Source organism: Nocardia carnea NBRC 14403, from assembly GCF_000308515.1.
GTDB classification, from domain to species: Bacteria; Actinomycetota; Actinomycetes; order Mycobacteriales; family Mycobacteriaceae; genus Nocardia; species Nocardia carnea.
In genome coordinates this window covers 56,447-169,257 of record NZ_BAFV01000053.1, presented here as the reverse complement: position 1 = coordinate 169,257, position 112,811 = coordinate 56,447, and the positions used below count along the sequence as shown (strand labels likewise).

General features: G+C 66.0%; 114 protein-coding genes and 3 pseudogenes (2 of these 117 running past the window's edge). 70 read left to right on the top strand and 47 right to left on the bottom strand.

What is annotated here, in order from left to right:
- From ON22_RS19330 to ON22_RS38070, 6 genes and pseudogenes are all read left to right on the top strand, one after another.
- A protein-coding gene (locus tag ON22_RS19330) for a questin oxidase family protein (RefSeq protein WP_231507893.1) crosses the window boundary here: on the top strand, positions 1 to 1,139 show its 3' portion. Its footprint begins 7 nt before the window's first position; only the last 1,139 of its 1,146 coding nucleotides appear in the window; the start codon falls outside the window, past its left edge; the stop codon is at positions 1,137 to 1,139.
- An 84-nt stretch (positions 1,140 to 1,223) separates the two neighbouring features.
- Positions 1,224 to 2,450, top strand: a complete 1,227-nt coding sequence (locus tag ON22_RS19325; RefSeq protein WP_033241145.1) for a cytochrome P450 — start codon at positions 1,224 to 1,226, stop codon at positions 2,448 to 2,450.
- Positions 2,447 to 3,181, top strand: coding sequence for a TetR/AcrR family transcriptional regulator (locus tag ON22_RS19320; protein ID WP_033241146.1), 735 nt, complete (start codon positions 2,447 to 2,449; stop codon positions 3,179 to 3,181). The genes ON22_RS19325 and ON22_RS19320 overlap by 4 nt, the downstream gene beginning before the upstream one ends.
- Before the next feature lie 34 nt (positions 3,182 to 3,215).
- Positions 3,216 to 3,542: a hypothetical protein gene (locus tag ON22_RS19315; RefSeq protein ID WP_156052174.1), complete on the top strand. Its 327-nt coding sequence runs from the start codon at positions 3,216 to 3,218 to the stop codon at positions 3,540 to 3,542.
- Between the two features lie 219 nt (positions 3,543 to 3,761).
- A pseudogene (locus ON22_RS38075) lies at positions 3,762 to 4,250 on the top strand (catalase); the annotation flags it as partial.
- A 1-nt stretch (position 4,251) separates the two neighbouring features.
- Positions 4,252 to 4,944: pseudogene (locus ON22_RS38070) on the top strand (aminotransferase class I/II-fold pyridoxal phosphate-dependent enzyme); the annotation flags it as partial.
- A 52-nt stretch (positions 4,945 to 4,996) separates the two neighbouring features.
- On the opposite strand, the gene ON22_RS19305 reads toward ON22_RS38070, so the two are convergent.
- The 4 genes from ON22_RS19305 to ON22_RS19290 all read right to left on the bottom strand — a co-directional run bounded on the left by ON22_RS19305 (position 4,997) and on the right by ON22_RS19290 (position 8,022).
- Entirely contained in the window at positions 4,997 to 5,530 is a 534-nt protein-coding gene (locus ON22_RS19305; protein WP_033241148.1) for a hypothetical protein, read from the bottom strand.
- Between the two features lie 171 nt (positions 5,531 to 5,701).
- Positions 5,702 to 6,742, bottom strand: coding sequence for a flavin-containing monooxygenase (locus ON22_RS19300; RefSeq protein WP_033241149.1), 1,041 nt, complete (start codon positions 6,740 to 6,742; stop codon positions 5,702 to 5,704).
- Positions 6,743 to 6,816: 74 nt separating this feature from the next.
- Positions 6,817 to 7,428, bottom strand: a complete 612-nt coding sequence (locus ON22_RS19295) for a YHS domain-containing protein (protein ID WP_033241150.1) — start codon at positions 7,426 to 7,428, stop codon at positions 6,817 to 6,819.
- Between the two features lie 6 nt (positions 7,429 to 7,434).
- Positions 7,435 to 8,022 (bottom strand): peroxiredoxin-like family protein, encoded by a 588-nt coding sequence (locus tag ON22_RS19290; protein ID WP_174375605.1) that lies wholly within the window; start codon positions 8,020 to 8,022, stop codon positions 7,435 to 7,437.
- A gap of 68 nt (positions 8,023 to 8,090) precedes the next feature.
- On the opposite strand from ON22_RS19290, the gene ON22_RS19285 reads away from it, so the two are divergent.
- Positions 8,091 to 8,699, top strand: a complete 609-nt coding sequence (locus ON22_RS19285) for a TetR/AcrR family transcriptional regulator (RefSeq protein WP_033241151.1) — start codon at positions 8,091 to 8,093, stop codon at positions 8,697 to 8,699.
- Positions 8,700 to 8,715: 16 nt separating this feature from the next.
- On the opposite strand, the gene ON22_RS19280 is transcribed toward ON22_RS19285, so the two are convergent.
- Positions 8,716 to 8,943 (bottom strand): FitA-like ribbon-helix-helix domain-containing protein, encoded by a 228-nt coding sequence (locus ON22_RS19280; RefSeq protein ID WP_033241152.1) that lies wholly within the window; start codon positions 8,941 to 8,943, stop codon positions 8,716 to 8,718.
- A gap of 271 nt (positions 8,944 to 9,214) precedes the next feature.
- On the opposite strand from ON22_RS19280, the gene ON22_RS19275 reads away from it, so the two are divergent.
- The 5 genes from ON22_RS19275 (at position 9,215) to ON22_RS19255 (ending at position 15,020) form a co-directional block, all read left to right on the top strand.
- On the top strand, positions 9,215 to 10,387 hold the full coding sequence (locus tag ON22_RS19275; RefSeq protein ID WP_033241153.1) for an aminoglycoside phosphotransferase family protein: 1,173 nt from the start codon (positions 9,215 to 9,217) through the stop codon (positions 10,385 to 10,387).
- A gap of 262 nt (positions 10,388 to 10,649) precedes the next feature.
- A complete protein-coding gene (locus tag ON22_RS19270; protein WP_051157821.1) occupies positions 10,650 to 11,927 on the top strand; it encodes a cytochrome P450 family protein in 1,278 nt (425 codons plus the stop codon).
- 241 nt (positions 11,928 to 12,168) lie between these two features.
- A complete protein-coding gene (locus ON22_RS19265) occupies positions 12,169 to 13,392 on the top strand; it encodes an acyl-CoA dehydrogenase family protein (protein WP_373280877.1) in 1,224 nt (407 codons plus the stop codon).
- A 165-nt stretch (positions 13,393 to 13,557) separates the two neighbouring features.
- The gene (locus ON22_RS19260; RefSeq protein ID WP_033241155.1) at positions 13,558 to 14,343 is read left to right on the top strand and encodes a PaaI family thioesterase; all 786 of its coding nucleotides are present in this window, start codon (positions 13,558 to 13,560) and stop codon (positions 14,341 to 14,343) included.
- Entirely contained in the window at positions 14,340 to 15,020 is a 681-nt protein-coding gene (locus ON22_RS19255) for a TetR/AcrR family transcriptional regulator (RefSeq protein ID WP_231507894.1), read from the top strand. Before ON22_RS19260 ends, ON22_RS19255 begins: the two co-directional genes overlap by 4 nt.
- 7 nt (positions 15,021 to 15,027) lie before the next feature.
- Here ON22_RS19255 and ON22_RS19250 read toward each other — a convergent pair whose 3' ends face one another.
- The 3 genes from ON22_RS19250 to ON22_RS19240 form a co-directional block, all read right to left on the bottom strand.
- Entirely contained in the window at positions 15,028 to 15,543 is a 516-nt protein-coding gene (locus ON22_RS19250; RefSeq protein ID WP_156052176.1) for a hypothetical protein, read from the bottom strand.
- Positions 15,544 to 15,647: 104 nt separating this feature from the next.
- Positions 15,648 to 16,508, bottom strand: a complete 861-nt coding sequence (locus ON22_RS19245) for an SDR family oxidoreductase (RefSeq protein ID WP_033241157.1) — start codon at positions 16,506 to 16,508, stop codon at positions 15,648 to 15,650.
- A 123-nt stretch (positions 16,509 to 16,631) separates the two neighbouring features.
- A complete protein-coding gene (locus ON22_RS19240) occupies positions 16,632 to 17,120 on the bottom strand; it encodes a hypothetical protein (protein ID WP_033241158.1) in 489 nt (162 codons plus the stop codon).
- Between the two features lie 396 nt (positions 17,121 to 17,516).
- Here ON22_RS19240 and ON22_RS19235 point away from each other — a divergent pair, with 396 nt between their 5' ends.
- The 6 genes from ON22_RS19235 (at position 17,517) to ON22_RS19210 (ending at position 25,358) form a co-directional block, all read left to right on the top strand.
- The gene (locus ON22_RS19235; protein ID WP_033241159.1) at positions 17,517 to 18,125 is read left to right on the top strand and encodes a DUF8020 domain-containing protein; all 609 of its coding nucleotides are present in this window, start codon (positions 17,517 to 17,519) and stop codon (positions 18,123 to 18,125) included.
- Complete coding sequence (locus tag ON22_RS34760) at positions 18,122 to 18,853, top strand: hypothetical protein (RefSeq protein ID WP_051157820.1); 732 nt, start codon at positions 18,122 to 18,124, stop codon at positions 18,851 to 18,853. Before ON22_RS19235 ends, ON22_RS34760 begins: the two co-directional genes overlap by 4 nt.
- 504 nt (positions 18,854 to 19,357) lie before the next feature.
- On the top strand, positions 19,358 to 21,016 hold the full coding sequence (locus ON22_RS19225; RefSeq protein ID WP_033241160.1) for an alkaline phosphatase D family protein: 1,659 nt from the start codon (positions 19,358 to 19,360) through the stop codon (positions 21,014 to 21,016).
- Between the two features lie 90 nt (positions 21,017 to 21,106).
- Positions 21,107 to 22,894, top strand: a complete 1,788-nt coding sequence (locus tag ON22_RS19220) for a GMC family oxidoreductase N-terminal domain-containing protein (protein WP_051157819.1) — start codon at positions 21,107 to 21,109, stop codon at positions 22,892 to 22,894.
- A 708-nt stretch (positions 22,895 to 23,602) separates the two neighbouring features.
- Positions 23,603 to 24,874: an MFS transporter gene (locus ON22_RS19215; RefSeq protein ID WP_081595697.1), complete on the top strand. Its 1,272-nt coding sequence runs from the start codon at positions 23,603 to 23,605 to the stop codon at positions 24,872 to 24,874.
- Between the two features lie 22 nt (positions 24,875 to 24,896).
- The gene (locus ON22_RS19210) at positions 24,897 to 25,358 is read left to right on the top strand and encodes a PaaI family thioesterase (RefSeq protein WP_033241161.1); all 462 of its coding nucleotides are present in this window, start codon (positions 24,897 to 24,899) and stop codon (positions 25,356 to 25,358) included.
- Between the two features lie 64 nt (positions 25,359 to 25,422).
- On the opposite strand, the gene ON22_RS19205 is transcribed toward ON22_RS19210, so the two are convergent.
- The gene (locus ON22_RS19205; protein ID WP_033241162.1) at positions 25,423 to 25,791 is read right to left on the bottom strand and encodes an Rv1352/Rv1906c domain-containing protein; all 369 of its coding nucleotides are present in this window, start codon (positions 25,789 to 25,791) and stop codon (positions 25,423 to 25,425) included.
- A gap of 235 nt (positions 25,792 to 26,026) precedes the next feature.
- Here ON22_RS19205 and ON22_RS19200 point away from each other — a divergent pair, with 235 nt between their 5' ends.
- Complete coding sequence (locus tag ON22_RS19200) at positions 26,027 to 27,067, top strand: CobW family GTP-binding protein (RefSeq protein ID WP_033241163.1); 1,041 nt, start codon at positions 26,027 to 26,029, stop codon at positions 27,065 to 27,067.
- Between the two features lie 5 nt (positions 27,068 to 27,072).
- On the opposite strand, the gene ON22_RS19195 is transcribed toward ON22_RS19200, so the two are convergent.
- Genes ON22_RS19195 through ON22_RS19185 form a run of 3 tightly spaced genes read right to left on the bottom strand, consistent with a single transcriptional unit; the run spans position 27,073 to position 29,994 of the window.
- Positions 27,073 to 27,528, bottom strand: coding sequence for a molybdenum cofactor biosynthesis protein MoaE (locus ON22_RS19195; protein ID WP_051157818.1), 456 nt, complete (start codon positions 27,526 to 27,528; stop codon positions 27,073 to 27,075).
- Positions 27,521 to 28,774, bottom strand: coding sequence for a bifunctional molybdenum cofactor biosynthesis protein MoaC/MoaB (moaCB, locus tag ON22_RS35795; protein ID WP_051157831.1), 1,254 nt, complete (start codon positions 28,772 to 28,774; stop codon positions 27,521 to 27,523). Before moaCB ends, ON22_RS19195 begins: the two co-directional genes overlap by 8 nt.
- Positions 28,771 to 29,994 carry a molybdopterin molybdotransferase MoeA gene (locus ON22_RS19185; protein WP_033241164.1) on the bottom strand — a complete coding sequence of 408 codons (1,224 nt, stop codon included), beginning with the start codon at positions 29,992 to 29,994 and terminating at the stop codon, positions 28,771 to 28,773. The genes moaCB and ON22_RS19185 overlap by 4 nt, the downstream gene beginning before the upstream one ends.
- A 154-nt stretch (positions 29,995 to 30,148) precedes the next feature.
- Between ON22_RS19185 and moaA the strand changes: the two genes are divergently transcribed.
- Both moaA and ON22_RS19175 read left to right on the top strand, forming a co-directional pair.
- A complete protein-coding gene (moaA, locus tag ON22_RS19180) occupies positions 30,149 to 31,207 on the top strand; it encodes a GTP 3',8-cyclase MoaA (protein ID WP_033241165.1) in 1,059 nt (352 codons plus the stop codon).
- Positions 31,200 to 31,442 (top strand): MoaD/ThiS family protein, encoded by a 243-nt coding sequence (locus tag ON22_RS19175; RefSeq protein WP_033241166.1) that lies wholly within the window; start codon positions 31,200 to 31,202, stop codon positions 31,440 to 31,442. Before moaA ends, ON22_RS19175 begins: the two co-directional genes overlap by 8 nt.
- A 38-nt stretch (positions 31,443 to 31,480) precedes the next feature.
- Here the strand turns inward: ON22_RS19175 and ON22_RS19170 are convergent, their stop codons facing one another.
- Positions 31,481 to 31,753 (bottom strand): VOC family protein, encoded by a 273-nt coding sequence (locus ON22_RS19170; RefSeq protein WP_174375604.1) that lies wholly within the window; start codon positions 31,751 to 31,753, stop codon positions 31,481 to 31,483.
- A 172-nt stretch (positions 31,754 to 31,925) separates the two neighbouring features.
- On the opposite strand from ON22_RS19170, the gene ON22_RS19165 reads away from it, so the two are divergent.
- Together ON22_RS19165 and ON22_RS19160 are read left to right on the top strand one after the other, a co-directional pair.
- Positions 31,926 to 32,639, top strand: a complete 714-nt coding sequence (locus ON22_RS19165; protein WP_033241167.1) for a YciI family protein — start codon at positions 31,926 to 31,928, stop codon at positions 32,637 to 32,639.
- A gap of 286 nt (positions 32,640 to 32,925) precedes the next feature.
- Positions 32,926 to 34,208, top strand: a pseudogene (locus ON22_RS19160) (RNA polymerase sigma factor).
- Between the two features lie 194 nt (positions 34,209 to 34,402).
- Here the strand turns inward: ON22_RS19160 and nadE are convergent.
- Together nadE and ON22_RS19150 are read right to left on the bottom strand one after the other, a co-directional pair.
- Positions 34,403 to 35,227, bottom strand: coding sequence for an NAD(+) synthase (nadE, locus tag ON22_RS19155; RefSeq protein ID WP_033241168.1), 825 nt, complete (start codon positions 35,225 to 35,227; stop codon positions 34,403 to 34,405).
- An 11-nt stretch (positions 35,228 to 35,238) separates the two neighbouring features.
- Positions 35,239 to 35,958 (bottom strand): TetR/AcrR family transcriptional regulator, encoded by a 720-nt coding sequence (locus tag ON22_RS19150; protein ID WP_373280876.1) that lies wholly within the window; start codon positions 35,956 to 35,958, stop codon positions 35,239 to 35,241.
- A gap of 93 nt (positions 35,959 to 36,051) precedes the next feature.
- Between ON22_RS19150 and ON22_RS19145 the strand changes: the two genes are divergently transcribed.
- The 4 genes from ON22_RS19145 to nrdE all read left to right on the top strand — a co-directional run bounded on the left by ON22_RS19145 (position 36,052) and on the right by nrdE (position 40,200).
- Positions 36,052 to 36,621, top strand: a complete 570-nt coding sequence (locus ON22_RS19145) for an NAD(P)H-dependent oxidoreductase (RefSeq protein ID WP_033242115.1) — start codon at positions 36,052 to 36,054, stop codon at positions 36,619 to 36,621.
- A 621-nt stretch (positions 36,622 to 37,242) separates the two neighbouring features.
- Positions 37,243 to 37,473, top strand: a complete 231-nt coding sequence (locus ON22_RS19140) for a redoxin NrdH (protein ID WP_033242116.1) — start codon at positions 37,243 to 37,245, stop codon at positions 37,471 to 37,473.
- 118 nt (positions 37,474 to 37,591) lie between these two features.
- On the top strand, positions 37,592 to 38,044 hold the full coding sequence (gene nrdI, locus ON22_RS19135) for a class Ib ribonucleoside-diphosphate reductase assembly flavoprotein NrdI (protein ID WP_033241169.1): 453 nt from the start codon (positions 37,592 to 37,594) through the stop codon (positions 38,042 to 38,044).
- Complete coding sequence (gene nrdE / locus ON22_RS19130) at positions 38,041 to 40,200, top strand: class 1b ribonucleoside-diphosphate reductase subunit alpha (protein ID WP_033241170.1); 2,160 nt, start codon at positions 38,041 to 38,043, stop codon at positions 40,198 to 40,200. The genes nrdI and nrdE overlap by 4 nt, the downstream gene beginning before the upstream one ends.
- 320 nt (positions 40,201 to 40,520) lie before the next feature.
- Here nrdE and ON22_RS19125 read toward each other — a convergent pair whose 3' ends face one another.
- Positions 40,521 to 41,003 (bottom strand): MarR family winged helix-turn-helix transcriptional regulator, encoded by a 483-nt coding sequence (locus ON22_RS19125; RefSeq protein ID WP_231507895.1) that lies wholly within the window; start codon positions 41,001 to 41,003, stop codon positions 40,521 to 40,523.
- A 75-nt stretch (positions 41,004 to 41,078) separates the two neighbouring features.
- On the opposite strand from ON22_RS19125, the gene ON22_RS19120 reads away from it, so the two are divergent.
- The 5 genes from ON22_RS19120 to ON22_RS19100 all read left to right on the top strand — a co-directional run bounded on the left by ON22_RS19120 (position 41,079) and on the right by ON22_RS19100 (position 53,685).
- On the top strand, positions 41,079 to 41,585 hold the full coding sequence (locus tag ON22_RS19120) for a carboxymuconolactone decarboxylase family protein (RefSeq protein WP_033241172.1): 507 nt from the start codon (positions 41,079 to 41,081) through the stop codon (positions 41,583 to 41,585).
- A 109-nt stretch (positions 41,586 to 41,694) separates the two neighbouring features.
- A complete protein-coding gene (locus ON22_RS19115; protein ID WP_033241173.1) occupies positions 41,695 to 41,946 on the top strand; it encodes a type II toxin-antitoxin system Phd/YefM family antitoxin in 252 nt (83 codons plus the stop codon).
- Positions 41,939 to 42,358 carry a type II toxin-antitoxin system VapC family toxin gene (locus ON22_RS19110; protein ID WP_033241174.1) on the top strand — a complete coding sequence of 140 codons (420 nt, stop codon included), beginning with the start codon at positions 41,939 to 41,941 and terminating at the stop codon, positions 42,356 to 42,358. The genes ON22_RS19115 and ON22_RS19110 overlap by 8 nt, the downstream gene beginning before the upstream one ends.
- A gap of 93 nt (positions 42,359 to 42,451) precedes the next feature.
- Positions 42,452 to 43,306: an alpha/beta fold hydrolase gene (locus tag ON22_RS19105; RefSeq protein ID WP_051157816.1), complete on the top strand. Its 855-nt coding sequence runs from the start codon at positions 42,452 to 42,454 to the stop codon at positions 43,304 to 43,306.
- Between the two features lie 77 nt (positions 43,307 to 43,383).
- Complete coding sequence (locus tag ON22_RS19100) at positions 43,384 to 53,685, top strand: non-ribosomal peptide synthetase (protein ID WP_156052178.1); 10,302 nt, start codon at positions 43,384 to 43,386, stop codon at positions 53,683 to 53,685.
- A 15-nt stretch (positions 53,686 to 53,700) separates the two neighbouring features.
- On the opposite strand, the gene ON22_RS19095 is transcribed toward ON22_RS19100, so the two are convergent.
- Positions 53,701 to 54,693, bottom strand: a complete 993-nt coding sequence (locus ON22_RS19095) for an LLM class F420-dependent oxidoreductase (protein ID WP_033242119.1) — start codon at positions 54,691 to 54,693, stop codon at positions 53,701 to 53,703.
- 160 nt (positions 54,694 to 54,853) lie between these two features.
- Between ON22_RS19095 and ON22_RS19090 the strand changes: the two genes are divergently transcribed.
- Entirely contained in the window at positions 54,854 to 55,651 is a 798-nt protein-coding gene (locus tag ON22_RS19090; protein ID WP_051157814.1) for a MerR family transcriptional regulator, read from the top strand.
- Positions 55,648 to 56,274 (top strand): hypothetical protein, encoded by a 627-nt coding sequence (locus tag ON22_RS19085; protein WP_051157813.1) that lies wholly within the window; start codon positions 55,648 to 55,650, stop codon positions 56,272 to 56,274. Before ON22_RS19090 ends, ON22_RS19085 begins: the two co-directional genes overlap by 4 nt.
- Here the strand turns inward: ON22_RS19085 and ON22_RS19080 are convergent.
- The 5 genes from ON22_RS19080 to ON22_RS19060 all read right to left on the bottom strand — a co-directional run bounded on the left by ON22_RS19080 (position 56,259) and on the right by ON22_RS19060 (position 60,265).
- Positions 56,259 to 57,332, bottom strand: a complete 1,074-nt coding sequence (locus ON22_RS19080) for a class I SAM-dependent methyltransferase (RefSeq protein ID WP_033241175.1) — start codon at positions 57,330 to 57,332, stop codon at positions 56,259 to 56,261. The genes ON22_RS19085 and ON22_RS19080 overlap by 16 nt on opposite strands.
- Positions 57,333 to 57,482: 150 nt before the next feature.
- Positions 57,483 to 57,854 (bottom strand): hypothetical protein, encoded by a 372-nt coding sequence (locus ON22_RS19075; protein ID WP_033241176.1) that lies wholly within the window; start codon positions 57,852 to 57,854, stop codon positions 57,483 to 57,485.
- Complete coding sequence (locus ON22_RS19070; protein ID WP_033241177.1) at positions 57,851 to 58,285, bottom strand: hypothetical protein; 435 nt, start codon at positions 58,283 to 58,285, stop codon at positions 57,851 to 57,853. The genes ON22_RS19075 and ON22_RS19070 overlap by 4 nt, the downstream gene beginning before the upstream one ends.
- Before the next feature lie 33 nt (positions 58,286 to 58,318).
- Positions 58,319 to 59,239 carry a hypothetical protein gene (locus ON22_RS19065; protein WP_033241178.1) on the bottom strand — a complete coding sequence of 307 codons (921 nt, stop codon included), beginning with the start codon at positions 59,237 to 59,239 and terminating at the stop codon, positions 58,319 to 58,321.
- A gap of 42 nt (positions 59,240 to 59,281) precedes the next feature.
- Positions 59,282 to 60,265: a hypothetical protein gene (locus ON22_RS19060; protein WP_033241179.1), complete on the bottom strand. Its 984-nt coding sequence runs from the start codon at positions 60,263 to 60,265 to the stop codon at positions 59,282 to 59,284.
- 216 nt (positions 60,266 to 60,481) lie between these two features.
- Here ON22_RS19060 and ON22_RS19055 point away from each other — a divergent pair, with 216 nt between their 5' ends.
- Both ON22_RS19055 and mgtE read left to right on the top strand, forming a co-directional pair.
- The gene (locus ON22_RS19055) at positions 60,482 to 61,000 is read left to right on the top strand and encodes a hypothetical protein (protein WP_033241180.1); all 519 of its coding nucleotides are present in this window, start codon (positions 60,482 to 60,484) and stop codon (positions 60,998 to 61,000) included.
- A 324-nt stretch (positions 61,001 to 61,324) separates the two neighbouring features.
- Complete coding sequence (mgtE, locus tag ON22_RS19050; protein WP_033241181.1) at positions 61,325 to 62,689, top strand: magnesium transporter; 1,365 nt, start codon at positions 61,325 to 61,327, stop codon at positions 62,687 to 62,689.
- Between the two features lie 138 nt (positions 62,690 to 62,827).
- Here mgtE and ON22_RS19045 read toward each other — a convergent pair whose 3' ends face one another.
- Together ON22_RS19045 and ON22_RS19040 are read right to left on the bottom strand one after the other, a co-directional pair.
- Complete coding sequence (locus tag ON22_RS19045; protein ID WP_033241182.1) at positions 62,828 to 63,583, bottom strand: nucleotidyl transferase AbiEii/AbiGii toxin family protein; 756 nt, start codon at positions 63,581 to 63,583, stop codon at positions 62,828 to 62,830.
- Positions 63,583 to 64,227 (bottom strand): type IV toxin-antitoxin system AbiEi family antitoxin domain-containing protein, encoded by a 645-nt coding sequence (locus tag ON22_RS19040; RefSeq protein WP_033242122.1) that lies wholly within the window; start codon positions 64,225 to 64,227, stop codon positions 63,583 to 63,585. The genes ON22_RS19045 and ON22_RS19040 overlap by 1 nt, the downstream gene beginning before the upstream one ends.
- Positions 64,228 to 64,431: 204 nt before the next feature.
- On the opposite strand from ON22_RS19040, the gene ON22_RS19035 reads away from it, so the two are divergent.
- Positions 64,432 to 65,319 carry a DUF2268 domain-containing putative Zn-dependent protease gene (locus tag ON22_RS19035; protein WP_033241183.1) on the top strand — a complete coding sequence of 296 codons (888 nt, stop codon included), beginning with the start codon at positions 64,432 to 64,434 and terminating at the stop codon, positions 65,317 to 65,319.
- An 8-nt stretch (positions 65,320 to 65,327) separates the two neighbouring features.
- Here the strand turns inward: ON22_RS19035 and ON22_RS19030 are convergent, their stop codons facing one another.
- Entirely contained in the window at positions 65,328 to 66,209 is an 882-nt protein-coding gene (locus ON22_RS19030; protein ID WP_033241184.1) for a phosphotransferase enzyme family protein, read from the bottom strand.
- Positions 66,210 to 66,368: 159 nt separating this feature from the next.
- Here ON22_RS19030 and ON22_RS19025 point away from each other — a divergent pair, with 159 nt between their 5' ends.
- Positions 66,369 to 67,241 carry an aldo/keto reductase family oxidoreductase gene (locus tag ON22_RS19025; RefSeq protein ID WP_033242123.1) on the top strand — a complete coding sequence of 291 codons (873 nt, stop codon included), beginning with the start codon at positions 66,369 to 66,371 and terminating at the stop codon, positions 67,239 to 67,241.
- A gap of 138 nt (positions 67,242 to 67,379) precedes the next feature.
- Here ON22_RS19025 and ON22_RS34755 read toward each other — a convergent pair whose 3' ends face one another.
- From ON22_RS34755 to ON22_RS18990, 7 genes are all read right to left on the bottom strand, one after another.
- Complete coding sequence (locus ON22_RS34755) at positions 67,380 to 67,655, bottom strand: hypothetical protein (protein WP_051157811.1); 276 nt, start codon at positions 67,653 to 67,655, stop codon at positions 67,380 to 67,382.
- Positions 67,656 to 67,759: 104 nt separating this feature from the next.
- Positions 67,760 to 68,224 (bottom strand): immunity protein YezG family protein, encoded by a 465-nt coding sequence (locus tag ON22_RS34750; RefSeq protein ID WP_081595694.1) that lies wholly within the window; start codon positions 68,222 to 68,224, stop codon positions 67,760 to 67,762.
- Positions 68,225 to 68,226: 2 nt separating this feature from the next.
- Positions 68,227 to 68,490 (bottom strand): DNA/RNA non-specific endonuclease, encoded by a 264-nt coding sequence (locus ON22_RS38570; protein WP_373280875.1) that lies wholly within the window; start codon positions 68,488 to 68,490, stop codon positions 68,227 to 68,229.
- A 471-nt stretch (positions 68,491 to 68,961) separates the two neighbouring features.
- Complete coding sequence (locus tag ON22_RS36775; RefSeq protein WP_156052179.1) at positions 68,962 to 69,486, bottom strand: hypothetical protein; 525 nt, start codon at positions 69,484 to 69,486, stop codon at positions 68,962 to 68,964.
- Positions 69,487 to 69,502: 16 nt separating this feature from the next.
- Positions 69,503 to 70,807 (bottom strand): hypothetical protein, encoded by a 1,305-nt coding sequence (locus tag ON22_RS34745; protein WP_051157809.1) that lies wholly within the window; start codon positions 70,805 to 70,807, stop codon positions 69,503 to 69,505.
- The gene (locus ON22_RS18995) at positions 70,804 to 71,100 is read right to left on the bottom strand and encodes a WXG100 family type VII secretion target (RefSeq protein WP_033242124.1); all 297 of its coding nucleotides are present in this window, start codon (positions 71,098 to 71,100) and stop codon (positions 70,804 to 70,806) included. Before ON22_RS18995 ends, ON22_RS34745 begins: the two co-directional genes overlap by 4 nt.
- A 25-nt stretch (positions 71,101 to 71,125) precedes the next feature.
- Positions 71,126 to 71,446: a WXG100 family type VII secretion target gene (locus ON22_RS18990; protein WP_033241189.1), complete on the bottom strand. Its 321-nt coding sequence runs from the start codon at positions 71,444 to 71,446 to the stop codon at positions 71,126 to 71,128.
- Positions 71,447 to 71,856: 410 nt separating this feature from the next.
- Here ON22_RS18990 and ON22_RS35280 point away from each other — a divergent pair, with 410 nt between their 5' ends.
- From ON22_RS35280 to ON22_RS18970, 4 genes are all read left to right on the top strand, one after another.
- Positions 71,857 to 72,405, top strand: coding sequence for a DUF3558 domain-containing protein (locus ON22_RS35280; protein WP_231507896.1), 549 nt, complete (start codon positions 71,857 to 71,859; stop codon positions 72,403 to 72,405).
- Between the two features lie 39 nt (positions 72,406 to 72,444).
- Complete coding sequence (locus ON22_RS18980; protein ID WP_063820607.1) at positions 72,445 to 72,915, top strand: hypothetical protein; 471 nt, start codon at positions 72,445 to 72,447, stop codon at positions 72,913 to 72,915.
- Positions 72,916 to 73,016: 101 nt separating this feature from the next.
- Positions 73,017 to 74,069: a hypothetical protein gene (locus ON22_RS18975; protein WP_231507897.1), complete on the top strand. Its 1,053-nt coding sequence runs from the start codon at positions 73,017 to 73,019 to the stop codon at positions 74,067 to 74,069.
- 129 nt (positions 74,070 to 74,198) lie between these two features.
- Positions 74,199 to 74,972, top strand: a complete 774-nt coding sequence (locus ON22_RS18970; RefSeq protein ID WP_033241192.1) for an ESX secretion-associated protein EspG — start codon at positions 74,199 to 74,201, stop codon at positions 74,970 to 74,972.
- Positions 74,973 to 75,049: 77 nt separating this feature from the next.
- Here ON22_RS18970 and ON22_RS18965 read toward each other — a convergent pair whose 3' ends face one another.
- Positions 75,050 to 75,637, bottom strand: a complete 588-nt coding sequence (locus tag ON22_RS18965) for a hypothetical protein (RefSeq protein ID WP_033241193.1) — start codon at positions 75,635 to 75,637, stop codon at positions 75,050 to 75,052.
- The gene (locus ON22_RS18960) at positions 75,634 to 76,017 is read right to left on the bottom strand and encodes a hypothetical protein (protein WP_033241194.1); all 384 of its coding nucleotides are present in this window, start codon (positions 76,015 to 76,017) and stop codon (positions 75,634 to 75,636) included. The genes ON22_RS18965 and ON22_RS18960 overlap by 4 nt, the downstream gene beginning before the upstream one ends.
- 204 nt (positions 76,018 to 76,221) lie before the next feature.
- Between ON22_RS18960 and ON22_RS18955 the strand changes: the two genes are divergently transcribed.
- The 3 genes from ON22_RS18955 to ON22_RS34735 all read left to right on the top strand — a co-directional run bounded on the left by ON22_RS18955 (position 76,222) and on the right by ON22_RS34735 (position 78,938).
- Positions 76,222 to 77,100, top strand: a complete 879-nt coding sequence (locus ON22_RS18955) for a helix-turn-helix domain-containing protein (RefSeq protein ID WP_033241195.1) — start codon at positions 76,222 to 76,224, stop codon at positions 77,098 to 77,100.
- A complete protein-coding gene (locus ON22_RS35785; RefSeq protein ID WP_081595690.1) occupies positions 77,097 to 77,306 on the top strand; it encodes a DUF397 domain-containing protein in 210 nt (69 codons plus the stop codon). The genes ON22_RS18955 and ON22_RS35785 overlap by 4 nt, the downstream gene beginning before the upstream one ends.
- A 147-nt stretch (positions 77,307 to 77,453) precedes the next feature.
- Complete coding sequence (locus ON22_RS34735) at positions 77,454 to 78,938, top strand: protein kinase domain-containing protein (protein WP_156052180.1); 1,485 nt, start codon at positions 77,454 to 77,456, stop codon at positions 78,936 to 78,938.
- A gap of 13 nt (positions 78,939 to 78,951) precedes the next feature.
- Here ON22_RS34735 and ON22_RS18945 read toward each other — a convergent pair whose 3' ends face one another.
- Complete coding sequence (locus ON22_RS18945; RefSeq protein WP_197039598.1) at positions 78,952 to 79,512, bottom strand: class I SAM-dependent methyltransferase; 561 nt, start codon at positions 79,510 to 79,512, stop codon at positions 78,952 to 78,954.
- A 137-nt stretch (positions 79,513 to 79,649) separates the two neighbouring features.
- Here ON22_RS18945 and ON22_RS18940 point away from each other — a divergent pair, with 137 nt between their 5' ends.
- Positions 79,650 to 80,087 (top strand): MerR family transcriptional regulator, encoded by a 438-nt coding sequence (locus ON22_RS18940; protein WP_033241196.1) that lies wholly within the window; start codon positions 79,650 to 79,652, stop codon positions 80,085 to 80,087.
- 177 nt (positions 80,088 to 80,264) lie between these two features.
- Here ON22_RS18940 and ON22_RS18935 read toward each other — a convergent pair whose 3' ends face one another.
- The gene (locus ON22_RS18935; RefSeq protein ID WP_033242128.1) at positions 80,265 to 81,392 is read right to left on the bottom strand and encodes a serine hydrolase domain-containing protein; all 1,128 of its coding nucleotides are present in this window, start codon (positions 81,390 to 81,392) and stop codon (positions 80,265 to 80,267) included.
- Positions 81,393 to 81,677: 285 nt separating this feature from the next.
- A complete protein-coding gene (locus ON22_RS18930) occupies positions 81,678 to 82,223 on the bottom strand; it encodes a nitroreductase/quinone reductase family protein (protein ID WP_231507899.1) in 546 nt (181 codons plus the stop codon).
- A 75-nt stretch (positions 82,224 to 82,298) separates the two neighbouring features.
- On the opposite strand from ON22_RS18930, the gene ON22_RS18925 reads away from it, so the two are divergent.
- The 12 genes from ON22_RS18925 to ON22_RS18875 all read left to right on the top strand — a co-directional run bounded on the left by ON22_RS18925 (position 82,299) and on the right by ON22_RS18875 (position 93,885).
- Positions 82,299 to 82,979, top strand: coding sequence for a TetR/AcrR family transcriptional regulator (locus ON22_RS18925; RefSeq protein WP_081595687.1), 681 nt, complete (start codon positions 82,299 to 82,301; stop codon positions 82,977 to 82,979).
- Positions 82,980 to 83,070: 91 nt separating this feature from the next.
- Entirely contained in the window at positions 83,071 to 83,352 is a 282-nt protein-coding gene (locus ON22_RS38565; protein ID WP_156052217.1) for a serine hydrolase, read from the top strand.
- A 408-nt stretch (positions 83,353 to 83,760) separates the two neighbouring features.
- Positions 83,761 to 84,954, top strand: a complete 1,194-nt coding sequence (locus ON22_RS18920) for an amidohydrolase family protein (protein ID WP_033241198.1) — start codon at positions 83,761 to 83,763, stop codon at positions 84,952 to 84,954.
- 133 nt (positions 84,955 to 85,087) lie between these two features.
- On the top strand, positions 85,088 to 85,825 hold the full coding sequence (locus ON22_RS18915) for an NIPSNAP family protein (RefSeq protein WP_033242130.1): 738 nt from the start codon (positions 85,088 to 85,090) through the stop codon (positions 85,823 to 85,825).
- A gap of 115 nt (positions 85,826 to 85,940) precedes the next feature.
- A complete protein-coding gene (locus tag ON22_RS18910) occupies positions 85,941 to 86,354 on the top strand; it encodes a nuclear transport factor 2 family protein (protein WP_033241199.1) in 414 nt (137 codons plus the stop codon).
- 301 nt (positions 86,355 to 86,655) lie between these two features.
- Positions 86,656 to 87,360: an ABC transporter ATP-binding protein gene (locus tag ON22_RS18905; protein ID WP_231507900.1), complete on the top strand. Its 705-nt coding sequence runs from the start codon at positions 86,656 to 86,658 to the stop codon at positions 87,358 to 87,360.
- 46 nt (positions 87,361 to 87,406) lie between these two features.
- A complete protein-coding gene (locus ON22_RS18900) occupies positions 87,407 to 88,225 on the top strand; it encodes an ABC transporter permease (RefSeq protein ID WP_218000694.1) in 819 nt (272 codons plus the stop codon).
- A 327-nt stretch (positions 88,226 to 88,552) separates the two neighbouring features.
- Positions 88,553 to 89,419, top strand: a complete 867-nt coding sequence (locus ON22_RS18895) for an ABC transporter substrate-binding protein (RefSeq protein ID WP_051157803.1) — start codon at positions 88,553 to 88,555, stop codon at positions 89,417 to 89,419.
- Between the two features lie 58 nt (positions 89,420 to 89,477).
- Positions 89,478 to 91,607 carry an acetate--CoA ligase family protein gene (locus tag ON22_RS18890; RefSeq protein WP_063820606.1) on the top strand — a complete coding sequence of 710 codons (2,130 nt, stop codon included), beginning with the start codon at positions 89,478 to 89,480 and terminating at the stop codon, positions 91,605 to 91,607.
- Positions 91,607 to 92,773, top strand: a complete 1,167-nt coding sequence (locus ON22_RS18885) for a thiolase C-terminal domain-containing protein (RefSeq protein WP_033241202.1) — start codon at positions 91,607 to 91,609, stop codon at positions 92,771 to 92,773. Before ON22_RS18890 ends, ON22_RS18885 begins: the two co-directional genes overlap by 1 nt.
- Positions 92,770 to 93,189, top strand: a complete 420-nt coding sequence (locus tag ON22_RS18880) for a Zn-ribbon domain-containing OB-fold protein (RefSeq protein WP_033241203.1) — start codon at positions 92,770 to 92,772, stop codon at positions 93,187 to 93,189. Before ON22_RS18885 ends, ON22_RS18880 begins: the two co-directional genes overlap by 4 nt.
- A 45-nt stretch (positions 93,190 to 93,234) precedes the next feature.
- A complete protein-coding gene (locus ON22_RS18875) occupies positions 93,235 to 93,885 on the top strand; it encodes a TetR family transcriptional regulator (protein WP_051157801.1) in 651 nt (216 codons plus the stop codon).
- Between the two features lie 72 nt (positions 93,886 to 93,957).
- Here the strand turns inward: ON22_RS18875 and ON22_RS18870 are convergent, their stop codons facing one another.
- From ON22_RS18870 to ON22_RS18860, 3 genes are read right to left on the bottom strand one after another with little or no spacing between them, the layout of a single operon-like run.
- A complete protein-coding gene (locus ON22_RS18870; protein ID WP_033241204.1) occupies positions 93,958 to 94,335 on the bottom strand; it encodes a hypothetical protein in 378 nt (125 codons plus the stop codon).
- An 18-nt stretch (positions 94,336 to 94,353) separates the two neighbouring features.
- Positions 94,354 to 95,076, bottom strand: a complete 723-nt coding sequence (gene scnC, locus ON22_RS18865; protein ID WP_033241205.1) for a thiocyanate hydrolase subunit gamma — start codon at positions 95,074 to 95,076, stop codon at positions 94,354 to 94,356.
- 30 nt (positions 95,077 to 95,106) lie between these two features.
- Positions 95,107 to 95,928: an SH3-like domain-containing protein gene (locus ON22_RS18860; RefSeq protein ID WP_086007763.1), complete on the bottom strand. Its 822-nt coding sequence runs from the start codon at positions 95,926 to 95,928 to the stop codon at positions 95,107 to 95,109.
- Positions 95,929 to 96,104: 176 nt separating this feature from the next.
- Between ON22_RS18860 and ON22_RS18855 the strand changes: the two genes are divergently transcribed.
- From ON22_RS18855 to ON22_RS18840, 4 genes are all read left to right on the top strand, one after another.
- Positions 96,105 to 96,830: a DUF6882 domain-containing protein gene (locus ON22_RS18855; RefSeq protein WP_033241207.1), complete on the top strand. Its 726-nt coding sequence runs from the start codon at positions 96,105 to 96,107 to the stop codon at positions 96,828 to 96,830.
- A gap of 248 nt (positions 96,831 to 97,078) precedes the next feature.
- Positions 97,079 to 97,369, top strand: coding sequence for a hypothetical protein (locus tag ON22_RS18850; protein WP_033241208.1), 291 nt, complete (start codon positions 97,079 to 97,081; stop codon positions 97,367 to 97,369).
- A gap of 4 nt (positions 97,370 to 97,373) precedes the next feature.
- Positions 97,374 to 98,141 carry a hypothetical protein gene (locus ON22_RS18845; protein WP_033241209.1) on the top strand — a complete coding sequence of 256 codons (768 nt, stop codon included), beginning with the start codon at positions 97,374 to 97,376 and terminating at the stop codon, positions 98,139 to 98,141.
- A 50-nt stretch (positions 98,142 to 98,191) separates the two neighbouring features.
- Positions 98,192 to 98,743: a hypothetical protein gene (locus tag ON22_RS18840; protein WP_051157800.1), complete on the top strand. Its 552-nt coding sequence runs from the start codon at positions 98,192 to 98,194 to the stop codon at positions 98,741 to 98,743.
- Between the two features lie 382 nt (positions 98,744 to 99,125).
- On the opposite strand, the gene ON22_RS18830 is transcribed toward ON22_RS18840, so the two are convergent.
- A complete protein-coding gene (locus ON22_RS18830; protein ID WP_051157799.1) occupies positions 99,126 to 99,740 on the bottom strand; it encodes a TetR/AcrR family transcriptional regulator in 615 nt (204 codons plus the stop codon).
- Between the two features lie 70 nt (positions 99,741 to 99,810).
- Between ON22_RS18830 and ON22_RS18825 the strand changes: the two genes are divergently transcribed.
- Positions 99,811 to 100,704, top strand: coding sequence for an NADP-dependent oxidoreductase (locus tag ON22_RS18825; protein ID WP_033241211.1), 894 nt, complete (start codon positions 99,811 to 99,813; stop codon positions 100,702 to 100,704).
- A 163-nt stretch (positions 100,705 to 100,867) separates the two neighbouring features.
- On the opposite strand, the gene ON22_RS18820 is transcribed toward ON22_RS18825, so the two are convergent.
- The gene (locus tag ON22_RS18820) at positions 100,868 to 101,515 is read right to left on the bottom strand and encodes a cysteine hydrolase family protein (protein WP_033241212.1); all 648 of its coding nucleotides are present in this window, start codon (positions 101,513 to 101,515) and stop codon (positions 100,868 to 100,870) included.
- Positions 101,516 to 101,648: 133 nt separating this feature from the next.
- On the opposite strand from ON22_RS18820, the gene ON22_RS18815 reads away from it, so the two are divergent.
- From ON22_RS18815 to ON22_RS34730, 3 genes are all read left to right on the top strand, one after another.
- The gene (locus ON22_RS18815; protein ID WP_033241213.1) at positions 101,649 to 102,608 is read left to right on the top strand and encodes a GlxA family transcriptional regulator; all 960 of its coding nucleotides are present in this window, start codon (positions 101,649 to 101,651) and stop codon (positions 102,606 to 102,608) included.
- Between the two features lie 88 nt (positions 102,609 to 102,696).
- On the top strand, positions 102,697 to 102,915 hold the full coding sequence (locus ON22_RS35780; protein WP_081595683.1) for a glycine zipper domain-containing protein: 219 nt from the start codon (positions 102,697 to 102,699) through the stop codon (positions 102,913 to 102,915).
- A 121-nt stretch (positions 102,916 to 103,036) separates the two neighbouring features.
- A complete protein-coding gene (locus tag ON22_RS34730) occupies positions 103,037 to 104,488 on the top strand; it encodes a serine/threonine-protein kinase (protein WP_051157798.1) in 1,452 nt (483 codons plus the stop codon).
- A 2-nt stretch (positions 104,489 to 104,490) separates the two neighbouring features.
- On the opposite strand, the gene ON22_RS18800 is transcribed toward ON22_RS34730, so the two are convergent.
- A complete protein-coding gene (locus ON22_RS18800) occupies positions 104,491 to 105,660 on the bottom strand; it encodes a YbfB/YjiJ family MFS transporter (RefSeq protein WP_306306609.1) in 1,170 nt (389 codons plus the stop codon).
- A gap of 70 nt (positions 105,661 to 105,730) precedes the next feature.
- On the opposite strand from ON22_RS18800, the gene ON22_RS18795 reads away from it, so the two are divergent.
- The 3 genes from ON22_RS18795 (at position 105,731) to ON22_RS18785 (ending at position 108,915) form a co-directional block, all read left to right on the top strand.
- The gene (locus ON22_RS18795; RefSeq protein WP_033241215.1) at positions 105,731 to 106,591 is read left to right on the top strand and encodes a LysR family transcriptional regulator; all 861 of its coding nucleotides are present in this window, start codon (positions 105,731 to 105,733) and stop codon (positions 106,589 to 106,591) included.
- A 125-nt stretch (positions 106,592 to 106,716) separates the two neighbouring features.
- The gene (locus tag ON22_RS18790; protein WP_033241216.1) at positions 106,717 to 107,388 is read left to right on the top strand and encodes a hypothetical protein; all 672 of its coding nucleotides are present in this window, start codon (positions 106,717 to 106,719) and stop codon (positions 107,386 to 107,388) included.
- A gap of 348 nt (positions 107,389 to 107,736) precedes the next feature.
- Entirely contained in the window at positions 107,737 to 108,915 is a 1,179-nt protein-coding gene (locus tag ON22_RS18785) for a methyltransferase (RefSeq protein ID WP_033242138.1), read from the top strand.
- A 169-nt stretch (positions 108,916 to 109,084) separates the two neighbouring features.
- Here ON22_RS18785 and ON22_RS18775 read toward each other — a convergent pair whose 3' ends face one another.
- Together ON22_RS18775 and ON22_RS18770 are read right to left on the bottom strand one after the other, a co-directional pair.
- Complete coding sequence (locus tag ON22_RS18775) at positions 109,085 to 109,750, bottom strand: hypothetical protein (protein ID WP_051157797.1); 666 nt, start codon at positions 109,748 to 109,750, stop codon at positions 109,085 to 109,087.
- A 61-nt stretch (positions 109,751 to 109,811) separates the two neighbouring features.
- Positions 109,812 to 110,399, bottom strand: a complete 588-nt coding sequence (locus tag ON22_RS18770; protein WP_033241217.1) for a TIGR03086 family metal-binding protein — start codon at positions 110,397 to 110,399, stop codon at positions 109,812 to 109,814.
- Between the two features lie 63 nt (positions 110,400 to 110,462).
- Between ON22_RS18770 and ON22_RS18765 the strand changes: the two genes are divergently transcribed.
- Positions 110,463 to 111,452, top strand: coding sequence for a helix-turn-helix transcriptional regulator (locus ON22_RS18765; protein WP_033241218.1), 990 nt, complete (start codon positions 110,463 to 110,465; stop codon positions 111,450 to 111,452).
- Between the two features lie 85 nt (positions 111,453 to 111,537).
- Here the strand turns inward: ON22_RS18765 and ON22_RS18760 are convergent, their stop codons facing one another.
- The gene (locus ON22_RS18760) at positions 111,538 to 112,143 is read right to left on the bottom strand and encodes a CatB-related O-acetyltransferase (protein ID WP_051157795.1); all 606 of its coding nucleotides are present in this window, start codon (positions 112,141 to 112,143) and stop codon (positions 111,538 to 111,540) included.
- Positions 112,144 to 112,253: 110 nt separating this feature from the next.
- Positions 112,254 to 112,811, bottom strand: the end of a protein-coding gene (locus ON22_RS38060) for an ABC-F family ATP-binding cassette domain-containing protein (RefSeq protein WP_033241220.1). Its footprint extends 1,260 nt past the window's final position; 558 of the gene's 1,818 nt are visible here — the last part of the coding sequence; the start codon falls outside the window, past its right edge; the stop codon is at positions 112,254 to 112,256.

Sequence of the window (112,811 nt, the reverse complement as noted above, 5' to 3'; positions counted from 1 at the left end):
AGGCTGTCATGTCGGCATACAGCGATGCGGTCAACGACGCGCTCGAACGGTTGGACGATCTCGGATACGAGCGCAACCTGGGCGGCGGCGATCTGGCCAATCACGGTCCGATGGCCGCCGAAGCGCTCGCGGTGCTCGGCCACACCGCCGCGATCCCGGACTGGGTCGCGGTGTATCGGGCCGTCGCGCCGCATCACGAACCGCCCGTGCCCTACGAGCGGCTCGGCGACGAGGAATCCGATTGGCGCGCCGCGCTCGGTGATATCGGCCGGGCCGGCGATTTCGAGGAGCTGTTCCTGCGGCAGATATCGGACGAGGGCTGGCAGGAGGTGCTGGTGCGCTGGTGGCCGCGTTTGCTACCCGGGCCGATGACCGGGCTCACGCATGGGCTGATCCGGACGGCGCACGCTGTTCGCGGCCTGTCGTCTACCGATCAGCCGACTCCGCTGCAGTTGAACGAACTCGCCCGAGCGCTCGGCTACTGGGCCGCCCGGTTCATCGACGCGCCCGGCCCGGGACGTCTCAGGGGAGAATCCGGCCTCGCTGCCGCGATCGCCGCGGTGCCCAGGTTGCCGGAGCCGGAGAGCCCGCAGCAGGGGATGGCGCGTTTGCGCACACCGCGCACCATGCCTGGTTATGAAGAATCGCTGACCGCACTGGCTCCCGAGCGCGCCGACCGGCTGCTGTCCCGGATGACCGCGCATTTCGCCGGCGTCTGTGGCGCACATGCGGTGGTGCAGTTCCCGATTCCGCTCATCCACGGCGTAACCGCCCCCGCCGCGGCCCGGCTGGTGTTGCCGAATCTGCCCGAAGAGCTGTACGAACCCACACTCGCCGCGGTATGGCAGGCGCAGGTGACGCTGCTGATGGCCGCGACCACCGACCGATCCGGTGAGGCCGAGGCGCCGGTACATGCGCAGCAGGCCGATACCCCGCCGTGGGACGAGCTGATCGCCCGCGCCGTCGACCACGGGGACGAGCATGTCATCAAGTTCACCGAGGCATGTCTACGCGAAAACGCCCTGAGTCCGGATCCGCGCTATGCCTGGGCGGTGGACCGTGCCCAGCAGCTGGTCGAGCGTCCTGAGGGGCCCAACGGTTCGGCGGTGGTCGTGCGGTTCGGTGCTGCCGAAAGTTGAGTGAACACTATTTACTAAAGGGTGTTCACAAATGGGGGTGTGGTGTGGTTCACTTCAGAGGACAGTGTTCTGCAAGGAGGCATAGTGACCGCACCGTCCCTGTCCCACGACTTCGATTTCACCGATCCCGACCTGCTCGCCGCTCGGCTGCCGATCGAGGAATGGGCCGAACTGCGCCGCGCCGCGCCCGTCTGGTGGGTCGACCAGCCCAACGGCGTCAGCGGTTTCGACGACGGCGGATACTGGGTGGTCAGCAAGCTGGACCACATCAAGGAGATCTCCAAGAACTCCGAGGTCTACTCCACCAACGCCAATACCGCGGTGATCCGCTTCAACGGCGAGATCACCCGCGACGAGATCGATATCCAGCGCGCCATGCTGGTCAACACCGATCCGCCGGAACACGACAAACTGCGCCGCATCATCGCCCGCGGGTTCACCCCGCGCGCCGTGCAGAGCCTGCGTGAGGCGCTCACCGAACGCGCCGAGCGCATCGTGCACGAGGCCAAGAAAACCGGCGGCGGCGATTTCGTCGAGCAGGTCGCGTGCGAACTGCCGCTGCAGGCCATCGCCGAACTCCTCGGTGTGCCGCAGGACGATCGCGGTAAGCTGTTCGAGTGGTCCAACCAGATGATGGGCTACGACGATCCGCAGTACGCCGACAGCTACAAGATGGCCAACGCGCAGGTCATGGGCTACGCCTGGAACCTCGCCGAGGAGCGTCGCGGCTGCCCGGCCGACGACATCATCACCCAGCTGCTCAGCGCCGATATCGACGGCGAGGCACTGAGCTCCGAAGAGTTCGCCTGGTTCGTCATCCTGCTGGCCGTTGCCGGTAACGAGACCACCCGCAATGCCACCACCCACGGCATGAAGGCCTTCGTCGACAACCCCGAACAGTGGGAGCTGTACCGCGCCGAGCGCCCGCGCACCGCCCCCGACGAGATCGTCCGCTGGGCCACCCCGGTCATCGCCTTCCAGCGGACCGCCCTGCAGGACACCGAAATCGGCGGCCAGGCCATCACCAAGGGTCAGCGTGTGGGCCTGTTCTACTCCTCGGCCAACTTCGACGAGGACCACTTCACCAAACCGTTCGAATTCGACGTCACCCGTAACCCGAACCCGCACGTCGGCTTCGGCGGCACGGGCACCCACTACTGTGTCGGCGCGAACCTCGCCCGCCTGCAGCTCGACCTCATCTTCAACGCCATCGCCGATGTGATGCCGAACCTGCGTCAGGTCTCCGAACCCGTTCGGCTACGGTCGGGTTGGTTGAACGGCATCAAGAATTGGCAGGTCGCCTACGAATGACACCACCCGCGCGGCGGGGCCGGATGCCCGCGGTCAGCGACGCGGACATCCGGCGCGTGGCCGCGGAGTTGCTGGTCTCGCACGGCGCGGAGGCATTGACCCTCCGCGCCATCGCGCGTGAACTCGGTATCACCGCCCCCGCCCTCTACCGCTACTACCCGTCCCGGGAAGAGCTCCTCGCTGCCCTGCGCCGCGATATCTGCAAACGTCTCGCCGACGACCTCGCCGCCCAGGTAGCCGAACTACCCGACGACGGGGTCGTCCGGCTGTTCGCGATCTGCCGTGCGTTCCGGCGCTGGGCCTTGGCCCACCGCCACGAGTTCACGCTGGTATTCGCTTCCCCGTCCGACGGCAACCCGGGCACGGTGCGTCGATTCGACGAATCGTTCGGCCTGGTCTTCCTCGAAGCCGCCGGCAAAGTCCTGGGCGCCTACGATCTGGCGCCGCCGCCGGTCGAATCGATTCCGGAAGCGCTGCGGAACGATCTGATCGCGTTCCAGACCGAACTGCTGGCGCTGCTGGCGGGGTCGGACCAGAAGTTCCCCGCCGAAAAATTCGACCTCGGGGTCGCGTATCTGATGATGATCGTCTGGGTCCGTCTGTACGGTCACGTGACGCTCGAGGTGTTCGGGAATTACCCGATGCCGGTGAGTGACCCCGACGTCCTGTTCGACGCGGTACTCACCGACCTCGCCGCCGGAATCGGACTCACCGCGGGAGGTGCTGCGTAGCTCCGGCCTCGCCTCGGCGGCGATCGTCGCAGCGATGCCGCTCGCTCTGCGCGCACCGTCCTCGCACGCTGCGGTGGACACCCGCACCCGCGACTGTGTCGCCGGTGGGCGTTCCATCGGTAAGGGGCGCCGCAAACCCGGGATCGGCGGCCCGGCCATAGTCGCTGCCGAGGAAGGCGCCCACACCTCCGGTACTTCCGACGGCTGGGCCGATTCGGCGGGCCGGGTGGTAGTCCGCGTCGCCGCCTTTCGCCTGTGGTTGCCCGGGGTATATGGAATCGGGCTCAGCGCTCGCCTCTGTGTGTCTCGCCGTGGTCAGCGCAGCGAAGGGCACGGGCCTCGATCGTCCACGGATACCTGATCTCACGCCGTGACGTGCCAGTTCAGGGTGTGTCGGCAAGGGGTTGCGGTGGTAGTTGCCCGGTAGATTGGGTGGCTCAGCTCTCTGTGTCGACTCAATAACTTGAATGATTCCAGATTATGGGTACCGTGGAGGCGTGCCACCGACGAGATGTCGTGGCCCCGCCCGGAGCGGCAGTTTCATGGACACCATCGAACAGTTCACCCAGGAGGGCATTGCATGACCACCGACCCCGCCACCGACCACACCTCCTCGAAACCGTCGACCACCGAATCCGGCGCACCGCGGGAAAGCGACGCCCACTCGCTCAGCGTGGGACCCAACGGTCCGCTGCTGCTGCACGATGTCGCGCTCGTCGAGAAGCTCGCCCGGTTCGACCGCGAGCGGATCCCGGAACGGAGCCCGCACGCGAAGGGCTCCGGCGCATTCGGCGAGCTCGAGATCACCGCGGACGTGTCGCGCTACACCAAGGCGAAGCTGTTCCAGCCGGGTACCAAGACGCCGATGCTGGCCCGCTTCTCCACCGTCGCGGGCGAGCTGGGCTCACCCGATACCTGGCGCGACGTCCGCGGTTTCGCGCTGAAGTTCTACACCCAGGAAGGCAACTTCGATATCGTCGGCAACAACACGCCGACCTTCTTCGTCCGCGACCCGATGAAGTTCCCTGATTTCATCCACTCCCAGAAACGCACCCCCGATTCGGGCCTGAGCTCGCGCGTTCTACGCCCAGCCGCATTTCGCCAATCCGACCGGCGCGCAATGGCAGCCGGAACGAGCGGCGGGGGTGCTCGATGTGGTGCGCGCACACGGGGCGTTCCTGATCGAGGACGACTGGGCGCACGATTTCGGTATCGATACCGTCCCGATCCCGCTGGCCACCCGCGACGACGCCGGCCATGTGGTGTATCTGCGGTCGCTGACCAAAAGTGTTTCGCCGTCGGTCCGGATCGCCGCTGTCGTCGCCCGGGGCCCGGCCCGGGAACGGATCCTGGCGGACGCGCAGGCGGAATCGATGTATGTGAGTGGTCTGCTACAGGCCGTGGCCCTGGATGTGGTGACCCAGCCGGGCTGGCGTACCCATACGCGCGGGCTGGGCCGCCGGCTGGCCACCCGCCGTGATCTGTTGATCGCCGCGCTGCGCGAGCACCTTCCGCAAGCCCGCTTGGATGTGGTGCCACGCGGTGGGCTGCATCTATGGGTCCGACTACCCGATCCCACCGATGTGGCCCGGCTCGTCCGCGATTGTGCGGACGACGATGTGGTCATCGCGCCCGGGGACGAGTGGTTTCCCGCCGAACCGACGGGTGCTTATCTGCGGCTCAACTACTCCGGGCCGAACCCGGGAGCGTTCCCCGAGGGTGTGCGGGTGATCGCCCGGGCGCTGACCCGGCAGGGACGATAGACCGCGCGGGTACCGGTCGGGACGGTGTCCGCGACCGGTACCCGTACGGGAATCAGTCGGGGAGGACCGAGATGGTGCCGCGGCAGACCGCGTTCTGGGTGTTGAGCCACCACCAGCCGCCGCCGGTCCGGGCGGTCACCGTGAAGGCGACCGTGCCGACGCCGGTCCAGGTGCGGTTCACCGGAATGCCCGGTTTACCTTTCAGCATCTCCTCATCGCTGACGCTGGTACCCGACGCTCCCGTGGTCTCGTTGTGCCAGTCGACCTGCACCTGGGTGCCATACGGCGTGGTGGTGGGAATCGGGAACAGGCTCGCGGGCGGATTCGGCAGATCGTTGTCGCCGCTGAGCAGCAGTGCCGGTTCCAGTTCCCCGCCCGGCGGGCGGCTGGCTCCCGAACTCGCCCGGATATGCCAGGTGAACGATGGCGCCCACGCCAGCGGATTCGCGCTGCCACAGGTCATGACGGTCGACGAGGGTGGCTGGGCGGCGGCGGTGCCGGCACCGGCCGTGAGCAGAGCGGCGGCCGCGGCGACGGCGGTTGCCGGGGCGAGTGCTGCGGTGACGAGCTGACGTGCGCGAGGCATCTGGGCTCCCTGATCCAGTAGAGGACAATCGGTATTCCGCGTGGAGAAGAATATCTACCCGGATGTCGCTGCGGTGCGGGTTTCCGTTTCGCCCGGTGCGCCGGATGCCGGGATCGGGCCGGTGTGCGGCATTCGGTTCCGGCGTCCGAGCGGCCGCGCCGGCACGCCGGCTCAGCTGTATCGGGCGAGATACCGGGCCAGATAGCGGCTGTCGCGTCCTACACCGTGCAGGGTGCCGGAGAGGATATTGCGCTGATACTCCAGGCCCAGGAAGGCCAAACCCGGGTGATCGGTCGAGATGCCGTTCCGGTGTGGCGGGGACCCCGCGGCGTCGAGTGGGCACAGTGCGCCCAGATGTGTCAGCGCCGGGCGGTATCCGGTAGCCAGAACGACGGAATCCACCTCCTCGCTGCGGCCGTCGGGCCAGTGCAGGACCTGCCCCTCGGCTCGGGTGAACATCGGCCGGGCCTCGGGGTTGCCTTGTTCGAGGGTGCCGCGGTAACCCTCGGTGTCCACGATGGGGATCGTGCCGCTGTGGAAGGACCGCCCGATCGGCAGCCGGGAGGCCAGAGATATGGCCCGCCAGAATCGGGAATCGGCCGGTATCGGTTCGTTCGTCGCGTAACGCAGGGGGGATCGGTGTGCCAGGATCACCGGCGATTCGGTGGCGAGTTCCACGGCTATCTGGACGGCGGAATTCCCGGCGCCGACAACGACGATCCGCCGTCCCGTGAAGGGTTGCGGGCGGCGGTAGTCGGCGGCGTGCAGCACCTCCCCGGTGTAGGCGGACAACCCCGGAATCTCCGGGCGGTAGGGATTGGCGAAGCCGCCGGTCGCCGAGACCACCACCGGCGCGGTGAACTCGGCACCGGTGGTGGTGCGCACCCGGAATGTTGCGCCGATCCGGTCCACAGTGGCGACCCGATGCCCGGTGTGTACCTCGCCCCGTATCGCGGCCGCACACTCCCGCAGGTAGGCGGCGACCTCGTCACGCGTCGGGTAGCGGTGCGGATCGCCGGGGAAAGGTGTGCCGGGGAGCGCGTTCAGCTGCGCGGGAGTGAACAATCGCAGACTGTCGTAGTAGTTCGGCCAGGATCCGGCAGTATCCGAGCCGGCCTCGAGCACCACCGGGCGGAATCCGTACTCCGAAAGGGCCGATGCGGCGGCTATCCCGGCTTGGCCTGCGCCGATAACAATAGCGGGGGTATCCATGATGACCGCGATCGTGACATTTCGGGCACCGGGCCGCCACGGATTTTCGGGCGGCCCGATTCCTGCGCTGTCGTTCAGCTCCGGACGTGGTCCTCGACGAAGACCTTGCGGCACGAGGGTGCGCAGAACGCGTAGTCGACTCCGTCGAGGGTGTAGGTGATCTGCGCGGTCGCCCATTCGACCTGCATCCCGCAGGTCGGGTCGATGGTGAATCCCTCCGGGGCCGCGGGCAGCTGCCCGGAATCGCGGAAGTCCTGGGTCATCAGCCGGGTCAGTTCGGTACTGGTCGTCGACCGGCCGAGCGTGCCGACGCAGTGTTCGCGCAGGCCCACTATCTGTACGACACAGTGCGGTTCGCGATTCAGGCGTTGTGGGTCGGTTTCGGTCCCGGCGATCGCCGCGGTGATCATCGGGATGATGTTCTTGCCGAAATCCGGGTCGCCGCTCCAGGAGCCCGGCACCGTCAGCCGAACCAGGTAGCGGGGCGCGGAGTCGGTGGCCGGACCGCCGGTGACCCAGGTTCGCGGCTGCTGGATCAGTACATGGGTGAATTCACGGGCCTTCGCCATGGTTGCGTCCGGGGCTTCGTCGTAGCCGGTGAGCGCCGTCATCACCCGGTCGGCCAGATCCTGTTCGGCGCGGGCGTCGAGTGCGCGGCCGGTGACCGATATTTCGAGGGTCATCATGGTGAGTCATTCCTCCGATGTCGGGACGGGAATCGGGGTGGTGGATCCGCTGTGGCGGGCGGCCACGGCGAGCAGTTCGCCGACGGACCATTGGTCGTCGGCGTAGGCACCGAACTTGGCGGCGAGGACGCTGCCATCGGGGTGGATCAGGAAATCTGCGGGGAGTCCCAGGCGACCGCCTTCGGGGCGGGCGGGCGGTGCGGGGCGTTCACCGCGCCGCCCGGGCAGTTCGGTGCCGATCGCGCGGGCGATGGTCCCCCAGCCGCGTGGGTCCAGGAGTGCCCGGGCGCCGGTCTCGACGCCGAATTCGCGATACAGCCGGCGGCCCGGGTCGGCGATGACGTCCAGCGGCAGATCGGCGGTGTATTTGCGGAGTTCGGCGGCGCTCGAGTGGAAGACCGCTACCTCCCGGATACCGGCGGCCCGGATTTCGGGCAGCCGGGTGACCACCGACCGCAGGTGCAGGTTGCAGACCGGGCAGCCGGCGAAACGGCGAAATTGGAGGTGGGTGAGCTGGTCGGGGTCGGGCAGGGGTATCGCTGCGCCGGTGATTCCCGTCAGGGTGCGGGCGGATACGCCGTCGATCGGCGGCATCTGATCTCCTTAGGAGTACGTCGTACGCTTACAATCGAGTATGCCCGTATCCAGTACGCTGTCAACCCGTGCCCCGGCCGCGTTCCCTCACCGACGAGCAATTGGTCGCCGCCGCGCTGTCGGTGATCGACCGGGACGGTCTGCCCGGCCTGACCATGCGCGCGGTCGCCCGGGACCTGGGAATCGCCACCATGGGGCTGTACCGCTACGTAGCCGATCGGCAGGCGCTGGAAATCCTGGTCGTCGACCACATCTTCCGTACGGTCGACCTCGCGCTGCCCCCGCTGAACTGGGCGGAGCGGATCCGGATACTGATGGAACGCCTACGGGTCGCGGTGGCGGCGCATCCGGCTGTGGTCCCGCTGGTGCTGCGGCACCGTCAGGCCGCGCCCGGATCGCTGCTGCTGATCGAGACGATGCTCGCCGCCCTTACCGAGGGCGGTCTCACCGGAATCGATCGGGTCGTCGCGCAGCGGACGTTGATCGGTCAGCTGCTCGGGTTCCTGCAGAACGAGCACTACGCGGCACTGTCGGGGCCGGGCACCGTCACCCTGTCCGAGCTGTCGCCCGACCGGTACCCGCATCTCTCCGGTACCGCGGCCGACGCCCGCACGTTACCGCCCGCCGAGGAGTTCCGGCGCGGTCTCGATATCGTGCTGCGCGGCCTCGGGGGCTGAGCGGGCCGGGCACCGTTCAGCGAGAATCGTCCGGCTCGGCCGGATAGCCTTCCTCGTCGTCCCCGGGGGCGATATCGGGGCAGTTCCCGGCGAGAATGGCGCCCAATCGGGCTCTGGGCGGGAGCACCGCATCCTCGAGGATTGCCAGGATCTCGTCCTCCAGATCGCGGCCGTGGTCGACCGCGCGTATCCGCAGGGCGCGGTACACCGCGTCCGGTACATGCCGAACAGATAGCGTCACCATGGAGCCGTCTTTCGTCGACAGTCGTCGGTGCTCCAATTATATTTCCCGCACCGCCCGAGGCCGGGGTACCCGTCGTCTCGTTCTGGTATCACCACGTATGGCCGGTTCGCCCTCCGGCGCCGGGTGCCGGTCCGGGTAATCGTATGAAAGTCATTCCCCCACTGGGAATATGACGCAAGATCGGGGATTGTCGATGCGATAGGAAATCCGGGCCGGATGGTCCGGTGCGGTGCGCGGCTGTCCACGCGCGCATCCGGAAAGTGAGGCGGAAATGAATCACAAACTCTGGTTGCTCGGGCGGCTCGCCGCGGTGGGCGGGCATATTCTCGGGGAGAAGATCACCCGGCACCGTGCCCGCACCATCGACGATGTGCCCGCCTCCGGGGCGGCGCTGACCACCGAATGGCTCACCGCGGTCCTGTGCCGCGACACACCCGGTGCGGAAGTCGTCTCGTTCGAGATCGACGGCGGTAGCAGCGGCACATCCACCCGGGTCGCGATCCGCGTGGAGTACAACGAAACCGGGCAGGCCGCCGAATTGCCGCGGGCATTGTTCGCGAAAACCACCACTTCGCTCAGTCAGCGCATCCTGCTGGGCGGCGGCAAGATGATCGACGGGGAGACCCGGTTCTTCCGGGATTTCCGGCCGGAACTCGATATCCAGGCGCCGCTCGGCTATTGGGGCGCCTCCGATCCGGCGTCCTGGCGTTCGATCGCGCTGATGGAGGATATCGCCGTGACGCGGGGCGCGGTGTTCAGTGAGCCCACCGAACCGATCGGCCGCGCGGAGATGGAAGATCTGGTGCGCAACCTGGCCCGGTTGCACGGCACGTTCTGGGAGAGCCCGGCGATCGAACCGTTGAAGACGACGAACGAGGCGCTGGCCGCGTACCTGGCCGCGATCGATATGAAGACCCGCTGCACGGTGGGGCTGGAACGGGCGGCCGAGGTCGTCCCCGAGGAGTTGCACGGTCAGGCGGACCGGCTGTGGGCCGGGGTGGAACGGGCGGTGGACCTCGCGACGCGGGAGCTTCCGCACACCCTGCTGCACGGGGACCCGCATATCGGTCAGACCTACCGCACTGCCGACGGCCGGATGGGATATGTCGACTGGCAGGTCGTGATGCGCGGCGGCTGGGGCCACGATTTCGCGTACACGGTGAACTCGGGATGCGAGCCTGCCGACCGGCGGGCCTGGGCCGAGGATCTGCTGAGGGCCTATCTGGACGAACTCGCCGGCGCCGGTGGCCGCGCGCCGTCCTTCGACGATGCCTGGCTGATCTACCGGCAGCAATCGATGTTCGCCTACGCCGCCTGGGCGTTCACGATCGGCCGGGCCGCCTATCAACCCGAAATGCAATCGCAGGAAACCTGTTTGACGCTTATGCGCCGGATCACCACGGCCGTGCACGACAATCGATCGCTGGACGCGTTGGGGGTCTGAACGGAGGCCCGGGACCGGTGTCGGCGACTCGGTCCCGGTCAGCCGCATTTTCGCCCGCGGTACGGGCCCGAGATGTGCGGACCAGTCCAATGATTGTTTCGAAAAGCATGTGTGGACAACCGTTTTCGAAAACATACAGAGGTCCGGCAGTGTCGTAACATCGCGTCGTTCCGGCTCGAGCCAGTGTGCAGGAGGAGGCTCGAACCGGTGCCCGGCCGGTGGAAAACCATCGGTCCCGCTACCAGACGTATGGAGTTCCTTCTTGAGCAGCTCGGAATATCGAAGACTCGCCCCGGCTCCGCACAGCCCCGGTTCGCACGACGATCCCCGGTACGCGCTGTATCTCCCGGAATTCGCCGCCGATCCGCATCGCGCCTACCAGGACATGCGCCGGCGTTACGGTTCGCTCGCACCCGTGGAACTGGCCCCGGGGGTGCCTGCCACATTGGTGATCGGCTACTCGACCGCGCTGCGGGTACTCAACGATCCGGAACGGTTCCCCGCCGATCCACGGACCTGGCAAAAGGATGTGCCGGCGGGGTGTCCGGTGCTGCCGATCATGGAGTGGCGGCCGATGGCCAGCCGGTGCGCCGGCCAGGAATTCCTGCGCTATCGGCAGGCGATTACGGCCAGTATCGACGAAATCGATATGTATGCCATTCACGCCGTGGTGGAGAACATTGCGGGTCCGCTGATCAACTCGTTCTGCGCGGACGGGCGCGCGGAACTCATCCAGCAGTATGTTTTCCCCTTGTCGTTCCAGGTGATCAACTATCTGCTCGGCAGTCCACCGGAGGTCGGTCAGCAGGTTGCCGCCGGTATCGCCGCGATGCTCGAGGGTATCGACGCCGAGGCCGGCAGCCGGATGCTGGGCGAGGCCTTGGCGAATCTGGTGACGACGAAGCGGGAGAACCCCGCGGCCGATATCACCTCGGTACTGCTGCGGCATCCTGCCGAGCTATCCGATGAGGAAGTGTCCCATCATGTTTCGCAGATATACGGCACCGGGATCGAATTCGAACTCAATCTGATCGTCAACACCCTGCTGCTGATCCTCACCGACGACCGGTTCGGTGGCAGCGTGCTCGGTGGCAACCTCACTTCGCGTGATGCCCTGGACGAAGTGCTGTTCAACGATCCGCCGCTGGCCAATCTGCTGGTGACCTATCCGCGGATGCCGATCCTGCTCGACGATGTCTGGTTGCCGGCGCATCAGCCGGTGGTGATCAGCATGGCCGCCTGTAACAACGACCCCAAGATCCGGGCGTCGGAGCTCACGGGTAACCGTGCCCATCTCGCGTGGGGTCTGGGGCCGCATGCCTGCCCCGCGCAGTCGCTGGCCTATATCATCGCCGAAGGGGCGATCGATCAGCTGCTGGACGCGTTGCCGGAGATGCGCGCCGATTTCCCGGACGACGAACCCGCGTGGCGGCCGGGCCCGTTCCATCGTTCGCTGGTGGAGCTTCCGGTCACGTTCCCGCCGGGTGCGCCACTGTTGGGCGTCCAGTATGCCGCTGTCCGTCCGGCCACCTATACCTGACCGGATCCCGTAAAGGTGGCCCCGGGGCTCGCGGGGTCCGGTGCGGCGTGGTGCGAAGCCCGTGGAGGTCTCCGCGGGTGCCGGTCGCTCCGCGCTCCGCGAGCCCGGTGGCCTGGCCGAGTAGGCCGGGGTGTCCTGTACTTGAATCCGGATTCAAGTTGGTTTACCGTGCGGTGGAGCATCGAAGGCCCGTCTGCGGCGTATCGAGCCGCGCCCCGAAGATCGGAGTTCTCCCGTGGAACTGTTCACCTCGACCGACCGCGCCCGCGAGTACCGGCAGAAACTCCTCGGTTTCATGGACGAATGCGTGTACCCGGCCGAACCGGTGTACGCCGAGCAGATGGCCGCGGCCGGCGATCCGCATCATCACCCGCAGATCCTCGAGGATCTGAAGGCCGAGGCCAAGCAGCGCGGCCTGTGGAATCTCTTTCATCCGCACGAGGAATGGGGCCCGGGGCTGACCAACCTGGAGTACGCACCGCTGGCCGAGATCATGGGCCGCAGCCCGGCGCTGGCACCGGAGGCGTGCAACTGTTCGGCGCCCGATACCGGGAATATGGAGGTGTTCACCCTCTTCGGCACCCAGGAACACAAGGAACGCTGGCTCGAACCGCTGCTCGACGGCGCCATCCGCTCGGCCTTCGCGATGACCGAGCCCGGTGTGGCCAGCTCCGATGCCACGAATGTCGAGATGCGGATGGAACGCGACGGCGACCACTACGTTCTCAACGGCCGCAAATGGTTCGCCTCCAACGCCATGCACCGCAACTGCAAGGTGCTGATCGTCATGGGCAAAACCGATCCGGAGGCGCCCAAGCACCGGCAGCAGTCGATGATGGTGGTGCCGATCGATGCGCCGGGGGTCCGGGTGGTGCGGAATCTGCCGGTATTCGGGTATGTCGACCGTGAGGGGCACGCCGAAATCGAATTCGCCGACGTCCGGGTACCGGTGACCGATGTGCTCAAAGGTGAGGGCGAGGGTTTCGCGATCAGCCAGGCGCGGCTCGGCCCGGGCCGGATCCACCATGCGATGCGTGCCATCGGAATGGCCGAACGCGCCCTGGAACTCATGTGCGCGCGGGCGGAATCGCGGATCACGTTCGGGCGCAAGGTCAGTGAACGTGCCAATATCCGCGACTGGATCGCCGAGGCCCGGATCGATATCGAACAGGCACGGCTGCTCACCCTGAAGACGGCCTGGATGATGGATACGGTCGGCAACAAGGAGGCGCGCACGGAGATCGCGGCCATCAAGATCGCTGCGCCGGTGATGGCGCTGCGTATCGTGGACCGCGCGATCCAGGTGTACGGGGCGGCCGGGGTGACCGAGGATTTCCCGCTGGCCAGTATGTACGCCCACCTGCGCACCCTGCGTATTGCCGACGGGCCCGATGAGGTGCACAAACTCACCATCGCCCGCGCTGAACTCGGTAAGGCCCGCGCCGCCGCCGAAGCTGCCGGCTGAACTCCCGGCAAACCGGGCCGGTGGCGAGGAGCCGGCCCGGCTCGCGTCGGCAATCCGCCGACGTAGGTCCTGTCCACCGGCCCGGCGAGAGATACGTTGGATTGGTCCCTGTCGGCGTCCGGCGATCATCGGGTGCTGTTGCGGACGAGTGCGAGGAGGCTTCGGATGACCGTGGAGACCGGTACGGAACCGCAGCGGCGGCGGCATATTCTGCTGGAGCTGGGGTTCGCGACCACGATGGTGGGGGAGGAACTGCACGGCTCGGCGACGATCACCCCGCAGATGCATGTGCCGGGTACCGACCGGCTGCGGACCTCGGTGCTCGCCACCTGGACCGATACGGTGACCGGCCTGCTCGCGGCGCTCACCCTGGGGCCGCGGGTTCCGGTGACCCTCGAACTCGATGTGCACCTCTACCGGCCGGCGCCGAGCTCCGGTGAGGTCCGGGCGGTGGGCCGCAAGATCAAGGCGGGACGTTCGGTCTTCGTCGCCGAGGTGGAGTGGACCGTCGACGGAGAACCCTTCGCGTTCGGCGGCGGATCGTTCATGGTGTCGCCGAACGAGGAACTGCGGCTACCGGACCGGATGCGTATCGATATGCCGGTCACCGGCCGGCTGCTCGCGGTACCGCTGGCCGAGCGGGCGGGTTGCGAGCGGCGGGCGCCGGGGACCGCGGTGCTGCCGCGGACCGACGACGGCCTGAACGCCTCCCGCACAGTGAATGGTGGCCTGATCGCGCTCGCCGCCGAGGAGGCTATGCTCTCGCTCGCTCCCGGCGCGACCCTGAGCACGCTGGGCCTGCGTTATCTGCAGGCCGCGCGAGTGGGTCCGGTGGTCGCCGACGCGACACTGCGGGCCGATGTGGTGCGGGCGACGCTGCGCGACGCCGGTAACGAGGACCGGATCACCACCTTGGCGACGGGCCGTCTGTTCCCGGCGAGCGGCCGGTGACAGCCGCGGACGGCAGCGCGGTAGCGGATACCGCCACCGACCCCGGTGCCGCGGCGGCGCCGGCCGGCGGCCGCCCGGCGCCGAAGAGCCGGCGCGGTATCCGGACCCGGGCCGCACTGGTGGCCGCGGCCCGGCAGGTTTTCGAAAGCGACGGGTTCGTCGATGCCCGGATCAGCGATATCGCCCGCACCGCGGGTGTGGCCTCGGGTTCCTTCTACACCCATTTCGACAGCAAGGAAGAGATCTTCTCCGAAGTCGTCGCGCAGGTCCGCGACGAGATGTTGCATCCGCATGTCCGGGCCCGGGGTGGAAGTACCGACCCACGGGACTGGATCGCTGCCGCCAACCGGGAGTACCTGCGCGCCTACCGGCGTAATGCCTGGCTGATGGCGGCGCTGGAACAGGTGTCGCGGGTCGATCAGCAGTTCGCGGCCCTGCGCGCCGAACGGGCATCGGCGTTCATCGATCGCAATGCTGCGCTGATCCGCGACCTGCAGCAGCGCGGGCTGGTGACGCCGCGGCTGGACGCACGGGTGACGGCGCTGGCGTTGTCGAGCATGGTGAGCCGGATGGCCTCGCTGGTGTTCGTCGAGGGCGAGGAGATCGATTTCGACACCTTGCTCGACACCCTGAACTGGATCTGGTTCAACGCATTGCAGCTACCCGAACCGCCGTGACCACGTTCTACGGTACGGGCACGGCTGCGGATCGGGCGCGGTCCCGCCGGCGGCGGGCACCGATCACCCCATAGACGATCGCGGCCGCGAGCAACGCCACCCAGCTCACCACGAGACTCGGAAACGCCGCGGCTTCCGCGCGCCACAGGTATTCGGGCGTAGTGCTGTTGTAGCCGTCGACGCCCAGGAAATGACCGGCGGGCGACTGCCAGTCGTCGGCGTCACCACCGTCGGACATGAACAGGCAGAAGAAGCTCAGGGCCGCCAGGTAGAGCCACAGCAACCCGTACAGCAGGCAGCGGATGCGGGGCCCGGCGGACTCGACGGCACTACCCGGGGTGAACAAGCCCAGCGAGATCCAGATGGTGACGGCGACGCTGCCCAGCCACAGTGGTGCGCCGTAGACGAACACGAAGACGAAGATCCAGCCCACCGAAATATTCAGTCGTAAGGCGACCATGATCAAGGGGAGGCACAGCAGCGCCACCCCGGTCGTCACCCGCCATACCCACGACCATGTCATCGAAGCTCCCCTTTGACCCATTCGGCTGATCCGGTTCCCCACCGAGTCTGCCGCGCGAGGGCGGGGCGGGCATGAGTATTACTACCGGCCTTCGCCCGGTGACCTCACGTGCGGCGGGTCGCGGCGTAGCCCAGGAATTTCCGGAGGTAGCCCAGCACGCCCCGCAGCGGGACGGCCCGCGGCCAGTCGTTCGGGCGGAAGTAGGCGTCGGTGCCACCGTCCACGAACAGGATGCTGCCGCAAAGGAATTCGGCCGAAGGAGACAGCATCATGTACACCCAGTCGGCGATGTGCTCGGGTTTGCCGAAACTGCCCGTGGGAACCGGGAACGCCTCGACCGCCTTCGCCTCGCCCGGTGTGGCCAGCTGGCGCTCCAGCAACGGAGTCAGGATGGCACCCGGTGCGATGACATTGAGCCGGATACCGGCGCCCGCCCACTCCGGCCGGACGGCATGCCGGCGGACCCAGCGGCTCACCGCGACCTTGGACGCGGCATAGACGAAAGGTGCAGCCTGGGCGCCGAAGATCCGCACGCTGCGGACCGCGCGCTCGGTATCGCCGGCCAGGAAAGCCCGGACCGTCCGGTTCCGTACCAGGGGGACCGTGGTGGACGAATTGCTGCCGAAGGCCACCACGCGCGCGGCACCGGTCGCGGCGAGGGCGGGCCGCCAGCCCTCGAGCAGATCGACCACGCCGAGGTAGTTGACCGCGGCGATCACCGGGAGCCGCGACCGATCGCGTACCGGCCCCAGTCCCGCCGCCAGGACCGCGCCGTCGAGCCGCCCATCCGCCGCCTCGAGCACTTCGTCGATCGCCCGGCGTCGTCCCGCCGCGGTGGAGAGGTCGGCGACGATATCGGTTTCCTGGATATCCACGCCGATCACCCGGTGGCCCTCGGCTTCCAGCTTCTCGGCGACGGCCCGGCCCATCCCCGAGGCAGCTCCGGTGACCGCATAGACACCCATCCGAAATCCTTCCGTACGACCCGGCGCATACCCGCCCGGCGATTTCGTCGGAGTCTGTCAAAATTGCCGGGCCTGTCAAGCGCTCCGGAAGCAGGTGTGCGGCCGGATGAGGTGCCGACAAGATCAGAACGGCAGGTGAACCCACTCGGGCAACGTGAAGCAGATGATGCCGAAGTCGTAGCCGACCTGAACGTTGACGTTCGTGGTGGCGCCGCCCGCGGAAACGGTGTGCCGCCCGATCACGGAAGGGTTCCAGTCCGCGGTGAACACCCCCGGTTCCTCCTCCTCGACCGGGCCGAAGGTGCCGCCGCCCGGCTGCCCGTTCACCGAATCCGCGAAAACCACCTGATCACCGGGTGCGCCGGTAGCGGTCACGGTGTAGGTGCAGCCGACCCCGTATTGGATGAAACCCAGACCGAACCCACCGGATACGGCGACATCGGTGATGTAGGCCGAGGCAGTGGCAGGCTGGCCGAGGACGGCCGCGGCGGCGAGCGCGCAGGCGGTGCCCCCGAGGCGAAGACTTCCCGATGAGTTCATGGCCGGCTCCGGTGGTATCGGCAGGTATCGGACATCCTGTAAGTAGTCGAGCACCTGCGGATCACGGGACACAGACCCGCATGATCACGAAGTGTGTGCGGGGGTCACGAATGGGGTAATGCTCACCGAGTGGTTCACGGGATACCTGGCGGACGTGTAACAGCAGGGGGCCTTCGAGTGAATAACGGTGCGTAAACGTTATCGACGACGCGTGATTGCCAGGTGAATGCTGGTGGGCCGTTCGGTCGTTCGTTTCAGATATTGCCGAGAGGTATAACCGTTGCGTCGGGCGAGGTTCGCGGAATTCCGCCGCCGATTACCCGTTATTGCGTAGCAATTTAAAGGATGAAAATTCCTTTGAATTCTGGGTATGCACCTCGAGTCCGAATATCGGTATGGTCCTGTGCGCGAACTGAAATCGCAGCCGCCCGGTTCCGGGACGGTCTACGTGAGAAGGAATTGAACGTAATGAAGTTCGGCACTTTCGCCGCCACCGCACTTCTGTCCGTCGCCGCCGTCGGTATTTCGGCCGCGACCGTGCACGCCGAACCGGCGGCTCCGGCCCCGAAGCTCGAGAGCGAGGGCGTCGACCAGGGAATCGCCTACGAGACCAGCGTCGACCAGAAGACGCAGACCATCACCACCGAGGTCGAGAACGGCCGGTTCGAACTCACCCCCGACGGCGCCACCGCCGTACTGAAAGCGGTCAGCGGCGCCGTCGTGGCCGAGGTGCCGCTGACCTACGAGATCTCCGGCAGCGATATGGCCGTCGCGCACGAAATCAGTGGCGACGGCACCTCTCTCGAACTCACCCCGACCGTCACCGCCGAGAACATCGGCGAGATGCGGCCGGTGAGCTCGATGGCCCGGCTCACCTCCGAACTGGAGAAGAACGTCGCCGGCGTTGCGGCCGGCGCGGTGCTGGGCGGTCTGCTCGGCGCGCTCGTGGGCCTCGGCTTCCTCAGCATCATCACCGGGCCGATCGGAATGCTCGTTGGCGGTGTGGCCGGCGGTTACGTCATGGGTGGGCAGTCGTTCGGTGACGCCGTGGCGGCCGTCCTGCGCGGCGAACCGTGACCGATCCGGCACCGAACGAGAACGACGGGCAGCCGCCGCTCTCGAAGCAGGACAAACGCGCACGGGTAGGCGCCACCGCAGCGGCGATCGCCATCGCCGCCGTGGTGACCTCGATCGTGCTGGGAATCGGGATCGCCGCCCTGCTGGCCACGGCCGGTGGTAGCGGTACGGAGGAGGCGACCGAGGATCTCGCCGCACCCACCCCGTCCGCCACCAGTGCGATCGCCGGGACGACCACGACACCCGCACCACCCGTGGTGCCGGTCGTGCCGCCCTCGGCCTCCACGCCGCCGACCACCACCCCGCCCGCCCTCGGCACCGCGGGACAGGTCAACAAAGAGGCGAAACAGGCGCCGCCGAAGGTCGAGGTGGCCGCCGGAGAATGCCTCAGCGGATTCGGTGAGAAGGAAGTCACCGAAGCGGCCTGCGGCAGTGCGGAATCCCGGTACAAGGTGTCCGCGGTGGGCCCGGCCGGTACGGCCTGCCCCGCCGACGGCGATACCACCCACACCATCGCCGACACCACCCTGTGCCTCGATATCGACTGGGTCGTCGGCAGCTGCGTGGACGTATCGGGTGATGAGCCCCAGCGCGCCGATTGCGGCCCCGGCGGGGTGCAGGTGATCAGCATCCTGCCGGATACCAACAGCGTGAACGCCTGCCCGTCGGCCGACAGCGGTTTCGTCTACGACCAGCGCCGCTTCGTGGTCTGCTTCGCCGACCTCTAGGCAGTATCGCGAAACGGACAGCGGTCGAGGGCGGGCGTGAGTCTGCCCTCGGCCCCCGTCGAGCTACCGGTCGACGGCAGGGATCCGGATTGCGGCCGCATTGCCGGGCCATGGACGCTACCGGAACCGTGCCGTCGACGGTGAGTTGGTCGGGCTCAGGTCACAGCACCGCCGGAATGCGTTGCTGATGCGGTCGTCCACGCTTCGAGCGGAAGGACAGGGCCGGCTGATAGTCCTCGGCGACTGGGGCGCGGCGAGCTCGCCGACGCAGGGGCCTCGGGACTCCGGCATCGGCGGCTACACCGTCGTGCACGGGTGTTTCAGCGGGGATCTTTCCGGATTCCCGGCGACGGCAGGCCGGCTCGGGAAGGCGGTCGGGCCGGCACCTTGCAGCCCCTGTCCGCGGGGCCTCAGCTCTTCGATCTGTGCGGTGCGGGCTCGGCTGCCCCGCCGGATACCGGGCCGTTGGGGCGGATCGGCCGGGGACAGGCAATAATTTGATCCATGCCCCTATCCCGTCGCAGGTTGCTGCATGCGGGGTCGGCCGGTGCCGTCGCAGTGCTGGCCGGTGCGGGTCTGGTGAGCAGCGCGCCGTTTCGGGCGCCGCGCCTGCTCGGCGACCCGTTCACGCTGGGAGTCGCTTCCGGTGAACCACTGCCCGACGGCGTGGTGCTGTGGACGCGCCTGGCGCCCGACCCCTTCGCCCCCGACGGGCTGGGCGGGACCGGGCTCGCACCGGTCACCGTCGAGTACGAGGTAGCCGAGGACGAGCAGTTCCGCCGGATCGCTGCCCGCGGGAGCGCGGTGGCCACCCGGGAACTCGGCCACAGTGTGCACCCCGAGGTGCGAGGTTTGGCGCCGGATCGCTGGTATTTCTACCGATTCCGTGCGGGTTCGGCGATTTCACCGGTCGGCCGCACCCGCACCGCGCCCGCGGCCGGAACGCGGACCGATCGGCTGCGGTTCGCGTTCGCGTCCTGTCAGCACTGGAGTTCCGGCTACTACACCGCCTACGAGCACCTGGGCGCCGAGGACCTGGATCTGGTGGTGCATCTCGGCGACTACATCTACGAAATGGAGTGGGCGCGCGGCCGGGCGGGGGTCACGATCCCGGAGACGTTACGCGACGAGGCCACCGACCTCACCGGATACCGGCTCCGTTACGCGCAGTACAAGGCCGAACCGGAACTGCGCGCGGCGCACGCCGCGTTCCCATGGGTCTGCACCTTCGACGATCACGAAATCGACAACAACTGGGCGGGTTTCGAACCCGGCGCCGGTATCGATATCCATCTGCTGCCCGCCCTGTTCCGGCGGCGGCGTGCGGCCGCATTCCAGGCGATGTACGAACATCTGCCGCTGCGCATCGAACAACTGCCGGCGGGCCCGTATGCCCGGATGCACCGCCGGTACACCTTCGGTGACCTGGCCGATCTCACCATGCTCGACACCCGCCAGTACCGTTCACCGCTGGTCTGTGGCGACGGTGCGAATCTCGTCGTCGACTGCGCCGATCGCTTCGACCCCGACCGTACGATCCTGGGCGCCGAACAGCGCGAATGGCTGATCGACGGTCTCACCCGCTCGCCGGCGCGCTGGCAGATACTGGGCAATCAGGTCGCCATGGCGCAATCCGACTACGACCCCGGCCCCGCCGTGGCGGTGGGGACCGATGCCTGGGACGGCTATGTCGCCGATCGCAACGCGGTGCTCGCCGCGGCCGCCGCCCGCGGCCGGGGTGATCTGGTGGTGCTCACGGGTGATCGGCACGAGAACTATGTGGTCGATATCCGCGGCGATTACCGGGATCCGGGGTCGCCGGTGGTCGCCACGGAATTCACCGGGACCTCGATCACCACCGGTCGTGACGGCGCCGATCTGACCCCGCGCGGCCGGACCCTGCTGGCCGCCAATCCCGATATGAAATTCTTCAACGGCCAGCGCGGCTATGTCCGGGTGGAGGTGGATCACCAGCTGTGGCGCAGCGATTTCCGGGTGGTGCCGTTCGTCCGGGAACCCGGCGCACCCGTTGTCACCCGAGCGAGTTTCGTGGTCGAACACGGCCGGCCCGGTGCCGAATCCGCCGGGGAACCCGCGCCGGCGACCATACCACCGCAAGTAGATATATCCGGCCACGAACCGGAAATCGATGCGGGCAGATGAGCCGCGTATAACCCGGAGTTGGCCGAAAAAGCCGATTTCCTGACCGCGGGTGTGTTCCCTCCGGGTGACCCAGGCCATAGTCTCGGAAGAATGTCCAGTTCCGCAACGAGTCCCGGCACCGACGCCGGGCCCGGCCAGACCTTCGACTACGACGTTCTCGTCATCGGCTCCGGATTCGGCGGCAGTGTGAGTGCCCTGCGGTTGACCGAGAAGGGCTACCGGGTCGGTGTCCTCGAGGCCGGGCGTCGCTTCGCCGACGACGAATTCGCGAAAACATCGTGGCGTGCCAGGCAGTACCTGTGGGCGCCCTTCCTGGGGTGTTTCGGTATCCAGCGGCTGGCGCTGTTGAAGGACACCCTGATCATGGCCGGTTCAGGGGTCGGCGGTGGTTCCCTCGTCTACGCGAACACGCTGTACGAGCCGCCGGAGAAATTCTTCCGGGACGGGCCGTGGGCCCATATCACCGACTGGAAGGACGAGCTCGGTCCTTACTACGACCAGGCCAAGCGCATGCTGGGCGTGACCACCAATCCCGCGACCACACCCACCGACCGGGTGCTGCGCGAGGTCGCCGAGGAGATGGGGGTCGCCGATACCTATCAGCGGACCCCGGTCGGCGTGTTCTTCGGCGGGCCCGGCTCCCGGCCCGGCGAGGAGGTCGAGGACCCGTTCTTCGGCGGGGCGGGCCCGGCGCGGCGCTCCTGCACCCACTGCGGTGAATGTATGACCGGCTGCCGCCACAATGCCAAGAACACTCTGGTGAAGAACTACCTGTACCTGGCCGAGCAGGCCGGTGCGGCGGTACATGCGTTGCGCACCGTCACCGATGTGAAACCGCTGCCCGGCGGCGGGTACGCGGTCAAGACCGTGGCCACGGGCCGCTGGATGCGCAAGAAGCGCACCACCTACACCGCCGAACAGGTGATCTTCTCGGCGGCGTCGCTGGGAACACAGCGTTTGCTGCACAAGTTGCGTGATGCCGGCTCGCTGCCCGATATCTCCGGCCGGCTCGGTTTCCTCTCGCGTACCAACTCCGAGGAGTTGCTCGCCATCCGCAGCCGGGTCGCGGACAACGATTTCACCAAGGGGGTGGCGATCACCTCGTCGATCCACCCCGACGCCGATACCCATGTCGAACCCGTGCGCTACGGCAAGGGCAGCAATGTGATCGCACTGCTGGGCAGCATCATGGTGAGCGAGGAGCCGGGCGTATCCAAGCGGCGGCTCTGGTTGCGGGAGATGTGGCGGCACCGTCGCGATATGCCGCATCTGCAGAATCCGCGGCACTGGTCGGAGCAGTCGATCGGCCTGCTGGTGATGCAGTCGGTGGACAATTCGATCACCACCTACACCAAACGCGGCCTGTTCAAACGCAAGATGACCACGCGACAGGGCGAAGGCGCCCCCAACCCGACCTGGATCCCCGCCGGGCACGAGGTGGGGCGGCGGGTCGCCGGCAAAATCGATGGCACCCCCGGCGGGCCGATCAGCAGCGTTTTCAATATCCCGATGACCGGCCATTTCATCGGTGGTTGCGTGATCGGCGACAACCCCGAAACCGGTGTGGTGGACCCCTACCAGCGGCTCTACGGATACCCGGGCCTGCACGTGATCGACGGTTCGACCATTTCCGCGAACCTCGGCGTGAATCCCTCGCTCACCATCACCGCGCAGTCCGAGCGGGCTGTCGCACTGTGGCCGAACAAGGGAGAGGCCGATCCGCGGCCGCCGCTGGGATCGCCGTACCGGCGGATCGCGCCGGTGGAACCGGTCGCGCCGGTGGTCCCCGCCGCGGCCCCCGCCGCCCTGCGCCTGCCGCTGGTGGAGGTGAAGCACAGCGAGCGCCCGGAGGTCGCCGCGGGAGAACAGGCTCACTGATCGACACTGGGGCGGCGAGAAGGCCCTCGCTGCCCAGTACGCCTGGAATCGGCCGCACGCCCTCGCCGTCCAGCCCCTGTGGGGCGGCCGCACACTCTCGCGACCCGGTACGCCGGGAGCGGGCCGTCTATCTCGCTGCTCGGTGCGCGGGAGTCGGCCATGGAACTGGCTGTTCAGTGCGCGGGAGTCGGCCGCACACTCGGCTGCTCGGTGCGCGGGAGTCGGCCGTGCGCCTAGCTGCCCAGCCCGCTGAGAGCCGGCAGCGCGCCCTCGCTGCCCAGTACGCCGGGAGCCGGGTCGTACTCTCTCGCCGTCCAGCACCCGGAGCCGACCGCGCACCCTTGCGGCCGGCTCTGTGCTCCATGTTCCCCGGTGCGTCGGCGGCCCATAGAGGGCAGGCGTGACCGCCTTCACATAAGCTGGGAAATAGCTGATCAAAGCCATCGGTCCGGTGGGCTCGGCGCTGGTCCGCGTTTACCCAGGGCAAATCCCGGGTAACGGTTTGAGGTCGATACTCGCCGGAACCCGGTCGCCGGCGGGCGCGACGTTATGGGTCGGCCGGGCCGACTTGGCCGCGCACGCCGGAGAGGACTGACCGTGACGGAGCAGCAGCCGGACACGCCACAACTGGAGAAGCATCCGGACGGGGCACATCTCGAGAAACCGCCGGAGACGCCCCATCTCAAGAGGTCGGTGGCGGCCTCTGCCATGGGTAATGCCACGGAATGGTTCGACTACGGCGTCTACGCCGCCACCGCCACCTATCTCACCGAGGCGTTCTTCCCCGGTGATCTCGGCACTCTGGGCACCATGCTCGGGTTCGCCGTCTCGTTCGTCCTGCGTCCGCTCGGCGGCATGGTGTGGGGTCCGCTCGGCGACCGGGTGGGTCGCAAGGTGGTCCTGGCCACCACCATCCTGTTGATGGCCGCCGCCACCGGCCTGATCGGTGTCCTGCCCACGCACGGCCAGGTCGGGGTGCTCGCGCCGATCCTGCTGATCCTGCTCCGAGTGGTGCAGGGTTTCTCGACCGGCGGTGAATACGGCGGCGCCGCGACCTATCTGGCGGAATGCGCCAGTGACAAGAAGCGCGGCTTCTTCGGCAGTTTCCTGGAGTTCGGCACGCTCGGCGGGTTCGTCGGGGGCTCGGCGGTCGTGCTGTTGTGCCAGTTGATCCTCGGTTCCGATGCGATGCACGACTGGGGCTGGCGTATCCCGTTCCTGATCGCGATCCCGCTGGGTGCCATCGGCTGGTATCTGCGGACCCGGCTCGACGAATCCCCGGTCTTCACCGAGGTGAACGAGAAGGAGCATCCCGAAAGCGGCCTGCGGATCCTGCTCACCACGTACTGGCGCGAGGTGCTGATCCTGTTCGGTCTCGTGGTGGCGTTGAACGTGGCGAACTACACGCTGCTCACCTACCAGCCGACCTACCTGCAGAACACCATCGGCCTCGGGGAATCCACCACCACCGCGATGATGTTGATCGGCCAGGTCATCATGATGCTGTGTGTGCCGTTCTTCGGTCGCCTCTCCGACCGGGTCGGCCGGCGGCCCATGTGGTTGTTCTCGCTGGTGGGTCTCGCGGTGCTCGCCGTGCCGATGTACTGGCTGATGGGTCAGGGCACCGGCTGGGCGATCGTCGGCTTCGTGGTGCTGGGCCTGCTGTATGTACCGCAGCTGTCGACCATCAGTGCGACCTTCCCCGCGATCTTCCCGACCCATGTCCGCTATGCGGGTTTCGCGCTCGGCTACAACGTGTCCACGGCCGCTTTCGGTGGTACCGCACCGCTGGTGAACGAGGCGGTGATCGAGGGCACCGGCTGGAGCCTGTTCCCCGCCCTCTACATGACGGGTGCCGCGCTCGTCGGCCTGGTCGCCTGGGCGTTCCTCAAGGAGACCGCGGGTACGTCGCTACGCGGCACCGAGGTACCGGACGCCGATCCGCACCATTCGGCCACGGAGAAACAGTCCGTCGCGTGACCCCGGAAGGGCTCGTCCTGCCATGAGCGATACCCGCAACCCGCCCGTCGCCGAGATCGTGAACTCGGCGTTGGAGCACACCATCCCGGTCGCCCACCGGATGGGTGTGCACGCCGAGGAGGTGCGGCCGGGTTATGCCGCGGCCACCGTGCCCGCCGAGGGCAACGGTAATCATTTCGGCGTCATGTACGCGGGGGTGCTGTTCACCGTGGGCGAGATCCTGGGCGGTGCCATCGCCGTGGCCAGTTTCGATACCGCGAAGTTCTATCCGCTGGTGAAGGATCTGCGGATCGCTTTCCGCCGGCCCGCGACCACGGCGGTGCGGGCGGAGGCGACGCTGACCGAAGCCGAGATCGAGCGGGTCAGCGCGGAGGCCGAGGCGAACGGTAAGGCCGATTTCACGCTGCGCGCGGTGCTCACCGATGTCGACGGCGTGGTCGTCGCCGAAACCGAGGGGTTGTATCAGCTGCGCGCGCACGCCTGATCTACCGCAGCACCCGGCGAGCCCGGTTCCCGCGACAGGGGACCGGGCTGCGTCGTCTCCGGGGTCAGAAACCGGCCGAACCCGTGGGGGCGGGCGGCACCATCCGCCACGGTCCGCAATTACGGGTGAGGAAACCGGCGTCGGACGGTTTCACGGTGACCCGGACGGGGCCCAGCTTCGTGTAGTTGTTCTCGATGATGTACTGCATATTCGTGTTGTCGCCCTCGATCCGCCACAGTCGCCGCCAATCGCAGCCCTGGGCCGGGTCGACGGGGCCGGGTGATTCCCACACGCCGGGTCGCATATCCACGCCGACCCGGTAGACGCCGTCGTTCGGGATGAAATCGGCGGGTTGGGCCGCCGCGCTACCGCTGCCCAGCATGATCGCCGCCGACAGCAGTGCCGCGGCGACCGGCAACGTAGGTGCACGCATCCGGTACTCCTCGGTAATTCTGTTCCGATAGGTATTCCGAGATTCCCCCCGATCTCCCCGGCACGTTTACCAGAATCCCCATACCGGTTTCGGAGATTGCGGAATTTTTTCCCATATTCCACGAAAGAAAGCCCGGTGAACGGGAAATGCGGACAACCGGAATTTGAAACATAATCAATTCTCCTCGCCGATGGCGGGCTGCCGGTGGCCGGCGCCGACTCAGTAAGGTGGTCGGGTGGCTGAGCGCATACCCGTGGTGATCGTGGCCGGATTCCTGGGCGCCGGGAAGACCACCCTGCTCAACGGTCTGCTGCACAACAACCGGGGCACCCGGATCGGTGTGGTGGTCAACGATTTCGGTGCCGTCAACATCGACGCGATGCTGGTGGCCGGGCAGGTCGACGCGATGGTTTCGGTGGGCAGCGGCTGCGTATGCTGCGCCGTGGACGTCGCCGAACTCGACGAACTCTTCACCCGGTTGACCGATCCCCGGGCCGGGATCGATGTGATCGTGGTGGAGGCCAGCGGGCTGGCCGAACCGCGCAATCTGGTGCGGATGGTGGTGGGCAGCGAGAACCCCCGCATCCGTTACGGCGGTCTACTCGAAGTGGTCGATGCTGCCGAATTCGCGACCACCCGCGACCGGCATCCGGAACTGACGAGCCATCTGCGGCTGGCGGATCTCGTGGTACTCAACAAGGTCGATCGGCTCGGCGAAGGCGTTGTCGCACGATTGCGGTCGGAGATCACGACGATCACCGACGGGGCTCCGGTGTACGCCACCACCCGCGGCCGTATCGACCCCGGCCTTCTGTTCGACCCCCGCAACCGCGACACCCCGCGGATAGGCGAACAACTGAGCCTGGACGAACTGCTGCACGACCACGACGACGCGGACACCGACGGCGAGCACCGCCATCTGCACGACGACTACACCAGCACGGTGTTCACCTCCGCCACCGGACTGCATCCGCGCCGGCTCATCGAATTCCTGGAGAACCCGCCACCGGGTGTATTCCGCGCCAAGGGTTTCGCCTCGTTCGCGGTCCCGGGCACCGGCCGGTACGTGGTGCACCTGGTGGGCCGGGCGATCAGCATGGAACCTGCCCGTCGCTCCCGCACCGGCGATACCGAACTGGTGCTGATCGGCACCGGATTGGATACCGACGCGATACACGAGCGGTTACGCCGAACCGTGCATGCGGGCCCGGAACCGCTCGAGGAACAGGACATGCTCGGCGTCTGGCGTTACGTGCCCGCGGAAAGTACCGTCTGAACCGGTCAACCGCAGGCGTTCACCCATTCCGACATACCGTCGGCGAACATCTGCCGTTTCCAGATCGGCACCTCGTGCTTGATCCGGTCCACCAGCGCCGAACATGCCGCGAACGCGTCGGCGCGATGCGGCGCCGCCACCGCCGTGACGATGGCCAGATCACCCACCGCCAGATCCCCGACCCGATGCACCGCCGCCACCGGCAGGCCCGTGGATTCCGCTATCGCGGCGCAGCATTCGCGCAGGAACCGGGCCGCCTGCGGATGCGCCGAATACTCCAGCGCCGATACCGCCTGTCCGCCGTCGTGATCGCGGACCAAGCCGGTGAACACGACGACCGCGCCGAAACTCGGCCCCCGGACCGCGGCGTCCACGACGGCGGGATCCAGCGGCCCGTCGCTGATTTCGGCGAGCCGGACCGCGCCGGTCCCGCCCGGTAGCTGTGCAGATTCTTCAGGCATGAGCGCTCTCGTTTCCCCTCTCGGCCCGCGGTGCCCCCTGGCCGCCCTCGTGTGCCCCGCCGCCCGCCACCTGCGCCAGCAGATGCCCCAACAGCGGTTCGAGCACCGCGATACCGTCTTTCACACCACCCGGTGAGCCGGGCAGATTCACCACCACCGACCGTCCGGCCAGCCCCGCGACACCCCGGCTCAACGCCGCGAGCGGGAATTTCGCGGTACCCCGCTGCCGGATGGCCTCGGCCACCCCGGGCAGTTCCCGGTCGAGTACTGCCGCTGTCGCTTCCGGTGTCCGGTCGGACGGCGCGGCGCCGGTTCCCCCGGTGGTCACCACCAGATCCGGCGCGGTCCGCAGCGCCTCGGTCAGCCCGTCGGCGATATCGGCGTCCGCGTAGACCAGCGGATCCCCCGCGGAATACCCGAGCCCCCGCAACCACGACACCAGATGCGGTCCGGTGGTATCGGTCCGCGTCCCCGCCGCCGCCCCGGTGGACGCGACCACGACGACGGCTGTGCCGGTCGTTTCGCCGCCGGACGGGCGTGCGGGAGTGTCCCCGGGGGCAGGTGTCCCACCGTTCGAATCGGAAGTGGCGGTGCCGACGTCGTCCGGTATGGCTGCGCGGACCTCGTCGTCCGGCGCGAATACATCGGAGTTGCCGCCCTCCGCGTGCGCACCGGCGCCGCTGTCCGGAGTGGATGCAGGTGAGCTGACAGCCTGGGCGGTGTCGCCACCGAACGCGGCGGATGTACCAGGCTGCACTCCGGTGGCCGTGGGAGCGTCGGGGCGGGTCCACTGGCCCCGTTTACCGCCCTCCTTGGTGAGCAGCCGGACACCGTTCAGCACGGCCGCCGGATCCACCGCCTTCACCATGTCGTGCAGGGTGAGCCCCGCGACCGCGACCGCTGTCAGGGCCTCCATCTCCACCCCGGTCGGGCCGGTGGTCTTTGCCGACGCCTCGATCGTGATCGCGGAGTCGGTGAAACCGAATTCCACCTTGACCGAGGAGAGCGCGAGCTGATGGCACAGCGGAATCAGTTCGGAGGTTTTCTTCGCCGCCGCGATACCGGCCAGCCGGGCGGTGGCCAGCACATCGGCCTTCGGCATATCGTCGGCACGGACCAGCGCGACCACCTCCGGGGTGGTGTGCAGTTCTCCGCCGGCCACGGCGATCCGGGTGGTGTCGGCCTTCGCACTCACATCCACCATCCGGGCCCGCCCCGCGGAATCCACATGCGACAACTCGCTCATATCGTCCACACTCGCACAGTCGTTCCGGCCGCGAGTTCGGTAACCGCCGCCGGGATATCGATCAGCACATCGGCCGCCGCCATACTCGCCACCAGATGCGATCCAGGCCCGGAAACCACTTCCACCGCACGCGGCTGCGAACCCTTCCACACCAGTTTGCCGCGCAGGAACTGCCGCCGCCCCTCCGGCGAACGGCGGACCGCGCCCAGCAGCGGAAGTTCGTACTCCGGCACCGGCTCCAGCCCCGCCAGCCGGCGCAGGATCGGGCGGGCCAGCACCTCGAACGACACCACCGCGCTCACCGGGTTTCCCGGAAAGCTGAGCACGGGGACGCCGTCCACCACGGTCAGCCCCTGCGGTCCGCCGGGCTGCATGGCCACCGGACCGAATTCGCCGCCCAGCGGGATCAGCACCTCCCGTACCACTTCGAAATCGCCCTTGGAGACACCGCCGGTGGTGATCACCAGATCGGCCGTCGAGGCGGCGGTGCGGAGCAGATGCCGGAACTGTCCGGGGTCGTCACCGCTGTGCCGGATCGCGACGACCTCGACACCGTTGGCAGTGAGTGCCGCGGCCAGCGCGATACCGTTCGAGTTGTAGATCTGCCCGGGTCGTAGCGGGTTGCCCGGTGCGACCAGTTCGTCGCCGGTGCTGATGACGACCGCCCGCACGGGTGCGAAAACCGGCAGCTGTGCCAGTCCGGCCGCGGCACATGCCGCGATATGCCGGGGCGCGAGGGTTGTCCCGGCGGTGACCAGTTCGGCGCCCGCGCGTATATCGCTACCCGGTTCGCGGACGAATTCGCCGGCTGACCGCCCGCGTTCGATCCGGACGGTGTCGGCGCCGGCGGTCGTATCCTCCACCGGAACCACACAGTCCGCGCCCGGCGGTAGCGGTGCGCCGGTCATCACTTTGCGCGCCGTACCGGGGGCGAGTGGCTGCAGGCCCGCGTCGCCTGCGGCCACGACACCGGTGAGCGGCAGATCGACGGGTGGTGCGACCACATCCTGGGCTCGCACCGCGTAGCCGTCCATCGCCGAATTCCGGAACACCGGCAGATCGATCGGCGCATGCATATCCGCGGCCAGTTGCCGGCCGAGCGCTTCGGCCACCGGCACGGTATCGACCGGCCGGGCAGCGAGTGGGCGCAACAGTTGTTCGATGGTGTCGCGGTAGTCGTCCGCCGACCGGACCGGGGGACTGGCGGGCCGAGAGATCATGCGCTCAGAGTAATGGCGGCGGCCGGGCGGGCGTCGCCGTATCGCCCGCTGTCCGCTGCCGCACGCCACGCCCGCGCGGCCGGTGGGCCGGGCATTATGCAGCGATCCGGCGGAGGAGGGGTGCGTGTAGCGGCCTGGCGTCCATAATGGTGGGGTGACGCTGGTCGAGATGGGGATACCCACTGTGCGGTCCGGGCGCCCCTCGCTGGAAGGGCGTCCGGAAACACCGCTGCTGGTGGACCGCTTCGGCCGCACCGCGCGTGACCTGCGGGTATCCATTACCGAGAAATGTTCGCTGCGCTGTACCTACTGCATGCCCGAAGAGGGGCTGCCCGCCATCCCGCCGGAAGAGTTGCTCACCGCGGGCGAGATCGTCCGGCTGGTCACCCTCGCGGTGCGTGAGCTGGGAATCCACGAGGTCCGTTTCACCGGCGGCGAACCGCTGATGCGGCGTGATCTGGAGGAGATCGTGGCCGGCTGCCATACCGCCGCCCCGGAAATCCCCCTGGCGATGACCTCGAACGGGATCGGTTTGCGCCATCGCGCGGCCGGGCTGGCCGAAGCCGGCCTGAGCCGGGTCAATATCTCCCTGGACACCGTCGACCGCGCCGGTTTCGCCCGGCTCACCCGCCGCGACCGGCTGGAATCGGCGCTGTCCGGGATCCGGGCCGCGGGCGCCGCCGGATTGGCGCCGGTGAAGGTGAACGCGGTACTCATGCGGGAAACCCTCGACGGTGCCCCCGACCTGCTGCGCTGGTGTCTCGACGAGGGCTGTGAGCTGCGGTTCATCGAGGAGATGCCGCTGGATGCCGACCACGAATGGGCGCGCGCGAATATGGTCACCGCCGCGGAACTACTCGATGTGCTCGGCACTCGATACCGGCTCAGCGCCGCCGGCCGCGAAGACCCGTCCGCCCCCGCCGAAACCTGGCTGGTCGACGGGGGCCCCGCGACCGTCGGCATCATAGCCTCGGTCACCCGCAAATTCTGCGATACCTGCGATCGCACCCGCCTCACCGCCGACGGTATGCTCCGATCCTGCCTGTTCAGTGATCAGGAGTTCGATTTGCGCGGCGTACTGCGCGCGGGCGCGAGCGATGAGGAGCTGGCGCGGCTGTGGCGCGGCGCGATGTGGCAGAAATGGGCGGGTCACGGTATCGATGCCGCGGACTTCGTCCCACCGGAACGCACGATGGGAGCAATAGGTGGTTGAGGTCCGCTATTTCGCCGCCATCGCCGACGCGGTCGGCAAAGATGCCGAAAGCCTGGACCTGCCGCCCGGCGCCACCGTCGCCGATCTGCGCACCCGCCTGGCCGCCACCTACGGCCCGGACCTCGACAAGATGCTCGCCGTCTGCGCGTACCTCATCGGCGACGAACTGACCCGCGACACGACCGTCGCACTCCCCCCTCGCGTCGACGTCCTGCCGCCGTTCGCCGGCGGTTAGCGTTCCGCGCGTTCACAACGGGACCCCGCGGCTGCCGGTCACCGGGCGCTGATGTTGAACATCCAGGTGATCCCGAACCGGTCGACGACCGAACCCGCCTCGTCACCCCAGACCTGCCTCTCCAGCGGCAGGGTGACAGTGCCGCCTTCGGACAGCCGCTGAAAAGAAGCGCGCAGTTCGCTACCGTCGTCGCCGCTCAGGAAGAGCGCGACGTTGTTCCCGGGCCGATACGTCGGATGGTTCGGCCTGTCGTGCGGAAAGTCCCACGCCATCAGCGTGTAACCGGCAGGAGTGTCGAGGCGGGAGTGCATCACCTTATCGGCGTCGGGTGCGAGGCCTTCAGCCGGGACCGAACACAACGGCGCAGAGCAGGCAGCTGGTCTTTCGGCGGAAATTCTCCGATCCCGTCGAGAACTCACCTGCCCGCTCGTCGTATTGGTGAGAGGGGTATCGGGCTCCTCACCGACGCGGAAGGATGACGATATGTACTACCTGGCTTTGCTTACCGGGAAAGAGGACGAAGCCGTGGCGCAACCGGGCACGGCGGAGTTCGATGCGGAGGTCGAACAGTATGCGGCGTTCGATGCCCGGGTCGCCGACGTCATCGCCGGCGGGGCTGCGCTGTATCCGTCGGCGGACGCCGTCACCATCCGGCGGGGCGGCACGGACACCTTGGTCACCGACGGTCCGTTCGCCGAGCACGCCGAAGTCGTCGGCGGATTCTATGTATTCGATGTACCCGACCTGGACGCCGCGACCGATCTCGTCCGGCAGCTACCGGCGGTGGCGACAGGATCGGTCGAGCTCCGTCCGCTGGTCCAGTGGCTGCCGCATGACGAACCGGGACCGGACTGGTGGATGGCACTGCTGTGGGAGCAGGCGGATTCGACGCTTACGCCGGGTACGCCGGAGTGGGACAGCGCAGTCGCCGAGCACGAGCGGTTCGGTGAGCGGGTCGGAGCGGTGGTGCGCGGCGCTGGTGCGCTGCAACCGCCGTCCACCGCCACCACCGTGCGCGGCGCTGACGGGCCACCGCTGCTCACGGACGGGCCGTTCACCGAAACTGCGGAGGTGGTGGCCGGTCTCTACCTGTTCACCGCCCCCGATCGCGGCGCCGCGACCGAAATCGCCGCGAAAATCCCGATCGGTCCCGGCGGCGGCACGGAGGTCCGGCAGGTGGTGAACCTCGGGGTATGAACGGACCACCTCGCGGAGCGCGGTCATCGACCTCTCGCGTAGCTGTCGGACGATGCTGCGCCGCGGGGCGAGGCGGCCGGGAAGCGGTAGCGGAGCGCCACCAGGCGGTGGCTCCGCTGCTGCCGGGTGGGCAGAGCAGCACTGCCCGCGGTAGTGGATGTGAACGCGATTGCCGAACCCGGCCCCGACGGCCTCGAAATCGACGCCGCCTGGGCGTTCGCCCGGCCCGGAGGGGGATCGCTGAGCGTGACCAGGCAGGACTCCGCTCATATCGGAGGGACGGCGGATGAGCGCAGCGCGGGCGGCGGATCTCGGTGGCGTGTACCGTGCCGAGTTCGGCCGCGCGGTGGCCACCCTCGCTCGGTTCACCGGTGATATCGATCTGGCCGAGGACGCGGTACAGGAGGCGTTCGCGATCGCGTTGCGTACCTGGGACCGCGACGGTGTCCCGGCGAATCCGGGCGCCTGGATTACCACGACCGCCCGCTGGCGCGCCCTGGACCGGCTGCGCCGGGAGTCCGCGCGCCACGGGAAGGAACACGAGGCCGTCCTGGTGGCACCGAGCCCCGCGGAGACGGAGATGAGCGAATTGCCCGACGATCAGCTGCGGATGATCTTCACCTGCTGTCATCCCGCACTCGCTCCGGAATCCCGGGTGGCGTTGACGCTGCGATTGGTATGCGGTCTGCGGACCGCCGAGATCGCCCGGGCCTTCTTGCAATCGGAGTCGACCGTGGCGCAGCGGATCAGCCGCGCGAAGGCCAAGATCCGGCACGCGGGGATCCCCTTGCGGGTCCCGCCTGCGCATCTGCTGCCGGAACGGGCGCCGACGGTGCTCGCGGTGGTATATCTGCTGTTCACCGAGGGCTACTTCGCGACAGCCGGCCCCGAGGCCGTGCGTGACGAACTGTGTGACGAGGCGCTACGGGTCGGCCGCCTGCTGTGCGCGCTGTTACCGGCCGAGGAGCGGGCCGTGCGGGCGGAGGCGCACGGCCTGCTCGCCCTCATGCTGCTCACCGACAGCCGCCGTTCGCAGCGCCGGAATGGGGACGGCGAATTGATCCCGCTGGAGGATCAAGACCGTGGCCGGTGGGATCGCCAGACGATCCGGGCCGGGCTGAACTGCCTGCTGATCGCGGCCGAGGGGGCGGTCCGTACCTGGCGCAGGCCCGGATCGCGGCGGCGCACGCGATCGCGCCGACCTGGGCGGCCACCGACTGGAATGCGATCGTCGCGGCCTATGACGAACTACTCGGCTACACGCCCTCACCCGCGGTACGGGTGAATCGAGCGGTCGCGGTGGGCTTCCGCGACGGTCCGGCGGCGGGCCTGCAGGCGCTGGAGCAGGTCACGGACGACAGCCGCGTGGCCGGCGGACAACCGATCGCGGCCGTACGCGCCGACCTGTACCGCCGGGCCGGGCGCTTCACCGAGGCAGCACAGAACTACCGGATCGCGCTGGCGGCCGCCGGAAACGATGCCGCACACGGGTATCTGCGCCGCCGACTGGCCGAGGTCGAGGGCAGTTGCCGGGCCGAGGGGGCGGATCCATCGGCACCGGTCGCGTAAACAGCCAGCGCTGGCTCGGCCTGCTCGCGCAGCCGGACCTCGCGCGGCGCTAGGGTATGCCCGTGGTGCAGAGCGCGGCAGCCGATGTCGACACCTACCTGGCCGAACTCTCCGACGACAGGCGGGCCCACGCGACCGTGCTGCGCGCCGTCGCCGCCGATCCCGGCGGCCGGGCGTGCTGAGCGGGCCTCGGGTCAGCGCCACCAGTCGTCGAGCGGCGTGACCGGCACCGTCCGCTTGTGCCGGGTGTTGCGAAAGAGCGATTCGATCCGCTCGGCCACCTCGGCCGTCACGTCCCTGCCCTCGAGGTAATCGTCGATTTCGCTGTAGCGCAGGCCGAGTGCTTCCTCGTCGGGTAGTGCCGGGCGGTCGTCCTCGAGGTCGGCGGTCGGTACCTTCGACCACAGTCGCGACGGTGCGCCCAGTTCCTGGAGCAGGGCGGCGCCCTGGCGTTTGGTCAGTCCGGTGAGCGGGGTGAGATCCACGCCGCCGTCACCGTATTTCGTGAAGAACCCGGTGACCGCTTCGGCGGCGTGATCGGTGCCGATCACCAGCAGGTTCTCCTGGCCGGCGATGGCGTATTGGATCACCATCCGTTCTCGCGCTTTGATGTTGCCGCGTACGAAATCGCGTAATTTGCCGACCTTCAGTGCCGAAGCCACCTCGGCTGCCACCGCGTTGGCGCCGGGCCGGACGTTGACCACCACGGATTCATCGGGCGCGACGAAGGTCATGGCGACCCGGGCATCGGACTCGTCGGCCTGCACACCGTAGGGCAGGCGTACGGCGACGAAACGCGCGTCGGCGCCGTCGGCGCGCAGTTCCTCGGCGGCCAGCTGGCACAGCCGTCCGGCGAGTGCGCTGTCCTGACCACCGCTGATACCCAGTACGAAACCTTTTGCGGGCGTGGAGCGCAGGTAATCCTTCAGGAAATCGACGCGGCGCCGCACCTCGTCCTTGGGTTCGATACTCGGCTGTACACCCAGCTCGGCGATGATCTGATCACGCACGTTTCCCATGCCGGACCACTCTACTGCGCCGCCGGTCCGGCGACCCGGCGAACCATGGCTTCCCAGTTGCTCGCGATCTGTTCGCGGGTGTAGCCGAGGGTGCGCAGCTGGTGCAGGACGAGTCCGGCGGCCAGGACACCCAGTAGCGCATCGGCCAGCAGGCCGCTGTCGCCGGGCGTGTCCGCCTCGCGGAGCAGCATCGCCACATGGGTTTTCAGCACCCGGTAGGGCTGGCTCGTGTAGTGCCGTTCCGGGGACCCCAGTTCGGCCGCCCGGTGGAGTTCGCCCTCGACTTCGATATCGAGCAGTCGGGCACGCCCGAAGGCGATGAGCCGGTCCACCGGCGGGGCACCGGGCCCCAGTGGCGGCGGGCCGAAGATGAACGCTTCCTGGGCCAGAGTTTCGGAGTGGTCGAGGAGTGCGTACATGAGGCCGGTGCGGCTGCCGAAGCGGCGGAACACGGTGCCTTTGCCGACACCGGCGCGTTTGGCCAGGGCGTCCATGGTGAGCGCGTCCACGCCGTGTTCGCGCACGAGTTCGCGGGCGGCGTCGAGCAGCCGGCGCCGGTTGCGGGCGGCGTCGGCGCGTTCGGCGGGTTCGGTGGTGCCTGGTAGTTGTGGGCCGATCCGGTGGGCCGGCCGGATCGGCACGGTATGCAGTTCGTCCGCCGGGTACGGCCGGGGCGTTTCGCCGGGGCGCGGGTCGTCCGCCGGGCCCGGGCAGGGTGTGTCGTAGTTCACGGCGGGGGAGAGGCCTCCGGGGAATGTAGCGGACCATGGTCCGGTTGATCTGGGCAGTGCGATCATCACACAACTAGTACCGCAGGAGTGAATATGAGCCAGACCCGTATCGTCGTCCTCTTCGGCAGCCTTCGCAGCGCCTCCTTCAGTAAGCAGGTCGCCGAAGCCTCGGTCGGCACCGCGCCGGAGGGCGTCGACGTCTCCGTGTACGAGGGTATCGGCGATATCCCGTTCTACAACGAGGATATCGATGTACCGGGTTCGGTTCCGGCCGCCGCCGAGGCGCTGCGTGACGCGGTGGGTGCGAGCGACGGCCTGCTGGTGATCACCCCGGAATACAACGGAACGCTGCCCGCCGTTCTGAAGAACGCGATCGATTGGCTGTCGCGGCCCTACGGCGCGGGCGCGATCAAGGAGAAGCCGGTCGCGATCCTGAGCGGTTCCATCAGCCCGAATGCCGCCAAGTGGGCGCACGGCGACGCGGTCAAGTCGGTGGGTGTCGCCGGCGGCAAGATCGTCGACGAGGCGCATCTGCACTTCGCGACGTGGGGTGAACGTTTCGGTGCGAACCATCCGCGTGAGGATGCCGAGACCGTGCGCGAATTGGGTGAGGCGCTGCGCGCGCTGGTCAATGCGGCGAGTGGGGAACTCGTCGACGCCTGATCACAAGAGTGCGCCGGGCCAGGCGTGCGTGATCGCATGTGGCTCGTGCTCACGGGTCATGGGAGCGGGTCATCCGGCTCTGCAACAGGCCGCCCTGTCGACGACGGGGCGGCCTGCTGCTGTGTGGAGTACTGGGGCGTCGTCTCTACGGCTGTTCCGGCCGGGTCGTGAGAGTCTGCTGGGGTTGCGGCGACTGGTGTGACAGGCGGTGCTGTTGCGTTTGCTGAAAAGGAACTGGACCACGGTGATTGTGATCTGGACCACGGTGAAATCGGCGTGTCGCAACGCTGTCCTGCGGCTTACAGCTGTGAAATCACATCGTTGTGACTCGCAACATCTCGTGTTGTTTCGGAATGTCGGCCACTAGGTGTAGTGTCATCGGTACCCGAAGGCGGCGGTGTGAAGAACCCGCCGACAGCGGGTGGAACCGGCCCGGACGTGGTATTTCAGGGCTGGTCCTCGGAGTTTGCGCAGGATCATCAGATCGTGCCGGCACCGCGCCCCGCAGACGGAACACAACCGGCTGTGGATCAGTCACGCGGAGGGCTCGATCCGGAGGCGGCGGTCCGTCACGACGAGACCGCGAGACACCGCACATTGGCACAGGAGAGAGGGACTCGAATGATCACCGTGTACACCAAGCCCGCTTGCGTCCAGTGCAATGCCACCTACAAGGCTCTCGACAAGGCCGGGGTGGATTACGAGGTCATCGATATCTCCGAGAACGCCGATGCCCGCGACTATGTGATGGCTCTCGGCTACCTGCAGGCCCCCGTCGTCGTCTCCGGTGACGAGCACTGGTCCGGGTTCCGGCCCGACCGCATCAAGGCGCTGGCCACTGTTGCCGCCTGAGCGCGTCAGGCCCGGAGGCGGCAGCGCAGTGTAACCACGCAGGGCCCGCGCTCAGGCGTAATAGGCACAGCGTAGCTGAACCGCGCACCCGATTCGGCCGGGAAACAGGGGAGGTGAAATGTCCGAATCGCATACTTTGGTGTACTTCTCCAGCGCTTCGGAGAACACTCACCGATTCGTCGAGAAGCTGGATGTCCCGGCCCTCCGGATCCCCCTGCACACCAGCGCCGAAACGCTGCACGTCGACGAACCCTACGTGCTGATCGTCCCCACCTACGGGGGCGGTCGGCACGTCTTGGGTTCGGCTCGCTCCGATAAGGAATTCGTACCGCGCCAGGTCGCCAAGTTCCTCAACGATCGGCACAACCGCGCCCTGTTGCGCGGGGTGATCGCCGCCGGGAACACGAACTTCGGCGACACCTTCTGCTTCGCAGGTGATGTGATCTCGCGTAAATGCGGGGTGCCCTACCTGTACCGCTTCGAACTCATGGGAACCGCTGAGGACGTGGCCCGCGTCCGAGAGGGATTGGGATTGTTTTGGCAGCAACAACGACAGCACCAGCAGGTATGACGGCCCGGCTGGAGCAGCCCCCGCAACGCGAAAGCGTTCCCGGTGAGGTCATGGACTACCACGCCCTCAACGCGATGCTGAACCTGTACGGGCCGAACGGCGAGATCCAGTTCGACAAGGATCGCGAGGCCGCCAACCAGTACTTCCTGCAGCACGTCAACCAGAACACCGTCTTCTTCCACAACCTCGACGAGAAGCTCGACTACCTCGTCGAGGAGAACTACTACGAGCCCGAGGTCCTCGAGCAGTACAGCCGGGCGTTCGTGAAGAAGCTGTTCCAGCAGGCCTACGACAAGAAGTTCCGGTTCCCGACCTTCCTCGGCGCGTTCAAGTACTACACCTCCTACACCCTCAAAACCTTCGACGGGAAGCGTTACCTCGAACGTTTCGAGGACCGGGTGTGCATGGTCGCGCTCACGCTGGCCGCCGGTGACGAGGTGCTGGCGCGGCAGTTGGTCGAGGAGATCATCGACGGCCGCTTCCAGCCGGCCACTCCGACGTTCCTCAATTCGGGTAAGAAGCAGCGCGGCGAACCGGTGTCCTGCTTCCTGCTGCGGATCGAAGACAATATGGAGTCCATCGGGCGTTCCATCAACTCGGCGCTGCAGCTGTCCAAGCGCGGCGGGGGAGTTGCGTTGCTGCTCAGCAATATTCGTGAGCACGGGGCGCCGATCAAGAAGATCGAGAACCAGTCCTCGGGCGTCATCCCGATCATGAAGCTGCTCGAGGATTCGTTCTCCTATGCCAATCAGCTCGGGGCCCGGCAGGGTGCGGGTGCGGTGTACCTGCACGCCCACCACCCCGATATCTACCGGTTCCTCGACACCAAACGGGAGAACGCGGACGAGAAGATCCGCATCAAAACCCTCTCCCTGGGTGTGGTGATCCCCGATATCACCTTCGAACTGGCGAAGAAGAACGAGGACATGTACCTGTTCTCGCCCTATGACGTGGAGCGGATCTACGGTAAGCCGTTCGCCGATATCGACGTCACCGAGAAGTACTACGAGATGGTCGACGACAAGCGGATCCGCAAGTCGAAGATCAAGGCGCGCGAGTTCTTCCAGACCATCGCCGAGCTGCAGTTCGAATCCGGCTACCCCTACATCATGTTCGAGGATACGGTGAACCGGGCCAACCCGATCGCCGGCAAGATCACCCATTCGAACCTGTGCTCGGAGATCCTGCAGGTCTCCACCCCTTCGGTGTACAACGACGATCTCACCTACGCCGAGGTGGGCAAGGACATCTCCTGCAACCTGGGGTCGCTGAACATCGCGAAGAGTATGGACTCTCCCGATTTCGCGCAGACCATCGAGACCGCGATCCGGGCGCTCACCGCGGTCTCCGATCAGACGCATATCTACTCGGTGCCCTCCATCGAACAGGGCAACAACTCCTCGCACGCCATCGGCCTGGGGCAGATGAACCTGCACGGCTTCCTGGCGCGGGAACATATCCACTACGGGTCCGAGGAGGGCCTGGATTTCACCAACATCTACTTCTACACCGTGGTCTACCACGCCCTTCGTGCCTCGAATCTGCTTGCGCAGGAACGTGGTACGCACTTCGGCGGGTTCCCGGAGTCGAAGTACGCCAGTGGTGAATACTTCGACAAGTACACCGATCAGGTGTGGGAGCCGAAAACCGATCGGGTCGCGCAATTGTTCGCCGACGCCGAGATCCACATCCCCACCCAGGACGATTGGCGGCAGCTGAAGGCCGCGGTCATGGAACACGGGATCTACAACCAGAACCTGCAGGCGGTCCCGCCGACCGGCTCGATCTCCTACATCAACCACTCCACCAGCTCCATCCACCCGGTGGCGTCGAAGATCGAGATCCGCAAGGAAGGCAAGATCGGCCGCGTCTACTATCCGGCCCCGTATATGACCAACGACAACCTGGACTACTACCAGGACGCGTACGAGATCGGCTACGAGAAGATCATCGACACCTATGCCGCTGCCACCCAGCATGTGGACCAGGGCCTGTCGCTGACACTGTTCTTCAAGGACACTGCCACCACCCGCGATCTGAACCGCGCCCAGATCTATGCCTGGCGCAAGGGCATCAAAACCCTCTACTACATCCGCCTCCGGCAGATGGCGCTGGAAGGTACCGAGGTCGAGGGTTGCGTGAGCTGCATGCTCTGACGGTGGGGCTTTCGTAACCGGGCGCGGGCAGGCATCGAAAGCCGGCCCGCGTCAGGTTTTTCCGGGGAGCGTGGTGTGGTTCCGGCCGGTGTGGACGGTGCCGGAACCTGCTCACGTTCTCGAGGGGGAGGCTCATTCGGCGGAGAGCGTATCGACTGCATCGACGAAGAGGCAGTACAGGAAAGTGCCCACGCTCACGTGACAGTTGGTGGGCGTGATGAATATGTCCTGTGTCGGTCGGGGCGGCAGACAGGAAAATTAGGGTCCTGTGCGGCCTGTCCAGCCGCGGCGCGGTGTCTGCCCTGGCTCGGGGCCGCAGATCATTCGCCCAGCCACTGAGTCGCATCGAGCCGGAAAGCGTTCGATGCGGCAACGGTGCGCAGCCCGTCCTCCATCGCACGTAGCTGTTGCTCGCCCAGCGTCTCGGCCCACTGTTCGCGGAGCCGGTCGAAGATCGCGGCCGAATGGGCGAGCGCGTCGTATCCGTGCGCGGTGAGGCGAACGAGCCGGCGGCGGGCGTCGGCGGGGTCGGCGCCGCGTTCCGCGTAACCGAGGGCGATGAGGCGGTCGACGGTTTTGCCCGCGGCCTGTTTGGAGATGCCGAGCCGGCGGCCGATATCGCTCGCGGTTGCTCCGTCGGGTCCGATCGCCTGCATCGCGAAGCCGTGGGCCGGCCGCGCATGAGGGTGGCCGCGGCGTGCGAGTTCGTCGTGTAGTTCGTCGATGAGTGTGCGGAATCCTGCCAGGAGCAGTAGTGGGAGTTCGTAGCCTGCCCGGAGGTGGTCCATGTCTTTCCTGGTCATCGCACAGCCTTGGCTATATCGACAACCTGGTTTACCATCATTTCGTCAACCATGTTGTCCATACTAGGAGCCGTGATGTTCGACCCGCATACACTCGAAACCGCCCCGGAGGGATCACGCGCAGCGATGGCGGCAATGGCCGCCGGGGGTGGAGCGGTGCCCGACGCGGTCGCCCGGCTGGCCGCCTCGCCGGAACTGCTGACCGGATTCCTGGACATGACCGCGCGATTCGATCGGTGCACGCTGGAACCGATCTCACGGGAAGTGGTCATCATGACGGTGGCGGTCCACAACGACTGCCATATCTGCATCGCAATGCATGCCGGAAAGCTGCGCAAACTCGGCGCCCCGCCGGAACTGGCCGCGGCTCTGCGCGGCAAGCGTGCACTCGACGACGAGCGGCTCGATGCGGTCCGGGTGTTCACCCTCGAGGTCATGGCCACTGCCGGGGCCGTGGACGCCCGGTCTGTCGAGGCCTTCGCGGCGCAGGGGTACACCGAGCGTAATGCGCTCGAAGTCGTATTGGGTGTCGGGACCTATACGATTTCGACGTTCGCCAACCGGCTGGTCGGGGCCGCGTAGGGCGGCGTGTCCGTGGGGATCGGGTCGTCGGTTTGTCCAGTAGGTCCCGATCGCTGATCGTGCAGGACAGAGATAGCATCCGATAGCATCAAGCGCTAGCGTGAGGTGCATGACGCGGACAATCAGCCAAGCCGAGCTACGCAACGGCAGCGCGGGCGTTATGGATGCGCTGGAAGCGGGGGAGGATTTCGTCGTCACCCGCAACGGGCGACCTGTCGGTGAACTGCGCCCCATCACCGTGCGGAACAACCTGACGACGGCCGAGCTGAAGCAGCGATTGGCCAGGTTTGCGGGTGCGAACGCCATCGATGAACGTGCGGAGACCGACGCCGCATTCGGAGAGGACAGGCTGGATGACTGAACCGGGTGCGAAGTTCCGCCACCCCGTCGGCCTGCTGGATACCTGTGTCCTCATCGACTTGCCCACCATCGCGGATATGGACCTCCCGATCCGGTCGAAAATCAGCACGGTGACGCTTGCCGAGCTGGGCCTCGAAGTGGCTGTGGCCTCCGGTACGGCGACGCTTGCGCTCCGCACCGAACGACTCTTCGAGATCGAGCACGCTTTCGACGCACTGCCGCTCTGTGCGACGGCGGCGCGCCGGTTCACCTCGATGGCAAGATTGGTGATTGCGGCCGGACGGAATCCCAAGCCTCGCAAAATGGACCTGATGATCGCTGCCATCGCCTCGTCGAACGATCTGCCGCTGTTCACCCGCAATGCGGACGACTTCAAAGGGCTGGATCCGTTGCTGACGGTGGTCCCCGTGTGAAAGGTCGGGACGGAGCGATCCCTCGATGTACTGTCGGTCGCGGACCGTCGGCCGAACGAACGGCGGGGCGGCGGTGATGATCGAGGGGGCGCAATGGCTGAAACCACGCCGGTATTGCCGGTAACCGAACATCTTTTGGACGGTGTTCGGTGCGCGGTCTACGACAGCGGGCCCGCCGACAGCGCGGAGGCCGTGGTGTTCGTGCACGGCAATCCGGGGCCGATGGACGATTGGGCGGAGCTGATTCCCGCGGTGGCGGGCTTCGCGCGGGTGATCGCCATGGATATGCCGGGATTCGGGCGATCGGCGCGGCCGCGCGCTTTCGAGCACAGCATTGCGGGGCATGCGCGATACCTCGGCCTGCTGCTCGACCGTCTGGGGGTCGAGCGCGTGTATCTCGTACTGCACGATTTCGGTGGGCCGTGGGGTTTGCGGTGGGCACTGGACCATCGCGACCGGCTGGCCGGGCTGGTCCTGATCAACACCGGTGTACTCGACGGCTACCGCTGGCACCGGTACGCGAGGATCTGGCAGACACCGGTACTGGGCGAACTGTTCCAGCTGGTGAGCAATAAGCGTGCCATGCGTATCGCCCTCAACCGCGACAATCCCGTACCGCTGCCACACTCTTATACCGACCGGGTCGATCGATACGCGGACCGGGCACACAAGCGGGCGGTCCTCCAGCTCTACCGCAACTCCCGTGATCCGGTCAGCGCATTCCCGGAAATGAACACCGGTATCGCGGGGAACGATCTGCCGGTCTGCGTGATCTGGGGCGACGGGGACCCCTATATCCCCGTCCGGTTCGCTCGGACGCAGCGAAATTTCTTCCCCGAAGCCGAAATCCACATCCTCGAGGGCCTCGGGCATTGGCCGTTCATCGATGATCCGCAGGCGGTTCGCACCCCGCTGACAGCGTTTCTCCGCACTCACGTGCGGGCCTGACTCCGCGCGCCCCTGTCGCTGTTGCCGAGGGAAATGGGGGCTGTGGGGTGATCCGGGCCGCTGTGAGTATTGGCTCGGTGGACGATGATTCGGTTTTTCCCCTCTCACCCGGGCAACTGGGGGTCTGGTTCGCCCAGCAGTCGGCGGCCGATGTGCCCTTCGTGGTCGCGCAGTACGTCGAGGTGCGGGGAGAACTCGATCCCGGACTGCTCGACACGGCGTGCCGGCGCGCGGGACGGGAGATCGGATCGGCCTTCGTCCGCATAGTCGAGATCGGCGGGCAGCCGTGGCAGCACGTTGCCGAGACAGCGGAGGCCGGCCTGGCCCTGGTGGATCTGCGTGCCGAAGCCGACCCCGAATCGGCCGCGCACGCGTGGATGCGCCGCGATTTCGAGATGCCGCGGCAACTGGCCGGAACGCAGCTGGTGCATTCTGCGGTGCTGCGGTTGGACGAGTATCGGTGGTATTGGTACGCGCGGGCCCACCACGTGGTGCTCGACGGTCTGGGCGCGTTGAATTTCCTGCTCAGGGTGGCCGAAATCTATCGGGCCGCGGTTTCGGGACACCGGCCGCCGCCGTACCGGGCGGGTTCACCGGCCGAGCTGTACGACGAGGAGATCGCCTATCTCGGATCGCCCCGCCACGACCGGGACCGGGAGTACTGGCGCAAACGAACGCTGGGTCTCGCCGATTCGGTTCTTTCGGAGCGATATACGAGACATCCAGCGCATCCCGTGGTCGCCGCGGCGGCGGCAGGCCCGGGTACGGCCGGCGCGCTGCGGGCCGCCGCGCAACGCCACGGCTGCAGTGTCGCGACGCTCGCGGTGGCCGCGGTGGCGCTGTTCTGTGCCCGGATCCTGGATCGCACCGATATCGTGCTGACGTTGCCGGTCTCGGGCCGGACCAGCGCGATGGCGAAGCGGTCCGGCGGTATGCTCGCCAATCTCGTGCCGCTGCGGATCGAGGTCCTACCGGAATCCGATATCGCCGACCTCGTTACGCGGACCCAGTGGGCGATCACGGGCGCACTACGTCATCAGCGGTATCGACACGAGAACATCCGGAGTGATGCCGGCAGGACGAGCGCGGCCGGCGGGCAATTCGGTCCGATCGTGAACATCATGCTGTTCGAGGACACCATTCGGCTGGGCGGGGCGTCCGGCCGGTTACGGGTCCTCACCTCCGGTCCGATCGACGATCTGCTCATCAACCTGTACACCGAAGGGCACGAGGACGGGTTGCGTGCCGATTTCCAGGGCAATCCGCACAGTTACACCGAAACCGAGCTCGCGGCGAACCGGCGGCTTTTCCTGCGGGTACTGGACGAGCTGGCGGTAGCGGCGGAAACCACCCCGCTCGCCGATATCGAGCTGCTCGACGACGCCGAACGCACCGCGCTCTGCCGCGACCGCAACACCACCGGCCACCCCGTGACGGCAACCACCCTGGCCGCGCGGTTCGTGGCCCGGGTCCGCAGCACGCCGGAGGCGCCGGCGCTGCGAGACGGTGCACGATCGTGGACCTACGCCCGGTTCCACAGCGAAGTGAACCGGCGGGCCCGGTTCTTGATCGGTCTCGGGGTCGGGCCGGAGGTGCGGGTGGCGGTGGCGCTGCAGCGTTCGGCCGACCAGCTGTGCTGGCTGTACGCCGTCACTGTCGCCGGTGGCGCCTATGTCCCGGTTGATCCGGAGCATCCGCGGTTGCGTATCGCGCATATGCTGCGATCGGCACGGCCGTCGGTGCTGCTCACCGTGGACGGCGAGGATCTCGGCGTGCCCGCGCAGACCACTGTCGTCGCGGTCGCCGAGGTGGATGCGACCGCCTGGGACGATGCGGAAATCGATGACGATGACCGGATAGCGCCGTTGCGACCGGGGCACGCTGCCTCCGTACTCTTCACCTCCGGTTCGACCGGCCTGCCGAAGGGGGTGGTGACCACCCATGCCGCGATCGACCACCAGTTCCAATGGGCACAGCACGAATACGGGTTGGGCGACTCCGATGTGGTGCTCTACAAAACCCCGCTCACCTTCGATATCGCGATGTGGGAGGTGTTCTGGCCGCTGCAGGCCGGGGCGTGTGTCGCCGTCGCCGCGCCGGACGCGCACCGCGATCTCGCGGAACTGGACCGGGCGATCACCGACTACGGGGTGACGACCCTGCATCTGGTGCCGACCGTGCTGGCGAACTATCTTGCGACCGCTCCGGCACCGGCGACTTCCGTGCGCCGGGTGTTCGCGGCGGGCGAGGAACTACCGGCCGCGCTGGTCACGGAGTTCGAGAAGTGGACGGCTGCGGCATTGTTCAACTGGTACGGCCCCGCCGAAGCGCAGGTGGTGACGGCCGCGCGGATCCACAGCTCGACCGGGGTGTCGATCGGTGCGCCGGTGTGGAATATGCGGGTCCATGTGCTGGACAGCCGATTGCGGCCGGTGCCGGTGGGAGTCCGTGGGGAGCTGTACGTGGGCGGCGCGCAGGTCGCGCGCGGCTATGTATCCGGCGCCGAGGCGACGGCGTCGCGTTTCGTCGCCGATCCGTTCGGGGCCGCCGGGGCGCGTCTGTACCGGACCGGGGACGCGGTGCGCTGGAATACCGCGGGCGTGCTCGAGTATCTGGGGCGGACCGACCGGCAGGTCAAACTGCACGGGGTCCGTATCGAACTCGACGAGATCGCCGCAGGGCTGCGGGCCTGCCAGGGGATCGTCCGGGCAGCCGCGGCGGTGCGCGAGGTCGCGGGTGAACGGCGGCTGGTCGGCTATGTGGTCACGGCTGCGGGCGCAACGGTGGAATCGGGTGAACTCCTTCGCGATCTCGCCCGGCGCCTGCCACGTGCCATGGTTCCGGTGGCCGTGGTGGTACTGCCGGAGCTGCCGGTGAACGCGAACGGCAAGCTGGACCGGGAGGCGCTGCCCGAGCCACCTGTCCCCGGCTCTGCCTACGAAGAGCCCGCCGGCATCACCGAACAACTCATCGCCTCCTGCTTCGCCGATATCCTGGGTGTGCAGGATGTGGGCCGGGCCGACGATTTCTTCGCTCTGGGCGCGAACTCCATGGACGCGGCGCAACTCGCGGCCCGGCTGGCGGGTGCGCTGCGGATCGCGGTTTCGGTGCGGGAGATCTTCGATGCGCCGACCGTCGCCGAACTGGCAGAGGTCGTTTCCGGGCGGCCGGTGACCGATGGGGCGCGAATCGGGCAGGGGCCACGCCCGGATCGCCTCCCGCTGTCGCCTGCCCAGCAGCGGATGTGGTTGCGCAACCAGGCCGATCCGGAGGCGCCGGTGGACAATATGGCTGCCGCGGTGCGTATCTCAGGATCCCTCGATATCGCGGCGCTGCGCACCGCGCTGGGCGATATCGTCGGGCGGCACGAATCGCTGCGCACCCGGTATCCGGTGGTGGACGGATCGCCCGCGCAATTGATCTGCGCGCCCGACGCGGCAGCGGTACTCGCCGATCCGATCACCGTGCCGGCTGCGGATCTCGATCGGGAGATCATTGCGATGGCCCGCCGCGGCTTCGATGTCTCCGCCGAGATCCCTCTTCGGGCAGCACTTTTTGCACTGGGTCCCGGCGAACATGTGCTCGCCTACGTGGTGCATCACATCAGCGCGGACGGCTGGTCGGCACGGCCGTTCATCGCGGACCTCATGACGGCCTACGCTGCCCGGGCGCGCGGGGTCGAACCGGAATGGCAGCCGCTGCCCGCGCAATTCGCCGAGGCGGCGCGGTGGCAGTCGGACCGGCTGGGAGCACCGGCGGATCCGCGGAGTCTGCGGGCACGGCAGTCGCGGTTCTGGCAGGAAACGCTCGCCGGAGTACCGGAGGAACTGCCGTTACCCGTTGATCGTCCACGGTCGTCGGCCTCCTCGTGGGAGGGCGGGCGATGGCGTTTCGTGGTCGACGCGGACCTCGCGGCGGGTTTGACGGCACTGGCCCGGACGCGGCAGGCAACACTGTTCATGGCGGCACACGCGGTGTTCGCGGTGTTACTGGCCCGGATGACGGATAGCGACGATATCTGCGTGGGCACCCCGGTTGCGGGGCGGCCGATGGCGGAGTTCGACGGTCTGGTCGGGATGTTCGTCAATACGCTCACCCTGCGCAGCGTGATCGATGGAGACCGCGGTTTCGCGGATATCCTGACCGATGTGCGCCGCATCGATCTGGCGGCCTTCGAGCACGCGGATCTGCCGTTCGAAGAAGTGGTGCAGGTCCTCGCCCGGCCCGCCGGCTCCGGCCGGCATCCGTTGTTCCGCGTGGCGTTCTCATTCGAAAACCAGCCCACCGGCGAACTCCAGTTTCCCGGCCTGACGGTGCGCTCGCTCGATATCGATCCCGGAGTGGCCAGGTTCGACCTCGCGCTGACCATGCGACCGGCGGTCGACGCGAAGGGCCGCGCGCAGCTGGAAGCCGAGTTCTCCTACGCCAGAGACTTGTTCGACGAGGAAACCATACGGTTCTGGGCCGCCAGTTGGCTGCGGTTGGCCGCTGTCGTGGTCGCCCACCCGCGGACGCCGGTGGGGGATATCGATTTCCACGAGACGAGGCCCGGCGGCCCGTCCGTGTCCGAGTCCGCCGGGCGCACGCTCGGGGACATCCTCACCGCTGCGCTCCCGTGGGCCCGGGACCGTATCGCGGTCGTGGACGGTGACCGCGAGATCGGCTACGACGAGCTCGATACCTGGTCCGGCCGCTTGGCCGGGCAGTTGATCGCCCGCGGTATCGGTCCGGGGGATGTGGTGGTCATCCACGCCCCGCGGTCCGCGGAGTTCCTGGCGGGTGTCTGGGCAGTCGCGAAATCCGGCGCCGCGTTCCTGCCGGTCGATCCGGCCTTCCCGCGGGACCGGGTCGAGTGGATTCTGGCCGACTCCGGGGCGGTCCTCGGCCTGACGACCGGTGATCCCGCCGGTGACGGGCACGGGCGGCTCGACTGGATACTCCTGGCCCCTGCGCGGCAGGAATCCGGTGGCACGGCGCGGTTTCCTACCGAGCCGGTGTCCACCCGCCGCCCGCATCCGGCGGACCTCGCGTATGTGCAGTACACCTCGGGTTCGACCGGTAGGCCGAAAGGGGTGGCCGTCACCCACAGCGGGCTCGGCCCGTTGTTCGAGACGGTCACCGCACAGCTCGGGGTGGAACCCGGCTCCCGTGTCCTGCATGTGTGTGCCCCGACCTTCGACCCGTCGGTGCTCGAATGGATGCTGGCCTTCGGCAACGGCGCGACCCTGGTCGTCGTGCCGCCGGATACCGTCGGAGGCGCCGCGCTCGACGACCTGATCGCCACCCGGAACGTCACCTACGCGGTGACTCCGCCCGCGATACTGGCGACTCTCGACCCCGCCCGCCATACGGGGTTGCGCGGTCTCGTGGTGGGCGGAGATATCTCCGATCCCGAACTGGTGGACCGCTGGGCGGGGGACCGGATCTACCTCAACGGGTACGGCCCGACCGAGGTGACGGTTATTTCGGTGGCCGCGGCGCTGGCGGCCGGCCGGCCGGTGCTGATCGGAGACGCCACCCCGGGGAATGCTGTCCGGGTCCTCGACCGGCGCCTGCGCCCCGTGCCGCCGGGGGTGGTCGGGGAGCTCTATCTCACCGGCACCGGCCTCGCCCGCGGGTACCTGCGGGCGCCCGGCCGTACTGCCGGGAGTTTCGTGGCAGATCCGTGGTCGCCTACCGGAGCCCGGATGTACCGGACCGGTGATCTGGTCCGGTACATCCGGGCGGACAGGGCGCTGTCGGGGCTCGAGTATGTGGGGCGTACGGACTTCCAGTTGAAGATTCGCGGGATACGCCTCGAACCCGGGGAGGTGGACGCGGTGTTGTCGCGCCACGAGACAGTACGCACTTCGGTCACGGTAGGGCGGACGGCACCTTCCGGCGCCCTGATGCTGGTGTCCTATGTTGTTGCGGCACCGGGCTGTTCGATCGATGTGGTGCAGTTGCGCGAATTCGCGCGGGGCATGCTCGCCGCGCACTCCGTACCGGCCCGTATCGTCGCCCTCGACCGGTTTCCGCTCACCACGGCGGGCAAGGTCGACCGTGCCGCCCTGCCCGAACCCGTGTTCGGTGCCGTAGCGCCCGCGGCTCCGGCGGATGCGGTGGAACGGGCGGTCCGGGAGGTGTTCGCCGAACTGCTCGGTGTCGAAGTGGCCGGTCCGGAGGCAGACTTCTTCGAACTCGGCGGCAACTCGCTGGCCGCCGCCCGGCTGGGCGCGCGACTCGGTGCCGTCTTCGCGGCCGAGGTGCCGATGCGGACGGTATTCGAGGCGCCGACCGTGGCCGGGCTGGCCGCGCGGATCCGGGAGTCGGCAGGTTCTGGAGCGCGGCGGGTGGCCCTCGTGCCCGAGCGGCCGGCGCGGGTGCCGCTCGCCCCGGCGCAACAGCGCCTCTGGTTCCTGAACCGTTTCGATCCCGCGTCCGCGGTGAACAACATCCCGATCGCCGTGCATATACGGGGGACACTCGATATCGCCGCGCTGCGGGCAGCGATCGCCGATGTGGTCGCGCGCCACGAACCGTTGCGAACGGTGTATCCCGAGGATGTCCACGGCGGCCCCTGGCAATCGGTACTGCGGGCCGGTGAACAGGAGATCGAGCTTTCGGCGGTGCCGGTCGAGCCCGCCGAACTCCGGGAACGGCTGGCGACCTTCGCGGCAATGGGATTCGACCTCGTCCGCGATCTGCCGGTGCGGGTCCGGCTGTTCCGGGTGCACCGGCACCAGCATGTACTCGCCGTGGTGATCCACCACATCAGCGCGGACGGCTGGTCGGCTCGGCCGCTGTCGACCGACCTGCTGACCGCGTATTCGGCACGTACCGCCGGGGCAGCGCCGCAGTTCCCGGCCCAGCCGGTGGCCTACGCCGACTACGCGATCCGGCAGGTCGAATGGCTGGGTGACGCCGCGGACCCGGCCACCCCGATGGGACGGCAGCTGGCGTACTGGCGGGAGCGCCTGGCCGGACTCCCCGCGCGGCTGCCGCTGCCGTTCGACCGGCCCGCACCTGCGGTCGCTTCGGGAGCGGGTGCTGCGCTGCGGGTCGAGTTCGATCCGGAGGTCGTCGCAGCGCTGGGGCGAATGGCAGTGGCCTCCGGCGCTTCCCGGTTCATGGTGGTGCATGCCGCATTGGCGGTTACCTTGGCCCGGCTCACCGGTGGCGCCGATATCGCCATCGGGACCCCGGTCGCCGGCCGTGGTGGGGCGGAACTCGACGATCTGGTCGGCATGTTCGTCAATATGGTGGTACTGCGCATCCGAGTCGACCTCGCGGCCTCGTTCGCAGATCTGCTGTCCGCGGTCCGCGATACCGACCTCGCGGCCTTCGCGCACGCCGATGTGCCCTTCGAACGGATTGTCCAGGAACTGAATCCGGTCCGCCGGCGTGATCACCATCCGCTGTTCCAGGTTGTGCTCACCGAGGAGGTCGAGACGCGAGTTGTGGGGACGGCCGCGGAGATCACGGTGCAACCCGTGGAACGGGATATCCGCACCGCCGAGTTCGATCTGCAACTGACGCTGAGCGATTCGGCGGTCTATTTCACCTATGCGACAGACCTTTTCGATACGGCGACCGTGCGGCGCATCGGCGATACCCTCCAGCGGGTACTGCGGGCCGTCACCTCCGCTACCGCGACGCCGGTAGGGGATATCGCGCTGCTCGACGATGCGGAATACGCGCGGCTCGTGGACCCGGTACAGGTGGAACCCGGCGACGATACGACACTCGCCGATCTCTTCGCGGCGGCAGTACGCCTCGCCCCGGATGCGGTGGCCGTGCGCTTCGGTGGAATAGCGCTGACCTACCAAGCGCTCGCCACCGACTCCGGCGCGCTGGCCCAGCGGTTGGTGCGGCTGGGGGCCGGGCCGGAAGCCCGCGTTGCGGTGGCGCTACCGCGCGGTGTGAGGCTGATCGTCGCGATCGTCGCGGTGATCCGTGCAGGTGCTGCCTATGTGCCGATCGACCCCGCGTATCCACCCGAGCGTATCCGGTACGTGCTCGGCGAAACGGCGCCGCGCTGTGTCCTCACGACGGCCGACAGCGGAATCGATGCCCCCGCCGGGGTCCCGGTACTCGAGCTGGACAGGTGGGAGAACGGTGAGATCGAGCCCCTTTCGACGGCCTTGCCGCGCGCCCGTCCCGGCAACCTCGCCTACATCATCTACACCTCGGGATCGACCGGCCGCCCGAAAGGTGTGGCGGTGACCCACGCGAGTATCGTGGCGCTGCTGCGGCGGGCCGGTGCTCTGCTCGGGCTGAACAACGACGACGTCTGGTCGATGGTCCATTCGTCCGCATTCGACTTCTCGGTATGGGAGATGTGGGGCGCGCTGACCACGGGCGCGAGTCTCGTGGTCGCCGATCATCACACTGCGCGCTCCCCGCGAGATCTGCACGAACTGCTGTCGCGGGAGCGGGTCAGCATCCTGAATCAGACACCGAGTGCATTCGTCGCGCTGGACGCAGCCGATGCGGCCGCGGATACACCACTGGCGCTACGCCGTATCGTCTTCGGTGGTGAGCCGCTCGATCCGAGCAGCCTGCTGCCGTTGTTCCGCCGCTACGGCGGCGACGCCCCCCGGATCAGCAATATGTTCGGAATCACCGAGACCACAGTGCATCTGACCCATGCCGAACTGGACCCCGTCGCGGCGGGCCGCCGGGCACCGGGAACTCCGGTGGGGCGGCCCCTCGACGGTGTCGGGATCCGCGTACTCGATGCCCGGCTGCAGCCCGTCCCGACCGGTATCGTCGCCGAGATCTACCTGGCGGGAGCCCAGGTGAGCCGCGGTTACGCCGAGCGGCCGGGGCTCACCGCGACCCGTTTCGTCGCCGATCCCTACACCCACGGAGGCGTGCTCTACCGGTCCGGCGATCTCGGCCGGTGGAACGAATCCGGTGAGCTGGAGCATCACGGCCGCGCCGACCGGCAGGTGCAGTTACGGGGATTCCGCATCGAGCCCGCCGAAATCGAAGCCGCACTGCGGACCTGCCCGGGCGTGCGCGCCGCGGCGGTAATCGTCGACCACGACGCGGGCGCGGGGCCCCGGCTGCTCGGTTACGCCGCGGTGGGTGCCGCGGATACCGCCCCTGCGGACGGGCACGCAGCCCCTGCGGACGGGCACGCACTGCGGGATGTCCTGCGCACGCAGCTACCCGCGCATATGGTTCCCGACGCCGTGGTCGTTGTCGCCGAACTACCGCTCACCGGGACCGGGAAAGTGGATATCGCGGCCCTGCCGCGGCCGCGTTTCGATTCCGGCCGCGGCTATCGCGCGCCCAGCGGCGAGCTGGAACGGCGGATCGCGGCCGTCTTCGCGGATGTACTGGACGTGGCGCGGGTCGGTGCCGACGATTCCTTCTTCGATCTCGGCGGGAACTCGATGGTCGCCACCACGCTGCTCGCCTGCCTACGCGACGAGACCGGTGTGGACATCGCCCTGCCGTGGCTGTTCGCCGACCCCACCCCCGCGGGTCTCGCGCGGCGGATCGCCGATGCGCGCGCAGATTCCACCTTGACGCCCGAAACGGCACTCGCGCCGGTCCTGCCGATCCGGACCACCGGGACCGGGCTCCCATTGTTCTGCATCCATCCGGTGATGGGTCTGTCGTGGAGTTTCGCGGGCCTCGGCACGGAGGTGGCCTGCCCCCTCTACGGGATCCAGTCGCCGGCGATCACCGAGAACACCGCCACACCGGAGTCGATCGACGACCTGGCCGCCGACTATCTGCGCCGCATCCGCGCGGTGCAGGCCCGCGGTCCCTACCGCCTGCTCGGCTGGTGCTACGGCGGACTCATCGCGCACGCCATGGCGGTACAGCTGCAGCAGCAGGGCGAGCGGGTCGAGTTGCTGGGCATGCTCGACTCGTTCGCCGGAGACGTCGGCTACCTCGGCGAGCAACCGGTGACGGTCGGCAATCTGATCGGCCAGCTGGGGACCGATCAGCTGGTCGATATCCCGGCCGGCGAGTTCACTCTCGACCAGGCGATGCAACTGCTGGCCACGCTTCCCGGGCCGTTCGGTGCGCTTACCGAGGACAGGGTGCAGCGGGTATTCACCGGTGTACTGAGCGCGCAGCAGATCGGCCCGCGGCACCGTCCGGGGATCTACCGGGGGGACCTTATTTTCTTCACCGCCGACCGGGACGATCGCGGGTCGGGCCGCGCCGCGGGAGCCTGGCGTCGCTATATCTCCGGCCGGGTGCACGAAACCGCGGTCGACGCCACTCATTGGGAGATCGCCTCACCGCAATCGTTGCGGACTATCGGCAGGGTGCTGGCACCGCTACTCGATGCCGCTCCGGGAACGGCCGGGTCCCGGACGGAGCGTGCGGATATGCCGTCCCGTCCGGAAGATCCGGTGTCCCTGGTCTCGTAGCCGCTGCCGTGGTGCTCAGGACAGCGCCGGAAGCACCTGCCGTTCCAGGAGTTCGATTCCGCTGGTGTCGTAGGCCGCTTCCGGGAAGTTGAAGATGGCGTAGCCGAGGCCGCGATCGCGGACGGCGGACAGCTTCTCCACGATCTGCTCCGGAGTGCCGACGGCGGCACCGCCGGTGGTCAGGTTGTCGAGGTAGGCGCGGGCCTTCTCCTCGCCCAGGACCGGGGTCAGCCGTGCCGCGTTCTCGGAGATGCGCTGCTCGACCTCGGCTTCGGTGGCGCCGATGACAACATTGAAGTTGGCGCTGCGCACGATGGCGTCGAAATCGGTGCCGACCTCGGCACAGTGGTCGCGCAGGATCTCCGATTTGCGGGTGAACTCCTCGGGATTACCGGCGAAGTTCGTGTAGTTCGCGTATTTCGCGGCGATACGCAGAGTTTTCTTCTCGCCACCACCGGCAATCCACAGCGGGATCCCGCCCTCCTGCACTGGCAGCGGTCGCACGATCGCGCCGTCCACCTGGTAATACTTGCCGTCCAGCGTCGCGGTGCCCGAACTCCACGCCTGCCGGAAGATCTGCACGCCCTCGTCCAGCCTGCCCAGCCGCTCCCCGGCGGTGGGGAAACCGTACCCGTAGGCGCGCCACTCGTGTTCGTACCAGCCGCCGCCGATCCCCATCTCGGTCCGGCCGCCGGAGATCAGATCGACGGTCGCCGCGACCTTCGCCAGGTAGGCCGGGTTGCGGTAACTCATCGCCGTACACATCTGTCCGAGTCGCACCCGTGAGGTGGTCGCGGCGAACGCCGACATCAGGCTCCACGCTTCATGAGTGGCTTCCTCGGTGGGTTCGGGCACGGTGTGGAAGTGGTCGTACACCCACAGTGATTCCCACACCGGATTCGCGTCGGCGCGTGCCGCGAGACCTCGCATCACTTCCCACTGCGCGGCGGGTTCGATACCCACCAGATCCAGCCGCCAGCCCTGGGGGATGAAGATTCCGAAGCGCACAGCACTCTCCTCCATAGTTCGGGCCCGCGGGCCGCACGAGATCAACCTCGGCCTCCACTCTGTCGTCCGAGCGGCGTCCGGGCAATGTTTCCGCGCCGGTGTGCGGATAGCTCCTGCGGCCCTTGACTACGACGTAGCGTCACACCCCACGCTGGACGGCATGAGGATCAGTGAAATCGCCGCGGCCGCCGGAACCACCCCCCGCGCCGTCCGCCACTATCACCGACTGGGCCTGCTCCCGGAACCCGCCCGCCCCGACAACGGCTACCGCGACTACGGGATGGCCGAACTGACCCGGCTCATGCGGATCCGCTGGCTCGCCGACAACGGCCTGCCGCTCGGCGCGGTGGCCGCCGTATTCGCCAACGAGCACGGCGCCTCGGATACCGAAGACCTGCGGGCCGACCTCGCCGCGCTGCACGAAGAGATCACCCAGCGCATCACCCAGCTCGGGCGCAAACAGGAAGGTGTGGCCCGGATGCTGGCCGCGGTCGACGCCGACCGCCGCCTGACCGCACTCCCGGACGAGGTCGCCGACGCCTTCGACCGGGCCCGCGAGCAAGCCGACGAACCGGAGCGTGCCGCGCTCGACCAGGAACGCGACATGCTGGAGGTCTTCTCCCTCTCCGGCGACACACCCGCTGAAATGTTCACCTGGTTCACCCATGCCCTCGCCGACCCGGCCGCCCGCACCGGTTACCGCCGGCTGCTGCGCGGCTGGGAGCGGTTGCACGGCCGCCCGGTGGCGCAGTCCGCCGAACTGATCGAGGAGATGGCGCAGGAAATCGCCGGCCAGCTGCGGCGGCTCGATTTCGACAGCGTGGTCGCGGCGACCGCGGATATCCCGCACGGCGCACCCGCGCTGTCGGAGGACACCCTCGTCCCCGACCCCGCACAACGCCAGGCGGTCCGCCGTGCGATGGAATTGCTGGCAGACACCAGTGGGGGACCGTCGTGACCGGGTTCTTGCGACTCCTCCGCAACCAGGCCCGGCTGTATGCCGGCCTGTGGCTGTGGCTGCGCCGCACCACCGACCGCGACAGCCGCGAACAGCAGCCGCTCACCGCCACCCGCGGTGTCCTCGCCCTGCCCATGGCCTTCCTCGCGGCGACCCTGATCGAAGTGGTCGTATTACACCTGGTGATCCCCTGGGTATGGCTCGGCATCACGCTTGCTGTGGTTTCCGTGTGGTCACTGGTGTTTGTGTTCGCGGTGGTCATCGCCGATATCGCCTATCCGCACTATGTGACCGGCCAGGAAGTGGTACTGCGCCGATCGGGCCGCGTAGTCGCCCGCGTACCACTCGACCGGATCACGGCGGTTGCAGGATGCCGCCGCTACAACCACACCGCGACCGCGTTCGAGGACGGCAGGCTGTTCCTCGCGGGCCCCGATGGCGCCACCGTGGACCTCACCCTGAACGACCCCGTCGCCGTGCATATCGACTCGCTGCTACCCAGCGGCCGCATCACGGCCGAGACGACCCGGATCAGCCTCTCCCTCGACGACCCCGCCGCGCTGCGCACGGCGCTGAACGTGCCGAGCACGACGCGGGCCGCTTGTGTTCAGCCGAGTAGGTAGAAACGCCAGAACCCGAAATCCTCGATCGGCAGGACATCGAATCTCGTGAAACCCGCTTCGAGCGCGTAGTTCCGTAGGGTCGCGGCCCGCATCACCGTGCCGGTCCCGGCACTCGGCGGGCTCGACATCCCGTCGGGCAGGCAGACGAACAAGCTGAACCCGTACATCAGCCGTTCCAGATCGTCCCCGTCGGGCGCGAACTCCGGCGCGACCGCCTCATCCATCACCACCATGATCCCGCCGGGCCGCAGCGCCCGGCGCACGGCCGCCAGCACCTCGACCGGCCGGGGCATATCGTGCACGCATTCGAACGCGAACGCGATATCGAACCCGCCCGTCGGCAGCTCCGCCGCATCCCCGACCGTGAACTCCACCCGATCCGTAACTCCCGCCGCGGCCGCATTCGCCACCGCACGGCGCACCGACGGCGCATCGATATCCACGCCCCGGACCCGCGCCGCCGGATAGGCACCGGCCAGTGTGATCGCGGACCATCCCGCCCCGCACCCGATATCGAGAACTTTCGCTCCGGGCGTGCCCAGCACCTCCACGACCTCGGGGACATCGCCCAACGCCGCCGCGAGCCGCTTCTCGTACCACGGCCGATTCCCGTCGGCCTGCCCTTCCCGCGCGTCGTCCCCGAGCTCGTCCCAGCTCACTCCGCCCCCGGTGCGGTAGGCGTCGAGCAGCTTCGGCAGCGCCGGCCCCACCGCACCGAACAACCGCGCAATCGGCGCCAGATACTCGAGGCTGTGCTCATCGGTGAGCACCTCCGCCGTGGCCGCCGGAACGGCGAACATCCGCTCCGCGGCGCTCCCGTCCCGGTGCACAGTCAGCAAACCGGTCACCGCCTGTTGCTCCAGCCACTCCCTGGTATACCGCGGATGGGTCCCGGTGCGCGCGGCGAGTTCGGCAGCGGTCGCCGGTCCGTCCGCGACGAGGCTCCGATACCAGCCCAGCCGGTCTCCGACGAATATCGCCAGCACATCGACAGCCCCGAGCACGGCGTGGAAAACCCGGTCGGCCACCGCCGTCACAGAACCCGCCTCCCTGTCCATTCCGCCACTATCCTCCGCTTCCAGCGCATTGTCAGCTACCGCGTGAGATGTGGTGGTCCCAGGCCATCCGGTGCGAGCGTGCTCGGATACCGGCGCGGCGATGTCCCCGATCCGATCCGCCAGGGCGCGATAGTGTGCGGGTATCCCTTTCTACGGGGCGGGGATCATCGAAACAACGCTCCGGACAACATCTTCGACGGCGGCGACGTCGTAACCCGTCACCGTGACGGTGGGCAGGCTCGGCCCCATGGAGCCCACTGGACTCGAGTTCTCGACCGGTGGGCCGATCCGACCCCAGTAGATCACCAAGTCATCGCCCGGTTCGTCGAAGCGGTGGGCACGGTGCGTGCCCACGGTGAACGCCGGCGCCCTCAGAGTCAGACGCTCCCCGGCGAAAACGTACTCCAGCTTGATTCGATCGCCGTGGTAGTCGAACTCGCAGAACCACAGCGATCGCCGGGCCGCGGGCACGGTGGCTCCGAGGGCGACGGCCGGGGCGCAGGGTTCTATCCCGTCGATCACTGGTCCCGATAGTCCTCGCCGAGCTGATCCAGATCGCGGGAGGTCGTGACTGCCACACCGTCGACCGTCCGGACCTGAGTGCCCGCTCCGTGAGCCGGAACGCCTGGTTCGCGGGCCGAAACGAGCAGGCGGAACTGTGTGCGGCCGGACAGGTCATCGGAGTTGAGTGTTGCCGTGCACCTACTGGGCCCGTGATTGAAAACGCGCAGTACCGTACCGAATTCTGCGAGCGCATCCCGCGGCAGCAGAGCGCATGGATCGATACCGCGTGCGCGGCGAAGCAACTCCAGACGGTCGGAGTCGGTGGCAGGTTCGGTGAGCCAATAGTTTTGGGCGCCGGGCTCTTGGCCTGCGGCGCGGTCGGTCGGGTCACTGCCACAGGCGGTGAGACACGTGACCAGCAGGCACAGCGCGGCAAAGCGCCGGAGCATATTTCCCCCAAGTGGTGTTCGAGCCGGAAAACGTCATCGCGGCGCGGCCAGAATACCGCCGGCCAGAGCGGGAAGGTGATTCGCCGATCGTTGTCCGGGGATTTCGGCGGTCTCCATCGGCGGCCCGATCGTGCTGCTGAAGAATGTCCGTTCGCTGTCGATGACATCGGAGCGGTACACCTCGTAGGGGCCTACGCCGAAATCCGGCGGCTGTGGGGTCGATAGCTTCCTGGCGTAGGCGTAATGCAAAGACACCAGGTGGCCGTTGTAGGTGAAAATGCAGGACCACATGCTCTGTTCGGCGGCGGATACAGTGACACCGAGCGCGGTGGCCGTGGCGCAGGGATCGATATCGTTGACCAGCGTGAGCACGGTATCCGGCGATGAGCCCTGGGCCGGCTGGTTGATCCATTCGTGCAGCGCGTTCGTCATAACCTGCTCACCGATCGGGCAGGCTTCGGTGCCGGCCGGGCTCGAGGTATTGACGGCGAGGGTGGCCAGGGAGGGAAACACCGCAGCCACCGAGCACCGGCGATCCTGACTGCGGCCCTCATCCGTCTCGAGGACGGAATCGCCGTCGGAGGTGACTCGGGCACCCTCGATCACTCGGCTCGGTTTCTCCTCGGGCTCTGGGACACCCGCCCACCGGACAGCGACTTCCAGATCCAACCGGATCCGGCCGCCGGCCTTCGCCGAGGCGATTTCCGCCGTGCATGCGCTGGGCCCGGGATTGTAGACCCGGAGTACTTCGCCGTATTCGCCGAGCGATTCCCGTGGCAGGAGAGCGCAGGGGTCGACACCGCGGGCCCTGCGCAGGAGGTCCATGCGGTCGGCGTTGGTAGCCGATTCGGGCAGCCAGTACGCATCACCGGCTGGTGACCGTCCGGTGGTTCCGGTCGTGCACGGTGTGAGGCATGCGAGCAGTAGGCAGAGCACTGTGAGACGCCGGAACATGTCAGCTCCCCGGTGGCCAGAACTGCTTATCGACCGCCCTTTCTACCGCGCCGGGACCAGCAACAGTGCCTGGCGGACAACGTCTTCGACTGCGTCGGCGTCCTTGCCCATCACGTTCACGGTGGGCAGGCGGGGCCCCATGTTTCCGATTTCCTCGGCGGTTTCGAGCGGCGGCCCGATGCGGCCGTAGCGGCTCACGAAGTCGTCGCCGGGCTCGTCGACCCGGTGCACCGGATGGGGCCCTACGGTGAACAGCGGCGCGTCGGGGGTCAGCGACTGCCAGTCGTACCCATACCACACCGAGATCTCGTCGTCGCGGTAAGTGAATTCGCAGGACCAGTCCGACTGCTGGGCAGCCGGTACGGTAACTCCCAGCGCGGCGGCCGCGGCGCATGGATCGATCCCGTCGACTACCGTGCGTGCGGTATCGGGTGAGGATCCCCGAACCGGTTCTTTCCCGAATTCGCCCAGCGCCGTGTCGATCACATTCTCCGCGATGGGACAGGGTTCGGTGCCCAGCGGGTTCGAGCTGAACAGCATGAGTGACACCTGCGAAGGGAATCCGGCGGTCACCGTGCAGCTTCGATGCAGTATCTGGTCTTCGAACCTGTCGTCGAGGTGATCGAGATCGCGGACGCTGGTGACCTCCGCGCCGTCGACCATCCGGACCGAGGCCTCCGGGGCATGAGACGGGACACCGGGATTGCGGACCGAGACAGAGAGGTCGAATTCTGTTTGCTCACGTTTTTCCTCGGAGTTCAGCGTCGCCGTACACGAGCCGGGCGAGGTCGTGAACATCCGCAGCACCGTGCCGTACTCGGCCAGCGCCTCGCGCGGCATCAGTGCGCACGGATCGATATTTCGCGTCCGCCGCAACAGCTCCAGCCTGTCGGCGTCGGTGGCGGGTTCGGTGACCCAGTAGTCCCAGGTGCCCTCGGCCTGGCCTGCGGTGAGGTCGGCCGGACTGTCTCCACATGCGGCAAGACCAACCGACAGCAGGCACAGCGCGACGAGACGTCGGAACATGATCCCCCCAGTGGTGTTCGAGCCGGACAAGTTTCGTCGCGGCGCGGTCAGAATAACTCGGACACCCCCGGGACGCGATCCAGTAGGGCACCGGTCGTCCACGGCGATGCTGTCACCGGGCCCGCGCCGATTCGACGGCAGGTGCTGATCTGCTGAGTAACCACGCCGCGAAAAGAATTCGCCGGCCTCGGCTGTCCGGCGGACAATGGACCGGAAATGAATACAGGCGAAGCGAGACTCGGAATTGATTTCGGCCGAGTGATACAGGGGGCCGCGTTACCCGACGGCGGCGCGGATACCGTCTTTCTCTCGGGCGGTCACGAGGAAGCGATGCGTACGCCGCCCACCGATAACGCCTTCGAGGTGCTGAACCGTCTGGTGAGCCGGTTCGAGGGACGCGCGTGGGTGATTTCCAAATGTGGGCCTCGGGTGCAGGCGCGGACGCGGCAGTGGCTCGACCACCACGACTTCTACGCGCAGACCGGTGTGCCCCGTCTGAATGTGCGGTTCTGCCGTCGGCGTGCCGACAAGGCGGTGCACTGCGCCGGCCTGGGCATCACCCATATGATCGACGACCGGCTCGAGGTGCACGAGGTGCTGCGCGACCTGGTGCCGCACCTCTTCCTCTTCGGGGTTCGCAGCGCGCCGGTCCCGGACTGGGTGAACCACACCCGCACCTGGCCGGAAGCCGAACAGGCGATCGCGGCGACCCTCGCGCCCGGGCCGGGCCGGTGACCCGGCAGACACGCCCGGGAGTGTGAAACGCCGTGTGACGAACGTTGCGATGCCATTATCCCGGCCCGGGGATGTATCCTGCACAAGGATGCGTTCGCATTCATCGAGTATTGATCCGGATGAGCGGCGTGCTCCGGCGCGCGGCGGTGACCGAGAAGGAGGTGGTGTTGCAATGCGCAGCGAACCTCCCAGTCGAAGGCCGCGCGGCGCCGTCCTCCCGCGTTTCCGCTAGCGATCTCTGCCGGCGGAGCGGCCCGGTTCGGCGCCTCGCGGTGTGACTTCTTTCGAATCACTCGCAAATCAACGCTGTGCCGAGGACTTCTCATGTCGCAGATCGAACTCATCGAAGCGCCGACGACGCTGTCGGAATCCCTCCAGAACGTGGTCGAAAGCCATCGCGTCGACGCCGCGCTGCACTGGCTGGACAATCATCCGCCGCATGTCATCGCCGACGAGCTCGCGCGCATGGACGCGGTCGAGGCCGGCGTGGCATTCCGCCTGCTCGACAAGGATCTGGCGCTGGCGGTGTTCGAAGAACTCGAACCCGTCGATCAGCAGCAGATCCTGCAGGGCCTGCGCGATCAGACCTTCCGCGAACTCGTCGAGGGCATGGCGCCCGACGATCGTGCCCGCATGCTCCGCGAAGCCCCCGCCAAGGTGGCGAAGAAGGTGCTGGCCGGACTGAGCCCCCGGGACCGGCGGATGACCGCCGCGCTGCTGGGCTATCCGGAGGGGTCGGTCGGGCGGTACATGTCGCCCGAGGTCGTGGCGATCCCGGGTACCCTCTCCGTCGCCGATGCGTTGCGGATCGTGCGGGTCAAAGGCGAGAACGCCGAAACCGTATACACCCTGCCCGTGGTCGATTCCGGTCGCCGCCTGCAGGGCATCGTCGAACTGCGGGAACTGGTGCTCACCGGCCCCGACACGATGGTCGCGGATCTGGTGGTCACCGAACCTGCGTTCGTCCGTGCCACCGATTCGGCAGAAAAAGCTGCGCGCCTGATGCGCGAAACCAACGACATCAACCTGCCGGTCGTCGACAGCGAGGACCGGCTGGTGGGGTTGCTCACCATCGACGACGCCGTCGAGGTGATCGAAGCCGCCGACAGCGAGGATGTCGCCAAGCAGGCGGGTTCGGCGCCGTGGGAGGGCCATTACATGGCGGCGGGCGTTTTCCAGCTCGCCCGCTACCGCGCGCTGTGGTTGATGCTGCTGCTGGTCGCCGCGACCCTCACGGTCAGCGTGACCGGTTTCTTCGAGACCACCCTGGAACAGGCGGCCCAGCTGGCGCTGTTCATTCCGCTGCTGATCGGTGCCGGCGGTAACGCGGGCGCCCAGGCCGCCACCGCCTGTGTGCGCGCGGTCGCGGTGGGGGAGGTCCGCGGCGGTGATCTTTTCAAGGTGATCTGGCGTGAATGCCGGGTCGGTCTGGTGCTGGGCGGGATGCTGTCCGTCGTCGGCCTGGTGATCGGGGGCCTGTTCGTGGGCCCGAAGGTCGCGGTGGTCGTCGGGATCACGCTGGTCCTGATCTGCGCTTGGGCCGCCACCATCGGCGGCACCATGCCGCTGCTGGCCAAGCGGTTGCGGATCGACCCGGCGGTGGTGTCGGCACCGATGGTCACCACCCTGGTGGACGCCACCGGGCTGATCATCTACTTCACCACGGCGAAATTGGTCCTGGGGATCTGAGCAGTGACTATGCATTACGTAGGGTCTAACCCTACGTAATGCATAGTGGCCGACGATCCCGCGCTCCGAGTGCGAGCGGCCCGAAAATCACCGCAGTGCCTGCGGTGATTGCAGCCTCGATCACCTGAGACCCGGCGCTTATCCGCTCTGTGAGACCGCCGCCCAGGCCTCTCGGACGACCTTCAGTGCCCTGTCGGCGGTGAGGGTGAGGCGGGTTTGCCCGGCAAGTTGCGAAGTCCAGTCGTCCGCATGTGGTGGCCGATCGAAAAGATGTGGCCCCGGAAGCCGGTTGGTAGGTCCGAGCCGTCGATAGAGTTCTCCGGCAGTGCTATCGATGCCGCCGATCGTGCTCAATGCCCAGAGATCCCAGAGGTCGCGCGATGCTCGCCTGTCGTGCCATGTTGCTGTTTTCGCGGCCGCGAATGCCGGCAGTGTGGGCACCAGCAGCCGCGCCGGTGGACAGTCGCTGTACCGCTGTTCGAGCTCTCGGGCTTCCGCCGGCCACACAGTTCTGTCGCGTGATGAAAGCAGTTGGATCTTGACCGACAGTCCTGCTGCTGAACGGAGAACGGCGGCCGAGGTGTTTGTGACTTCGGCAAGTGCGGGTGCCCATTCGAGCCTGCCGTGACTGCGCGCAACGGCACGCGGCAGTGTGGTATCGAGTTCGTGCGCGAGCGCGGTGCGATTACCGATCGCGACCAGGTCGATATCCTCGCTGAGCCGACCATCGCTGAGGTGGGTTCGGGAGAGTGCCGTGCCGCCTATGAAGTGAAGGCGATCGGCAAAGTGGCTGCTGATCGATCCGAGGAGGTGTGAGATGAGGTGGTCCCGGTCGACCTGCTCGGTGGACACGCCGAACCGAGTGGCGACAGCGTCGCGTTCGTCCAGGTCCACTACGGTGCACCCGTCCAGGCTTCGGCGCGGCGAAGGGCCGCGATACGTCGTTGTTCTGCGGCGAGTTCCGTGAGCCGTCGAGGATCGCAGCGACGGTAGAGCACAGCTATCGCGCTGCGTACTTCCTTCTCGGCGTTGCCTAGTTGTGGGCGGTGCGCCAAATCGAGCACTGTCTGCTCGGGAGTTGTGGCCAGTGCCGGACCGAGCGATGTCTCGATTCGCTCGGCGTCGAGCGAATCGGTGTTGCGGCGAACGAATCTGACAATTGCGGGACGGTCGATCAGGGCGATGGGGCGGTGCTGCTCGGGAACCGCAACAATCGCGGTCGCCAACGCGCGGGGTATCGCTCCCAAAGCCCGGGCCGCGCTGATTCCCATCAGTACGGCCTGATCAGCACCGTAGACCGAGGCCGCGATACCGGCCGCGGTGGCTTCGAGGCCGGGAATCCACGAACGACCGACCTGATCCGGCGGTACGACTGTGTAGAAGCCGCGGGCCACCCGGTGTAGTACGCCGCTGTCCACGAGTCGTGCGAGCTCCGGCCGGGGGTGTGCGTAGGTCGCCGCTGCATCCTGTGGGCGGAGGGTGCGCAGGGGGCGACGCCACAGTGCGCTCGGAACCGGTGTGGTGTGCTTCGTGGCCATATCCACCTACCTCCTATCCCCAAGTATGCACTACGTAGGCTAAAAGCCTACGTCCTGCATATCTGTGCGGCGCCCCGGCTTGCGATGTTTAGTTGCTGTCCCGTATTCACCGCAGAATATGCGGTGAATACGGGGTGGAATCACCGCACGGCCCCCGAATACGGGTTTGCGCCTCACGCTACGTGAGGGTTTACCGTCGGCTCGGTGACTATCACTGTTCTCGATTCCTACTCGGCAATGAAGAAGGTCCTGCAAGCACCGGCGGCCGATCGCGAAGACCTGCTGCGGACGATGCTCGAACCGACGACCGGGATGTACCGGTACTTCCCGGGAGAGGTCGACCTGGTGGCGTTTCACCGGCAGTCGGCCGGGTTTCCGCTCGACCGTGACGAGCAACGATGCCTCGACGCCCTCGAAACGCTCGCGGCGGCCGATGCCTGGAATCGTATGCAGCGGGCGGTCGACGACGCGGCGGCGGTACTGCTCGCCGCGACACCCGGATTCCAAGCCCCGGACATCACCGTGCTCCTGGTGCTCGGCGACCCGGGCGACACCAATTTCATGGTGCCGAGTCTTGGCCTCACCGGCTTCGGCGGTATCTCCGGCTACATCACGATCACACTGTGGCCCTACCCGGAGAACCTGGAACGCCTGGAGTGCACCGCGGTGCACGAACTCCACCACAACCTGCGCTACAGCCCCGGCGGTGTGGTGTGGGACCCGATGAAGGTCACTGTCGGCGAGCATGTGGTGGGTGAGGGGTTGGCCGATGCGTTCGCTCGCGAACTCTACGGTGACGATCTCGGCTACGCCCGCCTGGGCGTGCCCACCTTGCACGACGACGAGGCGTTCGCGAAAGTCGTTACCGGCCTGGATGTCACCGGCATGCAGAACTTCACGGCCTGGGTCCACGGCGACACCATCGCCGAACATCTGGGCGTGACCCCGGTCGGGTTGCCGACGGGTGCCGGGTACTCCGCCGGCAACAGGCTGGTCGACGCCTACCTCGCGGAAACCGGTAAGACCGCAGCTCAGGCCCTGCACGCCGACAGCGCGGAAATCATCGCTACCGCGCTCGCGGCGAACCGGTAGGTTTCCGATCAGGGTTTGAAGCGGTGGAATGCAGCCAATCGTTGGCGATGGTATTCGTGATCGTCGTCGTCGTGTTCGATTCCACGCGCGACAGCGATGTCGAAGTAGGCGGCCTCTCTGCGTAGCCGATGCCGCATGAGCTGGCTGACCGCGAGGTCGTCGATTTCACCTGCCGTGCCGCCCGCAGCGTGATATGCGGCGACAAAGGCGCGCACGCCGGCTAGGTCACCGCGGACTTCATCGGTGAATTCCAATGCAGCCGAGGCGAGTTCGAGTTCAGGAGGGCCGATCAAGGCTTCGTCCCAGTCGAGCACGGTGGTGACATGTCCGTTGTGGCACAGGAGATTACCCGCGTAGTAGTCGCCGTGCAGCGGCTGATGGCGGACGCTTCGGGCGAACTCGGCGAGCCAGCGGTCGAGATCGGGATCGGGCAGGTGCGCCGACGGTGCGCCGTCGAGCCCGATCTCGAGAAACGATCGCGCCGGCCGGGGCGGCGGCCGGTAGGCGGCGAGGGCGCGATGTAGCCGGGCAAGGAGACCGGCGGCCTCGGCGAACTGCGTGGGGTCCGCGCTGTCGGCCCACTGTCCGCGGGCCAGCGGCCATACCGTGATCGGACGGCCGGCCACCACGGTGACCGTGGAACCATCGGCGCGGGGTAGCGGTGCGATGGCCTCGGGGACCGAACGTGCCGCGGCCGCGGCGACGCCGTTGCACCATTCGATCTCGGCGGGATCGCGGTCGGGCGAGCCGATACGGACGACGACCTCGCCGAGACGGTAGGCCGCGGATTCCTCGCCACCGTGCAGTCGTTCGCCGGTTCCGCGGTGGCCCCACTCGGCGGCAACGGCGTCCAGAATGTCCCCGGTCAGCGGGATATCGGTGTACACCACAAAGCCACCAGTACCGATACCGATGGCCGGTGTGCAACTGATTTGTCACACCGCGGTGTGCGTTACGAACCTCGAGGTGCCTTCTTCTGTCCGGGAGCCCGTTGCCCGACACTGTGCAGGGGCGGAAATGCCCTGGACACCATGTGGAAGGTTGATCGAGTGACTGTCATACCGACAACACTGCCCGGCGGCACCTGGACATCGGACGGCCTCATAGTCACGAGGTTCGGGTACGGGGCGATGCAGCTGGCGGGGCCCGGCGTGATGGGCCCACCGGCAGACCGCGACGGTGCGCTCGCGGTCCTACGCGAAGCGGTCGATCTGGGGATCACCCATATCGACACCAGCGCCGCATACGGGCCCTTCGTCACCAACCAGCTGATTCGTGAAGCCCTGCATCCATACCCGGACGGCTTGCATATCGTGACGAAAGTCGGCGCGAACCGGGACGAGCAGGGTGGCTGGCCGCCTGCCCGGCAACCGGACGAGCTGCGCCGCCAGGTCGAGGAGAACCTGGAAACCCTCGGTCTCGACGCTCTGGACCTGGTGAATCTCCGCCTCGGCGACGCGGCGGGGCCGGTGGCAGGTTCGATCGCCGAATCGTTCGAGACGCTGGCCGATCTCCAGCGGCAGGGGGTGATCCGGCACTTGGGCGTGAGCAACGCGACCGCCGAGCAGGTGGCCGAGGCGCAGCAGATCGCTCCGATCGTCTGTGTGCAGAACATGTACAACCTCGCGCACCGGCACGACGACCAGTTGATCGATCGTCTCGCACGCGACAGCATCGCGTACGTGCCGTTCTTCCCGCTCGGCGGCTTCAGCCCACTGCAATCCTCGGCGCTGTCCGCGGTCGCAACCCGCCTGAATACGACGCCGATGGCGGTCGCATTGGCCTGGCTGCTGCAGCGCTCACCCAATATCCTGCTGATTCCCGGCACTTCGTCGGTTGCTCACCTCCGCGAAAACCTTGCCGGCGCGGCTACCGTGCTCTCCGCTGCCGACCTCGCTGCCCTGGACGGGATCGCCGAGTAGGTTTCCGGGTTCGCGCCGCCCGGCTTTCTGGAAATGTCTATATCAACGTCTCGCGGGGAGTTCGTGAGTAAATCGCTCACTTCCGGGAACTGTTCGGAACTCTCACTGTCCGGAGCGGTTGAGTGGATAGGGGTGGAATCAATAATTGGTCTGAGCGGCGTCGCGGGCGGCGAGACGGAGTGTTTCCAGGCTCAGTTCGGGGATCGAGAATCTGCGCGATCTGGCGTGGGTGACGAGTTCTGGTTCGGGTAGGGTTCCGTGTTTTCTGAGGTAGTGCGGTACGGATCCGGGCCAGATCCACACTCCGTCGGTCCGGAAATTGAGTGGTACATCTATATCCGAGGGGACGAAGATATCCGCTGTGCAACTACGCGCGGCAAGGACGACGGGGGCGGATTCCAGGTAGGTCAGCAACGGGCCGAATATATCTCGCGTGGCGGGTGGCCGGTTGACGATAGGCTGGCCATGGTCATCGAATCCGTCGACCGGGCGTGCGTGACGGAAACGTGGGGCTGTTGTCACGAGACGCCTTTGGGGTCTGTGCGGTTGCCCTCCAGTTTGCGGCGCAGCCAGTCCGGGGTGTGTTCATCGTCGCGGCGGAAGTAGTCGTAGTCGAGGGCGTAGGCTCCGTCGGTCAGTTGTGGGACGAAGGCCGGTTCGTTGTCGTAGTCGTATTCGATACTGTACTTTCCGGAACGGTCGATCATCAGGACCGCGGTGAACCATGTTCCCTGCCCTTTCTGGCGCATGCCATCGCGAAGCTCTGTGAACATATTGATTACCTGGCCGGGCGTTTCGATTCGGATGAACTCGCCGTCAGCCGGTCGCCATTCAAACGATTCCTGTGATATCTGCACTGTTCCCAGGCTTACTTGCCTGATTTCGACCCAGTCCTCAGGTGCTGCAGCGACCAGTTCTTTGGCTATTGTGCGGACCATCTCGTCCTGTTGTAAGGGGTCGAGTTTTCTTCCATCTCGCACCATTATCAATCCTCCATCCTCGGTGGCATGTTCTTGTAGCTGGTTCCCGGTACCCGCGTGCCCTGCACAGTATATGTTGCGGTAATTCTTGTAGGTGTGGTCGAGTTCGGGTCCGCAGGGTCATATTCGAGTTCGATACGCACGTTTATTCGGGGAGGCGGGTCTTGGCCGAGTATTTCGCCCCAAAGGCTTTCCAGTCGTCTCCAATTGTCGAGCGGTGTATTGTCCCCGCCGAGGTCGCGGTTGAGACTGGTGAGCATCGGCACCATATTTATCGCTTCGCCTGGTCCGTTGAATTCGGTGGCGAAGAGATGGCCCCCATCGAACGTGACGGCTTGATAGAGGTAGACCTCGGTGTTGGTGCGCGGTGAGGACCCGATCTATCGCGTGGTTGGCGTCGGGGGCTATTTCCTGTAGATCGGACGCAAGGGTGACCCATGCGGTCTCCACGCGCCGCATTGCTGCCTCATCCCCTTCGGGCCAATCAACGGCGCCGATGACGTTCGCAGACCCACTGCAAGGCTCCGCGGATCTCGATACCTATTCAGAACACCACCACCGCGACTGCCGCCGAACCGCGCCGGTTGAGAGGAACCTCCCTCGCCCACGGAACCGAATCGAACTCGGCGAAATCTTCCATCTCTGGCTCGAAGTGGGCGAACCTTACGCAGGCTCATGGAGTGCTGGCCGGCCGCCGGTACGGCACTGCTGGTGGCGGATGGTTCGTGATGATGGTGGGGTCACAATGCTTCGACCTCCTGCAAGAGGCCCCAACTGAAACCCGCTCCATGCCCATTGCCGGTGGAATCTCTGAAGAGATACTCCTCGTAGGGGGGCCAGTGATCGCCGTCGCTCAGTGGGCCGAAGACGAACGATAGTTCGGAAATGGTGAGGTTCCAAGGTTCGAGATCATCGGGAGATTCGACTCGTGGACCTGCCGTCCCAGGGTTGCGCTCGAATCGAGCCTTTCCTAGAAATCCCATTCTTCCTGGAGCAATGACGAAATCGAAGTCTGGCCAAAGTTGGAGGCGGTGTGAAATTTCGGCACTTACCACACGGTCGTCCGTTGGTGTCAGTATCTGCCGTATTCTGGCGAACTGTCCGGCGTCCAGCTTCATTAACGGGCTGACACTTTCACGAATGGCGCCGGCGCGACTTGCTGTCAAGCCGATCTCCGCCATTTTGGCGCGTACAAGGTGTTCACACTTCATTCCGGTTAGAAGGTAGATTTCGAAGTCTAGAGATGTTACTGTTCGGTTACTCAAAATATCTCCTTGGGTTTCATGCCATGAAATCCCATATGGGACCACGTCCGACTATGACCGAACCGTCCGGTTTGACGATGAGAACTACTTGCTGAGTGGCCAACTCGGGCAAGATAACTGTGCCACCGCCTTTGGCTGCGGCTGTGCCGCCCACGCCTGTAAAGGCTGATTTCGAAGCTTCCACTGCTGCCTGTACGGCGTCATCGTGAGAAAGATTCATTTCACTCAGTTTACTCGCCAAGATATCTGGCTTTCCGGATCCCTTCGGTAGGCCCTTGACCTCCTCGCCGATCTGCTGAGCGCGTTGTCGAATCTCTTCGGGGGTCATCTTCGTCTTCTTGGCTTCATCACCATGCTTTTTTGTCAGGTCGATGATTCGCTCGAGTTCCTGATTTTCAGCGTCTGGGGGCTTCTTGATGGAGACATTCTTACTCAGCGGGAAGTCGTCCATGACCTTGCGGAGCGCATCGACCCAGTGCTTGACCTTTGTCGCGAACTTTCCGCCACGGATGGCTGTGACTGCCACGCTGCCCATTCCAAAGGTGACAACGGATGCCGCTACAGTCAGGGCGACGTTCACGAGGATCTCTTTCCCGATGTCCTCGGCAAATTGCTCTAGAACCGAAGCGAGTTCGGCACGTACTCGTCGGTGGGCCGCCTCCTGGTCTCGGCAGGCCGTCGAGAGGTCGGCGAACACGCTGAGGAGATCTACCGCGGCCGACTTCAGCGCACGCAGATCCTCGTCGATGAAGGAAACGTCAGGTGAGGTGACCTCTTGGAACAACGCCGCGGCGCGTTCCAGTTCGGCCGGCAGGCTCGTGGTGGCCTGCTCGGTCGCAAGGGTGTTCCAGCAGGCAGCGGCTTTTGCTAATTTATCGGCGTCGCCGTCAGGGATCGGGACTCCGATCCTGGTCGCGAGGTCGAGACCGTCGTCGAGCAGTCCGTCCCCGGTACCTCCTGCCGAAGGTGGTGAGGCCGGGCAGGAGAGAAGGGATGAGTTCGGTACCGTCGGCCTTTCCGGGGCGGGGCCGATTCCATCGTAATCGGCAATGGCATAGTTGTATCCGGCCTCGATGATGATGCCCGCGTAGTTGTCGATGGCGCCGATCAAGGATTTGACGAGGAAGTACGTTTCGGTAGTCCGCTGGTCGTACGAAATAGCCCAGGTCTTGCCGTCTCCGACACTTCCGGCCATGTCTTTTGTGTATCCGGCGAGGTCGCCGAACTGTTCGGTGACGGCCGCGAAGAAGGCGGCAGCGGATTCTCCGCATACTCTCGCGGCGTCGAAGTAGACACTTGGAGCAACGTTGATGAACGTCACCGGCCGAACATCCGCCGGTTCGTCTCGATTGCTGTGGTGTATCGGTCGTGAGCGGACAGTGAGGCTTGCCGCATCACCTCGATCCCATCGGCGACGTCTGTGGCGCCAGTCGCCCACTGCCGGAACGCATCTCTCTGGGCCGCGGCAGCATCGCCGCCCCAGGTCTGGTGCAGGGCCGCCATGCGTTGTTCGAGGCCGGTGAGGCTGTCGGCGAGAAACCCGACGAAGTTCCCCACGCGTGCAGTGATGTTCTCCAACTCCGCAAGGTCGACCTGAAATGCTCGTTCATCCATCACTTATCCCTCCGGCCTTCCCCTCTCAAATGTTCAGCGATCCGTAGCTCTGGGAATTGCTTTCGTCTTGTTCGACATAGGTGCGGCTGTTGACACCGAGGAGGTCGGCGATCTTCGCCAGGGCTTCGAGCACGTTCACAGCGCCTTGCTTCGTCTCCTGCCAGCCGGCCTGGTAGCTGCTGGCTGAGAGGCCCTTCCATACACCGAGCAGGCCGTCGATATCGGTGTCAAGAGAATGGAGGGCATTCACCAAAGTGTCCGCGGTTTGCTGTACGTACTGGCCGGCGTCGACTACCTCTGCGGGAACGACCTGTAGATCCGCTGGTTGATTCTCGGATTCGGAAATGTTCTACCCCCCAGTGCTTGCCGTCCGGGCCGACCATACCTCAGGGCTGGCGATTCAAGCCGCAAACCCGAAACAGTAGGGTGCGCTGCGCCCAGGTGGAAGCACGATTCCAGGCCTCGGCAAATGGTTCTGTCGTGCGTTCCTCTCAGCTGTTGAAGCTGGGTTTGCGCAGGCGCTCAACTGTGTGGCGGACGGTGAGTAGTGCCTCCGCGCTTGGACAGATGGCTGTCGAGGTGGGCGTACGCGCTTGCTGATCACGCGGAGAGTCAGGGGTGGCGTGCAGGTGCGCGCCGGTGTTGCGCGGGTTCGTGACCGTCGGTAACGTCTGCCGAGCCGGCAGCAGGGGGCGGAGACGCCGGTCCTCCCCGGGGCCGGACCAGTGGTGGTATCGGCGGTGGAGGTCGGCATTGGTGATCGCAGGGAAGCGGCGGGTGCTGGTTGCGCTGGTCAGCGGGGCGGTGCTGGCGCTTACGGGGTGTGAATCGTCCACCGAGGAGACTGTCACTCCGGCCACTCCAAGTGTGGCACCAGATGTGCCTGTCGGGTTCGAACCCTGCACGGACATTCCGCAGGAGGTTCTCGGCTCGGAGGGGTTGAGGAGCCCTTCGCCGAACGACTCTAGTTCGGGCGGAATCAAGTGGAATGGGTGCATGTGGGTGCAGACTGATGGGTACGGGGCCAGTATTCAGACCACGAACATCACCCTGCAGATGGTGAAGGACAAGCATTTCCCTGAAGAAACGGAATTCACCGTTGGTGATCGGCGTGCGATTTCCACGCGCCAGCTGGAAGAGCACGCTGAAGCATCCTGCATCGTCAATGTGGAGATGAAGGGCGGGAGCCTGGAAATCAGCTTGACCAACCCCCCGTCGCGTCGCAAGACCGGTCACCTCGATACCTGCGAACTGGCCCGAAATCTGGCCAACAAGGTCGCGCCGACGATACCGGCCAATGCGTGAACACTCCCAGGGATCGGATCAGCAATTTGGAGGAGTGACATGAGTGAGGAGACGCCGCCGCGGCCCATGAGCAATATGCTCAACGCGGCGAACGAGGGCCAGATCTCCGTGCAGATGACGCCAGAAGACTTCATATATCTCGATCGCGACTGCACCTACTTCAAAGACCAGATCGACAAGATTCAGATGCTTGCCGACCAGGTATCGAAGCAAGACCCCTGGGGGCTGGGTGAAGCCAACGACGATCTGATTTCGGCCCGGGCGATGGTGGGTCGTTGGAAGGTGAAGGCCCGGGGCGCTCCGGACGGTAATGGTGTCTACGAGATCATGGAGCAGCATTATCAGATTGTCGATGACATTCAGAACGTCTTCCGTGCTATGCGGGATCGGATGGTACAGGCCGACAGCGAATTCGCGGCCGCGTTCAATTCGCTGAACACGACTCTGCCGGATCGGCCGCCCGCCGGCCCGGCAGTCGACCTGAATGCATTCATTGGTGGGCAAGCATGAGTGATACGCCGTCATATGAAAGTTCGATCATCCCGAATGGCGGCGAGACGCCCGAAAGTTGGGATCATCCTAAGATCAGCAATGCATTCAGTCCCCTGGTTGTGGCCGAAGCTGCAGGTCAAGCCGATAAGTACGAGTTGATGCGTCTGTATTGGGAACAAGGTTTCGAGACTTTCCTGCGGTCGGTTCAGGCTTCCATTGCGCAGGCTTGGTCGGGTCCTGCTGCCGAGCAGTCCATACAGGCGATCCGCGGGTACATAGACAACCATGCCCGCCCCGTGACCCCCGCACTGGAAGCGTTGTCCAATGGAATCAATGCGGCGGCCAGCGCAATTGTCGAAACCAAGAACGGTGTGGGTGACCCGTTGACGACCGATGGGTTCAAAGGCTGGCTCAACGAGACCTTCCAAGATAGCGAGATCAGCGAGCGAACCGCCGCAGCGCGGGAGGCGATGAAAAACAACTACGTCACTCGTTTCGCCGAACTGGATACGAAGATCCCGGTAATTCCGGTACCCGTGGGGCCGACCTCGACTACCGACATCCCCGCACCGCCACCCGGCGGCTACAACACCGATACAGGTAACCCCGCGGGTACGACATCGAGCAACCCGAACGGCGCTACTCCCGGAGGTACGCCGAACGGCGATACACCGGGAGCTCCTGAGGACCCGCAGGGTGAGACACCCGGTGACGACCAGACCGCCCAACCCACGACAACCTCGCCCGGTGAAACGGCGACCAGTCCTGCTGGTATCGAAACACCGAGCACCACCCCCACGGTCCCGGCGAGTACTGCCCCGGCCGGGGTTACCACTGGTCCGGGCGCGCCCGGCGGTACACCTTCGGGTACGCCGGGCAGCCCGGGTGCCCCGGAAGCGCCAGGTCCCGGTCGTACGGTGCAGGGAGCTCCCACTACCGGTCCGGGTGCCCCGGCCGGTGTCGCCGCAGCGACCGGGGCGCCGGCCGCTGGCACACGCGGTATGAGCGGTATGCCGATGGGTGCGGCGGGGGCTGGGCGCGGTGGTGGGCAGGATGACGAATCGAATCGTTCCGTGCCGGACTACCTGATCAATCAGGAGAACACCGATGAGTTGCTGGGGGAGATTCCACCGACGATCGAGGGTGGTGTGATCGGCTCCAACCCGGAATAAGCTCAGCGCTGTTCGGCTCGTTCGAATATTGGTTGGCCAGCGGGTGTGTCCGTTCCGGCATGGATGCACACCGTTGTTGTCGTGCATCTGTCGGAATCGTTGCATCGAATCAAGTAAAGGGAACGGTAGATGTCCGAGTGGACTTGGGAACAGGATGATTTCGCGGCGCTGTGGTTCAGCGACGCCTACGATCGGTTCCCCAGTCCGCTCCGCTACACCAGCCGATTCCAGTTCAACGACGAACTCCGGGCACATCGTCTCGCGGTGCGGGAACGGTATTCGCGAGAGGAGCGTGCCGCGATCCAGATAGCGCTCGATACGCTCGGCACGTCCGGTATGCAGGTTTCGATATTCGGCGGCACTGTGGCGCATAAACGCAGCACCGGGCGTGGTGATATGCGTAATTACCGGGTCATCGGAGCACGTACCGACGCCCATGCCGTGACACTGAGTCAGGCCGGTAACGAAGACGATTTCGGTTCGATCCAGGTGCGGTTGTTCCGCCCGGAGAATTTGGCGGCCCGCCTGGTTGCCGCCCTTCCCGGCTGCACACCCGGGTCCGCAGCACCGGCGACCTTCCATCCTGGTGATCTCGAAAAACGTACGGAACAGTTCGAAGATCCCCGCCGGACCCGTGCCCGCGACGCCTACCGTCGGCTCCTCGGCCGGGAAGCCGATGGTGGCGGATGCGCAATCTTGCGGATCGGGCGGTACGACGCCGCTATGGATCCGATTCGCAAACTGGAGTGGTACGACATCGCCGGTGACGGCCGCTATACCGAACATCGTGGCACTCACGTGACGGTTCGACCGGCTACCCCTGCTGAGTTCACCAAGCATTTCAGCACCTGGCTGGACGTCGCCTGGAATCGGTTGGAAGAGGAGCACGCCGACGCCTGGTGAGCTGCCCGGACGCGCTTGTTCTGCTGCCCGGAATCTGTCGTAGGCGGGGGAGCGGTGGTGCCGTTCAGATACTGCGCTCACCGGGCCGAGCTCGAATCCGGGTGTGTGGTGCGAAGGCGCAGCAGTGCGTCATGGTTGCGGTCGTCGAGTGCGAGCGCAGCGGTCCACAGGGAAGCATCGAGGCTTTCGGGAATCCGCCAGTTCTCCGGTGCGGTCGCGGGCAAGTGCAGGAGGACCGGCTCGAGGTTCGGGACGTGTCGGGGGACCACCGCCCACCACTGCCGACCGGTTGCGTCGATGAGGGCGGCCGCGATCAGGTCCTCGGCGGCGGGTAACCGTTCGGCCGCCGATCGAACCGGCTGGGGAATATGGCGGTTCTGCACACTGGAGTCGAGCTGATCGGCGAATACCGGGAAGACGAATCCGAACCCGAACATGCCGGTGCCTAGAACTGTTCGCAGTTGGGCAGCTTTCACGTGGAGCGGGTTGGGGTCCTCCGGCTTGCGATCGTGATCCCATGCGACTCGTACACAATCGGTATCGATGGACCTGCCGTCGAACCGGAAGCCGTACAGCATGGGCAACAGCCCGGCCGGCATGGCGAGCAGATAGTGCGCGGTGATCTCTGCGATGGATTCGTCGTCCGGATACTGGATCGTGCTCATCCGGTGCGTCCCTCCGGTATGGCATTCGCCCAGAACTCGTGGCGGATCGCATCCCACAAGCGGGTGTGCTCGGGGAATCGCTCACGCATTTCGGCCAAGTCCGGGACGTACGCGCCGACTGTCGAGAGCTCGACCGGAGCGCCGGACGCCAAGCGCACCTGGAGGATGCGGATATTCTCGCGATCGCAGCGCCATGCGGCCGACCAGCCGTCGACCTCGGTGTACCGGGTGTCCTGATTCGCCGGACTTGACGCCTTCGGGAGTTTTGCTATCGGCCGGTCGGCGAAGGCGCCACTGTGCGGAGTGTCGGCGTGCGCTGGGGCCGCTGACCCATTCGCGATGCCGAACCAGGTCCGGTTCGCTCGGCCTGTGCTAACCATCCGCGGTAATGCTCCTTTGCGCCAACGGCTTCCGTGTCTCTCGGGCATGTGGTTATGTTGCTGCACGTCAGAGGCTTGGATTATCTCGATGAGGGGCCTTCGCAGGTTTGGTGTATCTGCCCAGCACGACTCCCAGGGCACGCCTACGATGATTCTCGACCTGAGAAACGCCGAGCGATTCCATTGAGAAACAGGGGAGGCGCTATGCCGAGCAAGGCGGATCTCAGCGGCACCACACTGCCGCGGCGGCAACTCGGGCGGGCTTTGCGTGATGCCCGCCATGCGCTCGGATCCACGCTGGACCAGGTGGCGCGGGAGACCGAGTTCAGCCGGGCGACGCTCAGCCGGATCGAGCTGGGGCAGTACGAGAAGATCAAGGTCCGGGAGGTCGAATACCTCTGCCGTTATTACTGCTTGGCACAGGAGCGGACCGAATACTTGATGAGAGTCGCGGCCGAATCGAATACGAAGGTTTGGTGGCAGAATTACCGGCACTTCCTCCACGAGGGCTTCAGTTCATACCTGGAACTCGAGTCTTATGCCACGGAGTTCCGGTTCTTTCAACCACTGCTGACTCCAGGACTTCTGCAAACGCCCGATTACGCGAAGGCTATCTACCGCGCTTCCGCACCGGACGCTCCGGAATCGGAGGTCGGGCAGTGGGTTGAGATGCGAATCCAGCGACGGGCGCGACTCGTGCAGCGGCGTTGGAAGGTAGATCTCGAGTTCTTGCTGCACGAAGGTGCTCTGCACACGGTGGTCGGCTCAAATCGCATCATGGCCGCGCAGTGTCGGCATATGGCAGATACGAGCACGCACGAGAATATTGTGGTCCGAATCGTGCCATTCAGTGCGGGTCTCCCGACCGGACACGTAATCCCGCCGTTCATCGTGCTCGACTTCCCGGATAGTGAGCCTTCTGTAGTGCACACCGAGGGCGCCATCGGCTCGATGACTTTTGAAGACAACGACGATGTCGAACGGTTCCGGACGCTGTACGACACGCTGCGGTCGGCGGCCCTGGACGAAGTGAGCTCGCGGGATCGGATCCGGAAGATAGCAAGGAGATACGAACAGTCATGAACGATCTATCGAATGCGGAGTGGTTCAAGTCATCACACAGCGGGAGCGGTGGGGACTGCCTAGAAGTTGCATGGCTCGACGCGGGACTTGTGGGTGTTCGCGATTCCAAGGACCCCGACGGGCCCGCGCTGGCATTCAACCAGTCAGAATGGACAGCCTTCACCGCCCGAGTGAAGAATAACGAGGGGCACCCACATTCGCACTGATCAGCGTCGGCCTGTCTGCTACACCGGATGTGTCTGCCGTGAGCCGACTGGGGGCGTGGCTCTGTTGTGCGCCTCGCTTGCTTGCACCACTCGAAGTCCTGCCGTGGCTGGTGGCGCGCCCGTGCGGTACCGTCGGCACGTTTGCCGGTGACAGAGGGAGTCGTGATGTTGGGGGCGGGTGTCACCTTTGCCGGTTACCAGGTGGAGGGGGTTCTTGGCCAGGGCGGGATGGGGACCGTTTATCTGGCCCGGCACCCACGTTTGCCGCGCAATGTTGCGCTGAAGCTGTTGAACCGGGAAGTCTCCACCGATCCTGAACTGGTCCGGCGTTTCGAGCGCGAGGCCGATGTCGTCGCCCACCTGGAACATCCCGGGATAGTGGGAGTGTTCGACCGGGGAGCCGACGACGGTCACCTGTGGATTGCCATGCAGTACATCCGTGGCACCGATGCGGCATCGTGGAAATCCGCGGATCGCCCGCCCGCGACAGTGGTGCGGCTGCTGTCCGGAACTGCTTCGGCGCTGGACTATGCGCACAGCCGCGGAGTACTGCACCGCGATATCAAACCGGCCAATATTTTGATCGCCGAAGCCGATGATTTTCGCGAAGCACACGCGGTACTCACCGATTTCGGTATTGCGCGACTAACCGATGCGAACAATACGAAGATCACAGCCACCGGAACCTTCACCGCGACCCTCGCCTACGGGTCGCCGGAACAGTTGTCCGGTGAAGACGTGGACCATCGCACCGACCAATACTCGCTGGCATGCACGTTGTTCGCGATGCTCGCCGGGCAGCCGCCATTTGCGTCGACGAATCCGGGCCAGGTCGTCATGGGGCATATCGCGCAGCCGGTACCGCAGCTGACCGGATTCCGCGCCGATCTACCCACGGCCATAAACGCAGTGGTGGAACGGGCAATGGCCAAGAAGCGTCAAGAGCGGTTCGCCACCTGCGGCGAATTCACCGCTGCGGCAATGGCTGCGCTCGAAGGCCGGCATATCGCGGCAGATCTCGCACGTTCGGCGCCGACCGCGCTGAATATGCATCCGAACGGCAACGTCGTGCCCGATCCGCCCCGGCCGTACATGGGAGTCGGACCCCAGTCATGGCATACGCCCACTGCGCAGCCGGAACCCTACGGGGACGATATTGATGACCCCGAAGTGCTCTTCGGTCCGGCACCGCCGAAGGGTACAGCCCTCACTGCGGGCATCACGACACTTGCCATCGGGCTGGTTCTCACAGGTACTGTCCTTTTCTTCTTCGGTATGACGATCGTCAACTGGGAATCGGTTCGAACGGGCAGTAAGTTGGCCTTTCTAGCGCTACTGATCGTCTTCCTCATGATGCTGACGCTCCTGTGGAACGCTGCCGGTTCCATGCTGCTTGCGGGCCGTAAAGTCGGTCGAGTGCTGACCATCATCTGCTCGATCCTCGGCACACTGTTCTGCTTCGGTGCGTACTTGACTGCCGTCATCGGCGGGCTCGGAGTTCTGCCCAGCACAGTATTTTTCGGGCCGCCCGGAGTCGTGTCGGCTCTCGGCTTGGTCTGTGCCTCGGCGCGTGCGACGGGGCGCTGGGTCTCGTATCGCACTGCCGTCCGGATCGATAAGTACGGGCGATGACAACCCGCGATTTCTAGCGTCCGTCGGCGGTGTCGATCGGGTTGGTGGCGAGTACACAGGCAACGGGAGGGTCGAGGTCGAGGGTTTCGACTCGGAAATGGGTGAAGCCCGCGTGGGTGAGCAAGTCCTGGAGCTCTTGGGCTGCTCGGATCGTGGTGTCCCGGGTGGCGCCGGGGCAGCGGGGCTGGCTGACGAGCGCGATGCGTCCTGCGGGGCGGAGCAGGCGGCGCAGTTCGCGAAGCCGCTCCACCGGATCGGGCCAGAACCCGACAGAGTTGACGGCAAGGATGGCATCGAGCGGATCGCCGAAGCTCGGCGACCGCTCCACCGAGGCGTGCGTGAGATACACGCGGCCGGCGCGGACGGCGTCGGCATTGCGGCGGGTGGCATGCCGGACCATGGCTCGGGAGTGGTCGAGTCCGAAGACGTGGCCTCGGGTGGCGCGGCCGGCGAATTCGGCGATCGCGAGGCCGGGGCCGAAACCGATCTCGAGCACCCGATCGGTGGGCTGTACGTCGAGCAACGACACTGCCCAGACGTTGCGCTGCCGGTTGGAGGGGCGAAGAGCGAACATCCAGCCGCTCATCCACCCGACGACGCCTCGAGGATGACGAGCCTGGCGCACCGAGTACCTGATCGCGCGTTGAGGAATAGCTTTCGCTGGTGTCGGCATGGTCGCGAGTCAACGACTTCAAGTACGCTCGAAGTCGAATGAGTGACCAGTTGACTATCGGTGAGCTGGCGAGCCGTACCGGGGTCGCCACCTCGGCGCTGCGCTACTGGGAGGGGCTGGGCCTGTTCCCGGCGCCGGCCCGGGTTGCGGGTCAACGGCGTTATCCGCCATCGGCGGTCGGGCTGGTGAGTGTGGTCGTGGCGCTCCAAAAAGTTGGCTTCACATTGCGGGAGATCAAAGCGTTCATCGCTTCCGGTTCGGTGGCCGACGCCGGGTGGCGGGAACTGTACCAATACAAGCTCGACGAGCTGGATCAACAGATCGCCCAGGCCATGGCGGCGCGCACCGCCCTGGCCCATGGTCTGGCCTGCACACATCAGGACATCGTCGAGTGCCCCAAATTCACCAGCGGGGTCGCGGCGCTTCTGGCGGGATCTTCTCTCGAAGAGGCTCACTCACAGGTTCATTCGCACTGACCTCCGATCGGGATGGGAGGCCGGGGCCCCCGGCACGCGGGATCATGCTGCCGAGGGCTCCCGATCGAAAACACCGCGCGGTCATCGACTTCGACACCTGCGGGGGCGGCGCTCCGGTCTTGTCCGACCGTCAGGCGGGGCGACCACAGCAGGCGCCGCAACGTCCTCCACTCCGCGTCAGTCGCACAGGGCGCGGGTGAGCAGGCTGCGGCTATCGGTGTCGGCGGGTGTCCCGGTGTAAGAGAGGGTGACCGCCCGCCCGGCCGAGGTGGCGCCGGTGATCGCGGAGAAGCCGAAGATCCCACCGTTGTGCCCGATGAATTGCGCCCCGCACGGTAGCTGGGTGTATCCGAGGCCGAGACCGTAGAACATGCCGTCACCGGTGCCCATATCCACACCGTCCAGCATCTGCTGCAATTGAGGCTGCGGCACAACTTGCCCGGCCGACAGGGCGGTGTAGAAACGGTTCAGATCGGCACCGGTGCTGACGAGTGCGCCCGCACTCCACGGCAGCGACGGCTCGATATGGGTGACATCTGTGAGTACGCCATCGAGGGTCCGGTAGCCGATGGGGTGTGGTTCCCGCAGATCGGTGTCACCGGCAGCCGGCAGATAAGTATCGGACAGGTTCAGCGGCGCGGTAATGCGGTCGCGCAGCTCATCACTGTAGCGGTGGCCTGTCACCACCTCGATCAGGCGGCCGGCGACGAGGTAGTTGGTGTTGGTGTATTCGAACCGTGCGCCGGGGGCGAACTGTGCGGGATTGCGCAACGCCAGCGTAATCACCTGATCCGGGGCGAAAGTGCGGCCATCGTGCGCGGCGCTGTATTCGCTCTCTCCAGGAGAACCGGTCAGTTCGGGCAGTCCACTTCGGTGGCCGAGGATCTGACGGACGGTGATGGCCTGTCCGTTCACGCCGGTGCCGGTGAACAGGCCGGGCAGGTAGGTGTCGATCGGACGGTCGAGATCGACTTTGTGTTCCGCCGCCAGTTGCAACACGACTGCGGCGGTGAATGTTTTGGTGACGCTGCCGACCCGCACGTGCTGCGGACGGTCGGCAGGGATCGGCGATCGGGTGCTGATATCGGCGACTCCTGAGGTCGATACCGTTTCGGAGTCCCCTTCGGTGAGTGTGGCAATGGCACCGACAGCACCTGAACCGACCGCTGAATCGAGGTCTGCCTGCACCCTGTGCACGCGCGCGGCGGATACGAGAGGTGCAGTGGAGTGTTCCCCGGCCGTGCCGCAGGCGGTGAGCAACACCGCGGCGGTACAGAACGAGGCGGCGACAGCCTGTATACGCATGAATCGACGGTAGGAAACTCCCACCGGCATGTGCACCGGACTGCGGTACGACATCGGTGTAGCACCGCAGTACGACGGGAGATGGTGTCTTGGCTAGGGTGGTGAATTCGGTCGTCGTTTGTCGGTGTGTTCTGATGCCGGGTGGCGAAGCTGAGATCCAGTGGAATCGGCGAAATCTGACGTCACTGAAGAGCGTGTTTCATTGGCCGGGCGTGTCAGCCGCACGGGCGCTCGTGCCGATCCCGAGCGTCGGCTCGAGGATGCGAACGGGCCGCTGATTTCGGTCTACTCATGCACTTCGTTCTCCGGGGCTCGCTCCAGCACGACGACCGGAATCTGCCGGCCGGCGGCTGCTTCGAACTCGGCGAACTTCGGGACGAGCGCTATCTCTTCGGCCCAGATCCGCTCGCGCTCCGCGCCTTCCGCGAGCCGGGCCACGGCCGGCACTGTTTCCCTGCCCGCCTCGACGGTGACCCGCGGGTTCGCCATGAGATTGCGATACCACGCCGGATGGTGCGGGCTGCCGCCATGGGTGCCGAAGACGGCCCAGTTGTCGCCGACCGGTAGATAGAACAAGGGGCTGATCCGTGCACGACCGGTCTTGGCCCCGATGTGGTGTACCAGGATGAGCGGCATGCCCTCGCCGGAGCCAGGGATGCGGGGTGGGACGGGTCGGCCTGCAGCGAATTCCGCCTCGCTGCTCCATGCCGCATATCCGGCGTTCGCCCGGACCTCGGCGATGATCCGGGCGTTCCAGCTGTTGATGTCGGGGTTCTCGGCCTCGTGGGCGGCGGCGGTCGTGGACGGATCGGACACGGCATCCCTTTTCACTATCCGGAGCATTTGCTCCTCTAAGTTAACACAAAGCGGAGCGCATGCTCCGTATAAGGGCATATACTGGGCGGCATGGCAGTAGCCGAACCGGAACGTGTCAGTCGGCGCCGTGCGCCCCGGGCGGATGCGATCCGCAACCGCGCCGCGATCATCGAGGCCGCCTCGGCCGTGCTGGCCGAGCAGGGCACCGCGGTCGATGTCCGTGAGATCGCCCGCCGCAGCGAGGTGGGCATGGGCACGCTGTACCGGCACTTCCCGACGAAGGAAGATCTCGTGCAGACGGTCCTGCGCAGGGACTTCACGAGGTGGGCGGAATCCGCGCGTGCGGCGGCTGCCGACGCCGAGGACCCCTGGGCCGCATTGATCGACTTCTATCAGCAGGCCCTGACCGGCTACGCACACCACCGCGCGATCATGGAGCACTTCGCGTTGACCATGCCGACGCCCGACCCCGACGGTCTCGGGCAACTTCGCCTGGTCCTTGCGCAACTGTGCGAACGCGCCTCGAGCCTGCTGCGCCCCGGAGTGACCGTCGACGACCTGCTGCTCCTGCTGGTCTCGCTGGGCCACGCCGTCCAGGTCACCGACGAGTGCCGCCCGCACATGTGGCACCGACTGCTGCGCATCTCCCTCGACGGCCTGCGCGCCGACCACCGCGAACCACTTCCCGCCGACACCACACCGGACATCGCCCGACCCCAGGCCGGAAACTCCGAGAAAAGCAAGCCGTCGCGCCCCGCGCCCGGTGCATGACACCGGCAATATAGGGGCAGCACAACGAATTCGGCAGAAGCGCCTATCGTGATACGAATAGCCGGACCCGCGGTTCGTTACTGCCCCGACGATTGTCAAGACAGATCGTGACGTCAGTTTTCGCCGATACAGCATAGAGAACGCGATCGACCGAGCACTCTCGCGCGGCGAGGTGGGCCTGCAGGTCGCGGCGTGCCACCGGGGTGAGCTGGTCGTCGGTATCAGCGCCGGACAGGCATCGGAGGACGGGCGTGAAGTCGATTCCGGCACAATCTTCTGGGTGGCATCCGCAGGGAAGGTGTCGACGGCGACTGCCCTTCACGTGCAGGTGGAACAGCGAAATCCTCAGCGGGGAATTCACTGTCACTGCTGACCATGAGATCAACACGGCCGAGTACCGGGATCGGATCGACCCGAGCGGGGCATGGGTGACCGCACGGGCGGCTGCGCGTCTCTGGGCGCTGTACGCCCAGAGGGGCGAGCTCGACGGCGGGCGTCTGATGCCCGCCGATCGCATCGAGACCTTCCTGGCACCCCGGCGCCGGGGGCGCCCTCGGGTTTGCCGACCTGGACGCAGAGCTCGCCGTCATGATCTGTCACAACTGCGGTGTCACGAACTCGGCGCGGGGGTGTCGGCTTGCTGGTCGAGACACCGAATCCCATGTCGGCCATCCCGGAACGCGGGACTGACGAAAAATTGAGACTAGACACACATCTGGCACTGTGCCAAACTGCAATCTGACGAACAGTCAGATTGTGTTCAGAGAGGTACGGAACTCATATGTCAGGCCTCCCGAAAATCATCAGCGTCGACGATCACATCGTCGAGCCCGCACATTTATGGCAGAACTGGCTGCCGCAGAAATATCGCGAGCACGGGCCTCGTGTCGAGCGTCGTGGAATCGGCGAAATCCGGCATGTCGGAGGTGGACGATACGAGCAGACATTCGACCCGGACGGGCCGAAGGCAGACTGCTGGGTATTCGAAGATCTCGTATATATTCATAAACGTCACGTCGCGGGAGTCGGGTTCAGCCGCGAGGAAATGACGATGACCCCGATGACGTATGACGAGATGCGCCCCGGATGCTACGACCCGATCGAGCGAGCTAAAGATATGCTCGCGAATCACGTCGACGGATCGCTCTCGTTCCCCACCTTTCCCCGGTTCTGTGGACAGACATTCACCGAGAACTCGGATAGGGAGTTGGGGCTGGAATGCATCAAGGCGTACAACAACTACATGGTCGAGGAGTGGTGTGGTGACAGCAATGGGGTGCTGATTCCGCTGATTATTGTGCCACTGTGGGATGCCGAATTGGCTGCCGCCGAAGTCCGGCGAAATGCCGAACGAGGCGTCCATGCCGTCTGTTTCAGCGAAATTCCGCCGCATCTGGGGCTGCCCAGTATCCACAGTGGGTTCTGGGACCCGTTCTTCCGGGCCTGTGAAGAGACGGCCACCACGATCAACATGCATATCGGATCCTCGTCGAGGATGCCTGCGACCTCGGCAGACGCGCCGGACGGCGTCGCTGCCACGCTCTCCTTCAACAACTCCATGACATCGCTGGCCGACTGGCTGTTCTCTGGAAAACTCGTCCAGTTTCCCGACCTGAAAATTGCTTATTCCGAGGGGCAGATCGGCTGGTTGCCGTATCTCCTCGAGCGCGCAGACACCGTCTGGGAAGAGCACAGGGCATGGGTGGGCCGTGACGGTATCACTCCGGAACCGCCGTCGGAATATTTTCGCCGTAACGTGTTCGGCTGCTTTTTCAAGGATTATCACGGTATCGCCTCGAGAAACGTGATAGGAATAGATAACATCACGTTCGAGACCGACTACCCGCATACCGATTCCACGTGGCCGGAGTCGGAAAAGATTGCCGAGAAGCATCTGCTCGGCTTGAATGACGACGAGAAATATAAAATACTTCGCGGTAATGCCATCCGGATGTTGAGCCTGGATCGGGTCTGATCGAAGTGGCGAACTTCTGAATCCGGACCACCTCCCGCTCCGGCCGTGCCGGATGCTGTAACTATATCGCCATCCAGTTCTGGATCGAATGGGGTCGATCAGCTATCAGGACGGTCGCATTCGGAAGGTTCAGATGAACGACAAGATCTATATCCATGAGTATATCGACATAATCGGCCACAACCGAGACAAATACATGTACCATATGGCCGCGAATTTCAGTCCCATCGGACAGGAAGAGCGTAACCAGAGCTGCTACGGAATCTGGGGAGTGGTGGGGAGCAGCGGGTATTGGCCGCAGGTGGTGAATATTTGGGAAGAAGAAGGGCTTGCCGGACTCGCCCAATCGTTTCGGCACGAGCTGCAACACGAGACGCTGCAAGATCCGAAGCTCGCAAAATGGTGGGCCACCGCAGCGCAGTTTCGTTCGGGTGGCCGCGATCGCCTCCTGCTTCCCGCACCCTGGACCCCCACCTCCGCGGATCTCTGCGCCGCCGGCGTGACCGGCGATGTCTACGCCCAGGAGGAGGTGCACGTCGCCCCCGGCAAGGCCGGTGAATACCTGCTCAAAGTTCGCGAGATCGCCGCACCACTCTACGAGCGCTTCGGGTGGCAGCTCGCCGGAGCCTGGGAAACGTTGATGACCAACGACAGTGAGGCCTTCCTGCTCTGGGCCATACCGACATGGACCCAATGGGCCGAACTGGAGAAAGCCCTGCGCACAGATCCCGCCCTCTCGGCCTGGCGGGCGCAGAGCAACGAGCTGACCACCGGCTTCAACCGGTATCTCCTGGTCGATGCCCCCCTTTCCCCGTTCCGGACCGGCCGGCAGCCGAGGAGAGAGGATCGCACCGAGCAATGGGTGGAGTGATCCAGGATACGAGATCGGCTGCGGCGCCAAGTCGGTCGCACAACGATCTACGGCGCACCGAACCCAGAGTTGCTGTTGCGACACCACGAGCCTCAGCGGGAAGGACAGACCAGTCATGACGATCGCGCGCCCGGATTCGATGGTGGCGGAGCTGGAGGTCCGCGACCTCCTCGGCCGTTGCGCCCTCTGCGCCGACGAGGGCCACCCCGAGGACTATCGGAACTTCTACAGCGAGGATGTGGTCTGGGAGACCGCCGACGTGCGGCAAGCCGGCATTGCCGAGGTGGTCGCCGCCGCAGCTGAGCGGCGCAGAACGGGTATCAGTGGACCGGGGTCACACACACGTCATGTGATCACCACGCTCACCGTGTCCATCGACCACTCGCAGGCGCATGCGGTGAGCTATGTGCAGTTCTACCGAAACACCCACGCCACACCGATACCGGAACTGATCGTGCGGTACTCCGACACGCTCTCCCGCGGCGACGACGGCTGGAGAATCACCCACCGCCGCGTCACCCCCGGATAGGCGCCGGATGCCGAACTCCGGAATCGACACAGCTATTGATTGGAGCGCTGAACCTCGCGCGACCGAGTCCCTGCCATCGAATCGGTCGTGGATCGCCGGGTGATACCGAGTTCCGTCGAGCACGGCTCACCCAATTCATGTTGAAGGTATAACAATGACTTCGAACAGCTCTGTCGATTCGGGAACCCGAGAACAGGAACGTATCAGCTCCGCCTCCAGTATTTCCCCTCCGAAGATAGTCGCGAATGGTGTCGAACGGTCTTTCGGGTCGGGCGACAGTGGTGTCCACGCGCTGGGTCCGATGGATATCAGTATCGATGAGGGCGAATTCGTTTGTATCGTCGGTCCTTCGGGCTGTGGTAAATCCACTTTCCTGAGGATAGTGGCCGGACTGCTGCCACCGTCCAAGGGGAAAGTCACCGTGGCTGCGAAATCGGCTAACCCGGCATCCATGATATTCCAGGATTACGGAATCTACCCGTGGAAGACGGTCGAGGCGAATGTTCGATTCGGCCTCGACATCCAGGGAGTACGTAAATCGGAGGGCCGTAGACGCGCGCGTTCATGGCTGGAGAAGATGAGACTGGCCGAGTTCGCCGATGTTTATCCGGCGCAGCTCTCCGGCGGGATGCGCCAGCGGGTTTCGATCGCTCGTGCCCTCGCGGCCGAACCGGAAATCCTGTTGATGGATGAACCCTTCGCCGCGCTGGATGCCCAACTCCGCACGATCTTGCAGGAAGAACTGCTCGAACTGTGTCAAGCCGAGCGCCGCACCGTTCTTTTCGTCACGCACAGCCTCGAGGAGGCCATCATCCTCGGCGACAGGGTCGTGGTGATGAGCGCACGACCAGGGCAGATCCTGGCAGAGCGACGCTCTCCGTACCCGCGGCCCCGGTCCGCCGCCGTGCGCGAGTCCCCAGAGTTCGCGGTGTTCAAGGCAGAGCTGTGGGAGTTGCTCCGCGATGAGGTCGAAGCGGGGAAGAGTTCCGCTGGTAGGAGAAATTGAGATGTCGTATATCTCCGAGGTGTCCACCGATCGAGTGTTGGAGCGAGTGCCCGGCCGAGCGGAAATAAACTCCGCCGGCGCCATTCGACGCCGCCGAGGTATCGATGCGACGCTGGCAATCGGCTTCCCGGTGCTGCTGCTCGCGCTATGGCAGTTGGCCAGCACTGTGGGCTGGATAGACAGCCGCCTCTACCCGTCGCCTACGGATATCATCCGAGACGGCTGGGAACTCGTAAGAAATGGAACCCTCTGGCCCGATGTCCGGGTGACAACCATGCGGGTCTTCTACGGATTCGTCATCGGCGCGGCCGCCGGAATTGTTGTCGGCCTCGTCATGGGGTCCATCCGGTGGATTCGAAAGATGCTCGAATCGACGCTCGATGCGCTGTATGTTGTACCGAAACTCGCTTTGCTGCCGATATTGCTGAATATCTTCGGGCTGGGCGAGGGGCCGAAAATAGCACTGGTTGCCACGACTGTTTTCTTCTTTGTCTGGATCTCCACCATGTCGGCCGTCATCTCGGTTCCCGAGGGTTACCGCGAGGCTGCGCAGTGCTTCGGGGCGAACCGTTGGGATATGTTCCGGCACGTACTGATGCCCGCTTCGCTGCCGCAAATATTCGTCGCAATGCGAGTGGGTGCCGGGATAGCTTTCCTGGTCATCGTCGCTGCCGAATTCATCGTGGGAACGGACGGGCTCGGATATCTGATATTCAACTCTCGTGCCCTGTTTCTCAACGGACAAATGTTCGTCGGCATCGTCGCCGTCGCCATCGGTGGCGTCATCTTCACCGAGATCGTCCGATTCATCGGCCGGCGGCTGACGAAATGGGCGCCGCACGACGGCGCTGCCACGAACGCCTGACGGCGTATCTCATCCCCCTGGAAGAATGCTGAGGACAGCATGAGAAGAACACGTACGTCACTGGGGATCGCCTTCGCCGCAGTGCTCACGTTGGCCCTCTCGGCCTGCGGGAGTGGTGAAATGGATGCATCCCGAGCTTCGGGCCCGATAGCCACCAGAGCGCCGGCGGGCCTTCCCGTCGACGGTTGTGCGGGCGGTTGGACCGATCCCGCCGACCGCTCACCGGACAGGGACCCAGCGCGGTGCGAGGCGAATTCTCCCCAGCCGCGGCCGCTACCGAGCAAGACCAAGCTGTTGGTGACGTCCTCGACGCTGAAGAGTGAGTTCATGGCCAACGTCCGTCTCGCGATAGCGAACGGTGAGTTCGAAAAAGAGAACCTGGAGGTCGAACTCACGCAGGTCCCCGCGGCGGACAGTATCAATCTCCTGGCCTCGGGGAAGACCGATATCTCTGTCGGTGCACCGGATTCGGCATTCTTCAACGGGTTGACAGCCGGTATCGACCTCCGATGGGTCCTGGGGAACTACTTTTCGGCCGATGACTCCAAGGCCGGACTATGGATTCGAGACGTGGACGGGCGCCCGGGGAAGATATCCGACCTCACAGGTAAGAACATCGGCGCGATCGTGGGCTCGGGCAGCGTCACCATGTATCCGCTCACACAGGGATTCGCCGAAGCGGGTGTCGATATCGACGAAGTGAAGTTCCAATCGTTGCCTGCGGCGGACCTGGTTACCTCGTTGGAGAACGGTGCGATACCCGCGGCGTGGCTCAGCGATCCCTACTGGACCCGTATCAGCGGCCAGAAGGGTTACACGTTTGCGGTCGGCCAGCCACCTGCGGAGCCGTTCGGCGGGATCATCTTCGGGCCGAACATGCTCAAAGAGAAAGGTGATGCAGGTGTCGCCTTCGTCAGGGCTCTCGTGCGCACCGTCAACACGTATCTGACCGGCGACTACAAGGCCGATCCGGAATCGGCGGCGAAGCTGGCCGCGGCGATCGAACTGCCGGTGGACATTCTCACCGAAACTCCCTCTCTGATATTCGACTGGGAAATCCGCGGCGGAACTTCGGACCGCCTGCAGGAGAGTTTTCAGAAGACCGGTGTATTCAAGGGAAAACAGATCCTGCCGGAGTCCGAGGTCGTGGACCGCTCGTACTACGAAGAGGCAGTGGGGAAGCCCGCCAGTTGACGTGATAGTCCTCCGCCGCCACGCGGTATCTGACAGTGCCATCACCAAGGAGTGCTAAATGGCGAATACTGGGTCGACAACGGAGCCCACGCGTTCGGTGCGGGAACCGAATATCGCCTCTTCGGATCCATTGAATCTTCGGACCTTCTATCGGCCGCGTTCCATTGCAGTGGTAGGAGCCCATGACACCCGCGCGGGTCTGGAAAGCGTCACCAGCCGTGCGTTGGCGCATGCCAACCGAATAGGCGCGGCTTTCTATCCGGTGAATCCCACCAAGGATGAAGTCTTCGATATTCCGGCTGTGGCAGACCTCGCCGCACTACCGGGACCGATCGATGTTGTCCTGATCCTGGTACGAGACGCCGAGGCTGTGGTCGACTCCGCAAGAGACGCGGGGCTCGACGTGGGCTTCTTCCTGGTATTCGCGAACGGCTATTCCGAACTCGGCACGGACGCAGGCATCGAACGGGAGAGGTCTCTGGTCCGGGCGGTGCACAGGGCGGGCGCCCGGCTGATCGGGCCCAATACCAATGCGAACGCGTGGGATCCGCTCGACGAGCTGCCCGGGCGGCGGATCGGTGTGATTTCACAGAGCGGCGCTCAGGGCCGGCCCCTGACTCAGGCGCAGGAGCTCGGCGTCGCGTTGAGCTATTGGGCACCGACAGGGAACGAGGCCGACCTGGCTGCGGCGGACTTCATCGAGTTCCTGGCGAAGGATGCCGATACGGCCGTCATCAGTGCATACATCGAAGGGTTCACCTCGGGCAAGCGCTTACGGGAAGCCGCGGTGGCCGCGATCGAGAATACGACACCGATCGTTGTGGTGAAGGTCGGGCGCAGTGAGGTGGGCCGTGCGATGGCCCAGTCCCACACCGGGCATCTGGTCGGAACCGACGAAGTGTGGGACGCCTTCTTCGAGCAGTTCGGTATCGTGCGCGTCGACGATTTCGACGAGCTCGTCGAAATCGGTGCGGCGCTTGCCCGCTGTCCGCTGCCCACCTCGGACGGTGTCGTGGTGTGCAGCGTATCCGGCGGCTCTGCCGCGCACGTCGGGGACCTCGCCACGGTCGGCGGTTTGTCGCTTCCATCGCTCGCGCCCGCGACGCAATCCCTGTTGCGCGAGGTGATTCCCGCGGAGTTGAACATTACGAACCCTGTGGACAATGGCGGCGTGGCTGTGCTTGCCGGCCATGGGGCTCGGATCTTGGAGTTGTGTGTGCGCGACGAGGCCATCGGTGTGATGCTGTGCCCCGTTCCAGCGCCGGGAGGCGGGCTCACCGAAGCTGTCGGCGCCGCTCTCGTCGAGTTCGCGCGTACCGCGAAGAAGCCGATCCTGCCGATCTGGAACGGGCCATCTGTCGACCATCCGGTGTATCGGGAGCTCTGGGCCGCCGGCCTGCCGGTCTTCCGGAATGTCCGCAATGCTGTCGGCGCAGCGCGGGCGTTGCTCCAGCATCCGGCCCGAGATCCGGAGCTCCGCGAAGTTGTTCGGCTCGCGCGAGGATTGCCCGATCCGCCCGGTCCCGCACAGCCGGGCGCCCCGTTGGATGAGAGCCGGTCGACCCGCTGGCTGGAGGATCGTGGTTTCGAGTTCGCCGCTCATCGGACGGCCGAAACCGTTGCGGATGCCTGTGCAGCCGCCGACGAGATCGGGTATCCGGTGGTGTTGAAGGGCCGTGGCCCCGCGCACAAGAGCGAGCACGGGTTTGTTCGAACGGGGCTCGACGGCCCCGAAGCCGTGAGTTCGGCCGCCGCGGATATGCGATCACGTGGTGCCGAGGGGTTCCTGATCGCCGAGCATGTCTCGGAAGGGATCGAACTGCTGGCCGGGATCAGCGTCGACCCGGTGCTCGGCCCGGTGGTCCTCATCGGTGCGGGCGGGGTCGCCGCCGAGATGTATCGCGATGTGGCTCGCTCCGTTCTGCCCCTCACCCGTTCGCGCGCGGAGAGAATGCTGGCAAGCCTGCGGATCTCTCCGCTGCTCGACGGCTGGCGTGGCGCACAGCCTGTCGACAGGACTGCGGTGGTCGATACCCTTTTGCGCATCGCCGAACTCGCAGCGACCGGCGAGATCGCGGAACTGGACATCAATCCCCTGCTCGTCCGTGCCGACGGGGCCATCGGGCTCGATGCCCTGGTGCGGCTGACGACTCCGGCGGCCGACGTTCCCGATACGCAGGTGCCGTGATGCGCCTGACCGATCATTGTGCAATCGCCGGTATCGGGCAAACTGCGTTCACGCGAGGTACAGACAAGTCCACGCTCGAACTGCATCTGGAGGCCTGCCGGCGCGCGCTGGACGACGCCGGTCTGACGGTGAACGACGTGGACGCAGTCATTCCCAGTTCACTTGCCCGAGGCACGGTGGAAGACTTCATCGTCAATCTCGGTTTGCAGGACCTGGCGTTCAGCACCTCGGTCCAGCTCGGCGGTGCAAGCCTGATCGCCTCGGTGCAGAACGCTTGTATGGCGATCACCACGGGCGTGGCCTCATGTGTCCTGATACCGGCCGGTCGACGTGGATATTCCGGTGAACGGGTATCGACCGGCAAGGCTGTCACAGCGGCGTCCATGGCGACCGTCCGTGAGTTCGAGTTTCCACTCGGAAACATCGGTGCTGCGCAATGGTTTGCGCAAGCGGCGCAGCGCCATATGTACGAATACGGCACAACCAGTGAACAACTCGGCCACGTGGCCGTGAACAGCCGCGCGAATGCCAACTTGAACGAGCGTGCGCTCATGTACGGCAAGCCCATGACACTGGCCGATCACCAGAATTCGAGGATGATCACCTCACCGTTCCGCTTGTTCGACTGTTCACTGGAATCCGACGGGGCAGGAGCGCTCGTTGTCGTCAGTGCCGAGCGCGGCCGTGATCTCCGGAAACCGCCCGTGCTGATTTCGGGAGTGGGTATATCCCATAGTGATTCGCCGACATCGATCACGCAGAAGCCGCATATTGCCGGTGTGCCCGCGATAGGGGTAGCGGCGCGCCGCGCGCTGAGGATGGCCGGTATCCACCTGATGGATGCAGATTGTCTGATAATCCACGAGGGATTCACCTGGTATGTCATCGCCGCACTGGAGGCGCTGGGCGTGGTGGGCATGGGCGAAGGTGGACCCTATGTAGAGGAAGGCCATATCCGCCTGGGTGGACGCACTCCCGTCAACCCCCATGGAGGTGCGCTCTCGGAGGCACACGTATCGGGTATGAACCACATTATCGAGGCTGTGCGCCAACTCCGGGACGAAGTGGAGCCGGCCCGGCAAGTTACCGGATGCGAGAACATCCTGGTGGTTAACGAGGGCAACTTCTTCGACGGGGCCGTCCTATCCTTGCGGCGTGCCTCATGATTCCGCGTCCGGCACCGGAGCCCACATCGCTGACTCGCGGCTTCTGGGAGGCCGCGCGCCGTCACGAACTGGTGGTACAGCGATGTTGCGCCTGCGGTGTCTATCGTCACTACCCTCGTGTGCTGTGCCCGGACTGTCGTAGTGCGGATTGGCAATGGACCCCGGTCAGCGGTCGCGGCACGATCTTCACCCTCACTGTCACCCATCGGGCCTTCCACCCCGCCTGGGCGGATCATGTGCCGTATGTCTGTGCCACCATCGAACTCGATGAGGGAGTTCGAATGGTCAGCGATCTGCCTGCCGAGGACACCGCACGCGCACAGATCGGCATGCGTGTCGAGGTGTTCTTCGAGGAACAGCCCGATGACGGTGCCACGCTGCCCAGGTTCCGGCTATGTGAAAATCCACCCACTTGATGTCGTGCACGCGTAGGACGATCGATCCAAAAGGAGTATTTCAGTATGTCGCCGGAAACCTCTGGCCTCGATACCCAACACATCAAGGCCAGCGATGGTCGCGTACCTCAGGCTCGAGGACTGGCCACGCGCACCAAGTTGCTGGAGTCGACATCCGCATTACTTCAGGTGCGTACGTACCATGAGATCACCGTGGCGGATATCGCCAATGAGGCACAGACCAGTACCGCGACGTTCTACCAATATTTCCCCGATATCGCCTCAGCCGCACTCGAACTGGTCAGGATCGTCACCGCCGAGGGGGGACGCCTGACTACGATCGTCCGGGAAACCGACTGGAGTGGGCCGTCGGCGTATGCCGGTTCCGAGGCACTCGCGTCAGAGTTCCTGTCGTTCTGGGGAGAGCATATGGCGATTCTCCGGGTGCTGGACCTTTTCCTCGCTGAAGGCGATCGACGCTTCTACGAATTGCGTCTCCGTTTTCTCAGCGAGGTCACCGACGAACTCACCAACGCCACCGCCGTATGCCGCGGTGAAGCGGCCTCGGCCGAGCCGCGAGCCATCGGGGCAGTACTGGTGTCGATGCTCGCCCACGTCGCGGCACATCAGAAGGGAATGGAGACCGAGGGCATCGCCACGACAGAAACACAGAAGGCCATGGCACAGATCATTCACCATGCGATCACAGGCAAATGAGTCCCATGGCCGATGTGGGAATCGTTCGGGGCCGACCCGTGAGCGACCAGCCGTGAGCGTCGAGTGTCCGGTTCAGGAGCCGGACCGGGTGGTGCCGTCCGCTTCCAGTCTGGCCCGGACCTCCGCGATATGCTCGGCCAGCTCGGCTTCGTCGATGACCTTCCTGGCGATCAACGAATGTGCCAGCGCGACGAGCTGGTTCTCCGGGAAGGGGAGCGCCGGGTACACCTTCCCGGTGAGACGATCCTCCTCGTCACGCCGAGCGAGCAGCGGTAGTGCGGTTCCTTCCCGATCGAGGGCGTCGCACACGCCGTCCAGGCTCGATTTCCAAGGCGGAGAGGGGTTCTCGACACCGTACTTATCGGCCATCCGTGACCACACCTGCCCCCGGGTGATCATTTGCTCCAGCAGCCGAACTCGGATCCGCGTGACATCCTGCTCCACTGGCATCTGTTGTCCTCCGGTCGGTCAGTAGTTCTGTGCCGGGTGGACCGCGGGATGTACCGGGCGATCCATATCTGCGGTTCTTCCGGGCTTCGGCAGGGCGACCCCGATCAGGCAATCACGCGTCACGATCTGCGTGAGCTGCTCCTCGTTCCAGCCCTGCGTACCGTCCGGCCGCACCGGTAACACCATGAACCGGTGCTTGGAATTGGAATCCTCGACTCGGATCCGGACGTCCTCGGTGAGATAGAGGCCGAACTCGGCGAGAACCTGACGCGGCCAGCGGACGAGCCGGCGGCGATAGTTCGGCGTCCGATACCACTCGGGCGAATTTCCGAGCAGTGGGCGGGGATAGCAGGAGCACAGGCTGCAACAGATCACGTGATGCAGCGTCGGGGTGTCCTCGAGGATATGGAGCGCGGTGAAATCGCTGGGCGTCCCGAACCCGGTCGGTTTCAGCCAGTCGATGCCGACCTCATGGCAGGCGGTGACGGCGTCTTCCAGCGCGAGCCGCTTGAAATCGGGGTCCGACCACGCCTTGGCGACGAACCGAGCACCCGGCGCCGGGCCCAGTTGCTCGAAATACTCCGTGTACCGGCGGTGATCCTCGGCGGTGAACAATCCCTTCTCGATCGCCAGCTCGCGTAGCGCGATTTCGAGCACCTCGAAATCGGTGACCTCCTCGACCATCGGCGCCGCGTGCCGAGGAGCTGCATCTTCTTCCTCTTCGTTCGACATCCCGCTCATCGTGTTCCTTTCATGGAGGTACCACGGGGTCTACGAGATCGGCTGAAGCCAGGGTTCCGATATTTCCGCTTGCAAAGTATCGCCGGCGCACCCTCGATACGGGTCCCACAGGTCGGTCATATCGAACTGCACGATGTAGAACCATTCGGGCCGCTGATCCTCGCGGTCGAATGCCTCATCCTCCGGTATCGGACTTTCGTACGACACCTTGACGACGGTGCCCGTTTTGCCGCGCAGATACTCCTGGGTGCGGGTGTAGAAGATTGTCGGAAGTTTACGCACCGAAACCCGATCACCGACTTCGAACCGGGGAGTGCCCGCCTGCCCGGCGAAACATTGGGGGTCGCCGAGACCGACCGCGTCCCGGTGATGAACGTTGCGGGCCACGTCGGTGCCATCCCCGGTGCTCCGGGGCGTAGCTTCCAACGGGCCGGGCCGGCCTGCGTACCGCTCCCGGACCTCCTCGGTGCGTTCGAGCAGTTCACGCAGTGTGATATGCCGTTTGTCGATGAGACAGCGGGCCATGGCGAGCACCCAGCGGCCGTAATACGGAAACCCGAGATATTGTGTCCGCCCGATATCGACGTTCCCGATCCGCCGGCGTTCCTCGGAGGTCCAGATACCTCGCCAGCCGAGCACTTCGCAGGTGACGAACGTATTGAGCTCCCAGACCTCCTCCTCTTTGTCCTCGAAGACAGCAGGTGCGTCGGGTTCACCGCCCACATCGTGCGGGGTTTTCATGAATGCGCGGAAGAGTTCGTGATCTATCTGATCGGGGTAGGGCCAATCGCGGACCTGATGTAGCGCTACGCGTAACTGACTGACGTAGTCGTCCATGACCGAATTTGCCATGCCAACCATCTCCCTGAAGTGGGTAGGCCGATATCAACCTTAAAGCGGGTAGGCCGGATTCCCGGTTTCGAATCCATCAAATCTGTGGCTCGGTCGAGATGCGGTGGCGGATGCCCGTCAGCTCACCCTTTCAGCGTCACCGGCCTCATGACCCCGCAACAACTAGGCTGCTCGAGGTGCGCCCTACACCTGCCTTCGTGAACCTCCTGGACGACGCCGCCTTCCTCTCCCTCGAACACCAGCTGCATCTGGCCGATGTGCTCGGTGAGCATTCGTGGCAGGTGAACCTGCAGACCAGGGTTTTCACGTTCGACACCGAACACGGCAGCATCGAATGCACCGACTTCCACTTTCTCGGGACCGCGGCGCCCGGCCCGGGGTCGTGGCTGTGGTCGTGGGCGAATCGGTCCGGGTTCCCGGAATCCGTGGCCGCCCTCGCGGCATCGGTCCGGGATTTCGGCGTAGAGCACGAGATCACCGAACTGTCCGCCCCGGAACTCCCCTTCGACAGCCTTCCCTTCGACCAGCCCGAGTCGTACCAGGTCGCGGCCGTGCTGACCGAAGCGGCCAAGGCCGTCACCGGCCGCTGGACCGGCTATCAGGGCCCGGCCGGTGACGACGGCACCCGTGCGGCATTCCTCGTAGAGCATCCCGATTTCCAGCTCCCGCCGGCCGAGGGTCCGCGGATCATGCGGACGCTGACCGAGGGGCTGTCCGGCCTGGCGCTGTACGACCAGCGCCGCGCGCTCAACAGCTACCTGTCGCTTCGGGGGCTGAATCCGGCGTTCTCATCCGACGACAGTGAGCTGATCGTCGACTCGCCGGTACTCGCCGGCACGATCGGATTCGACGAGCGCGGTGTCGCGTCCTCCCTCGAACTGAGGGTGCCAGGGTCTCGATAGCGTGAGTGGGTGGTACGGCTCCCGGAGCGGGCGGAGATCCGGTGTATTGAGGTCGGGCCTACTGCGACACACCTATCCGAAGAACCAGGCAGTCCGTGGGCGGTCGTGAGGCAATTTCGCGCGCAGTATGTCGGCGAATACACGCCACGGTGGAGCGGCAGTACCACGCGCATACCAGCGGCAGATCCACGCGCAGGTGTGGCACCATGGGGTACTTGGGTACTATGGTCGGTTCAGGAGGTGTAACTATGACAAGCCCGCCCCCCGGCCCCTCGAGGCGCCAAGCGCCGTTGAAGGTCGACCCTGCGACCGATGAACTGATCACCCAGGCTGCGCACTTCCTGGGCGTTACGAAGAAAGAGTTCGTGGCCGAGGCCACCCGCACCTACCTCGATCAGAAACGCGAAGAGATCCGACGTGGCATGGTCGAATCGATGAAAACGCTCGACGGTTCACTCACTGCGAGTGTGGCACTTCTGACCGGACTGTCGCCCGAGAAGATCGAAGAACTGGGTGGTGTCGGAGATTGGGAGACCTGAGGCGGTGACCGTCCGGCCGACCCTGCGCTGCCTTCGAGAGGATCTGCGCCTCCCCATTCCTGACGCCACCGTCCCGCTGGATGCCATCGATCACCCGCTCCTGGTGAAAACAGCCGGTCAGTTCGCCGATCCTGACACGCTGCGCGAGCGAATCCGCTCCATCGACGACACTGTGCTGTTCAAGGTGAAGATCAACCGATGGCGTGGCGCGGTCTACCTTGACCAGCCCGAGGCTCAGGTGCCGTCGTGGCTCGTAGCTGCAGGCATCCGCGAAGACGGTTCGATGGACGATTTCTATGCCGCGCTCTACGCCGAATGCCGTCAGGCCCGGCAACGATACAACGCCGAAAATGATCGGCCACTACGGAGCAACACTCATAGTCAACATTTGCTGCCCGACCAGGATGATCACTACCGCTACCGGCTCGAAGCCTCCACCCGATTCGTCCGGCACCTCGGAAAGGTCATTCGCGATCTGGTCGTCGGCTCACTGTGTGATGGACATGAGCATGCGGTAGACCGCGCCGGGTTTCGCCTCGGTGTGCAGGTTCGGGCCGATGAAGGCCATGAAACCTATGTCGCCGTGCGTATTACCGGATCGGTGCCCCCCAACCTCACCGCAGTAATCCTGGAACGGGTTCCTGGTTGTGATGCCGATGCCTGGTTTCCGGAAACCGGTCTGCCAGAGCGTGAGCTTCTGCCCGCCGAGCAGGTTTGGTCGAACCTGATGGACCCCAAGGAGGCTGCCCGTCTACTCGAAGGTGATGGCTGAATTGGCCGAGCCGAGTATACCGGCGGTGCCGGTGGTAGAGGCCTCGTCGAGTGATCGGCGACCGATGGGTCAAAGCGGGGGTTGTGGCGGAAGAGTTTCGATACCTGGACGGTTCGCTCCTGAATTTTCGGGATTTCGAATTCGGTCCAGGCGGCAGCCACTGTTATCAGTGGGTCGATATCAAGGTTTTCCGAATCGACGCAGTTCGGGACGACAAGGAACTGCTTCGATTGCTCATTGGTGCCGAGCAGTTCAGGGACGGTTATATCGGGGCCGGTGTGGAGCCCGCGGGTGTGGTGCAGGGTCCGTACTTTCGCGAGCATATCTCACCGGACTCCTACACCCAGGTCTTCTCCGAGTCTGTCGTAGATCTGGTGACGGCGTGGGTGAACAACTGCGGTGTGGTCCCGGAATCATTGTGGGAGGCGGTGAATCGGTTGGTGTTCGAACCAGTCGGCGCGGCGGATAGCCTCTTTCTCCTTCGGAGGCTCGATCCCTCGACGGTCGTAGATTACGGATTCATCCACACCGAGTTCCATGAGATCGTGACGATCGACCGAACTGAACGCATCGTCCAGCTGATAGTCGCTGCCGACGATTGACCGCCAAGCAACGACAACCACGCTCAGCAATGCTCTTCGGTCGGCATGATATCGATCTTCTGAATAAGGCCGAAGCTGAAGTCCGCTCCGTACGACACGCCCGCCGAGTCCTCGAAAACGAACTCTTCCCACGGTGGGAACCCGTCGGTGCACCGGAGGGTCGGGAAGTTGTCGGCCAGGTCCTGGATGCAGACACTCCATGGTTCGAGACCGGCCGGCGAGGACACGTCGGGACGCGGTGCCTCCGTCGGCGATAGCTGCGGCGGCAGTCAGGTCGATTCCGATTCGATCGAGCTTCGCCTGTTGCGGTGCTCTTCGCATCGACGCATTGCCGCAAGTAGGTATATTTCCAGGTCCAGCGGGCGGAGGGATGGGGTGCCCGTCACTGCTTCTGCATCTCGCGTGGCCGAATGACTTCATCAGAGGGGCGCGTTACCTCCCAGGCTGCCTCGATCATCCGGAATATCTCGTCCACCGCGGCGTCGGGGTCGGGGGCTTCGCGGGCCAGGGAGAAGGCGTCGATTACGAACCTGGCGATTGTGCGGGCGGCCGTGGGGGTTTGGGCCAGGTCGGGGTCGGCGGCGATGGCTGTGGCCAGCGATTCCGCATGGCGTAGCCGCATCGAGCTCTCGTACTTCCGCAGGGCGGGTGTCTCGTCGATCATGAGCCAGAACGGGGCGGTGCCGTCGGCTGTGCAATGTCGTACGAGGGCGCGGATTTGGTGGCGAAGTGCCGGGATGAGCGGTTCGTGGGGGGCGCGATCGGTGACTGCTCGGGTGAGGCGCTGCTCGAAGTCTCGGTCCTGGTCGAACACCAGGGCCTCCTTCGAGGCGAAATGGGAGAACAGTGTGGTGACGGCGACGTCGGCCTCGGCGGCGATATCGCGGATGCCTACCTCGTCGTATCCGCGTTCTCGGAAGAGCCGTAGGGCGGTGTCGGCGATCTTCTGGCGGGTCGCGGCCTTCTTACGCTCGCGACGCCCGGGCGGCTCGGTCATCCGCTAACACTATCAAGGACAAAAGTGCAACGGTTACAAAACACTAACCGTTAGTGTTAATGTCGGCGGTATGAAGAAGGTGAGCTTCGCCGAGTTCGGCGGCCCGGATGTCCTGCAACTCGTCGATGCCGAGGAACCCCATGCGGGCCCGGGCCGGATACGCGTCGCCGTGCGGGCGGCAGGCGTGAATCCCATCGATTGGCGGATACGGGAAGGTCAGTTCCGGCAGACCCGTCCGGCCGAACTGCCTGCGGGGGTCGGGTTGGACGCCGCGGGGGTGGTCGACGAGGTCGGGGAGGGCGTCGAAGGAGTCGAAGTAGGTGACCACGTATTCGGCGAAGGTGCCGATACATATGCCGAATTCGCTGTGCTGTCGGCGTGGGCCCGAATGCCCGACAGGTTGTCGTTCGAAGAGGCGGCCGGCTACCCCTCGGTTGTGGAGACCGCGCTGCGCATCCTCCGGGAGGTCGGCGTGCAGCGTGGGCAAACACTGCTGGTCAGCGGTGCGTCCGGGGGAGTCGGATCGGCAGTCCTGCAGATCGCCCGCGAACGCGGGATCAGGGTGATCGGCACGGCCGGGGCCGCGAATCAGGACTATCTGCGCAGCCTGGGTGCCGTCGCCACGACCTATGGCGCGGGTTGGGTCGAACGGGTGCGACAGCACGGCCCGGTCGACGCCGCTCTGGATCTGGCCGGCTCGGGCGTGCTCGCCGACCTCGTCGAACTGGCCGGGGACCCGCAGAAGGTGATCTCCATCGCCGAATTCGGTGCGGCGGACTTCGGAGTCCGATTTTCCGGTGAGGCCGGGAATCTGTTCGATGCGCTCGCCGAAGCCGCGAGTCTCATCGCCTGGGGCAAGCTGCACATCCCGATCGAGAAGTCCTACTCGCTCGCCGACGCCGCCTCGGCCCATATCGACAGCAGGGCAGGTCACACTCGTGGGCGCCGGGTCGTCCTCGTTTGAGTGTTCCCCCGCGGTGGTGGGGTCGGCAGCGGATCACGGGATAGGTGGCCGGCGCAGGCTTGCCGTCGCCTCCGCGCGTGGCGATCGCAGCGCGCGGAGGCGGAGTCGAACCGGGTGGATCGGCAGTAAGTCATATCGATGCCGGGCGTCCGGTCCGAGACGGTCAGGAACTGGGTACGGGTGCGACGGCCGCGCTGCCTGCTATTGCCGAAGCGACCAAGTTGCTCTTGGTCAAAGGTGTTCCGGAGCGCAGGGTTTCGATCCATTCGGCCGTCGTGGCGACTGCCGCGTAGTTCGATTGCAGCAGCACCATCAGCGTCGAGTGCACAACTTCCGCCGAAACCCGCCCGGCCTCGTTGGCGAGGTGCACGGCGCCCGTGGCGTCCGAGAGGATCTCCGCGGTGAAGCCGTGCCCCTCCGCTTCCACCGCGGTGCCGAGATCGCAGTTGTTGGTCATATAGCCGACGATCGTGACGGTGTCGATCTCGCGGGCGCGCAGCCATTCCACGAGGTCGGTGCCGGCGAAGACGCTGCTGTAGTCCTTGTGCAGATGTTTGCTCGCCGTGGCGGAGCGTTCCTCGATATCGGGGTGCAGGGCCCAGCCCGGCGTCCCTTCGACGAAAACGGGTGAACCGCTGGGGCTCCGGTGCTGAACGATGATCACGGGGATGTCCTGGGCGCGGGCGGCATCCATCGCGCCGACGATATTGGCGAGCGATTCGGTGCGCGGCGGGAACTGGACCTCGAGCGGTCCCGCGAAGTATTCCTGCTGGACATCGACAACGATGAGGGCGCGGCGGGGTGTCGACATGGGGTTCTGCTCCTCGGAAGATCGGGATCGTGCGCCGGGAGGGCGTCCTGTTCGATTGTTCGCCCCCCGGCGCGAATGTGTGAGTGGCACGAATGCATACTTTCGATGAGATCAGGCCACTATGGGAGCCCGTATGCGAATCGCCGTCTTCACCTTCGACGAAATCACCATGTTCCACCTGGCCGTGCCGCTGATGGTGTTCGGCGAGGTCACCCGGCTCGGGCTCGCCACCGACTGGGAAACCCGGCTGTGGTCGTCGGACGGTGGGTCGATCCGGACGGCCGAGGGATACCCGATCGGTGATATCGCCGGTCCGGAGATCGTCGACGACGCCGATATCGTGATCGTTCCGTCCTGGTCACTACCGATTACGACGACCGGTCCCGAACTGCGCGAACAGCTCGCCGCGGCGCACGGACGCGGTGCGACGATCGCCGGTCTGTGCCTGGGAGCGTTCCCGCTCGCCGACGCGGGCCTGCTCGACGGGCGCGCGGCCGTCACCCATTGGACGGCGATGTCGCTGCTGGCCGAGCGCCGCCCCGGGGTGCGGGTGGATACCTCGGTGCTCTACATCGATCACGGTGATGTCCTCACCTCCGCAGGTACAGCGGCGGCGCTCGACGCCTGCCTGCACCTGGTCCGCACACATCTCGGCGCCGCCGCCGCGACCAGCGTGGCGCGGTCGCTGGTCGTCGCACCACACCGGGAAGGCGGGCAGGCACAGTACATCGAACGACCCCTCGCGCGCCCCGCCACCGGCAGCGCGCTGGGGGAGGTGCTGGACTGGGCCCTGGCCCGGCTGGACCAGCCGCTCACCGTCGATATGCTGGCCGAACAGGCGCGTATGAGCCGGCGCAGCTTCGTCCGGCATTTCCAGCAGACCACCGGCACGACACCGGCCCGCTGGATCCTGGAACGCCGCCTCGACGAAGCGCGGGCGCTCCTCGAAACCACCGACTGGGGAATCGAAAGCCTCGCCGCGGCCTGCGGTTTCGGCAGTGCGGTCACCTTCCGGCAGAACTTCACGGCCGCATTCGGAACCACACCCACCGCCTACCGCCGCCGGTTCACCGCCGATTCGGCCGCTCGGTGAGCATTCGACCGGGTTCGTCATCGCTTCGGTTCCGCGTCGCGACCCACCTCGATCAGCGCTCGCGAGGCCGGGACGTAGCATCGGGGGCATGGTCGGTCCTGCGAAGCGCAATGGTCCCCTGAGTGGCGGTATGGGAGCCGGGCTGGCAATCGGGTTGGCGATCGGCGTGGCCGTGGGAACCGCGCTCGGCAACCTCGCCATCGGTGCGGGGATCGGCGTCGCGATCGGGATTTCCTTCGGCCTGGCGATGAAGGGCGACTCCGACAACGCGCCGGACGATCGGGACAAACCCGAAGTCGACAGCTGACACTTTCGCTGCGCGCGGTGACCGGCACCGATAGTCTTGGCATCGAGCTGCGCCGACTCCTCGCGGCCCGACCGGAAGATCGTGATCGGGTTGCGGGGAACGCCGGAACGAAGGGGCGGATGTGGTTCTGCGCATCGGGGAAGACTTCGCGGGATACCGGATCGAAGACGAGCTCGGTCGTGGTGGTATGGGCGTGGTGTATCGCGCAGTCCACCCGCGTCTGCCGTCGAAAACCGTGGCACTCAAGGTGTTCGACGTCACGCGTGGCGGGCCCCGCGGGCTTCGGCTGTTCGGCCGGGAAGCGGACCTGGCGTGCGGGTTGGCCCATCCCAATATCGTGCGGGTTCATGACCGGGGCGATATCGGCAACGGATTGTGCTGGATGGAGATGGAATACGTCGACGGCGGCACCGTCAGCGGTGTATTGCGCCGTGAACCCACCGGATTGGATCCGCAGCGCGCCGTCGGGTTCATCGGCGACGCCGCCGCCGGAATCGACTACGCCCACCGAAACAAGGTGGTGCACCGGGATATCAAACCGTCCAACCTGCTGCTGTCCACGGTCGACGGAACCGAGCGGGTGCTGGTCGCCGATTTCGGTATCGCCCGCAGCCTCGACGACGACGCCACCGTCACCGGTGGCGGACACCGTGAATACTCGCCGCATTACGTTGCCCCGGAACGATTCCTGAGCTCGCTGCCCGATCACCGCTCCGATATCTACTCGCTCGGCGCGACGCTGTATCAACTGCTCACCGGTTCGTTTCCCTACCCGAACCGCAGCGACCGGGAACTGATCCACGCGCACCGGCACGAACCGGTCCCGGTGCCGAGCAGAATCCGCCCTGCGTTACCGGCCGCCTTCGACGATGTGATCGCCCGGGCGATGGCCAAGGACCCCGCGGACCGCTACCAGAGCTGCGAGGAACTTGCCGTTGCCGCCCGATGTGCACTGTCGGGCACCCCGCCGCCGGATCCGCCTGCGCCCGCCACCTCCGGACCGCTGCCCTCCGAACTCGCCGAATTCGACTCCGGGACGGGCACGGAGACCGTTGTTCCGGCGGAACAGCCCCCGGCCCGGCGGCCGCGATTGCGCGCCGGTATCGCGCTCGCCGCGGTGCTGCTCGCAATCGGGGGCGGATGGGCGCTGATGAACCGGGCAACACCGGAGCAGCCGACGGCTTCCGAAACCACCCCGACCCGGGCCGGCGGTGTCTTCCTCACCGCACGATGCCATTGGACCGTCCGGCATCCGATCGCCGGCGGAAGCTACCTTGAACTGCCCTCGGGCACTGCCGACACCGATGAACCGAACTGCATTCTCAACCTCGACGACCGGACGGCCGCGGTGGCTTCGGTTCAACGCGCGATAACGCTCTGTCACGACATTCCCGTGGAGGTCTCCGGCCGCTACGATTTCCCGACCAAATCCGCGATCCGCCAGTTGCAGCAGCAGGCAGCCGGGCGCGTGGACGGAATCTACGGCCCGCTGACCCGCGCGAACGTTCTGCAGTGGCCGGTGTTCCGGGAATCGGACGGGAAGTTCACGGGGTCCTGCACGCGCCTCCTCTGACTTCACTGCCGGATATGCGGGTCGCCGCGGCCTATTCGGGTGGCAGCGCGGGCCAGAGCGGCCGATAACGCGATGATCGACGCAGCCAAGGCGAACGCCGAGGTGAAGGAGGCGTCGACGAGGGGGACGACGAGTAGAGGTCCGAGGACCTGGCCGGTCGCGTAGGCGGCGGTCAGCACGGCGGCGGCGTGGGCGATACCGAGCCGGCGGGCGAGATCCAGTGTCAGCACCACGACAGCCATGAAGGTGCCGCCGAAAGCCACAGCCGCGACCACGGCGGCGGCGACGCTGTCCGATACCGCAGCCGCCGCCGTCCCTGCGGCCTGTACGAGCAGGGCCGTCACCAGGGCCGGGCCGGTACCGATTCGCCCCGACACGGCATGCCAGGCCACTGTGCTCACCGCCGCAGCGAGTCCGACGAGTATCCAGACCGATGCGCCCGCCGACGCGCTACCGGAGCCGGACACGGCGGCGACGAGGAAGGTACCGACGATGATGTAGCCGACACCCTCGGCGAAATAGGAACCCAGGAGCAGCCGCCACGCTCGCCGTGCCACCGGACCGCCGCTGCCGGTATCGGCGGAATCGACAGGGCGGGTTTCCGGGCGGATATCCAGCAGTAGAGCGGGAACCAGCAGAATCGCGGTGAGTACGGCCGACCCGATCCACAAGCCCTGCCACGATACGTGTGGCGCCGCGAACAAGGTGTAGATGCCGGTACCGGCGATACCCGCGCCGACCCCGGCGAACGCCACACCAGGTGAGGCGCCCTCGGCCCGGTGCTGTGCGACCGTAGACGCGCAGGCTATGAAGATCGCCGCACTGGCCACACCGGCGATGAAGCGCAACCCTGTCTGGGCCCAGACCTCAGCTGTCGCGGCCATCGCGACTTCGCTCGCGACCAGTAGCAGTGACCAGGTCAGGAACAGTGCGCGTGTACCGAGCCCGGGACGGCGGGCAAGAAGAAGTGCGCCCACCAGGTAGCCGGCGTAGTTCCCGGTCGCGATCAGCGCGCCCTCCCCGGCACTGATCCCCGCCGACTCGGTCATGATCGGCAGGAGCGGGGTGAAGACGAACCGGCCCACCCCCATCGCGGCGGCCAGCCCTGCTGCCGCGGCCACCCCCACCGTCCGGCCCCGCATCGGCGGAGCGGCTATCCGTATCTCGCTCACGTCCTACCACGCTACGAGTGCGCGGAAACCTCCGGAAATGCCTGCTGAGCATGAGGTATACGCTGAACGTATGGACCTGCAGGTGCGGCACCTCGCCGCATTCGTCGCGCTGTGCGAGGAAGGCACCTACACCGGTGCAGCCGCCCGGCTGCACCTCACTCAGCCGTCGCTCACCCGCATCGTGCAAGACCTCGAACGGATCCTCGGCACCGCGCTGGTCGACCGCGGGATCCGCCGCCTGGAATTGACCGACGACGGTCGCGAGTTCCGCACCCGAGCCCAGCGCATCCTGACCGACCTCACCGAACTCGAGGCCGATATGCGCGGCCGCGCCGAAGTACGCCTGGGTTTCGCCTGGCTGTTGCCTTCGGAATGGTTCGGCCGAGTGCGTGCCGCCTGGGAAGAACTCGGCGGTCACCTCGCCATCCACCGCACCGACGATCCGGTCGGCGATCTCGCCCGCGGTCAGCTCGATATCGCGCTCGTCCGCAACACCGGAAACGGGAACGACACCATCACCTGGCATCGCATCGGCACCGAACGCCGCGTGCTGGCAGTCGCCGCGGATTCACCGCTTGCCGGCCGTCCCGGCCTCCGCTGGTCCGAGCTCGCGGCCCACCCGCTGGTCGTCAATCCGCGATCCGGCACCACCACACCCGACAGCTGGGCCGACCCGCACCCCGGACGCGAGATCATCACCTGCCGCAATTTCGACGAATGGCTCGAACTGGTCAGTGCCGGCCGCGGTATCGGCGCGGTACCCGCCATCGCCGTCCACCGCGCACCCCACCCGGGCGTGATCTACCGGCAGTTGCCGGATATCCCCGATTCACCGGTCTACCTCGGCTGGCGCCGTACTCCGCGGGCTTCCCGCTCCACCCGCCGCTTCCTCGACACCGCCCTGCGCCCGGACACGGCGGTCCCTCCGTGATCCCGCGCTAACACCGTCACCCGGATATTCGATGACCCGGTATCGGGCTTTCCGGCGAGAGCCGACCGGCCGGTCGCACAGCTGACAGTGACGGTCGTATCGTCCCGAACTCGGAGGTGCGGAACATGAATTTCCGGTGGACCGTTCTCGTACTCGTTGCCGCCGTGACAGTTCTCGTGGCGCCGTCCGCGGTCGCGCAGGCGAACATCATTGCGCCTGAACAACTGCCGAACGCGCATCTGGGGTATGCAGGGTTCCAGCGCAATACCGACGCCTTCCACGAAATCGACCCGGGCCGGGTGATGTATCCCTCGGCGTGTGCACCGGCAACTGCCGACGACCAGTACTCGGCTCCCGCCGCGCACCGTGGCCGCGAATACGCTGTTACCGGATTCGCCGCAATGGGCGTCACGGGCCCCAAGGGAACCGTAGGGATCGATGTCTACGCCTACGAATCCCCGGACCGGGCCGCGAATGCCTTTCACCATCTGCGGTCATTGTTCGACCGGCAATGCCCGCTCGACCACGACTCGATCGCCTGGGAATTGTTCCGCGAATCCCCGATCACCGGCACCGGCTCCCCGTATGCGCCGGCACAGGCCTTCACGGTGACAGCCGGCAACGAAGCTCTCGGCTCACGGACCTCGGTGACGTTCGCACAGCGAGACGCCTACCTCGAGGCCGCCGGTTACCGAGTCGACCCGGGCAGCGCAGCACCTGATCCGGGCAGTTCGGCCTACATTGCGGACCGGGCGGCCCGGGCCGCGCTGGAGGCGCTCATAGAACGCACGGGCTAGGACGTCGCCACCGAAAGACATGACATCGCATCACACCGGACCCCGGTATGGGGTTCCGAGATCCGGTCCACGAATGTTCACGACCAGCGGTTGTTGCGTCGCAGCGCCCGGGTTTTCGGGGCGGCGCAGGCGGTCGAGCCGGGGATCGCAGTGCGTGCGAGGATGGGGATACACAACCGGAGGGAATCGACCGTGGTCATGGGCATGGTGCTGGGCGATCGCTACCCCGGCGCTTCGATGCGGGGTGCGTTCTACCCGGTCTGCATGCCCACCGGCGGGTAGCCCCTGCCGTACTCCTGCATCGAAGCGATGCCGGCCCGAGGCACCTTCGTTCCCCAGGAGTACGACATGACCACCATCAGCTGGACCGAGAACGGGACGACGTTGTCGGCGCGCTGGCATTCCGAGAACGCGTCCCCCGCACCTACACGCATAGTCGTCATCGACGACCGCACCACCGCGAACGCCGCGCACCGTCTTGCCAAGGCGGGGACAGGGCTGTTGTGGCGGGGTGATTTCCACAATGCCCGCCAGCTCATCCGGGCCTTGGAACGTCGCCGGCAACGGAATCCGCGTGCTGCCGTGGCGGGAAGCGACCTCGCCTCACTCTTCGACAGCCAGCGCGCTACCCGGGCGACACGTGCCGAGTTGCTCGGAAAAGTGCTGGTAATACTGGAGCCCGGATATTCCCTCGAACTGCGCCGGGCACCGGATGTTCGGTCGGCCTGCGAGCACGCCTACGGCACTGCCGTGGACGGACCGACGGCCGGTGGAGCCGAACGGATCTGTGTGTCACTACCGGAAGTGCTCGGCGTGCTGAGCGCCTACCAATGGCACCTGAGAGGTGTCGACATACCCGCGCTGGGGGCGCGCATCCACCCGGATTACGGCGTCTTCTCACCGGTCCGCGGGGAATACATCGACCTCGTCGCCCGGACCTCCTTGCCGAGCGGAGTCGAGCAGCCGCTGGTATTCGACCTCGGCACGGGCACCGGCGTGCTCGCCGCCGTCCTCGCCCGCCGCGGTGCCCGGGTGGTCGCCACCGATATCAACCCGCGTGCCGTGAACTGCGCCCGCGCGAACCTGGACCGCCTCGGCGTCGCCGCGCAGGTAATCGAGGCAGACCTGTGGCCCGATGGCCGCGCCGACCTGGTCCTATGCAACCCGCCCTGGCTTCCCGCCCGGCCGACATCGGCCCTCGAACTGGGTATCTACGACCACGACTCCGATATGCTGCGCCGCTTCCTGCGCGGACTCCAGGACCACCTCACCCCGGAGGGGGAGGGCTGGCTCATCCTGTCCGACCTCGCCGAACGCCTCGGCCTGCGAGCCCGCGACGAACTCCGCACACATATAGCCGAGGCCGGCCTCCGCATCGCGGGCCGCTACGACACCTCGCCGCAGCACCCGAAGGCCACCGACGCCGCCGACCCACTCCACGAAGCCCGGCGGCAGGAAATCACCTCACTGTGGAGGCTGGTGCCGGCTGTTGCCGCGTTGTCGCGGCCAGCGGAGCATGCCGGGTGAACTCTGTCAGCAACACCCGAGGTGGCAGTGCCGCCATGGCGCCGCCCACGGTGACCGGTGCGAGCTGAATCCGCAGCGCCCTGACTTCGACCGGGCGTTGAGTGCGAAACGACCGGGCTCCAGGACGAATATATCGCTCTGAACGAATCTCCATGCCGCTGTCGCGGTGTCAGCGGCCCGGACTCCGGGGCGGATATGGCGTCGCAGGATGCGGAGATGCCGGGTTCTGGGTAGCCGGATACTGCGGCGCCTGATGCATCGGATGCGCTACCGGATACTGCGGTGCCGGATATCGGTCTACCGGATTCGGCGGAGCAGGGTACGGCGGAGGATAGGGCATGCCATACGGCGTCGACCGAGCGGCGCGACCCGCACCGGCGGTTTGAGCTATTCCACTGACGGCGGCGGCGAATATCGCGGCCGACAGGAAGGGCTCCGTCGCCAGATGTGGCAGGCGGAAGCTGAGCATTTCCGATATCGCACTGTTGACGAACGGCGCGGCCACGGCGGCCAGTCCGGAGAGAACCGCCACCACAGTCGCTGCGACAGCCCGCGAGCCCTGGACTCGCCGCAGCACCGCGACGGTGACTCCCACCGCGACGCCCGCGCCGAGTCCGCCGAGCACCCGCCCCGCGAGCAGCATCACACCGGCAGCGGCGAACGAGGTGAGGAGCACGCCGACGACCATGACGCCGAGCGCGGGAAGGAGCGACGCTGTCGGAGAACGCCCGCCGAACAGGAACCCGAGTGCAAACGTCAACGCGGCGGCGACCAGATACGAGACGACGCCGATCAACAGGAATTCCCGAGGCAGCAAGCCGAGTTCGATCATCATGTGCGACAGCCGGCCGGTCGCGGTCGTTCGCCGTGGCCGGCGGGGCGGCCACGGCGGGCGATCAGCGGTTCGCGGGGCGGGAGCGGCCGAGGAAGGCCGCGAGTCGTTCGGTGGGGCCGGCCTGGGCGGGTGGTTCGATGCGCGGGCCGAACGGTGCGCCGGTGCCGCGGGAGGCATCGGTCAGGGCGCGGTCGGCGACGGCTTGGGCTTTGGCGACGAGACCGGGATCGGCTTCGGGATTCTGGCCGGTGGCCACCGCGAGATCCCAGCCGTGGGCGACGGTTTCCATCAGGTATCCGCCGAGTGCGAGACCACCGGGTGCTTCGCCCCAGGGGGCGGTGACCGTGCGGGTGAGGAGGGAATCGTCGGCCCATTCGTCGAGAGCGGCGGTTGCCCGTTTCAGGTAGTCCTCGCTGGGGCTGTTCTCGTCGATATCGGCACGGGCAGGCAGTGGCCGAGGGTCGGCGCCGGTGGCGGTAGCCGTGATTTTGGCCGGGTGGCAGGACAGATGCTCCAGCAGGGCACGGACATCGAATTCGGTGCAGGGGGTGGGAGCGGCCCATTGCCCGGGACGGACGCCGTTCATGAGTCCAGCGACCCACCGATGGGCCGCGGCGAGGTCTGCTCGGAAATCGGGAATCTGTGTCATGACAACCAGCCTGCGACCCCAGCGGTGACATCTCATGTCACCTTTTCCTGGAATCCTGGACGGATGCGTGCGGACCGGCTCCTCCAGATCGTCCAGTTGCTGCGCCGGCACGGGCAGATGAGTTCCGCAGAGCTGGCCCGCCGGCTGGAAGTCACCAAGCGGACGGTGCTGCGCGATATGGACGCGCTGTCGACCGCCGGTATCCCGGTCTACGCCGAGCACGGCCGCGGCGGCGGATTCGCGTTGGTGCCAGGGTTTCAACCGGATGTCGAACAGCTGACCAGCGAGGAAGCGCGGGCATTGTTCGTAGCGGGCGGCCTGGGCGCAGCGGAGGCGCTCGGCCTCGGCGGCTCGTTCAGCAATGCTTTGCGCAAGCTCGCCTCCGCACTGCCCGACCACGAGCACCGGCTGGTCGACCATGTCCGGGACCGGATCGTCCTCGACGCCGGCGGCTGGCACCGCGACCCCGATACTCTCGACGCGCTGGCCGAGGTCCAAGGCGCGGTCCTGGACGATGAGCGGATCCGCATCCGATACCAGAGCAAGGAGGCCGCCGCGCCGGGGGAGCGAACCGTCGATCCGTGGGGACTGCTCCAGGTCGGGACCACCTGGTATCTCGTCGCCACCCACCGCGGCCGCCCGCGCAGCTACCGGATATCCCGGATCAGTGCGGTCCACCGGCTGGGCGTAACCGCACACCGGCCACCGGGCCTGGACCTGCGCAAGGTGTGGGAGCAGATGCGTGACGATTTCCGCAACGTTCCCGGCACCGAGATCACGCTGCGGATCCACCGGCCGCGGTTGCCGATGGTGCTGCGATCGCTATCGGTCACCATGCTTGCCGATCCGCAACCCGCCGCCGGCGATCCGCAGGTGTTCAGCGTGCAGGTGCGCAGTATGCGTGCAGCGGCCGCCATGCTGGTGGGGTTCGGGCCCGAAGTCGAAGTGATCGCTCCCGACGCACTGCGCGGGGAAATCATCGCCATTGCGGAGCGAGCACGAGAGCATCATCGGAGCGGAGAGATGCGCGGAGGGCGTCGCAGCCATGGGTAGTCTGCGCCCGCGGTTGTAGAACCGGCCTGTCGAATCCCTGGAGCCCAGCGCGGTATCCGATCGCTCGACGCGGCCTCCGCATCGCTCAACTCGGCGGTGCCGCGGACTCGAGTTCGGCGAGATCGCCCGACATGATCGTGCGGATGTGTTCGGTCAGGTGGTCGAGCGGCCAATCCCACCAGGCAACCGCCAGTAGCCGGGCGATATCGGTATCGCTGAAGCGTTTCCGGATGAGCCGGGCCGGATTGCCGCCGACGATGCTGTAATCGGGGACGTCGCCGGTGACCACCGAGCCGGTGCTGACAATTGCCCCGTGGCCGATCCGGACACCGGGCATCACCGTTGCGCCGTTACCGAACCAGACATCGTTGCCGACGACGGTGTCCCCGCGACCCGGCAGGTCGGTGATCAGGTCGAAATGCTGTGACCACGCGCCGCCCATGGTGGGGAACGGGAACGTCGAGGGGCCGTCCATGCGGTGGTTGGCGCCGTTCATGACGAACCGGACCCCGGTGCCCAGGGCGCAGAACTTCCCGATGATCAGCTTTTCCGGCCCGTAGTGGTAGAGGACGTTACGGGTTTCGAAGGCGGTGGGGTCGTCGGGGTCGTCGTAGTAGGAGAACTCGCCGACTTCGATCAGTGGTGAAGTGACCAGCGGTTTCAGCAGCACCACTCGTGGTTGGCCCGGCATGGGGTGCAGGACGGTGGGATCTGCGGGAACAGGGGCGGGGTGGTCGGGCACTGCGGGAACTCCTTCGGGAAGGTCGAGCACGGGTTGGGTTGTCCCGCTGCGTATCCGGGTCAGGAAACTCCGGCGGGCGAGGCGGCTCGCAGAGTCAGGCGGGCGCCCCGCCACCGGCGGCGCAGCCGCCGGTCGTGGCTGACGATCACGAGCGCACCCGTGTAGTGCGTCAAGGCGATCTCCAGATCTTCGACGAGACCGGGGGAGAGGTGGTTGGTGGGTTCGTCGAGCAGTAGCGCCGCCGCCGGCTCGGTGACCAGCCGGGCCAGCGCCAGCCGCTGCCGCTGGCCGGTGGACAGCTCACCGACCCGGGTCGTGAGCTGGTCGCGGGTGAACAGGCCCAGCGCGAGCAGTCGCTCGGCATGCTCGTCGGCAACGCCCGGGCGGTCGTGCGCGAAGGCGGCCAGCAGGGTGCGGCCGGGATCGCCGGTGCGGGGTTCCTGTGCGAGATAACCGATACGGCCGCGACGAGTGACCGTTCCGCTGTCCGGTTCGAGTTCACCGGCCAGCACGCGGAGCAGCGTGGTCTTACCGGCGCCGTTCGATCCGGTGATCAGCACACGTTCACCCGCCGCGACCGCGAAACTCGTGGGCGACAGCCTGTTCGCTACGCTGAT

Coding starts and splice junctions, on each gene's coding strand:
- ON22_RS35780 (WP_081595683.1), top strand. CDS start 102,697: ATGGTCGGTCCTGCGAAGCGCAATGGTCCCCTGAGTGGCGGTATGGGA.
- ON22_RS18770 (WP_033241217.1), bottom strand. CDS start 110,399: ATGACACAGATTCCCGATTTCCGAGCAGACCTCGCCGCGGCCCATCGG.
- ON22_RS18980 (WP_063820607.1), top strand. CDS start 72,445: ATGAGTGAGGAGACGCCGCCGCGGCCCATGAGCAATATGCTCAACGCG.
- moaCB (WP_051157831.1), bottom strand. CDS start 28,774: ATGAGCGAGTTGTCGCATGTGGATTCCGCGGGGCGGGCCCGGATGGTG.
- ON22_RS19225 (WP_033241160.1), top strand. CDS start 19,358: ATGCCCCTATCCCGTCGCAGGTTGCTGCATGCGGGGTCGGCCGGTGCC.
- ON22_RS18870 (WP_033241204.1), bottom strand. CDS start 94,335: ATGCCAGTGGAGCAGGATGTCACGCGGATCCGAGTTCGGCTGCTGGAG.
- ON22_RS18850 (WP_033241208.1), top strand. CDS start 97,079: ATGACAAGCCCGCCCCCCGGCCCCTCGAGGCGCCAAGCGCCGTTGAAG.
- ON22_RS19140 (WP_033242116.1), top strand. CDS start 37,243: ATGATCACCGTGTACACCAAGCCCGCTTGCGTCCAGTGCAATGCCACC.
- ON22_RS18860 (WP_086007763.1), bottom strand. CDS start 95,928: ATGGCAAATTCGGTCATGGACGACTACGTCAGTCAGTTACGCGTAGCG.
- ON22_RS18785 (WP_033242138.1), top strand. CDS start 107,737: ATGACCACCATCAGCTGGACCGAGAACGGGACGACGTTGTCGGCGCGC.
- ON22_RS19210 (WP_033241161.1), top strand. CDS start 24,897: ATGAGCGATACCCGCAACCCGCCCGTCGCCGAGATCGTGAACTCGGCG.
- ON22_RS18880 (WP_033241203.1), top strand. CDS start 92,770: ATGATTCCGCGTCCGGCACCGGAGCCCACATCGCTGACTCGCGGCTTC.
- ON22_RS19290 (WP_174375605.1), bottom strand. CDS start 8,022: ATGCCGCCGATCGACGGCGTATCCGCCCGCACCCTGACGGGAATCACC.
- mgtE (WP_033241181.1), top strand. CDS start 61,325: ATGTCGCAGATCGAACTCATCGAAGCGCCGACGACGCTGTCGGAATCC.
- ON22_RS19275 (WP_033241153.1), top strand. CDS start 9,215: ATGAATCACAAACTCTGGTTGCTCGGGCGGCTCGCCGCGGTGGGCGGG.
- ON22_RS19080 (WP_033241175.1), bottom strand. CDS start 57,332: ATGGACAGGGAGGCGGGTTCTGTGACGGCGGTGGCCGACCGGGTTTTC.
- ON22_RS18920 (WP_033241198.1), top strand. CDS start 83,761: ATGTCAGGCCTCCCGAAAATCATCAGCGTCGACGATCACATCGTCGAG.
- ON22_RS19250 (WP_156052176.1), bottom strand. CDS start 15,543: ATGACATGGTCGTGGGTATGGCGGGTGACGACCGGGGTGGCGCTGCTG.
- ON22_RS19220 (WP_051157819.1), top strand. CDS start 21,107: ATGTCCAGTTCCGCAACGAGTCCCGGCACCGACGCCGGGCCCGGCCAG.
- ON22_RS19070 (WP_033241177.1), bottom strand. CDS start 58,285: ATGCTCCGGCGCTTTGCCGCGCTGTGCCTGCTGGTCACGTGTCTCACC.
- ON22_RS19260 (WP_033241155.1), top strand. CDS start 13,558: ATGACCGTGGAGACCGGTACGGAACCGCAGCGGCGGCGGCATATTCTG.
- ON22_RS18955 (WP_033241195.1), top strand. CDS start 76,222: ATGCCGAGCAAGGCGGATCTCAGCGGCACCACACTGCCGCGGCGGCAA.
- ON22_RS18825 (WP_033241211.1), top strand. CDS start 99,811: ATGAAGAAGGTGAGCTTCGCCGAGTTCGGCGGCCCGGATGTCCTGCAA.
- ON22_RS34750 (WP_081595694.1), bottom strand. CDS start 68,224: ATGGTGCGAGATGGAAGAAAACTCGACCCCTTACAACAGGACGAGATG.
- nadE (WP_033241168.1), bottom strand. CDS start 35,227: ATGGGAAACGTGCGTGATCAGATCATCGCCGAGCTGGGTGTACAGCCG.
- ON22_RS19055 (WP_033241180.1), top strand. CDS start 60,482: ATGAATACAGGCGAAGCGAGACTCGGAATTGATTTCGGCCGAGTGATA.
- ON22_RS19235 (WP_033241159.1), top strand. CDS start 17,517: ATGAAGTTCGGCACTTTCGCCGCCACCGCACTTCTGTCCGTCGCCGCC.
- nrdE (WP_033241170.1), top strand. CDS start 38,041: ATGACGGCCCGGCTGGAGCAGCCCCCGCAACGCGAAAGCGTTCCCGGT.
- ON22_RS19090 (WP_051157814.1), top strand. CDS start 54,854: ATGAGGATCAGTGAAATCGCCGCGGCCGCCGGAACCACCCCCCGCGCC.
- ON22_RS18910 (WP_033241199.1), top strand. CDS start 85,941: ATGACGATCGCGCGCCCGGATTCGATGGTGGCGGAGCTGGAGGTCCGC.
- ON22_RS19105 (WP_051157816.1), top strand. CDS start 42,452: ATGGCTGAAACCACGCCGGTATTGCCGGTAACCGAACATCTTTTGGAC.
- ON22_RS19185 (WP_033241164.1), bottom strand. CDS start 29,994: ATGATCTCTCGGCCCGCCAGTCCCCCGGTCCGGTCGGCGGACGACTAC.
- ON22_RS18885 (WP_033241202.1), top strand. CDS start 91,607: ATGCGCCTGACCGATCATTGTGCAATCGCCGGTATCGGGCAAACTGCG.
- ON22_RS19215 (WP_081595697.1), top strand. CDS start 23,603: ATGGGTAATGCCACGGAATGGTTCGACTACGGCGTCTACGCCGCCACC.
- ON22_RS19245 (WP_033241157.1), bottom strand. CDS start 16,508: ATGGGTGTCTATGCGGTCACCGGAGCTGCCTCGGGGATGGGCCGGGCC.
- ON22_RS19315 (WP_156052174.1), top strand. CDS start 3,216: ATGCCGCTCGCTCTGCGCGCACCGTCCTCGCACGCTGCGGTGGACACC.
- ON22_RS18960 (WP_033241194.1), bottom strand. CDS start 76,017: ATGGTTAGCACAGGCCGAGCGAACCGGACCTGGTTCGGCATCGCGAAT.
- ON22_RS18875 (WP_051157801.1), top strand. CDS start 93,235: ATGTCGCCGGAAACCTCTGGCCTCGATACCCAACACATCAAGGCCAGC.
- ON22_RS19195 (WP_051157818.1), bottom strand. CDS start 27,528: ATGCCTGAAGAATCTGCACAGCTACCGGGCGGGACCGGCGCGGTCCGG.
- ON22_RS18815 (WP_033241213.1), top strand. CDS start 101,649: ATGCGAATCGCCGTCTTCACCTTCGACGAAATCACCATGTTCCACCTG.
- ON22_RS18775 (WP_051157797.1), bottom strand. CDS start 109,750: ATGATGATCGAACTCGGCTTGCTGCCTCGGGAATTCCTGTTGATCGGC.
- ON22_RS35785 (WP_081595690.1), top strand. CDS start 77,097: ATGAACGATCTATCGAATGCGGAGTGGTTCAAGTCATCACACAGCGGG.
- ON22_RS18765 (WP_033241218.1), top strand. CDS start 110,463: ATGCGTGCGGACCGGCTCCTCCAGATCGTCCAGTTGCTGCGCCGGCAC.
- ON22_RS18995 (WP_033242124.1), bottom strand. CDS start 71,100: ATGGATGAACGAGCATTTCAGGTCGACCTTGCGGAGTTGGAGAACATC.
- ON22_RS18790 (WP_033241216.1), top strand. CDS start 106,717: ATGAATTTCCGGTGGACCGTTCTCGTACTCGTTGCCGCCGTGACAGTT.
- ON22_RS19065 (WP_033241178.1), bottom strand. CDS start 59,239: ATGTTCCGGCGTCTCACAGTGCTCTGCCTACTGCTCGCATGCCTCACA.
- ON22_RS18970 (WP_033241192.1), top strand. CDS start 74,199: ATGTCCGAGTGGACTTGGGAACAGGATGATTTCGCGGCGCTGTGGTTC.
- ON22_RS19305 (WP_033241148.1), bottom strand. CDS start 5,530: ATGCCTCGCGCACGTCAGCTCGTCACCGCAGCACTCGCCCCGGCAACC.
- ON22_RS19145 (WP_033242115.1), top strand. CDS start 36,052: ATGAGCCAGACCCGTATCGTCGTCCTCTTCGGCAGCCTTCGCAGCGCC.
- ON22_RS19300 (WP_033241149.1), bottom strand. CDS start 6,742: ATGGATACCCCCGCTATTGTTATCGGCGCAGGCCAAGCCGGGATAGCC.
- ON22_RS19165 (WP_033241167.1), top strand. CDS start 31,926: ATGTACTACCTGGCTTTGCTTACCGGGAAAGAGGACGAAGCCGTGGCG.
- ON22_RS19320 (WP_033241146.1), top strand. CDS start 2,447: ATGACACCACCCGCGCGGCGGGGCCGGATGCCCGCGGTCAGCGACGCG.
- ON22_RS19295 (WP_033241150.1), bottom strand. CDS start 7,428: ATGATGACCCTCGAAATATCGGTCACCGGCCGCGCACTCGACGCCCGC.
- ON22_RS18905 (WP_231507900.1), top strand. CDS start 86,656: ATGGATATCAGTATCGATGAGGGCGAATTCGTTTGTATCGTCGGTCCT.
- ON22_RS18925 (WP_081595687.1), top strand. CDS start 82,299: ATGGCAGTAGCCGAACCGGAACGTGTCAGTCGGCGCCGTGCGCCCCGG.
- scnC (WP_033241205.1), bottom strand. CDS start 95,076: ATGAGCGGGATGTCGAACGAAGAGGAAGAAGATGCAGCTCCTCGGCAC.
- ON22_RS38570 (WP_373280875.1), bottom strand. CDS start 68,490: ATGGTGCCGATGCTCACCAGTCTCAACCGCGACCTCGGCGGGGACAAT.
- ON22_RS19280 (WP_033241152.1), bottom strand. CDS start 8,943: ATGGTGACGCTATCTGTTCGGCATGTACCGGACGCGGTGTACCGCGCC.
- ON22_RS19170 (WP_174375604.1), bottom strand. CDS start 31,753: ATGCACTCCCGCCTCGACACTCCTGCCGGTTACACGCTGATGGCGTGG.
- ON22_RS18820 (WP_033241212.1), bottom strand. CDS start 101,515: ATGTCGACACCCCGCCGCGCCCTCATCGTTGTCGATGTCCAGCAGGAA.
- ON22_RS19205 (WP_033241162.1), bottom strand. CDS start 25,791: ATGCGTGCACCTACGTTGCCGGTCGCCGCGGCACTGCTGTCGGCGGCG.
- ON22_RS18830 (WP_051157799.1), bottom strand. CDS start 99,740: ATGACCGAGCCGCCCGGGCGTCGCGAGCGTAAGAAGGCCGCGACCCGC.
- ON22_RS18795 (WP_033241215.1), top strand. CDS start 105,731: ATGGACCTGCAGGTGCGGCACCTCGCCGCATTCGTCGCGCTGTGCGAG.
- ON22_RS19060 (WP_033241179.1), bottom strand. CDS start 60,265: ATGTTCCGACGTCTCGTCGCGCTGTGCCTGCTGTCGGTTGGTCTTGCC.
- ON22_RS18945 (WP_197039598.1), bottom strand. CDS start 79,512: ATGTTCGCTCTTCGCCCCTCCAACCGGCAGCGCAACGTCTGGGCAGTG.
- ON22_RS19110 (WP_033241174.1), top strand. CDS start 41,939: ATGACTGAACCGGGTGCGAAGTTCCGCCACCCCGTCGGCCTGCTGGAT.
- ON22_RS18895 (WP_051157803.1), top strand. CDS start 88,553: ATGGCCAACGTCCGTCTCGCGATAGCGAACGGTGAGTTCGAAAAAGAG.
- nrdI (WP_033241169.1), top strand. CDS start 37,592: ATGTCCGAATCGCATACTTTGGTGTACTTCTCCAGCGCTTCGGAGAAC.
- ON22_RS18760 (WP_051157795.1), bottom strand. CDS start 112,143: ATGCCGGGCCAACCACGAGTGGTGCTGCTGAAACCGCTGGTCACTTCA.
- ON22_RS19120 (WP_033241172.1), top strand. CDS start 41,079: ATGTTCGACCCGCATACACTCGAAACCGCCCCGGAGGGATCACGCGCA.
- ON22_RS18940 (WP_033241196.1), top strand. CDS start 79,650: ATGAGTGACCAGTTGACTATCGGTGAGCTGGCGAGCCGTACCGGGGTC.
- ON22_RS18965 (WP_033241193.1), bottom strand. CDS start 75,637: ATGAGCACGATCCAGTATCCGGACGACGAATCCATCGCAGAGATCACC.
- ON22_RS18915 (WP_033242130.1), top strand. CDS start 85,088: ATGAACGACAAGATCTATATCCATGAGTATATCGACATAATCGGCCAC.
- ON22_RS19040 (WP_033242122.1), bottom strand. CDS start 64,227: ATGGCCACGAAGCACACCACACCGGTTCCGAGCGCACTGTGGCGTCGC.
- ON22_RS19125 (WP_231507895.1), bottom strand. CDS start 41,003: ATGACCAGGAAAGACATGGACCACCTCCGGGCAGGCTACGAACTCCCA.
- ON22_RS19115 (WP_033241173.1), top strand. CDS start 41,695: ATGACGCGGACAATCAGCCAAGCCGAGCTACGCAACGGCAGCGCGGGC.
- ON22_RS18890 (WP_063820606.1), top strand. CDS start 89,478: ATGGCGAATACTGGGTCGACAACGGAGCCCACGCGTTCGGTGCGGGAA.
- ON22_RS18935 (WP_033242128.1), bottom strand. CDS start 81,392: ATGCGTATACAGGCTGTCGCCGCCTCGTTCTGTACCGCCGCGGTGTTG.